The sequence below is a fragment of the Streptomyces sp. NPDC002853 genome, from assembly GCF_053591915.1.
On the sequence record NZ_JBSFUS010000005.1, the window covers coordinates 225656 to 332189 of the forward strand.

The following is a 106534-nucleotide window of genomic DNA, read 5'->3' on the forward strand; positions in this document are numbered from 1 at the left end:
CCAGCCGACACCCGACCGGAGGAAGCCGTGACCACCGCCACCGAACCTACGGCCACCGAGGTCGCCGACCTCTGCGACCAGGCCGCGCAAGTCCTCGTCGTCAACGGCCTGAACAAGCGGCACCTGTACGACACCCGCCAGGCCGAGGGCGGCACGAAGCTCCCCGACTGCCGAGTCGACGTGATCGGCGCCCTCAACATCGCCGCACACGGAACACCCCGCTACGCCTGCAGCCGACTCGTGCAGGCCGCCGAGCAGGCCCTCCTCGACCGCCTCAAGGTGCCGGCGCTCGTCACCTGGAACGACGACCGCGCCCGCAAGCAGGCCGACATCGTGCAAGCACTCCGCGACACCGCGGCCGGACTCCGGGCGGGGGGACGCGTGACCCACATCAACGCAGTCCGCGCCACCGACCCGATCACCACCCACGGGGGAACCAAGTGACTGACATCGAGACCCTGCACGACGAGTACATGAAAGCCGTCATCGACGCGCTCGAAGAGCACGGCCGCATGCCGAACAAGCCGGAGTGGGGGCGCATCAGCGACGGCGAGCACCTCGACGCCGTCTTCAACTACGGCCCGCGCAACACGTGGGAGCACGGCGTCACCGTCTACTGGGACGAGCGCACCGGCTGGCAGTACACGGCCCTCGACGAGCACGGGCGCGGCACCCACGCCGAAGACCTGCCGATCGAGTTCCTCGCCGCCCCCGGTGCTGTGGCCCGCGCCGTATCCAAGCTCCTCCCTGACCGCCTCGAAAGCCATCCGGGCAGCACCGAGCGGTGGGAGCACGCCGACCAGCTGCAGGCCGCCCTCGACGAGGAGGCGACGGCATGAGCGTCCTCGACACGGTCCGCGCCTTCGCTGACTGCCGCGGCCTCACTCGCCGCCAGGTCGTCCAGAAGGTCGGGCAGTTGGTAAGGGAGGCCGACGATGCGGCCTGTCGGCTGATCGAGATGGCCACCGAGATCGACGAGCTGAAGGCCGAACGCGGTGGCCTCGAAGCGCAGCTGGACCAGGCGGGGATCGACGTATCGACCGTCCTGGACGATCTGCGGATCTCCCGTGGCGAGACCGAACGCGCTCTCGCCGCCCTGACTGCCACGAAGGCCGACCTTGCCAACGCCACCGCGGTCAGCGACCTGCCGCAGCACGTCAGCACCCAGCCCGTACCCGTCGTGCAGCAGCGGTTCGCGGACGGGCCGGTCGTCCACCTCAACGCCTCACCGATGGCCGCCGTCACCGACCCCGGCCACGTGCGGGCCGCCAGCTGGGGCGTCGAGGACACCACCTGATCTGCCGGGCCGTCGGCTGGACACCCGCCGGCCGCCCGGCGCCCAACGCAAGAAGCCCCGAGCGCTAGAGACGCCCGGGGATCCGACACCAGCATCCCACGGAGGAACCCGTGAACGCTTCCACCCACGAGGTGAGGGCCACTCGCACCGCAACACCTGCCCTGGCCATGGCTGTCGAGCCTGTGCCCGGCCTGCGTGTGTACGAGCAGCCCGACGAGCTCCGCAGCGACGCCGACATCACCCACCCGTGGCGGCTCGGCCACCACTCCGGACTCGCTATGGCCGCCTTTGCCAGCCAGGAGGACGCCCTCAATGGCGCCCACCAGGTCGCCGAATTCGCCGATTGGACTCGGGCGGCCGACGAACTCCGGGCTGACCCCGGATTCGACCTGACCGGCTATTACGACCGGCTGATGGAGAAGACCAGCGGCCTCCTCATCGCCGACTGATCCATAACTCCCATAGACGGCCGCTGGAATCCCCCATCCGCGGCCAGCCAGGGCCCCGCTGCCCGACCAACCCCCCCGGTCTGCGGCGGCGGGGCCCTGGCATCCCAATCCCTTTTGGAGCGTCACATGCAGAACATGAACCGCGAGGGCCTCCTGCGCCTCATCGACGACATCCGGGCTTCCGTCGCCACCGGCGACAGCCTCGAAGGCAACCTGCAATACCTGCTCGCCGACACCGACGCCGAGCACCCCTACAACGTCGCAGCGACCTACCGCATCGGCAACCGCATGGGGCAGGGCGGCTGCGTCGTCATCGGCGCCGGTACCGGCCCCCTCGCCTGCCCCGGATGCGCCACCACGGACGGCGACTTCGACCTCAAGACCGGCCGCTGCGAGACCTGCACCGAGGCCGCCGCATGACCGCCGCCGTCGAGGTCGAAGCGCCGACCGAGGTGGTCGTCGAGCCACCCGCCCTGGGCCTGCACACCGACCTCTCCAATGAGGCCTACCACGCCGACAAGACGTCCCTGTCCTCGTCTGGCGCCCGCAAGCTCCTCCCGCCGTCGTGCCCCGCGAAGTTCCGCTGGGAGCAGGACAACCCGCAGCCGACGTCCAAGACGTTCGACTACGGCAACGCCGCCCACAAGACCGTCCTCGGCAACGGGCCCGACCTCGTCGTCATCGAGCACGACGCATGGACGACCAAGGTCGCCAAGGCTGAGGTTGCCGAAGCCCGCGAGATGGGCGCCATCCCGCTCAAGCAGCACGAGATGGACATGGTCAACGCGATGGCCGATGCCATCCGCAAGCACCCGCTCGCCGCGGCCCTCCTCGACCCCGCCTACGGGGCCCCCGAGCAGTCCGGGTTCTGGATCGACGAAGCCTCCGGGATCCGCTGCCGCGTCCGCTTCGACTGGCTGCCCTCCATGCACCAGGGCCGCCTGATCATCCCCGATTACAAGACCACAACCGACGCCAGCAACGAGGCGATGCAGAAGGACATCGACAAGTACGGCTACAACCAGCAAGCCGACTGGTACGAGACCGCCTCCCGCGCCCTCGGACTCGGTGACCAGGCCGCCGAACTTCTCTTAATCGCACAGGAGAAGAAGCCTCCCTACGCGGTCAACGTCATCGGCATCGAACTCGGGTCTCGCCTCATTGCCCGCGCCAAGAACCGCGCCGCGATCGAGACCTTCGCCGAGTGCATGAGCACCGGCATCTGGCCTGGCTACGCCGATGACGAGCCCAACTATCTCGCCCTGCCCGGCTACGCCGAGAACCGCGACAAGGAGCTCTACCTTCCATGAACTTCCCCGTCCAGCAGGCCCAAGGCCCCGACCGCATCGGCCAGTCCACCGCCGTCGAGCAGTCCCGCGCCGTCGCCGAAGTCCAGGCCGCTATCTACGTGGCCCGCCAGTTCCCCCGCGACGTCGGCCGCTCCCGCTCTGCCATGCAGGCGGCCTGTGGGTCGATGTCCCTCGCCGAGAAGGCCTTCTACAAGTTCCCGCGGGCCGGCGGCTCCGTCGAGGGCTCCACCATCCACCTCGCCAAGACCCTCGCCCAGTCGTGGGGCAACATCCAGTACGGCGTGTCCGAGATGCGCCGCGACGACGAGTACCGCCAGTCCGAGATGCAGGCCTGGGCGTGGGACGTCGAGGCCAACACCCGGCACGTCCTCACCTTCATCGTCCCCCACGCCAAGTTCGCCAACAAGCAGGTCCAGCCGCTCCTCGACCTGCGGGACATCTACGAGAACAACGCGAACAACGGGGCCCGCCGCCTTCGCGAGGCGATCTTCGCGGTGATCCCGGACTTCTTCATCGGCGAGGCCGAAGACCTCTGCCGGGAAACCCTCAACAAGGGCGACGGCAAGCCGCTGGAACAGCGCATCGACGGCGCCATCCAGGTCTTCCAGCAGCTCGGCATCACCGCCGACCGCCTAGAGCAGAAGCTCGGACGCCCGCGCGCCCAGTGGAACGGCGCCGACATCGCCCAGCTCCTCATCACCCACAAGTCGATCGGCCGCCGCGAGATCGCCGTCGACGAGGCCTTCCCACAGGCCCGCATCACCGGCAGCGAGATCAAGAAGAACGGCAGCGGCGGCAAGAAGCAGGGCCCGTCCGACGACCCCTGGGCCGGAGAGCCCACCAAGTAGCCCGCACACGCCAGGTCGCCCCGCGGGCAGTGCGGGGCGACCCAGACCAAGGACACCACATGACCAAGCAGCTCACCGTCGCCGAGCGTCTCGCGTCGACCGAGAAGGACGCGCTCCTCGCCGACATCGCCAAGCACTCCGAATGGGACCGCTTCCTCGTCGAGCAGGCCGTCCTCCACTTCGGGGAACGACGCGCCGAATGGTCGTGCAACCAGATCCGGGACGTGCTCCCCGACCTCGGCCCCGGCTTCCTCGGCGCCGCGATCACCTCGCTGCGCACCGCGGGAATCATCGAGCACACCGGGCAGTACGTGGCTTCCACCAGCCCCGGCACCCACGCGCACGTGATCGCCGTCTGGAGGCTGACCGCGGACGGACTGCGGATCGCACGGCAGCGGCGACAGGCCCGCCAGCAGCAGCGGAGGGCCGCCTGATGTGCACTTTCGCCCTCACTGTCGGCGGCCTCGGCATCGCCGCCTCGGTCGCCAGCATCCTCGTCGCGATCAGGAGGCGGACGTGAAGGAAGACGCGCTCGAACTGATCGCCACCTACACCGCCATCGCCAACGGTTTCGCCGCGGTCATCACCCTCGCCGTCGTCATCGTCTACGCCTTCGCCGCCTGGGTCGTGATCCAGCTCGGCCGCCGCACCTTCGACCGCATCGGCGCCTCATTCACCCGCGCACACCAGACCATCGCCGACACCCAGCAGCAGCGAGAGGAGGAGGCGTGACCACCAAGCCCCTGCCGCCGCACGGAAGCGAAGCCCGCTACCAAGGAGCCCTCGGCCGACCGGGCTGCCGCTGCAGGACCTGCATCACAGGCTGGACCCGAGCCGGCCAGAGGCGGCAACTCGCCCGCCTCGCGAACCGCCCCGCCACCATCCCCGCCGAGCCCGTCACCAAGCACCTGCGCGTCCTCTACGCCAGCGACCTCACCACCGGACAAATCGCCACCGCGTCCAGCGTCGACCCTTCCACCATCAAGGACCACGCCCGCGGCAAGTTCCCGCGGATCCGCCGCAGCACGGCCGCCAAGCTCCTCGCCGTCCACCCGAACGTGAAACCAACCGTCGGCCGCGTCCCCGCCCTGGGATCCATGCGCCGCTGCAGGGCCCTCTACGCCATCGGCCACAGCCCCGCGGCCATCGCCGCAGTTCACCCGGACCTGCAACTGCGGAGCATCGAGTACATCGTCCCCGGCGCGCGACGCCACGTCGCGGTCTTCATGCACGACGCCATCATCGAGGCGTACCAAGCGCTAGCCTCAACTCCCGGCAGCAGCCGAAGGGCCATGACGCGTGCTGAACGCGAAGGCTGGGCCGGGCCCGACTACTGGGACGACGCCGACTTCGACGACCCCTTCTTCACCCCGGTCACCGCCGTCGAGGCCAACCGCGACGAGCTCGCCGCCCTCCGCCGAGAAGAGATCGAGCACCTTGCCTGGTGCGGCCAGGGGCCAGACGAGATCAGGGCCCGCCTCAACAACGAGATCTCGATCTCCACCGTCCGGCAGGTCGTCGCCGAGTGGCGCACCGGGCAGAGGCGCGACCGCAGCAAGGCGGTGGCCGCATGATCCTCCGCCCCGACATCGTCGCCCTCCTGCGCGCGGACTTTTCCAACAGCGCCATCGCCCGCCAGCTGCACGTCAGCAGGGAGACCGTCGCCGCCCACCGCACCGAGCTTCAACTCCCGCGCGCCCGCAGCGGCTACAAGGCTGCCGAAAGCCCCCAGGAACTGTTCTGGCGGCACGTTCAGCCCACCGGCGACACACACCTCATGTGGACCGGCTACACAACTGGCCGCGGCGTCCCTGAACTGAAACACCGCGGACGCGTCTACACCGCCTACCGCATCGCCTTCAGCCTCGCCCACACCCGGCCGCCCGTCGGACATGTCCGCACCGGCTGCGAGCGGGACGGCTGCGTCCACCCGCGGTGCGTCGAAGACCAGCAGATGCGCGACGAGTACCGGGCGATCTTCGGGGAGGCGGCGTGATCGTCCACGGTTTCGCCGGCATCGGCTGGTCCGAAGCGCTCCCGCCCGGCAGCAGTGAGATCGGGCTTGAGCTCGACGCCGCCGCCTGTCGCACCCGCGTCGGAGCCGGGCACAAGACGGTCCGCTGCGACGTCACCCGCTACCCGACGTGGGTCTTCAAGGGCCGCACCGAAGGGAAGATCGACAGCCCGCCGTGCCCCGGCTTCGGCAAGTCCGGCAAGAAGCTCGGCCTCCAAGACCTGCCCCTCGTCCACCAGGCCATCGAAGACCTCTCCCGTGGCAAAGACACCCGGGCCGCAATCGGCGCCGCCTGCCGCGACGAACGCTCCATCCTCACCGCGGAGCCGATGCGGTGGCACTACGACCTGCAGCCCGAATGGATCTGCATGGAACAGGTGCCGTCCGTCCTCGTCGTCTGGCAGCAGTACGCAGACGTCCTCGAGCGGTGGGGCTACAGCGCCGTCACCGGCATCCTCGACGCCGCCGACTACGGACTCGGCCAGACCCGCAAACGGGCCGTGCTCATCGCCTCCCGCACCCGCCAAGTCGCCCTGCCCGCACCGACCTACGGCGGACTCGGCCAGTTCGCGCACCGCTCGATGGCCGACGTCATCGGCTGGGGCTACACCCGGCGGCCCGCACCGGCCGTCACCGGCGGAGGCACCTACACCGGGGGAGCCGAACCGTTCGGCAACGGGACACGGCAGGCCATGAAGAAGGTCATCGGCACGCCGCTGTGGCGGGACCGGGCCGGCGTACACCACCTGCGGCCGACCATCGCCGAATGCGCGGCGCTGCAGGGGTTCCGGGTGGACCTCGAGTTCCACGGGGGCGCCGGCCAGAGGCACTTGCAGGTCGGAAACGCAGTCCCCCCGCCGCTCGCCGCAGCCGTGCTCGCCGCCGCCGGCGCGTACAGCGGGCGGCAGATCGAGGCGATGGCCGCATGAGTGTGCGAGAGCTACCCGCTTCGGGCGACACGGCGACCGGCAAACAGCGCACGGAACGCCCGCCTCCAAGCCCGTGGCCCGCACCGACGACACGGCATTTGCGCACGTCAGCTACGTGCACCAACTACCTGTCCAGGCAGGACAGCGACAGCATCTCAGACCGCCGGCCCCGCGCCGGACCGTAGCCGCCCGCACCCGCAGACCGATCTATCCGCACCGCCAGGAAGGAAGCAGCGCGTGATGAGTAAGACCATCGGCGTACACGACATCGAGGTTGGCGAGCGCGCTCGTATTGATCTCGGGGACCTGGCCGACCTGATGGCATCCATCAAGCAGTTGGGGCTTCTTCAGCCGATCGTCGTCTCCGGTAGCAACAAGCTGATCGCCGGGGGGCGCCGACTTGAGTCCTGCCGCCGCCTCGGACTGGACGAGGTCCCGGTGGTCGTCGCCGAGCACATCCACGACGCCGTCGACCTCCTCAAGGCCGAACGTGACGAGAACACCTGCCGCAAGCCCATGACCGCCTCGGAACTGATCTCCCTTGGGCGGCAGATCGAAGCCCTCGAGAAGCCCAGGGCGGCCGAAGCCTTGCGGCGGGGGCAGCTTAAGGGTGCGGCAGCAACCGCCGGGAGGCTCTCCGTACCGGCGAACGAAGAGCCCTCCGAGCGGTTCGACTCTCGCGAGCGAGCAGCCGAGGCGGTCGGCCTCTCAACTGCTACCTACTCCCGGCTCAAGCAGGTCGCCAACGCGGCTGAGGGCATCTCCGATGTGTCGCCCCAACGGCAGGAGGAGTCGCGGGAGTCCCTCGCTCTCCTGGACCGAATCACGTCGGGTGAAGAGGTCCGCCCCGTCGAAGGCGGCCGACCTCTAACCGTCACCGCGGTCTATGAGAAATGGAAGGGCCACAAGGCCAACCGCGGGGACGAAGCGCCCGCCGAGCGTCGCCGCAGCCAGCCCGCCGCGGCGCCAGCGCCTCCACTGCTCGACAGCCGCGGTAGGCGCATGCCCCAGCGATCACAACGCAAGTCGCTTGCCGAAGGCGTCTCGACCCTCTCAGGACTCTGCGTCGGATTCGCCAGCGTCACCGAACTGGACGCCTCCATCGACGCAGAAGAGGCCGCGCGATGGGCGCGCGACCTCTCCGAAGCGCTGCGTGTGCTGCGCAGCCTCAACAGCAAGCTCAAGGAGCGCACCAATGGTAACCACTAACCCCGAGACCACTCCTGACTCGATCGAGTGGGTCCCACTCGCCGCGATCCGCACCGACCACCGGGTCAACACCCGGACGTTCGACCCCAACTGGGTCGAGAAGAAGCTCCGCGAAGGCTTCGACCCCAACAAGGTCGGCGTGCCGATCGTGTCGGACCGCGGCGATGAGACATACGTCTGGATCGATGGACAGAACCGTGGCGAGCTCATGCGTCGGGCCGGCTGGTCTGACCAGAAGATCCAGTGCCGGGCATTCCGTGGCCTGACCAGGGCGGAGGAAGCCGAGCTCTTCCTCGGCCACAACGACAACCGCCAGGTCAAGCCGCTCGCCAAGTTCCTCGCGCGCGTCACCGCCGGAAACACGGATGCGGTCGCCATCAACCGCATCGCCAAGAAGCTCGGCTGGAAGATCGAAGAACGCAACAGCAGCAAGAGCATCACGGCCGTCGTCAGCCTCGACAAGGTCTACCAGAGCGACAAGCAGGCGGACGGAAGCCCCGGCCCAGCCCTTGAGCTGACGCTCCGCGTGGTCACGGAGGCCTGGGGTTACAAGTCGGAGGCCGTTGACGGCCGGATCATCGCCGGAATCGGGGCCGTCTTCAACCGCTTCGGCGACTCCGTGGACTTGGCCGTGCTCGTCAAGAAGCTCGCCGAGTACCCCGCCGGCCCCTCCGGCGTCCTGGGCAAGGCTCGCGGCATGCAGCAATTCCAGGGCGGCACGGTCGGCCACTGCGTCGCTGAAGTCGTCGTCACCGCCTACAACGCCCGACGGCGCACCAACGTGCTGCCCGACTGGCGCTGACTCTGGCCGGGGCCGGCCGCAACCGGCCCCGGCCGCTGGCCGCACGACAAAAGCCCCGCGAATGGCGGGGCTGGGAGGAGGAGAGATGTCAGGAGTCGATGGGCATGCCGGCGTCGGTGAGCGCTTCGTAGACGGCACGCGATCGGGCCAGCAGCTCGGGGTTGTCCGCCGCGGAGACCCCTGCGGGAAGGCCGACGAAACCTCGCAGCCGCTCCAGCACCTCCCGGTCTCGCTGCGCCCGTTCGTAGAAGTCGGGCGGCACGACGTATGCGCTGCGCTGGCTCCGCTCCGTGAAGGCGGCTGTGCGCTTCCCGTAGCGGACCTCGCGCAGCAGCTGGGTCAGGTTCGCCCGCGCCGAGGTCATCGAGACCTCTGCGACTCCGTCATCTGCGATCTGAATGCCCTGGTCAGCAGCCATGGCCAGAGTGTAAGTCATTTGCAATCCTTCCATATTTACCAATCTTTAAAGTATTGTGGCAGGTGCGAGCCAGCACCGCCAGACGCCGCCGCTTCCGCACGCCCAAGCTCACCGAAAGAAGCCCCGATGGCCGTCTCCAAGCGACTCCGATACGAGATCCTCCGGCGGGACAACCACGCCTGCAGGTACTGCGGAGCCACCGCGCCCAACGTGAAGCTCAACGTGGACCACGTCATCCCCACGTCGCTCGGCGGAAGCGACAAGCCCGACAACCTCGTCACGTCCTGCTCGCCCTGCAACGCCGGGAAGACCAGCAGCCTGCCGGATGCTCAGCCCGTCGCTGATGTCGATCAAGCGACGTTTGCGCAGGCTGCGGAATTGCAGGGATCCGCTCTCTTCGAGCATCTCTGGCGCGGGGGGTACCCGCCCGAGTGGAGCCCGCAGAAGATCGAGCATCACGCTGCTGAACGCGCGTGGACTTACGCGTGGTCTGTTGCGAGTCGAGGCGGCGAGCCCAATCAGGACCAGTACTCCGAGTTCCTGGTGCACTCCGCTGCCCTCTTCGAGATCGGCTACACAGTCGCCGAGGTGCTGTGCGCGGCGGTGCACGCAGGCACGCACCTGACTGCCCATCTGTCGTGGGGCCTGCGTATGACCGACCTGCAGTACGCCCCAATTTCTGGCGAACAGTTCACCCGCATCGACGGGGTCTTCGACGGCTGGCTAGAGCTATGGCGAAAGGGAGGGTGGGCCGATCCCAGCGCAGAGCAGCAGGAGCAGTTCCGAGGCGAGCTCATCATGGCGGCCCGCAACGGCGACAGCCGTGAAGACATCCAGATCGCTTCGGGTATGGCGGCGGTGTCCCACAGCGCACAGCTCGACGAGTTCCTTGCCCAGTGGGTCCAGACCGACGCCGAGCCGGCGGGCGGTGAGTTCTGATGGCCCGCGGACACGGACGCATCCTCACCAGCATCTGGGACGACACGGACTTCCTCGCGCTCGACCCGAGTGAGCAGCGCCTCTACCTGTTCCTGATCTCGCAGCCGAACCTGAACCACGCCGGCCTACTCGACCTGACGCTGCGCCGGTGGTCCCGCAAGGCACGCGGCCTGACCTCCGCCGAACTGGAGAAGACGCTCCAGGCCCTGGAGACGGCCCGGTTCATCGTCATGGACGACGAGACCGAGGAGCTCCTCATCCGCTCGTTCATCCGTAACGACGGCATCTGGAAGCAGCCGAAGGTCATGGGTGCCATGGTGTCCGGCGCCCTGGAGATCTCCTCCTGGCGGCTGCGTCGTGCGCTGCTCGCCGAAGTGGACCGCATCCCGCTGGACGAACTCAGCGACGAGCCGGGAGCGCGCGGGGTATCGATTCGGGCTCAGGTCGCCGAGCACATCGAAGCCCTCCGGAAGTCCTTCGGAACCCCTCCGCCCGACCCTGACGGAGGGGGTTCCGTAACCCCCTCCGCACCCCCTTCGGGAACCCCCTCCGATACCCCTGAGCAGCCCCCCGCCGAAGGGGGTCCGGAAGCCTCTACGCGCGGGCGCGCGCCCACATCACGCGCGCATTCCCCTGCCCCTGCCCCTGCCCCTACTCCTGCCCCTGTCCCCAATCTCGTTGTGGTTGAGGGGGGTAGTCACACCTCAGGTGGTAGCGAGCCGAGCGCCACGCCGCCTGGCGGCGACGCCCCCATCGACATTGACGGCTTCGAGCTCACTGACGTGATGCGCGCCTGGGGTCTCCGCACCTTCGGCCCCGGACTCGACCTCGACTACGAGACCGCACAGTTCGTCGATCACTTCCGCGGCAACGAAAGCCGACGCCCCAACTGGCCGGCTGAGTGGCAGAAGTGGATCCGCCGCTCCGCCAAGTTCGCGAGCGAGCGCGCCAACCGCCCTCCGCTCCGGGCTGTTTCCGGCGACTACCGCCCCAATCGCCCGCACCCCGCTACCGGCGCCGGTGCGCCGCAGCCCTCCACCGAGGACTACGAGAATGCGAGGCCTTTCTGATGCCCAATGCCGCCGACCGGCGGGCCCGCTACGACGCCGAACGCGCCGCGGCCCGCGCCGAGATCCGCAACCAGACCCTCGCCCGCTATGTCGCCCGTCGCCCCGCGGCGTTCGAGCACAACGGTGACGTCCGCCCGGAAGTCGACGGCTGGATCGCCGAATTCCTCGCCGGCTCCCACGCTTCGCTGCTGCTGCTCGGTAAGCCGGGCACCGGCAAGACGTGGCATCTGTGGAAGATCGGCGAGCTGCTGATCCGGCGCGGCTGGTTCGGGAGCTACTACCTGGTCAGCGACTTCGAGTTCAAGGCCGCAGCCGACCGGCCCGTCAACCACGACCGGCTCGCTGTCTGGCGGGAGGTGCCGCTCCTGGCCCTCGACGACCTCGGCGCCACCCAGCTCTACCCGTGGACTGTCGACGCGATCGCGCAGCTGATCGACGTCCGCTGGCAGAACCAGTTGCCGACGCTGATCTCCACCAACCTGCCGACCCTCGAACCGCTCGGCGCCCGGACCATGTCCCGCTTCGCCGACGGCGGCTCCACCTTCGTGGCGTTCACCGGTACCGACTTCAGGAAGAGCGCATGAACGATTACGACGAGCCGCCGGCCGATGACGAGAAGCTGCCCCCGTTCGACCTTGCTGCCGAGCGTGCCGTGCTCAGCGCAATGATCAGCACAAGCAGCGCCATCGATGAAGCCGTCGAAGTCGTCGTGCCCGAGCACTTCTACCGGCCGCAGCACGAAACGATCTACCGGGCCCTGGTCGATCTCCACAACGAAGGCGCCGCCCACGACCCGATCTCGCTGAGTAACCGTCTCGAGAAGTCCGGCGACCTCGCCCGCTGCGGCGGCAGGGTCTACGTCTTCGATCTCCTCAACGCCTACGAGAGCGTCGGCGGCCCCCGTGCACACGCCGAGATCGTCCGCGAGTGCGCCAACCTCCGGAAGATCCTCGCCGCGAGCAACGGCATGACCCACAGCGTGCACAGTCGTGAGCGCAGCCCCGACGAGATCGTCCAGGACGCCTACGACACCCTCGAAGGGCTCGCCAGCCTCACCGACGACGGCGATGCCGACCAGTCCATCGGCGTCGACATCATGGACGCCGTCGCCGAGGTCATCGACATCCGCGAGAACGGCCCGAAGGCCGGACTGTTCACCGGGTTCCTCGACTTCGACGCACTGACCGGCGGGCTGCAGGCAGGCCAGTTCGTGATCATCGCGGCCCGTCCGGCGATGGGCAAGTCCGTGCTCGCCGGGGACTTCGCCCGCTACGCCGCCATCCGCAACGACGTGCCCACCGTGTTCTTCTCGCTGGAGATGGGCCGCCGCGAACTCCAGAAACGGTTCCTGTCCGCACAGGCCAGCTACCCGCTGCACTGGATGAAGACCCAGGGGCCGCTCGAGGACGCCAAGCTCATGGAGCTGGCCACCGCGGGCAAGGACATGCAGTCCTCGCCGCTGCACATCGTCGCCGACACCGGCATCACCCTCGCCAAGATCCGCGCCCAGTGCCGCCGTATCCAGCGCAAGCAGGGCCTCGGCCTGGTCGTCGTCGACTACCTGCAGCTGATGAGCGGCGAGTCGACCGGCCGTAACGACAACCGGCAGCAGGAAGTCAGCCGCATCAGCCGCGGCCTCAAGAAGCTCGCCATGGACCTGGAAATCCCGGTCGTCGCGCTCTCGCAGCTCAACCGCGGTCCCGAGCAGCGGCAGGACAAGAAGCCGATGCTCGCCGACCTTCGCGAGTCCGGATCGCTCGAGCAGGACGCCGACCTCGCGATCCTCCTGCACCGCGAGGACGCCTACGAGAAGGAGTCCCCGCGGGCCGGCGAAGCCGACTTCATCGTCGCCAAGCACCGCAACGGCCCCACCGGAACGATCACCGTCGCGTTCCAGGGGCATTACAGCCGATTCGTCGACATGAACCAGACCTGACCAACCCGCCGAAAGGAGAACCACCGTGCCCTACCTCGACACCTGCGACCGATGCCTCACCGAAGACAGTCCCGCCATAGAGCCCGCCAAGGTCACCCCCAGCGGGCCTGGTGCCGTCCTCGCCGTCTACCTGTGCCCCACCTGCGGCAGGACGTGGACCTGCGGATGGAGCGACGAAGGCGAGGCCGCCTGATGTCTCGCCGCCGCTGGCAGCCGCCACATCCGGCTGCGCACGTTGAACGCCGCCCCTGCCCGGCCGGTGACCGGTACGCGTCGCTCTCGCTGGCGCATGGTGTGGCGGTGTTGCTGGGGATGCGCGGCTGGGGCGTGTGTCATGCGGCGGCGTGTGGCCGGTGCGGGGGCTGGCATGTGGTGCCGGGTGAGGCGCCTGTGGTGGTGCCGTCGCCGTGGATGGTCACGGTCGCGGTGAAGGGCGGCGTTCTGTGACCCGGGCGCTGCGACACCTGGCCCCTCCGGCGGACTTGCCGTTTCCCGCTGTCAGAACTCGCCGTAGACGGCCTAACCCGCTTTCGGCGTCCCTCGCCCGCTCCGTCCCTCTGAGCGTCCGCCCTACCCCCGAATCCGAGAACAGGAGAATCCCATGATCACTCACGCTGCTTGTGGCAAGACCTGGAGCGGCCTCCGTCGCGCCCACTGCCCGGCCTGCCACGAGACGTTCAACAGCGACTCCGCCGCCGAGAAGCACCGCCGCGGCACCCACGGCGTCGACCGCCACTGCCTCCCGCCCGCCGATGCCGGACTGGTCGCCAGCGAGCAGCCCTGGGGCACCTGCTGGTCCACCCCCGGCATCCAGGGCGACGCCTGGTTCAAGAACGCCGAAGCCGCTTAATCCACCCCACCCCGACCTTGATCCACCCCAACTCGACTGAAGGAGAACCCCGATGACCACTGCGATCATCTGCCGTTCGCCGAACTTCCCGATCCGCCGGATCCTCAACTGCCCGACCTGCAAGCAGCGTCGCCGGTTCGCCGGGTTCGACGGCGGTCCCTACTACGGGCCGACGATCACCTGCTGCGGCTGCGGCGACTCCTGGACCTGCGGCGAAAGGCATGACCGGCCGTTCAAGCGGGCCTGGCGCAAGGAGGCGATCGCTGAGGCGAAGCGGGCGTGGCAGCGGGCTGGTGAGCACACGCGCGCGGAGTACGAGGCGTGGCTGGCCGCTGAACTCGACGCCGTCATGCGCACCCCGTGCGGCCCGACCCCGGACCAACGCGACCCCGAGACAGGTGAGCCGTGCGCGGACCACGAGCGGGAGCAGGCGCACGCCGACGGCGAGCACGAACTCTGCGACCACGCAAAGGCCGGGGCGGTGCAGTCGTGACCGCCGTCGAGCTCCCGCCCCCGTCTCCGGCCCTGGCCGTTCACCGGGCTGCGGCTCGGATCCGTGAGATCGCCGACCGGGCGTCGTGGGGTGTGGCCACCAACCCGTACTGGGACTGCGGCTGGGCGTCCGGCGTGAAGGACGCGATCGGCGGCGCGGAGGGCGACCTGGCCGCGCTGGTCTCCCCGGAGCTGGCGGTGCTGCTGGCGGACTGGCTGGACGAGCGGGCGTCCGCCAGCGTCCGGGCCGGTGCCCCGATCCCGCCGCTCGCCCTCGCGATCGCCGAAGCCACCCACCCCACCCCGTGATCCCCAACCCGACCCGAAGGAGCACCCGATGAAGATCCCCCTGACTCAGGCCGCCGTCCTGGCCGCCTATGTCGCCACCATCCCCGCCGCGAACCTGGCCGTCACCCACGTCGGCGCCGTGCCCGTCGGCTTCGGGCAGGTGGCCCCGGCCGGCGTGTACCTGGTCGGCCTGGCCCTCGTGCTGCGGGACCTGTCCCGGGAAGTCGCAGGCCGGGGCGCGGTGCTGGCGGCGATCGCGGTCGGCGCGGTCCTGTCGTACCTGCTGGCGTCGCCCGCCCTGGCCGTCGCGTCGGCCGCCGCGTTCCTGGTCGCGGAGTCGATGGACTTCGCCGTGTATGAGCCGCTGCGGCAGCGGGGTCTGCTGACGGCGATGCTGGCGTCGAATGCGGTGGGGCTGGCCGCCGACAGCCTGATCTTCCTGTGGCTGGCATTCCGGTCGTTCGACTACCTGCCGGGCCAGCTGCTCGGCAAGACGTGGATGACGCTGGCCGCGGTCGCCGTGATCGCGGTCATCGCCCGGCGCCGTCAGGCGGTGGCGGCATGACGATCGCCCCGGAGCGGCCCGCCGCCTACGACGGCTGCGAATGCAGCGGCCTGCTCGCTCTGTGCGGGCACTGCGCCTGCGACGTCTGCGAGGACTGCGGTGGTTGCTCCGGGGGCGGGCGCTGCGCCTGCGCGTGCATGGTCGCCGAGCGGGCTGCGCGCGAAACACGCTTCTACCTCGGCACCCACATGCCGAACTGGCTGGCCACCTCGGACATCCCGCTGTTCATATCCCGCAACAGGCTCAAGGACCGCAAGACGTTCCCCCGGGCACGCACAGCGTGGGCGCTGGACTCCGGCGGCTTCACCGAACTCCAGCGCCACGGCCGTTGGACCCTCACCCCACAGGACTACGTGGCGGAGGTCCGCCGGTACGCCGAGGCCATCGGCAACCTGGAGTGGGCCGCACCCCAGGACTGGATGTGCGAGGAAGTCGTGATCCGCGGCGGTGTGCTCAACGGCATGACGTTCCACGGCACCCGCGAAGCCCGCGGCCTCGGCCCGTTCGATGCGGAGCAGGAACTGACGGCCGCCGTGCGCATCCACCAGCGGCACACGGTCGACAACTATCTCGAATTGAAGCGCCTCGCCCCCGACCTTCCGTTCATCCCGGTCCTTCAGGGCCAGAGCCTCAAGGACTACCAGCACTGCGCCCTGCTGTACGCCGACGCCGGGACCGACCTCGCGGCCGAGCCTGTCGTCGGACTCGGCTCCGTCTGCCGCCGCCAGGCCACCGAAGAGATCCGCCAGATCGTGCAGCACTTCGCCGACCAGGGACTACGCCTGCATGGCTTCGGCGTGAAGACCCAAGGTCTCGGCGCCTACGCCGACGACCTCGTATCCGCCGACTCGATGGCCTGGTCGATGGACGCCCGCCGGTCGGCCCCGCTGCCCGGCCACACGCACAAGAACTGCGCCAACTGCCCCGACTGGGCGCTGCGCTGGCATCGCCGCATCGTCCAGCAGCACCTCAGCCCCGCCGCATGACCCGTGATCCCCAACCCGACCCGAAGGAGCAGCACATGACCACGCGACTCGATCAGTTCCGTCGCAGCCTCGAAGGCTCTGTCGAGAGCGAGATCAGCAGCCACGCCGACGAGATCGCCCCCGACGTCGTCACTGCCGTGTGGAACGCCGTCGACGACCAGATCGGCGCGCACCGCCAGTACGCCGACGACGCAGGTAAGGCCCGCGACTTCGCACAGCGTCAGGTCGAGCACATCGCCGCCAAGCGCGATCTCGCCGAGAAGGTCATCGGCCTGTGGGAGGCGGGCCAGGCGGGAACCGAGGACGCGCTGCGGATGGTCCGGTCCGCGCTCGCCGTCGGTGACGTGAAGACCCTCGACCGGCTGCGTGCCCCCACCGCGTGACTACCCCAGTGCACCGCCCGGCCGTTACCCGGGCAGTGCTCGCCCCATCGTCCCACCGACCCGATCAAGGAGAAGCACCGTGACCGACCAGCCGACCGAGCCCACTGCCGCTGTCGAGGTGTGGGCGCGCATGCTGTGTGCTGCCGACGTCCACGTGTACGGCGGCGAACACCCGACCTGGCAGCAGCTCGGGCGCCTGTCCGGGAAGTTGCAGGAGGACTATCGCAAGGCTGCGCGGTGGCTGCTGCCCCGGCTGACGGTCGCGCAGCCCGCCGCGCCGTCTGCGCCCGCCGACCGGGACCGCATCGCTGAAGTGCGGATGATCGTCAAGCGTCTTGTCGCCCACGCCAAGGGCTTTCAGGACGTGCTCGACGAGCCCGACCGGGACCCGTGGGCGCGGCTCGTCAGGGCCGACATCGACGAGATTGGCACGGTCCTAGCCGTCCTTCCCGCTGGCCGCCGTGAGTTCGACGCGCAGGCCGGGCTGCAGCGCCTCGCCGACGACCTGCACCGCGGGGAACCGGGCGTCGACGCCGCCGCCAACCGGGCCGCCGAGCCGGCTGTCGAGCCCGGCCTCTACCGGCATTTCAAGGGCGCCCGCTACGAGGTGGCGGCCACGGCCGTGCACACGGAGTCGGGGGAGCGGCTGGTCGTGTACCGGTCCGGCGACGACTGGTCGGCCCGGCCGGTGGAGTCGTTCGCAGGCGAGGTGGAGTTCGACGGGAAGCGGCAGGCGCGCTTCGTGCGGCTGGACGGCAAGGTGGTCGCGCCCGCCGACCGGGCCGCCGAGTGGCAGGACGCTGCTGCCTTCGTCGAGGCGATGAACGAGGGCTGTGGGCAGCACAAGCCGTGCGCGTCCTGTGACGCCCGCGAGGACGCTGCGGCCGAGCTGCGCCGCGTGGCCGAGGAGGCGCAGCAGGCGGGGGAGGCGTGGGACGTGCCGGACGCCCGGCCCGGCACCACGGACTACACCTGGCAGCAGGCGGCGGAGCAGCCCGCGCCCGTGCACGCCGTCCCGCTTCCGGGTTCCAACGGCATCAGCTCCTGTTGCGGACGGCCGCCCTGCGAGTTCGTTGGGGAGCGCGTGACCCGCGACCCGGCACTCGTCACCTGCCTGGGCCGCGACCAGGCGCAGCAGGCGGGGGATCGCTCGGACGTCGGCACGCAGTTCGTGCAGCAGGTCGACAACCTGGACAACGAGGCACTCGACGCGGCCGAGGCCGACATGCTCCTCGACGAGCGCGTGGCCGCCGCGAAGGCCCAGCAGCCCGCCGAGCCCGAGGTGTTCGGCCCGGAGGTCGTCGCCTACCGCCATCCGACGAAGCCCCGCGCCTACCTGTGCCGCCAGCACGGCGACGGCTGGGCGTGGATGACGCCGCTCACCGCCGACGACCTGCCCGGCGGCGGCCTGTGCACCTACGGGGATCCGGCCGACCCGGACGACGTGTGCGGCGTCGACGTGCTCATCCCGCAGCAGCAGGCGGGGGAGGGGCGATGATCCGCGAGGACAAGTTCCTGATCTCCCGCAAGCCCTACGCCGTCGACCTCAACAGCCTGCGCACGCAGGAGCACACCAGGCAGGACGGCAGCCACTACTACTCCGGCCGCGTCAACGCCGTCTGGTTTCGGCGCCGCCAAGGCGTCACAGTCGCCTGCGTCGGCACCTTGTGGGACTTCCAGGACCAACGGCCGGTCACAGGACGCCAGTTCCTCCAGCAGCACGATGACGGCCGCTACGGCGGCGACTGCATCGGCCGCTGGGACGGCGAGTCGTACTGGGGCAACGTCCCGCTGACCGTCCAGGAGCAGCACCTGGCGATCCTGCGGCCGATGCTCGCCAACTACCCGGCGATCCCCGACGGCTACGACGGCTGGTGGACCTTCCAGCCCGCAAAGGGCGGCAGTCGATGACCGCCCGCCGTCGCGCCCGCTTCCGCTCGATCTACGTGAACGGCTGCCCCGTCTGGGAGTGCAGCCGCTGCGGCGAACGCCGAGGCCCAGCCGCCCGCGAGGAAGACCTCGCCGCCCACGAAGCCGAATGCGGCCAACCCGACCAGCCCACCAACTAGCCCACCACCAGGAGGAACCTCATGCTTGAACGCGACCAGTGGAAGACGATCTACCGCCTCGTCGGTTGGCTCGACCGCGAGAACGGCCGCAGCCAGGAAGAGATCAGCCTGCGGCTGCTGAAGCTCGCCGAGGAGGTCGGCGAAGCCTCGCAAGCCTGGATCGGCCACACCGGGCAGAACCCCCGCAAGGGCACCACTCACACCAGGCGCGACGTGTGCGACGAACTCGTCGACGTCATGGTCACCGCCGCTGTCGCCCTCGTGTCGATCGCGGACGGCAACCCGGACGACATGGTCGCCGAGAAACTCGCGAAGATCGAAGCGCGGTCGCAGGCGGTCGTCTGATGGGGCGCGCGATCCGAGCCCGCGACGTCGACACCGTCCTCGCCGACTACCCGCCCTCCGAGTGGACCGGCGACGACTGGATCCCCGGCTGGCGCACCGCCCAAGCAGGCCGACGGCAGGTCAACGTCTTCCACGACGGGCCCGGCGAGCAGGACGGCCTCGAGACGTACCGGCTCGAACTCCAGGCCGCCGGCTACTGCGTGGTCCCCGACCAGCAGCCCGGCGGCGGACGACGCCGCCTCCACATCACCAAGCCCTGAGGAGAACCCCGTGCCCGATCTCGCCGCCGCGAACGCCGTGATCAACGACCTGTACAGCGAGGTCGGTCAGCGGATCACTGGCGCCCGCAAGGCTCGCGGCTACACCCAGGCAGACCTTGGCCGCACTGTCGGCCTGTCTCGCTCCTCGATCGCCAACGTTGAATCAGCCGTGCAGCGAGCTCCGTTCCACATCCTGCTCGGCATCGCCCAGGCGCTGGACGTCGACCCGGTCGGCCTGCTCCTCGGCGACGACCCGCCACAGATCACCCCGGCGCTCCCGTCGGCCAACGTCGCACTCCGCCGCAGACTCCTCGCCGCCGCGCCGAGATTGACACCCTCCTCGGAGCCATTCCGGAGAACTACGACAAGGGAGATCACTCATGAGCCGCCGCTTCCACCTTCAGCGTGACACCGACGTCACGGGCGTTTCGGGTACGGGCCGTGTCGCCGACGGGATCATGTGGCCCGACGGGACCGCCTCCGTCCGCTGGCTTGGCCCGCGCCCCTCCATCGTCTTCTGGGACGGCGGCATGGCGGACGCCGAGTACGTCCACGGCCACCAGGGCGCGACGCGGATCGTCTGGGATGACCCCGAGCCTGCCGACTGGGACACCGCCGACACGAGCTGCCCGCACTGCCCCGACGGACATACGCCACCCACGCGCGGACCCCAGCCGTGGAGCGCCTACGTCGGGCCACAGCGCGACGCCGACGGGCAACCGATGCAGATCATCGTCGCCCGCTCTGCAGGCGCCCACGTCGCCGAGTCCGACGCCCAGTGGGTGCGCGACACCCTCAACCGGCCGCAGCAGTAGCCCGCCTGTGGGCGGTGGTCACGGCCGCCGCCCACCCCCGCACCCGGAGGAACCACCGATGCGTGATCCCGAGACCGACCGCCTGCTCCGCGATGTACAGGCTGCCGTCGTCGCAGCCCGCGAAGGAGGCGTCACCACCCGAGCCTGCATCTTCGACGCCACCACCGCAGCCGTCGACGTGCGCACCGCATGGCCCACACCGGAAGCCCGCCGAATCGCAGACAACGCCTGCCGCGCCATCGAACCGCCCGACGCCCAGGCTGGCCCGAAGCCTCCACCGCCGCCCGCTGCTGCGCGGGCGCTGTTCTGGCTCGCCAACCGCATTGCCGCGCGGAAGGCCAAGCCGTGACCGCCCGGCAGCCGGTCCGCTGGATGCCCGACGACCGGTCCGCCCGCCTCCTCGCCGCGTTCGCCGCCCACAAAGAACACACCCCGTCCGTGCTGCGCCGCGCCCTCGAACTCCTCGCCCAAGCCGACGGCATCGTCGACAGCCGGGGCCGCATCAAGCCCGCAACCGGCGGCAAACCCGCCCACAGGAGGACCACATGACCGCGATGGGGCAGCTGCGCCTGCACGTGGCGTCCGCGCTCGCCCTCTCCGGCATCAGCCAGGCCCAGGCTGCACGCGACCTCGGCCTCAGCAACAAACACCTCAACCAGATGATCACCGGCCGGGCCGTCCTCACCCTCGACTGGGCCGAACGCATCCTCGCCCTCTGTGGCATGCGCCTCGTCATCGGACTCGCCCTCACCGACCAGGAGGAGACGACATGACCAGCCCCGCCGACGAGATCCGAGCAGCAGTCGAGAAGCTGCGGGAACTAGTCACCAACCTCAGGGACTGCCGAGGCCCCTGGTACGTCGTGAACCGAGACCAGCGCCCCTACCCGCAGCGCATCGACAACATCGGCGTGCCCTACGTGGTCGCCAGCACCACCACCGACCCTAGCCACCCACCGACGATCGCCGACTGCATCTGCGCCATGCACCCCAGAGTCGGGGCCGCGCTTGCCGACTGGCTGGAGTCCTGGAACGGCACCACCCTCGACGAGACCGCGCCGTGGGCGCAGGACGCTGAGCACGCCCTCGCCGTCGCCCGCGCGATCAACGGCGGCCCGTCGTGACCGGCGCGATGGCCGTTGAGCCGTCCGGCCACTCCGACACCGACCTGATCGAGAACCCGCCGCCCGTCGTCAACCTCGACGAACGCGGCCAAGGCGCAGCCGTCACCAGCGCCACCACCGTGCAGCTCACCGACGAAGCGGGGGAGTGGCTGTGAGCTACGGCCCGACGATCGCCCAGATGCACAACCTCGCCGACCGGGCCGACCGAGGCCAGCTCGCCCCTGCCGAAGTGGCCCGGCTGCGTAAGGGCATCGACCGCTTCGGCCGCCGTAACGGGCGCGGCGGAGGCGTGGCCTGGGCCAACAAGGTCCGGGCCCTGCGCCGACGCCTCGCCGAACTCCACTACCCGGTGCAGCGCGGGCCGATCGCCGTGTGCGCCGAGTGCTCCGGCTGGAACGGACGCCGCTGCACCGGCCTCGTCACCCCATGGCCCTGCCCGACCCTCGACGCGCTCGACGATCTCTTCCCCGCGAAGGAGCCCGCATGACCGACACTCCAACACCCCCGCAGACGGCCACAGATGGCCGCGAGAGCGCCTCGGAGGCCCGTGAAGGCGCCGGGCGTCCTCAGGGCGGCTCTGAGGCGCCCACAGGTGCCGTGCAGGGCTCCGGCGGCGCCAGGCTCATAGGGGAGCCGCCCGCCGCCTACCGCCAGCTGATCGCCCGCCTGGAATCCGACCGAGCGCAGATGCTCGCCGCGGTCGATGCCACCACCGGCGACAAGGAAGAGCTGCTGCACGCCCAGGCCGGCATGGCATCCGGTTACCTCCATGCCGCGGCACTCGCTGTGCGGCTCTTTGAGGGCCCGGAAGCCGTAGCGCGATACCTGCTCGAACGGACCGACGGGCGGCACCTCACCGCCCACGACGGGCCGACGGTCGCCGAATGCGCCGCCGACGACAGGCGCTGGGGTCTTGAGAAGGAGGGCGAGTGATGACCAGCACCGACGACATCCTCAACCAGATCGACAACGCGCTGTACGACGCGGCGGTCGGACCCGACGCGATGCGCAGCCGGCCCACACCCGAACCCAGACCGCAGGTGTGGATCGCCCCCGTTGGTACGGACGTTGACGGAGACGGCTGGGAGCCGATCGGCCACGTCACCGACATCGACGTCAGGCCGGACGAGCCCGAAACCGCCGACCGTCCGCGTATCGCACTGTCCTGGGAGACCCGGCAACTCCTCATCGACCGCCTCGTCGACAATCAAGGCCTGTCCCGCATGGCCGCCCGCCACGCGGTCCGCACCGTCGAGCAGGGCCGCGACCACCGGTATGCAGACCTGGTCCGCTCCGAGGCCCGCGCCATCGTGGACGAGACCGTGCAGCGTATCCGCGACGCCGTGCAGCCCGGGTTGGAGGCAGCCGCAGCCGCCATCCGCGCCTTCGGTGAAGCCCTCAAGCAGGCGACCAGAGGCCTGCGCGACGGCGAGTGGGTCGACACCAACGGCGACCCCGTCGAGCCGTCCGAGCCGCCACGCCCGCCCCTCCCGCGGCGAGACCAGCGGCCCGCCTGGCAGACGCCCTACGGACCCCCGCAGAGACGGCGCTAGCCCCGCGACGGCACTCGGGCGGCCAGGTTCGACAGCAGCACCCCGGCCGCCTCCACATCCGCCTGGCCGCCACTCACCACCGCGGCCAGCACGTCGAGCACGTCATGCGCCTCGCCGAGCGTCAGCAGCGGCAGGAGCGGAGCCGGCGGATCGGCGGCGGTCGGGAGATCGGCGGAGAGGTCCATGGTCGGGGTAACGACGGCGGGGGCAGCAGGGGGACGGGCGGGACTCTGGCTAAGCTTTCTCGGCCGAGCGGTACCGGTCGACGAACCTGTCCACTGTGGCCGGGTCGCGGCGCATCGCCGCCATCAGCTGGTTCTTGCGGAAGCGCTCCCGCCCTGCCTCCAGGAGCTTCTCGTAACCGTCGCGTGCCTCGACGATCCGCTCGACGACCAGGAACTCGATCACGTCCTCCAAGCAGGGCCGGAAGCGTTTGCCGCCCACAGGGAAGTGCAACTGCGCCAGCGACCGACCCGGATCGCACTTCGGATCATTCAGGGTCCCGAACAGCGCCGACGACGCATCTACCTGGAGGTGGGCGTCTGGATAGCCATCGGCCTTGTCCCGCTCGTAGTCGTAGTGGAAGAGGCCGTGCTTGGCGTCCTTCGCCCCGAACACTCCCATGAAGGACTTGTGGACCATGAGGTGTTCGCGCTCCGCGTCCAGCCGCAGCTGAAAGCTGACGTCCATCCACATCTCGGCTTTGGGCGCCCGCGGCTTCAGATGGAAGCGCTGCGCCGTCAGTGTTCGCTTGTCGAGCAAGTGTCCGAGCATGAAAAGGCGGTCGTCACCCACCTGGAGTGCGACCGCCTTTATCTGTACGTGACTGGCGATGGTGCCGTTCAGGAGAGCTTGGATCTCCTTGGTGAAACCGATCGTCTGGTCACGGAGCTTGTCAGAGATCAAGTGCGCCGCCGATGGACACCCACAGGGACTGCGCCTGAGCTGAACTGAATTCGCGCTCGCGCGCCATGTCGCGCAGCTGCGCGTAGGTCAAGCCGAGCCTGTCCAGGGCCGCGTAGGCGGCCTCACGGAACTCTTCCTGCGTGACCTCGGTGATGACGTCGTCGTCGTGGTCGGCGTGCCGCTGTTCCTGAATGGTCATCTGAATCGCCCCTACCCCCCAGTAGCTTCTCGATGACAGTGTCCCCCAAGGGTCTGACACTCTGGCCTAGGCCACCAGACGCCGTCCACCCCGACGACACTCCTACCGAAAGGTTCCCCCTTTCGCGCGGCCGGCACCCACCCCGCTTGCCTATCTGTACGGATCCAGCCGCAACACGTTCGAACCCGCCAGACCCTCCACCGCTAGCCGACCTCCGGCAGTCCCGTGTCCGGCTCGCCGGGCGGCTCCGGCCCGCGCTCCGCCTTCCGAGCGTTCTCCTCCCGCAACGCCGTCAGCCATGGCCACAGATCCGGCAGGCCCTGCTCCGGGCACGCCAGCGCATGCTCAATCCGGCAACGCTGCACCCCATCCACCGGACACACCTCGTACAACGCCACCCGGCCATCCGACAGCTCAATCCACCGGTGCTTCGCCGGCACCAGATGAGCCAGCACCCGCATGCCCGGCTCCAGCATCCTCCAGTCGTTATCCAGGGTCCGTACCCGCTCCTGCGGCAACCCGCAGTGGATGCAGTTGAACGTCTGCCCGCGACCGATATGCCGCGCCCCCTCGCCAGAACTCATAGCGTGAGAGTGCAGGCCACCGCGGCACGCCGCACGGCGCGAACAGGACGGGGCATATGCGGCGCGAGGATCCGCACCGTGCACCCGAGTTGCATGGGGAACGGTTCCGGCCCGTCAGGCGCAGCCGTTGCGGCCGGACAGGCGCAGTAGACAGCACGACGCCCACGGCTTAGGCGACGGGACGCAGGGGGAAACGGATCAGCCACGAGGGCAGCCCGCTGTCGGCGTAGTGCAGCAGCGCGTACTTGTAGCTGAGGATTAGGAGACGCAGGTGCCAGAAGGGGCAAGGTAGTACGCGTCCGTCGCCTTGCTGATTTCAGTGACGGGGTCGGCGTCCCTGAAATCGAACCACTCGCCCTCCAGGCGCAGATGATCGAAGCGCTTATGTAGGTAGTCCTCCAGCTCCACACTGCCGCCGAACGACCACCTCACGTGCAGTTTGTGAGGGTGGCCTGTCTGGATCTGCCTGAGGCGTGATCGTGCGTTCTCCGTGGTGCCGATTTTCACGATGCTTGAGTCTCGCTCACCGATCGCATAGACAACGGCGCTCTGGCCGGGCGGTGGGAGAGGGGGGCGTGGTTCATCGATGGTCAGGTCATCCCAGCTGTTTGGTATGTCTGCCACTTCGAGGATCGTGAAGAACTCGCCGTTGGCGCGCCGGTGTCGCGTGCGACGCATGTACCCCACGGACTCCAACTCGGCGAAGATCCCGCGGATTGCGCGACGGCCTTCCCCGTGTGCGCCTCCCCGTGCGGCCCTTGCAGTCTGGGAAAGGTCATCGGCGGTGGCGTCCCAGTCGTCTGGCCGGGTGAGGATTTCCAGCAGGACCCCGCGCGCCGCATAGCTGAGGCGGTCGTCGAGTGCCGTGGCCAGGGGAACGACCGTCTGGACTTCATCCTGGGCTTGGCGGTAGATCTTCAGAGTCATTGCGGACCCTTTCAGGCGTCGTGCGGCAGCGCGCCGTCGAGGTATGCCTGAACGGGTTCGAACAGGCCATATGGCACGTAGTCCTTGATCTCCGAGTGGGCGACCCAGGCGACCGCGTCGAGCTCCTCGTCGTCCGCGACACGCGCCTCACCGTCCAGGACGCGAGCCGCGGTGTACGACATCAGGCGTCCCGTCTTCGGATGGACCCGCTCGCCGAGCAGCTTGATGGCCTCGACGGTGAGTGCTGTCTCTTCCAACGTCTCGCGCACGGCAGCCTGTTCGGCGGTCTCCCCGTCCTCGATGGCGCCCGCGGGGAACTGCCACATCAACTCGCCCTCCTTGACGGCACGACGCACCATGAGGACGCGGGCGCCCTGGACGATGATGGCTGCGGAGATGCCGGGCTTGTCGGTGGTCTGCTCGGTCATGCGATTGCCTCCAGGGCGACCAGAATCGGTGAATAGATCTTGTCGGTCGGGATGAACTTGCCCAATGCCTGTATGGGCACCCACGCGACGTCGACGTTCTCGATGACGTCGCGGTTCGTGGCTTCACCTGCGAGGAAGTCGCAGAGGTAGTAGCTGGCCATGACCCCTGTGACGGGGTGGAGACGCTCGCCGAGGTGATGGCGGATCACGCAGTGCACGCCGGTCTCCGAAACGGTCTCCTGTACCGCCACGTCTTCGGGCGTTCCGGTTGGCTTCACCATCCCTGCGGGGAACTGCCAGCGCAGGCTCGCGTCGCCACGTCGGCAGACGAGGAGCACCTCCTCCCCGCGTGTCACGACCGCGATTGCAACACGCAGCGCCTGGGCCTCCGCCGCTCGATCGGCAGGCCGACACAGGAGCGCGAACCTTCGGCGCACAGCCTCACCGGCCCTCTCGTAAGCGGTGTCGAGGATCTGTTGCATCTCAGCTCGCGGCACGATCTCGGGATGCGCGTGCCACGAGGCGACCGTGCGAATGGCGATGCCCAGATGCTCGGCGAACCCCTCATTCGTCTTGCGGAGCGCGGCCTGCAGATTGCGTGCATGCTGGCCTGTCCACGTGTCGACCACTTCCACTATCTGGCTCCCGCCGTATTGAGGCTGGCCTGATGCATTGGGAGCGCATCGCGGGTGCATCGGTGCTGGGTCGAGTGCCTTCGGGGTGCACTCGCCGTACATGCCGCAGCTGAGGCCGTGCGCGTTGACTCAATGCCATGCCGACCCCATCCCCTGTGAGTGCTCCGCTAGTCGCCAGCCTTGGCGCTTCGCACGGTCCGTTCCCGGAGCGGCGGCACGCCTGCCTCATTGGCGATTCGGCGGATGTGATTGCGGTCGTAGGGGCTGTGGTCGGCGACTTGTCCCGGTCGCGCGTTGCGCTCCATGAGGTGCTTGACGATCGCGGAGTGGAGGGCGTCGCGTGCCTTCTCGCGTGCCGCGTCCGCCTTCTTGTAGGCGGACGTGAGCGCGTCGAGTTCCTTCAGTGCGGCTTCTTCGCGAGCCCTCTCCTCATCGGTCATTGGCCGATCATCCCACATCAGGTTGCAACTGACAGGTGCAGGACCGAACGGATTCAGACGAGTATGTCGATGCCCTTGCGCATGCTTCATCATGTTGCAACTATAGGTGTCATCGAGTCGGAGCAACAGACACGAAAAAGCCCCGCCCGGTGCGGACACACCGGAACGGGGCGATGGTTCGGACCACTGAGAGGACCCGGAACCATGGCCACAACCGTACAGCCCGCCGTACTGGCGGAAGTAGCTGAGATTCCCGCCCCCCGCCTTTCCCCCGCCCTCATCAAGGGCGCGCGGATCTACGTCGAGTGCCCGGAATGGTGCACCGTGGACCACGTCGCTGAGAACGAGAACCACGTCGAGGACGTGTGGCACGGCGGTGAGTACGCCGACCTCAACGTGCCCCGTATGAACAGCAAGCCGGACCTGCTGGCCTTCGCCAGGATCGGCATCGACCCCCTCGCCGCCGACCCCGACATGCGCGAAGCGTTCGTCATGGTCGACGACGGCGGAACTGACTTCTACATGAAGCCCGAGCAGGCCGAAGAGTTCGCCGACAACCTCGACGCCTTCGCCGCCCGCATCCGCGACATGGCCCGCACGGCGAGGGGGACGGCATCATGAGCACGGCAACCCCGACCCTGAGCCCTGCCGATGAGGCCGCCCACGAGCTGGCCTCCTACGTCCGCCCCCGCACCGTGCTTGAACGCTTCCCGGCCGGTGGCCCGCGTGGCTCCTGGCCGGCGGAGGACTTCGCCCGTGCCCGCCGCATGGAGGGTCAGCCCGCGGAGGTCGTCATGGATCTTGCGTCGGACGCGTTCCTGGTGATCGTGCGGGGTGCGTCGTGATGTTTGCCCGCCTCCGCAAGATCCGTGCGGACCGTCGCCTGTGGGCTGCTGCGCAGTCGTTCGCCGAGCTGGGTGAGTTGATGGCTCGCTGGCTTGAGGGCGACTTGTCGGTGTGGCCGGGCTACGCCCCCGGATACGGGCCGGACGATGAGACCTCGGAGCTGATCCCTGTGCTGGCTGCGGCGAATCGGGCCGGGTTTCTGACGGACCAGTCACAGCCCGGCTGTGACGGGCCCGGTTTCGACGGGGCGCGCTGGCAACAGCGTGCCGCCGTGTCCGGCCTGGTTGCCGATGTGCGGTTGCTGTCCCGGATCCGTCGGGTCTGCGAGGACGCGGGCCTGCTGGTGATGCTGTTCAGCCCCACTCAGGGCCTGTGGTCGCACGAGGTTCCGGTGTCGTTCCGCGACGGTGTGACGGTCACGTCGTTCGGGCGTGAACTGTCGGCGCGTGAACGGCGGTTCGTCTGGCGGGGTATCGGCCGGAGCGTCATGGCTCAGGTTGTGGATGCCTGGCAGGTCACGATCATCGACCTGGAGGACGGCCGCAACGACCGGCTGTGGCCGGCGCTCGCCGAGGCGCTTCACCCTGCCGCCCCTTCCCCGTTGGCGCTGGTTCTGCCACTGCGCCGCACCCCCTGATCTGGTCGCGGGCTGCGGGTGCCACATCCCCCGAGCCTCGCAGCCCGCGACCTCCAAACCCCGGCTTCTGTTCGGGTCGGTGGCCGCCGGTGTCCCCCTCGCCGGCGTCCTCCCGCCCGTCCAGCAACCACCGTTCCCTGCGTCCTTGAGAGGACCCCGCTATGTCTCCGTTCCTGTCCGACGCCGACTATGGCGTCACCGAGCTCGGCCGGAAGGCCCGCGCCGCCGTCACTGTCGCCGAGGCGGATGACGCCTATTCGGCGCATGTGATCGACGAGTTTCTGGCCGCCCGCGCCGAGAGCCGGTTCGACCTGATGCAGCTGATCCGGGACCACGCTGAGGCGATCGACCCGGACCTGCTGGCCGAGCTCGACGGCCTCGACTACCCGGCGGCTGCGTGATGTCGGGGGTGTCGACGGCTCGCGCGGAGGCGCAGTCGCTGATCGCCCGAGTGGACGGTAAGGCGTCGCTGCTGCTGGCGTTCGACGGGGTGGCGCTGGCTGGCCTGTGGACGGCGGGTAGGGGCGTCGGCTTGTCGGCGATCGCGTTCGGTCTGGCCGTGGTGGCGGGTCTCCTGTTCTTCGCCTCGATCGTGGTTGCCCTGCTGACGGTGCGTCCACGGCTCGGGGATGGCCGGTCCGGCTTTCCGCTGTGGGCGCGGATGGCGCCGTCGGAGGTTGAGGCGGCCTTGTCGGTGGAGTCCGAGGGCGCCCATGTGGTGGCGCTGTCCGGGATCACTGTCGCGAAGATGGCCGCCTTCACGCGGGCCGTCGACCTGACGCTGGCCGGCCTCGGTGCGGCCCTTCTTACCGCGGCCATCCAAGCGGCTGCATCCCTGCTCTGACCCGTATCTGACTTCTACGCACTGATCCATCCCTCACCAGCCAGCCCACCGAAGGAGACCCGCATGGCTCGCAACGAATCCCGCGAAGAGTCCGACGACCGCAACCAGGACGAGGAGGAGCAGGAGCAGCCCGGCCAGAACACGACCGTCGTGTACGGCAACCACTTCGGCATCAGCGGCGGCGTGCACCACGGCGACATCAACTTCAAGTTCTAGCGAAAGGAACCGCCATGCCTGACCCGCAGATTGACCTGACCAGCCCGGAGAACGTCGCAAAGGGCCAGGAGGTGTACGCCCGCATCGAGTCCGGCGAGTGCACCGACGTCACCGCGGAGTTGGACGAGGTCTACGGCAGCACGGAGAGCTGACCGGCTGCCCGCCGGGCCCGTCTCGCACGGGCCCGGTCGAGGGGAACCGCAGTCAGCGACTTCCGACCCTCCGTCGAAAGGACCGCACCATGGGCAGGATCAGCGATTTCTTCCTCGGATCCGAGGAGCAGCGGGAGCACAACGGGACCTTCAACAACGCCGACACCGACCCGGACAGCCCTGAGTACCTGGCCTCGCACGACCGGGTCATCGAGGCGGAGAAGGAGCGCGGCTGACCACCGAGAGGAGCCCCGCCATGGGCCTGTTCGGTATCCCGTCGTGCCCGCCGGGCCAGTGCCCGCAGTGCTGGCAGCACGCCTACGACAAGAACGCGCACAAGGGGCTCGGCCCTCGCGAGGACTGCCCGGCGTGCCTGAACCACCTCGCCACCAACTGCAACGGCTTCTACCGCAAGTAGCCCATCCATCTGAGAGGAGTCCACCGTGCACGCCTATCTGATCACTGCGAAGCCTGGCCGGCTGGCCCGTGCTGCGGCGTGGGCGGGCCGGTGGGCTCTGAAGGGTCTGGCTCTGGCCGTGATGTGCGGGCTTGGCGCCGTCGTGTTTGCGGTCCGCTGCGCCCGCCCGGTCCTCAACTACTGCGCGACCCGGGCCGCCTGGCTGGAGCTGTGGGCTGCCTCGCGCACCGGGATTGGCCCGCTGGGTGCCGCTTTGGGTGCCGGGCTGACCGACGAGTTCGTTCGCGAGTTCCACAAGGGCCGGGCTCGTGCGGCTGCTGGGGGTGCCTGATGGACCGGCTGCCGTACCTGGTCGCGGACTGGATCGCCTTGTGGCGGGACCTTCCGCGGTACCCCCGGCAGGTGGTGCTGAACCGCGGGCACAGGGTCGTCGGGGCGCTGACGATTCTCCTGGCGCTGCTGGCGGACTCGGTCCTCGGCCAGCCGTGGACAGCTGTTGCGGCCTGGGCGGCTCTGGTTGTGCTGGGTCCGAGCAGCCTCGTCGCATTCTTGGGGTCGATCGCCCACACGTTGTGGTCGCGCGGCTTCGTTTGGACGGACCTGGACTGCGAGGTCTGCGGGGACGGCCCCGGTGGCGGAGATGGGGGAGGCGATGACGATCCGGGGCCGGATGTCCCGGACGGCGATGACGACTTGATCTGCGAGATCACCGAGTACCTGACCAAGCACACCACTTCGACTGTCTGAAGGGACAGCCATGCCGCTCACGTTCCGCAAGAGCTTCCGGATCTTCCCCGGCGTCCGGCTCAACATCAACCGGCGCAGCTGGTCGATCACGTTGGGCGGCCGGGGAGGACCGCGCCACACGATCTCGTCGACCGGACGGCGCACCACGTCCATGGATCTTCCGGGGCCGCTCGGCTGGAGGAAGACCACCACCCGACGCAGCCGAGGAGACCGCTGATGTCGCTGCTCACGCTCCCCCCGTTCCTGACCCGCCGCAAGGAGACCGCCGTCGAGCCCGCCATGTCTGAGCCGAACGTCCTGATGCAATTCCTCACGCGGGGTGGCGCCTCTGTCGAGCTCTACGAGAAGGCGTGGACGGTGCACCGGTACGCCACCCCTGGCCGATCGGCCCACGACTTCGACCGCACAGGCTTTCAGTGGATCTGCCGTGGCTGCGACGCAGGCGGCCGGGATCGCGAGCTGGGCTGGGGTTACGCCGAGAACACGCCTGTCAAATCACGCGACGAGGCCAACGCCCACGCCGAGAAGTGCCGGGCGATGCCGAAGCCGGGGGCGTGACGTGCAGATCCTCGGCTTCCTCACCCGCCGTTACACGCCCGCCCAGTTCCTGGCACTGCTGCTCCCGTCGCTGATCGTGCTGATCGCCGTGCACTTCGCGGCGCTCGGCCTCGGTGCGGAGGAGCAGGTGGCGGTGGCCGTCAGCTTCCTCGTCTCCGTCGCTGCGGCCTTCCTCGCCACTGTCGCCGTCAACCGCCGCGTCCGCGCCTGATCCTGAAAGGACACCGCACGCCATGACCGTCAGCCCGCCCCAGATGAACGGCCACAAGCGGCCGACCATGCCCGTGATCGGGGACTGGCGGCCCGTGACAGCCGAACCCCAGCCTGTCGAGGAGCAGCGCGAACCCGAGCCGGCGTCGGCCGTGAAGGCGGATGCCATTGCTGAGGCGGAGGCCGCGGCGATCCGTGCCCGCAGCTACGCCGAGACCGAAGCCATCCGTATCGCCGCCGAAGCCGAAGCGAAGGCCAAGGAGATCAAGGCGATCGAGGAGGCGCGCAAGCTGAAGCTCGCCAACGACCGCGGCGAGGCCCGCTTCGAGGAGGAGCAGGCCGCCCGTGCAGCGCGTATCGCCAAGGCCAACAAGGATCGCGTCGACGCCGAACGGGCCGAAGCGGCAGCCGCCGAGCAGGACGAAGCCGACAAGAGGGCCATGGAGGAGGCAGCCGAGGAGATCTCCGTCGCCGACGGGCGGTGGCGCAGGTATGCCCTGAACTTCTACCGCGTCTGCGCGATCGTCGCTCTGCCCGTGCAGCTCAACGCTTTCTATGACCGTGACGCCCTCTGGCTGATGGCGGCCCCGCTGATGCTGGAGGGCGGCGCCTGGGTCGTCCAGAAGGGCGCCGCGTCCGCTGTCGCGCACGGCCGCCCGGCCTGGCACTACCGGGTGATCGCCTGGCTGCTGGCCTTCATCGCTGCGGGGATCAACCTGTGGCACGGCCTGAACGCCTTCGACCCCGCGACGGCCATCGGGACGGCGTTCGCATCGATCGCCGGCCCCGGCGTGTGGGATCTCCACGAGCACGGCCGGATCCGCAAGCGGGATGGCGTGCTGACCCGCCGGGAGCGCAGGGATCAGGAGAAGGCGGCGAAAGCAGCGGCGGGGCGGGAAGCCGCCGAGACTGCCCGCCGCCAGGCCGCGGAGAAGGCGGCGCAGGAGGCCGAGAGCCAGGCTGCGGCGAAACTCGCTGCGGACCGCGAGGCGACGTTCCCGCGAGTGTGGAAGCACGCCCTGGCGATCGCAGCAGCGGTCGGCGAGACCACCGTCACCGAGCAGGTGTGGCGGCGAGCGCACCTCGACATCGAAGGCACGGACCCCGGCGAATCCGCCGAGACGATCCGTGCCCGCAACGCTGCCGCGAAGCGCGTCGAACTGGCCCGCACCAACAGCTCCGTGAACGGGGCGAGCAAGACCATGAACGGCCAGCGTGCGATCCAAATCAAGAACCCCCGCACGCGCTCCTCATACAAGCCGGTTCCGCCGGTCCGTCAGCCCGGTGATACGCCCCGCTACCACGAGGCTGCACGCCGCGCGGCAGGCGAGACGAAGCGCCGCTCCAACGACCGTGAGAGGGAGCAGCGATGAGCCTCGACCAGCGCCAGCAGCTGCCTGCCGACTGGGACCTCGACAAGATCGTGCCCGGGGAACTCGTCGACCCAGACGGCATCGAGTTCGGGGACGAGGACGACATCGCTCCCGGCGTCGTCGCCGTGTACGAGCCGCGGCCCCCGGTCCTCCGTCAGGTCGGCAGCGCGGCGATGACCGTCGCTGCGGTCACCGGCCGCGCGGTCGGCCTCTCCGCCCGCGGCACGGGGACCATGCTCGGCTGGTTCGGCACGGGTGTACGCGCGGTGTCCTATCTGGGCTGGCGGTACGTGCGCGGCCACGACCTTCAGGAAGTCATGGGCGGCATGCAGAAGACCGCCGACTGGAACAAGGTCAAGACTGAGCGGCATTCGCGCTGGAAGTTCCTCGGCTGGACGGCAGGCGGCGCCGGGGCGCTCAACCTGTCCGGCTGGATCGCCCTCATCACCGCCGGCGGCATGGATCCGGTCGGGATGTCCATGGCGATCCCGCCCACCGGATCAGGTCTGATCGTCGGCGGCGCCGTGACCGCGTATGGCCGCTACCGCGCCAACCGGCCCGACATCCCGGCCGGCGAGTTCATCGCCGAGCAGGACGACCCCGACTCCGACGAGCCGTTTGTGCTTGCCGTCTGCCAGTCCCCGGGCATGGTCGAGGACTGCGTGTCCCGGGCGCTTGCCTACGAAGGCATCGGTACCCGCAGCGTGCGGGTGCTCGGGTTCCGTGAGTGGGGCTGGGAGATCGACGTGATCCTGAAGGGGTCAACGCCCGGCAAGGTCAACGCGGCGGCGGAGCAGCTGGACGCCCACTTCAACATCAAGTCCGGTGGCACCCTCATCGACCCGGATGCGCAGGAAGCGGCGCACATCGTGCTGCGACTGATCACCGCGAACCCGTTCGCGAAGATGCCCAAGCCGGTGGTTCACGCCCCGAACAGTCTCGACATCACCGACCCGCACAACTTTGGCTACTGCATGGACGGGTCCGCCCTCGACCTGATCCTGGAGGGCCTGCGGATCCTCGCGGTCGGCGTCTCTGGAGCGGCGAAGACCACCGGTGTGCTGCGCGACCTGGCCGAGGTCATCACCGCCTGCCACAACGCGATCGGCCTCGACCTTGACCCCGTGAAGGACGGGCTGCGCGAGTTCGAGGGCGTCATGGCCGTCCCGCCTATCCGCGGCACCAAGGCGTGCGAGGAGTGGCTGGCGAACCTGGTCAAGATGGCCAAGGGTCGCAATTTGGTCCGTAACCGGCTCCGCATGGGCGATACATGGGTGGCCACCCGCGAACACCCGGCGATCTTCCCGTTCGTCGACGAGTACATCTACCTCAGCCCGCGCGGCAAGGAACTGTTCATCGAACTGCTGCGCCTGGCCAAGCAGTCCGGCATCTTCCCCGTTGCCGCAGGCCAGGACGCCACCAGCGACGCCATGGGCGATGCGATCGCCGACTCCTTCACCCTGCGGATCATGCTGGCCGCGCGATGGGACGACATCCGCATCGTCTTCGGCCAGGGCGCCGCCGCCAAGGGCTACCGGCCCGACCGTCTCGTGCCCGCCCAGAACAAGGACATCAAGAACGATGCAGGCCAGTCCTACATCAAAGGCCCCGGCCTGGACCGGCCGCTGCTGTACGGGTGGAACGAGCACTCCCGCAGCAACATCGAGCAGGCCGTCAAGGACCGCGTGGCCGCGGGCCGTCCGTGGTTCGACCGCGACACGCTCGCCGCGGCCGGGCTGCTGCACCTCGCGGGCGACGGGGCTGCTCGCGGCCCGGTGCCGGGCGACCGGCAGATCGTGGTGGATGCCATCGAGGTGATGGCGGATGCAGAAGTGGAGCGGATCCGGCCCGAGCCGCTCGCGGAAGCCCTCACTCGGTTCGACCCCGACACCTATGGGGCCCTGACCGTTGCCGATCTGCGCAAAGCGTTCCGGGACGTCGGCGTGGGTGCCCCGGTGCCGATCGGCGACATCGACGGGCTGACCAACCCCCGCGGATACAAGATCGACGCGCTGACCGCTTTGACCTAGAAAGTCCACTGCTCGCGAGGCGCTCGGCACTGCTCGACCGCAGGTCACAGCCGCTCGACCAACTGCTCGGCCAATTGCTCGGCGTGAGCCCGAGCACCCCGCGAGCAGCGGGCCGAGCGGGTGTGACCTGCAGTGGAGCACTAGCGAGCACCTCGCGAGCACTTCGCAAACCATCACTAAACGATCGACCCGTAGAGGAGCCCCATTCATGCCAGCGAAGCGCAAGCCGGCCCGCCGCACGACCACTTCGCGCGCCCGCAGCACCGCGACGCGGCGCCGGACCACCACCACGCGCAAGAAGACGACCACCCGCGTCCGCGTCCCCCGCAGCGGCCCGATTCACGCCCGGCTCGGCGCCTGGATGGCACTCAAGGCGGCCGATCAGATCGTCACCCACAAGGACACCGTCCGCGCCCGCCAGGACGCCGCGATCCTCCGCGCCACCCACGAAGGCTGCACCAAGTGCGGCGGCAACGGACAGATCTTCACCAAGGGCAAGGACGGCAGCTTCACCGGCTCCAAGCCCTGCCCTGCCAGCCCCACGAAGAAGAAAGTCTCCAAGTGGGCGATCTACAAGAGCAGCCGGTTCGGCGAGGCTAAGAAGACCGGTCTCGTCGGTTGCTCCTGTCCCTGTGGCTGGAAGCAGAAGCCGCGCTTCCGCGACGCCAAAGAAGCCACCAAGGCCCTGCGCACCCACGAGAAGGCGAAGCACGGCGGGAAGACCGTCGGCGGCGCCTGGTACGCCCAAGCCTCAGAAGCAGCCATCCAAGTAGCACCGGTCACCATCCAGAAGAAGAAGGCGGCACCAAAGGGCCGTCCGCCCGCGAAGAGCCCGCGAGACATCAGCGACCACGAGATCCACAGGCCGCCCAGCCCCTACGACCCCAATGATCCGCTGATGGAACACCGCCGCAAGCCCGTCAGCAGCGACCCCGACGAGAAGAACCAGCACTCCGGGCTCACCGACCACGAATGGGTCACCCAGGACAAGGACCGCAAGGCGATGCCCGGCGAGTGCCCGAAGTGCTTCGGGACTACCTACCGGTTCGTCCTCAATGCTGACGCCACCACCGACTACGACCGGCAAGTCGTCATCCGGTGCGGCTCCTGCACCGGCGGACGAGTCGCGGCCTGATACCCGGCAACGGACCAAGGAGACCCCGTGAAGAAGACCTACGACTTCACCGCCCAGGTCAGCAACGGCAAGCACCACGACGGCGAATGCGCCGGCACCGTCAAGGCCGGAAGCGAGGCCGAAGCCCGCACCGCCGTAGCCGACAAGATCCGCGAGGACGGCATCCGCAAAACCAACCGCCCCTGGACCGCCACCAACATCCAACTCACCTGAGGAGACCCACCGTCATGACCAGTCCGCAGCCCCAGCGGCACCAGGTCCACGCCGCACCTGCGGCTGGACAGACCGAGCCCACCGGCATCCCACTGTCCGACTCCGTCCTCAAGGCGGCCGTCAACGACGTGATCCGGCAGACGTACTTCCGCGACGACAGCCCGACCCCGGTCATCGGAGACGCCCCGCCTGTGGCCCAGCCCGGCATCCCGCCCATGGACCCGCGCATCACCCAGATCGGCCGCCTGTGCTTGTACGCCGGCTGCGCAACCGTCCCTCCCGGCCTGGTCGCCAGCCTCTTCCTGTGGTCGAGCGGCCACGCCGACCCGGAAGCCCTCAAGTGGGTGGCCATCGCGATCGGTTGCGCAGGTGTCCTCGTCATCGCGGTCGGCCGGGCCGCGAAGCGAATCATGAGCGCCGCCCCTCCACCGCAACCCGAGATCCACAACCATGGCCCCGTCTACCAGGACCAGCGCAACGTCCACACGTCGACCCGCGGCGTGTGGGCCAAGACCAACAACCAGCAGTGAAGGAGAACCTCATGGCCACCCCCGCCGCGCTGAAGGAGCGGGCCGTCTACCTGACGACGGAGACCGACAAGGCGCTGCGGGCCGGCGCGCCCACGAGGCAGCTGCAGGAAAAGCAGCAGGGCGCAGTCGACGCCGCAATGGCCGCCGGCGTTCCCCTGTGCGAGATCAGCATCGAGGCCGACGAGCGGTTCATCCAGCACATCCGCGACTGCCAGAACCCCGACCACCAGCCGACCCTCGACGAGACCGGCGACCGCGCACCCGCCGCCTGACCCGCACGACGGCGCCCCCTCCGCATGCAGCGCGGAGGGGGCGCCGCGTTGACCGTACCTGTCGAACAGATCTGCAGTGCAACCCTGCCCCGTCTCCACGTGTCCATCACATGCGGACGACCAATCTCTGGGGGGACCATGACCACTGAATTTCCCGCACAGCCACCCGTGCCGCCTGCCGCACCCCCCACCGCAGTGACGGGCAAACCGCGCAGCCCGCTCGCCGTACTCCTCGCCGGCGTGGCTATCGGCGCCGCACTTGTCGGCGCGACGTGGGCCATCACCGCCAGCCAAGGCTCCGACGAACCGTCCACGTTCACCCTCAAGGGGAAGTTCACCCTCACCGAAGACGCCTTCGACATTGATGGCGACTGTGCAGGAACGGGCGGCTACGACGACATTCGAGAAGGCACATCTGTCACCGTGTACGGCGCATCAGGCGACGTCCTCGCCACCGGCCGTCTCGGGGACAGCAAGTCCGTCACCTACGGCACCTGCACCTACAAGATTGCCGTCGACGACGTACCGAGGGGCGAGAAGTTCTACAAGGTCGAGGTGTCGCACCGCGGCACGCTCCAGCTGACTGCGAAGCAAGCCGAGGACGGCGAGCTCGCCAGTACCCTCGGCTAGCCAGACACGACAGGGCCCCGGTCGGTTTCCCCGGCCGGGGCTTTCGTCATGCGCGGTACGGCACGGGCCATCCAGCGATCGTCGGTGACCTGCCGGGGCAGCAGCGCGGGCTCTAACCCGAGCTGGGTGCACAGGAGTTCTAGCGCCTGCTGGCACTCCCGCTGGGTGTCTGCGTGGACTCCGTAGCGGACGGCCATGAAGTGAGTGTGACGGGGTGGGTGGGGTGGCGTGAGGGGATCTCCAGAAGTCGCTGCCTCGCTCTCGACTGTGCCATCGGCCCACAAAGTCAATACCTAGTGCAACAATTGGCTCATCCGTCACCCTGCTTCCCGAACCACCGCGAGGAGCCTGCCGTGCACGACCACCCCACGCTGGATGACTATTCGTGGCCCACCTGCACGGCTCCGGGCTGCGGCAGGGAGCTGTGGGTCTCCGAGACTGATCGCTGGGTTTGCCGCCCCTGCGAAGACAAGACACTGGCCCGCGTCGTCGAACTCCCCGCACTGTTCCGGCAGCTGGATACGACGGCGTCGCTCATGCGGGGTGCACGGCGAATAGACGGCGGCGCTGGCGGCAGCAAGACCCCGCCGATCCCGCCCCGGCTGGAAGTCCTCGCGCTCGTCGGGCCCGGCGGGGTGGCGGCTCGGCTGTCCGCGATCGAGGATTCGTGGCGGCAGGCGCTCGGCTGGACGGTCGCCCCGTGGCGCGGCTCCCCGGCCCAAGCCATCCCGCCGCTCGCGAAGTTCCTGGCCGACAACCTGCTGTGGGCGTGCGGCGGGTACGAGTCCGTGGGCGACGACGTGGAGGCGGTCCGCATTCTGCACGCGGAGTGCGCGGCCATCGTCAACGACGAACGCAAGCCGGGCCGCGTCCAGATCGGCCTGTGCCCCGTCCAGCTCGACGACGGCCACTGCCGCCAGCAGTTGACCGCGTCCGCCGCCTCGCATCGCGTCCGGTGCGGGAACTGCGGTACCCGGTGGGAGACCCTGGGGGAGTGGCGGCAACTCCGCGCCGCGCAGGAGCAGGTACTCGCCGAAGCGGCAGGGGTGGCGGCGTGATCGTCGCAGTAGCGGCCATCGTCATCGGTGTTGCCACCATCATCGTCTCCGGGATCTCTATCTACCTGTCGTGGAGGTGGTCATGAGCCTCGGGGAGAGGATCCGGGTCGGCCTAGAGTGCGCGCTCATCGCTGAGATGCAGCGCGTGGACCGTCAACTCCTAGCCAAGGCCCCCATTCCCGACAGCACGGCCCCTCCGCTCGAAGAACTTCAGCGGATCCTCGCTGACCTCCAGAAGCGGCAGCCGCGCCGACACCCCCACCTGAGGATGCCGCAGTGAGCGAGATCGCCGATTTCTTGCGGGCCCGGTATGCGGAGCGGCGGGCGCTCGCCCTGTCGGCCAGCCCCGGACCGTGGCACGTCAACGAAGAGAGCGACGAAGTCCTTGCCATGGACGGGATCGCCGTCGCCGAAGGGTTCGCGCTCAGCGGCAGGCAACTGCGGGCCACCACCGAGCACATCGCCGCCAACGATCCCGTCGACGTCATCGCGGACTGCGACGCGAAGCTCGCCCTCGTCGACCTGCACGCGCCGGACTCGTGTGGCGGTGCGGTGGCTCACGTCACCTGCAAGGAATGCTCTCAGGGCTACGAGGTGCACGAGTGGGGGCTGAAGTACCCCTGTCGGACTCTCCGTATTCTCACCCGCCCCTTCGCAGGGCATCCGGATCACAAGGGGGAGGAGTGGGCGCCGTGAGGGACCTCATCCGTTTTCTCCGAGCCCGGTACACGGAACGCCGTGACGAGGCGCACCTGATCCATAGCTCTCGCTGCCGCTCCGCCGGGGCTTCCGGAGAGTGCGACTGTCGCATCCCCCAAGAGGTGATCGCAGACCTCAACATGAAGCTCGCACTGATCGACATGCACGAGGAAGCGGCGGAGCAGTACTCCGCGCACGGTCCGGCATGGGATCACGAATCAGAAGTGGGGCGCGCCCGCACGGCGACCCTGCGCCGAGTCCTCCGCGACCTCACTCGCCCGTTCGTGGACCACCCCGACCACCAGGGGAAGGAGTGGGCCCCGTGAGCCAAGGCAGGCCGTTCATACCCGCGCACGAACACCAGCGGAGCCAGAAAGACCGGATCAGGCTGCCCTTCCGGCACCTCGTGGACCCGCAAGACCCGTACTACTACGACATCTCGATGCACCTGGAGATGGAGCGCCGGGCAGGAATCGAGATCGACCAGACCGTCGCCGACAACGCGGTCAAGTTCATCCACTGGAAGCACGGCCAGGCCAAGGCGAAGGAAGAAGAACGCAGGGCATTCCAGCGAGCCCAGGCGCGTGAAGCTCAGGAAGCCGCCGAGGCATGGAAGGTCCGGCGCGAGGAAGCCAGGGCGTGGAAGGAATCGCCCGGCATCGTCTACTACATCTTGCGCGGCCCACTCATCAAGATCGGTACAACGACCCGGCCACGCGCGCGATTCGACTCCTTGATGCCCGACGCGGTCCTCGCCGTCGAACCTGGAGACAAGGAACTCGAAGGCCTCCGGCACACACAGTTCGAACCCCTCCGAGACCGCAACGTCGGTCGCGAGTACTTCACGCCCGGTTCTGAACTCATCGCTCATATCCGCGTACTGCGCGAGGAGCAGGGCGTACCTCATATCCCTCACGCGTCACTTGTCTCCCGCGAGGCTGCTGAAGCGACCGTTACAGAACTCCTTGCCCTCTGAGCTGCGCGAGCATATTCTGTTTCAAGTTGGACTTGTCTGTCTTGAAGGGGTCGCCGCGAGGCGGCCCTTTTTGCGTGCCTGGGGGTGGTCGAATGCCAGGCCTGCTCATCCCCCTCGACTTGGCCGCTCACGTCGCCGGGCGCCCCGCCGCGACTATCCGGCGCTGGGCTTCGGAAGGCCGCCTGACGCGACACCACGACTACAGCAGGCGCCGCAACGGAGTCCTCTACGACATCGACGAGATCCCTGAAGCGGTCCGCGACAAGGACACGTTGAGACTCATCGCGCCTGGTGCGACACCCCCGGTCCTCGGCGGCTCGGTTCCACTCGCCGCCTGAAGCCCCTGCGCACGGTGGTCGCGCAGGCCGGGCCTTGTAGCGCACCCCCCCGCGCTCGGCCCTCGCTGTCCGCCCGGCCGTGGGGGCCGGGCGGACACGCAACCCCCAGTCGGGGCGGTCCCGGTGCTCCCGCCCCTCGTCCCGCCGCCCACTTCACCCATGCCAGGCGGCGGGACACCCCCAAGACGAGGACGCCGTCGGCAGACGAGGGCTGTCGTCCACTGCTGGCCAGTACCGGTTCGACTCCGGAACGGCGGCGCTCCTTGATCACCCTCTTGCCGCGGGAGGCAGGCATGCCCGACGAACACACCTACGCCCTGACGATCGAAGCCTCCGGCGAGGTCACCCCCGCCCACCCCGACACCACCGAGCCTGAGCCTGAGGAGGCCGAGCGATGACCGCAGGACTCGCCCCCGGCCTCGTGTCCGGCTGGCTCGACACGCTCCGCACCACCGGCAACGGCGGCACCTCGTACACGGCTGTCGCTGGCACGTTCGTGCAGCTGCACACCGGCGACCCCGGCGCAGCAGGCACCGCCAACGTCAGCGTCGGCTCCACCACCCGCAACAGCTTCGTGTTCTCCGACTCGTCCGCCGGCTCCGCCCTGTCGCTGGGCACCCCGCCCTCGGCGTGGACCAACGGCGGCACGTCGGAAACGCTCACCCACATCTCGGTGTGGACGGCCAGCAGTTCCGGGACGTTCTTGTTCTCGGTGGCGCTGACGGCATCGAAGGCGTGGGCGTCCGCGGATTCCTTCTCGCTCGCCACGCTCGGCGCCAGCCTCACGCCGCAAGCTGCCTGACGGCCTGACCGGAGGCGGTCCGCATGACCACCTACCTCGCCCAGGCCAACACCGGCAGCGACGCACTCGCCTCATCCAGGGCGGTCTCGAAGCCAGGCGGCGTCAACGCTGGCGCCGTCGGGGTCTTCTGGCTGGCCCGATGGAACGAAGCCGCCAGCTTCCCTGCGGTGACACCCCAGTCCGGTGCGGTACTGCGCGGCACGATCACATCCGGCAACAGCCAGACCCTCGTCTACCTGATGAAGGTCGCCGCAGAGACGACGTTTACGTTCTCGTGGACCGGAGGCCGCTGGTCGGCGCTCAGCGCACTATTCTTCGACGGCGTCGACCCGGCCCTCGACTTGGCCACCGCGCCGTTCCAGTCGGCGACAGGGACCGGTACCAGCATCACCACCCTGACGGTGACCACCGTCAACGCGGCGGCTTTGGCCTGGCACGTCCACACGCTCGCCGGTGGGGTGGCGTCCCACACCCCGCCCACCAGCTTTACCGAGATCGCCGACGTCGCCCCGTGGGCGTCGGCTTACCGCATCTCACCGGCAGACGGCAGCCAGTCCGCGGCAGCCGCCACGAACAACACGTCGGGCTTGTGGCTCGCCGGTCTGGTCGCGCTCGCCCCGGCCGCCAGCGGCGGCATCACGGGCGATGCAGCACTCGCATCCACCGCCACCATGTCCGCCGCCGGTACGCGTGCCGCCGTCGGCTCCTCGGCTCTTGCCGCGACTGTGTCCCTGTCCACGTCGGGCGTGCGCGCCACAGCAGGTGCAGCGGCGCTGACTCCTGCAGCTGGCCTGACCGCGGGTGGTGTTCGTGCCGCATCCGGTGCGGCGGGCCTCGAGGTGTCGGCGTCCCTGGTCGCCGACGGGCTCGTGAACCACCCAGGCCACGCCTCGCTGGGCGCGAACGCTGCCCTCGCGGCGAGCGGAGTACGCGCCACCCAAGCGGACACGGTGCTCACCGCGACGGCAGCCCTGGACGCTTCCGGGCAGACAGCAGCGGTCGACGAGGCCAGCCTCACGGCCACCGCGACCCTTGCGGCGGCAGGACAGCGCGGCGTCGTCACCGCGGCGGACCTCGAGGCCGCGGCGGCTCTGGCGGCGCAGGGGCAGGTCACCTATAGCGGTGACGGCCCCCTCGCAGTCACGGCCGCGCTGACGGCTGACGGAACGCTGGGCGAGCCGCCCGTAGTCGGAGCCGCCGCCCTGAACATGGCGGGGCTCCTAGCCGCGGTAGGCGAGCGTCGTGCGGTCTCACAGGCCGCCCTGCAAGCAGCAGCGGCCCTCGCAGTAGCCGGAACCACGGCAGCCACCGGTAACGCGGGGCTCGTCGCCACGGCGACGCTCACGGCCAGCGGCACCGTCCTCGTCGAGAACGAGGACGTCATCCTCACCGTCGGCGCCCCCTACAGCCCCTGGGCGGTGGGAGAGCCGTACACATCCGCATGGACCGTGCACCCGCCGTACCTGTGACCGGGAGGTGGGTGCGTGCAGATCCCCGCCAGCAGCACTGAGTACCTGAAAATTCCGGTCACGGCCGCGGTCGGAGTCGACCTGACCGGATCCCCGGTGCGGATCGCGGCGGTCGCGCACCGCGACAACCCGTCCGGCGCGGAATGGAAGACCGCCGAGTGGGCTGGCGGCGACGCGCGGCTCCTCATCGGCCCCGGCAGTGAACTGGTCCTCGCCCGCGGCGACTACCGCGTCTGGGTGTCCGTGGATCCGCCGGGCGCCGAGAACATCACCCGCGTGTCCGGCCACCTCGGCGTCACCTGACCTGAAAGGAGGGCAGTAGACATAGCGGACAACTTGACCAATACGGCCGAGAATCGATGCCTCGACTGGATCATGGGGACGGCGACAACCGCCCCCACCCTCCCGTTGAAGGTCGCACTCGTCACCGCCAACGGATCCGACTCCGCAGCCGGCACTGAAGCGACCGGCGGCAGCTACGTGCGCAAGAACCTCACCGTCGGTGCCGCAGCGTCGGGCGCCACCTCCAACTCCGCCGACCTCGTCTGGACGGGCATGCCCGCCGGGACTTTCGTCGGCGTCGAAGTCTGGGACTCCGCAGGCGTGCCGATCCGCCTCTGGTACGGGCCGCTCGCCGCGAGCCGCACGCTGTTGGCCGGGGATGAGCTCAAGATCACCGCGGGCACGCTGGCATTCGCCCTTTCATGATCGCGGGGTGAGTCATGGCCCTGCTCTCCACCCTCGTCGACAATTTCAACGACGGAATTATCGGACCCGACTGGGGAAACTCCTACGGCGGCGTGACCGAGACGGGCGGCCGGGCTCGCCTCCCGTGCGTGGCAGGCAACTACTCCGGCTACCAGACCGCCAAGGTGTGGACGCTCGCCGGGAGCTCTGTCTACCTCCAAGTGCCGACCGCCCCAGCGGCCAACGGCGGCAGCCCTGAAGTGCAGGTTGTGTTCAGCATCATCACGAATACGGCTGGCACGAACCTCGCCTTCAACATCAACACCGCGGCGGGGACGATCCGCTGCGAGTCGAACGTCGCCTACTTCGACGGGGCCGCGGTCAGCCTCACCTACTCGGCGGTCACGCACCTGTGGCTGCGGATCCGCGAAACCGGCGGGAACGTCCTGTGGGACACATCGACCGACGGCAGCAGTTGGACGAACCGCCGCACCCTCGCGACCCCGGCCTGGGTGACCGCAGCGATCAACACCTGCGCCCTCGACCTGTGGAGCTTCCGCACCAACGGCACCACCAACTTCGCCGAGATCGACAACGTCAACACCCCGGCTTCCAGCGCCAGCACCTACTTCGGGTCGGCTGCGCTCACGGCCGATGGCACGCAGACCGCAGCGGCGACCCGCTCCATCGTCGTCGCCGGCAGCCTGAGCGCGGAGTCCAACCTCGATGCCACCAGCGTGCAGACGGCGGGCGCCTCCGCGTCACTCTCCGGCGCCAGCGAACTCAGCGCACGCACCGATGCTGTCGACACCGACGACATCACCGTCCAGTACAGCGAGCCCCGCGGGGGATGGACGGTGAGCGAGCCGTGGATCTAGCCGCCATCAGCACGGAGTTTGTGAAGGTCACCGTCGTCGCGAAGTCGGGCGGAACCACAATCCAATTGGCGGTACCACCGCAGTTCGCGTTTCTCCTCACCGATACGAGCCCGGTCGCCGAGGACTGGCTGACGGGCGAGTGGGTCGCCCCGCACGGACGGATCCTCATCGGCCCCAACGGTGGTGTGACCACGCTGGTCGAGGGCGACTACACGGTGTGGATCAAGTTCGCGGGCGGATCAGAAACCCCCGTCTACCGGACTGGTTTGCTGAAGGTCTACTGAACGGAGCCCGTACCGTTGATCTCCGTTCTCCTGCCGTCTCGTGGCCGACCCCAGCCACTCGCGGACACGGTGGCGACACTCCTCGAACTGGCAGACAAGCCAGGCGGCATCCAGATCCTGATCGCCGCCGACCCCGACGACCGGCCCACCTTGCAGGTCTCGCTGCCCTGGCAGGCCAGCGTCTGGACGGCCCCGGAACGCTACGGCTACCCGCGGCTCCACAAGTACGTGAACCGGCTCGCAGAGCAGGCCGACGGGGACTGGCTGATGCTGTGGAACGACGACGCCCGCATCCTCACCGAAGGCTGGGACAGGCTCGTCGAGGAACGTGAGCCCAGCGTGCTGTGGCCGCACAGCAACGACATCGCGACCTGCAACACCTTCCCGGTCTGGCCCCGCGCTTGGACCGATCACCTCGGTCATGTGTCCCTGTCGCCGCACTGCGACTCGTGGATCCAATACCTCGGCCAGACCCTGGGCCTGCACGAACGCGTCCAGATCGAGGTCCTCCACGACCGGGCTGACCTCACCGGCGGGCACGACGACCAGACCCGCGCCGAATCGCTGGCCGGCTACCGCACCGCCGACTACGGCAGCCCCGCCATGGACGCAGCCCGCGCCGACGACGTCGCCGCCCTCAAGCAACTCCTCAACATCGCCTAACGGTCGGGCCCGCGCCCGGACCCGCGCCCCGGAAGGTAACCCCACATGAGCACAGTCGGATGGATCGGCCTCGGAAAACTGGGCGTCGTATGCGCCCTCACCCTCGCCAAGCACGGCGGCCACAACGTCATCGGCTACGACCCCTCGCCGCGGCCCGGACGGATCCTCCGAGGCGAGACCCCGCCACCGCAAGAAGAGGGCATCGAGTCGCTCCTCGCGAGCGCCGAACTCACCCTGGCGTCCACGCCGTTGCAGGTCGTGGCCAGCATCGACCGTGTCGTCTTCGTGGCCGTACAGACCCCGCACAGCCCCGCCTACGGCGGCGAGCAGCCCATGCCGGACGAGCCCAGCGACTTCGAATACCAGCATCTCGTCCAGGCCGTTCGTGACCTGTGCCGGTCTGCGGCACTGCAGGCGAAGCCGATCACAATCGCTGTCGTCTCCACCTGCCTGCCCGGCACGATGAACCGGTTGATCCGGCCGCTGCTCAACGAGTTCACGACGCTCGTCTACAACCCGGCGTTCATCGCCATGGGTACGACGATCGCCGACTACCTCAACCCGGAGTTCGTACTCCTCGGAGCCGACGACCCCCGGCACGTCGAACCGGTCCTCGACATCCACGCCACGGTCCACGACCGCACGGCGCAGATCATGGGAATCGAGTCGGCTGAGCTGACAAAGGTCGCCTACAACGTCGTCATCTCCACAAAGATCGTCGTGGCAAATGCGCTCATGGAGATCTGCCACAAGACCGGCGCCGACTGCGACGCCGTCACCGACGCGCTCGCCGCGGCCACCGACCGTGTCGTCTCCGCGAAGTACATGCGCGGCGGCATGGGAGACGGCGGCCACTGCCACCCCCGGGACTTGATCGCCATGTCGTGGCTCGCCCAACGCCTCGACCTGTCCACCGACGTGCTCGGCTACATGGTGCGCGCACGCGAAGCCCAGTCTGAGTGGCTCGCCGACCTGGCCCAGCAGTGGGCCGACCAAACCGGCTTCGGCGTTTGCATCCTCGGCAAGGCGTACAAGCCCGGCTCCGACCTCACCGGCGGCAGCCCGGCCCTGCTCCTCGCGCATCAACTCCGCGGACGCGGGCTCGATCTGGAGCACTGGGATCCGCACGTCGACACGGGCGGCTCGTTCGCACCCGACCAGCCCGGTGTCTTCGTGATCGCCACCCGGCACGACGTGTTCCTCCAGTACCACTTCCCGGCCGGCTCGATCGTCATCGACCCGCACGGCTACATGCCCGACCAGCCCGGCGTCACCACCATCCGGGTCGGGAGGAAGTCATGAGCGTCATCGACTACGACCTGGAGTTCCTGGAGGACGGCCGCACCATCGAACTGATCTCCATCGGCATGGTGTGCGACGACGGCCGCGAGTACTACGCCGTCAACCGCGACATGCCCGTCCGGAAGATCCGCAAGCACGCGTGGCTGATGGAGCACGTCGTGCCGAGCCTTCCGAAGGGGCACGGCGACCGACGCAACCACGTCCCGAAGTCCTGGCTGTTCGACTACGCCGACCCGATCGTGAAGCGTCGCGAGCGGATCGCCGACGACGTCATGGACTTCATCCGTGCGGCCGGGCCGGCCGTCCAGCTGTGGGCCAACTACGGCGCCTACGACCACGTCGCCCTCGCGCAGCTCTGGGGGCGAATGATCGACCTCCCCGATGGCGTGCCGATGTTCACCAACGACATTCAGCAGGAGCGTTCCCGCCAGGGCCTCGCCTGGGACGACCTGCCGCAGCAGGAGAGTGGCGAGCACAACGCCCTCGCTGACGCCCGCCACAATCAGGCGGTCCGCCGCTGGCTCGCCGCACGCGGAGAGGGGGGATCGCTGTGAATCCCCAGGATGTCATCGCAGCATGGGACCAGCCTGGCGCCACCGCGTCCATCCACCCCACACGCGGCATCAGCGAAGACGCCTACTGGGGCAGCGGGCAGGCGCAGGCCGACCTCCTCGCCCTCGACATCCCGGCCGGCGGGAAGGCCCTCGACTTCGGTTGCGGTGACGGCCGCGTCGCCATTCCGCTGAGCAAGCTGGGCTACGACGTGACCGCTGTCGACGCCTCACCGCGCATGCTCGCCGCACTCGCCGAACATGCCCCCGATCTGGCCACGTTCCAGTCCGACGGATCCGACCTGAGCAAGCATCTCGGTCGCCGCAAGTTCGACGCCGTGTACTGCCTCGCCGTCCTCATCCACCACAGCTACGAGACCGGGGAGCAGCTCATCGGGCGCCTGCGCAGCATCGTGCGCAAGGGCGGCGTTCTCGTCCTCGACTGGCCTACCGCCGACGATCCCGCCGAAACCGAGGCGTGGATCGGCGTCACCACCTGGTCACGTGACCAGCAAGACGACATCACGACGCAGCTCGGCCTGACTCGTCTGGACGTCGACCGGCCCTGGCCGGTGTACCAGGCATGAGCGTCGCCGTCGTCATCCCGTGGCGGCCCGGCACGGCCGAGCGCAACGCCCACCACGAGTACGTTCGCGCCCACCTCGTGGCGCTGCTCCCCGACGCGATCCACCTCGACGTCGACAGCGGGCACCAGCCGTTCTCTCGGGCCGGATCCCGCAACGAAGGCATCCGGCAAGCCCAAGCGGCCGGGGCAGGCGTCGTCGTCCTCTGCGACGCCGACACCCTCCCTGAGCCGGAGCCCCTGTACGCGGCCATCGCGGCAGCCTCAGACGGTGTCCTGCACCTGCCGTACAGCTGGTACCGCGGCCTGTCGCGCGACGGAACCCAGGCCTACCTCACCGGCGCCCCAGCGGACAAGTGCTCGACCGACCTCGCCCACGAATGGGCCACAGGCGGAGTCCTCGTCATCCAGCCCGGCGCCTGGTGGCAGGCGGGCGGCATGGATGAACGCTTCACCGGCTGGGGCTTCGAGGATGCCGCCTACCGCATCGCGGCCGACGCGCTCATCGGTCCGACCATCCGCCACAACGGCACAATCACGCACCTGTGGCATCCGCAAGAGTCCGACCTCGGCAGCCCCCAGCACGTCGCCAACGGGCAGCTCTGCCAGCGCTACGTCGACGCCACCGGTAAGGCGGATGAACTTCGGGCGCTCGTTGCCGAGCACGCTCACGCCACAGCCTGAACCGGAAGGGGATGCCGTGGCCCGCTCGATCTACCGCTACGAGATCCCCGTCGACGACCAGTGGCACGCCCTCGACCTCACCGGAGATGTCGTCCACGTCGACTGCCGTGACATCTACGTCGTCGAACTGTGGGCCATCCACGCCGACGGGCCCGTGAAGCGGCGCGGTTTCCGCGTCTACGGCACTGGCCACCCCATGCCTGACGACGTGATGTACGTCGGTACCACCATCGCGCCTGGCGGCCACCTCGTCTGGCACCTCATGGAACTGCCCCAACCCCACGGAAGGCCCGCGCCATGAGCACCCTGACTACGCCCTGATCGACCGGCTCGAACGCCAACTCGGCATCGGCCAGCAGGTCAAGGCAGATCCGCAGCTCCGTCGCGACCGCACCGTCTGCCTGATCAAGGACTGCGACGGCACCGACACCGAACTCCGCACCTGGCAAGGCCAGCTGATCATGCGGCTCCACGAACACTGACCACCCCACATCGGAAGGCCCGCGCCCATGGCCCGCTACCGCAAGAAGCCCGTAGAGATCGATGCCGTCCGCTGGACTGAAGACGAGCCCATGCAGATGCTCATCGACTTCACGAACGGCCTCGTCAAGCTCAACGACGTCGACCGCGAGTTCACCGTCTACGACCGCCTGCACGACACGTGGGTCAAGTTTGAGTACGGGGACTGGATACTCAAGGGAGTCCAGGGCGAGTTCTACCCCTGCCGAGACGACGTCTTCGCCGCCACCTACGAGGCGGTGGACGCCTGATGGCCCGCATCCAGATCCTCGAACTCCCCGAAGGCAGCAGCGACGACCGGCCGCCGTTCGTCCTCGTCATCGACGAGACCGCACCGCAGCGCTACATCCTCGGCGCCGACACCACGTGGCGCGACCACTGGCAGGACATCGCCGACAAGATTGGCGCACGCGGCGTCATCGTCACCCCCGACACCGTCGACATCCCCGCCAACGACGTACCCGTCGACGAGAACGGCCACCCCCTCTTCTTCAAGGTCCACGTCGAGGGCGAGTTCGAACGGTTCCGCGAGCAGCTGCGAGACGAGATCCGCAAGGCCCAGGCCGATCTGCGGGCAGGTCTGCGATGAGCGGCGGCAGCTACAACTACCTCTTCGCCGCCGCCGACCTCGAAGATCTCCAGGCCCGACGCTGGGACCTCGAAGAGATGGCCAGCCGCCTCGCAGGCCTCGGCTACGCACAAGACGCGGCACGCGAGACCGAAGAACTCCTCGTGCTCTACCGGCAGTGGGAGACCCGCGCCAGTGTCCGCCTCGCCCGCCTCAGCGACGTGTGGAAAGCCGTCGAATGGTGGGACTCCCACGACAGCAGCGAGGATCGCGTGCACGAGGCCCTCGCCAAGTACCGGGACGACACCTACGGGACGACGACGCCATGAGCGGCGGCTGGTCTGGATCGAACAGGCGGCAACGCCTCCCGTCCGGGTGGGCGAAGATCAGGGCCCGGATCTTGGAACGCGACCCGATCTGCAAGATCTGCGACGTGCGGCCCAGCCGTTTCTGCGATCACATCGTGGCGAAGGCAGACCTTCACGGGCCTGCCGATCTTCAGGGAGTTTGCGGCCCCTGCCATGATCGCAAGAGCAGTCGCGAGGGAAACGACGCGCAGCGCGCCAACCCCAAGCCCGGACGGATCAGGCCCGGCGAACGGCACCCCGGACTCCTGTGAGGCGGTGACCATGCCGCGCTATCTCATCGTCCACGCCGAACGACGTGGCGACGACACCCTCATCGAAGACCCGAGGCTCACCGTCCAGTTCACCGACGGCTGGGTCATCTTCAAAGACCACACCCCCTTCGGAGAACACGACCTCACCGGCGGAACCCACGTCGTGCTCGCAATACCCTCCGCGCAAGTCCTACGAGTCGAGCGGGTAGACGAAGACCCGGAGCCCGAAGACCAGAAGCCCGCGCCAAACGAGGAGTGATCCACGTGGCGAGCAAGGGACGAGGCGGACGCAGCCGGCGAGGCAACGCCGCCCAGCTCAAGACGTACTGGGCGACGGGGGCAGGATCAGCCAAGATCCGCTGGAACACTCGCGGGGACCACACGCGCTGCTCGAAGCAGCTGGCCAAGTACCTCGGACCAAGAGCCAAGGCGTACTGCGCGAGGCTCCACTTCGAGCGCACCGGAGTCTGGCCAGGCGACCGCCGTAACGTCGGCCGACGTAGGACCCGTTGATGCCAGCGGTTGCGTACTCGCGATGCTGCGTGTGCAGCAGCCCGACCCCTGTCACCTTCACCTCCGATCCTGCACGCCGACCAGGCGAGCCGATCACTCTGGTCGCGGACGCGACCGATGTGTGGGCACACGCATGGACCCATGAGGTGCAGGTGGACACCGACCAGTGAGGGTGAGGGCAGGCGGTGCCGCCACCCATGCCGCCCACCCACCCCAGGTGGCAGGGGGTAGGGCACGGGCAGGGCAGCGGTCGGGGTGAGGCATGCATGCACTGCATGGTGATGCGATGGTGATCGCGTAAGAGTGATCGATTGTTGGTCTTCGAAGTGATCAATGATCAAGTCGAGGAAGATCGAGAACGGTGATCGACTAGTGATCGTCTAGGCGAGATGCCTCAGGGCTTAGACGTATCCGTTAAGGCCCTAGGGGTTCTGCGGCCGTCTTGATCGTCCGGTGATCGCTTAGGTGATCCAAGTGATCTCCATCGCGGATCATGCCTCTGACCTGGGAGTATGTCCCCCACCTGCGGTTTCTTCGGATCGGGACCGTATACACGCTGAGGTCGGCTACGGGTCTGGGGGATCCGTGACCTGCGGTTATGTACTGGCGGTCTAGACCGTCGCATCGGCCCATGCCTTGAATGTAGTGCATCTGTGCAGGTCAAAGCCTTGTAGCCTACACGCCGCTGCCGCTATGATGGCATCATGCCGACCCCATCATGCGCTGTCTGTGCTGGTCCTCTACCGGTGATGCACCGGTCGGACCGACGGCACTGCTCGCGATCGTGCGAGGCCAAGGCATACAGGGCGCGCCGTCGTCAGCGGGCCGACGTTGATCCGATCCCCGTTGACCTGCGAGTTCGTGACCGGTGGGTGCGATGGAGCGAGCGCAAGGTGCCACTGCGCACCGATGCCAAGTTCGCCTCCGTCACCGACCCTTCATCGTGGTCGGACTACGGGGCGGCGGCGCGAAGCCGGGCCGGTGTCGGGCTCGGCTACGTCCTGACGGTCGCCGACGACATCCTCTGCATAGACCTCGACCACGTCCTGGCCGCAGACGGAACGCTTGAACCGTGGGCGGCAGACCTCCTCGCCCGCGTGCCGGAGACGTTCATCGAGGTGAGCCAGTCAGGGGCCGGGCTGCACATCTGGGGCCGCGGCAGCCTCAGGAGCGGCCGACGGATCGCGATGCCGAATGGCAGCGGCTTTGAGGTGTACGGAGACCGCAGGTACATCGCCATGACCGGCAAGGTGTGGCGCAACTCCCCAAGCGTGCTGGCCGATCTATCCGAGCTGCTCCCAGCGCTGATCTAGCACTGAAGGGGGTGATGGCCGTGGCCGGCCGAGGCCCCCAGCCGAAGGACCCTTCGCGGCGCGCCCGGGGCAACAAGGATCCGATCGCCCAGACCATTCTTCGTTTCGAGCAGGCGGAGCCCCCCGATCTGCCCACGCTTCAGGTGATGAAGGACGGCGAGCTCGTCGAGCATTCGTGGCCGGCCCGGACGTTGGACTGGTGGGAGATGTGGAAGGCGTCCCCGCAGGCCGAGCACTTCTCTTCGACCGACTGGGACTTTCTCCTGGATACGGCCGTGGTGCATGCCCGGCTGTGGTCCGGCGAGATGTCGGCGGCGGGCGAACTGCGGCTGCGGGTCGCCAAGTTCGGCGCGACGCCCGAGGACCGCGCCCGTCTGCGGATGCAGTTCGCGCAGGCCGACGAGGCGGACAGTAAGCGACCCGAAGGGTCCCGTTCAGCCCGCGAGCGTCGCGGCACGCTGCATGCGCTGCCTCCGCCGGAAGCCTCTGGGGGGTAGCCGTGCCGTGGAAGCCGCCGGAACCCGGAGCAGTCCCGACCTTGGGATTCGAGGTCATCGACTGGATTTCGGAAATGCTGGCGGCCCCGGACCGCGGCGACTACGAACCGTTCCTGCTGTACCCGGAGCAGGAGGACTTCGTCCTCCGCTACTACGAGATCAACCCCGCGACAGGCAAGCGCCGCTTCCGGCGAGGGGTCATCAGCAGGCCGCGCGGGTGGGGCAAGAGTCCATTCCTGGCGGCCCTGGCGATCGTCGAGGCTCTCGGCCCTGTCGTGCCGGACGGTTGGGATGCCGGAGGGCAGCCGGTCGGGAAGCCGTGGTCTGAGGTGCGGACGCCGTTGGTGCAGATCGCGGCGGTGTCGGAGACGCAGACGAAGAACACGTGGGCGCCTCTGCTGGAGATGCTTCAGGGGCCTGTGATCGATGCGTATCCGGGGCTGGAGCCGCTCGATACGTTCGTCAACTTGCCGCGGGGCCGGATCGAGCCGATCACGTCGTCGGCTCGGACAGTGAAGGGAAACAAGCCGGTCTTCGCGGTGCTGGATCAGACCGAGGAGTGGGTGCGGTCGAACCGGGGGAACCGGCTGGCGGAAACGATGAGGATTAACGCCGCGAAGGTCGGCGGCACAACGATCGAGTCTCCGAACGCCTTCATCCCCGGCGAGGGGTCGGTGGCCGAGGAGTCCGCGGCGTTCTGGGCGAAGATCCGTGAGGGTCGGGCCCGGGACGACGGCTTGTTCTACGACCACCGCGAGGCGCCGCCTGAGACCGATATGACGGACCGCGTCTCGTTGTTGTCCGGCCTCTCGTTCACCTACGGCGACTCGGCCGACCGTAACGGCGGCCACGTTGACCTGGACACCATCGTCGCCACGATCTGGGACCCCAGCACGGACCCCCAGACGGCGCGAGCGGACTTCCTGAACCAGATCACGCACGCTTCGGACTCGTGGATCTCGCAGCCAGAGTGGGCCAGCGTGGCTGACCTCGAAAGGACTGTCGACTCAACCGATGAGATAGTCCTTGGCTTTGACGGTTCGCGGCGCCGGTCTCGCGGAGTTACGGATGCCACGGCCCTGATGGGCTGCCGCGTCAGCGACGGGCATCTGTTTCTCCTGGGGTGCTGGGAGCAGCCGGAAGGACCGTTCGGTGCAGACTGGCAGGTCCCGACGGTGGAGGTGTTGGCCGCTGTCGAGGACGCATTCAGGGACTATCGCGTCGTCGGTATGTATGCGGACCCCGCCAAGTGGGAATCGCATGTCGCGGCCTGGGAGGCGAAGCACGGTAGGCGCCTGAAAGTGAAGGCGTCCGCGAACCATCCGATCGAATGGTGGATGACGGGCGGCCGGTCGGTACAGATCGTGCGCGCTCTGGAGAAGTTCCGATCCTCGGTGACCGACGGCGAGCTGACGCATGACGGCACGAGCGTGCTGACGCGTCACATCCTCAACGCCCGCCGCCGTGAGTCGAGGTCGGGCATTCAGATCATGAAGGAACACCCCGAGTCGCCTCGCAAGATCGATGCCGCGATAGCGGCTGTCCTCGCCTGGCAGTGCCGGGTGGACGCCATGGCCAAGGGGCTGGGCAAGAAGTCAAAGGCGCGCCAGGGACGGGTGGTGGTGCTGCGGTGACGATCTCCATCCCCGAACTGCCGCTGGTGTATCTGTCGGACTACGAACTCGCAATGATCAACATGTTGCGGGCGGACATGATGCGGGACCGGCATGCGCTGCTGTTGCGGGATGCGTACTTCAACGGGGAGCAGCTGGTCCGGGACCTCGGCATCAGCATCCCCCCGCAGCTGCAGAACCTGCATACGGTGATCGGCTGGCCACGGGTTGGCGTCGAGTCGCTGGAGGAGCGCCTCGACTTGGAGGCGTTCCGGTGGGCGGATGGCGCCGACTCATCGGAGCTGACAGAGATCGCCGAAGCGAACGATCTGTTCGACGAGTCGAGCCTCGCGCACCTGGACGCGCTCACCTACGGCCGCGAGTATCTGGCGGTCGGCTCCGGTGATCTCGACGGGGACGGGCCGCCGCTGATTTCGGCGGAGTCGCCGCTGGACATGACGCTGCTGTGGGATGCCCGTCTGCGCATGGGTACTGCGGCGCTTCGTGAGTGCGCGGCTGACACGTTCATTGAGTCGGGCCCGGACGAGCGGATGCTGGTGCTGTATCTGCCGAATCAGACTGTGATGGCGCTGCCGTCGGAGTCGGGCGGCTGGGAGGTCATCGGCCGCGACATCCATAATCTCGGCGTGGTGCCGGTCGTCAGGATGGCGAACCGGCAGCGCACCGCGGACCGCGTCGGCAAGTCGGAGATCACTCCGGAGGTCATGTCGATCACGGATGCCGCATGTAGGCGCCTGATGGGCATGGAGGTAGCTGCCGAGTTCTTCGGCGCCCCGCAGCGCTACATTCTTGGCGCCTCCGAGTCTGCCTTCCAGGATGCCGAGGGCAACGCCAAGAGCGCCTGGGAGACGTACATCGGCCGGATGCTCGCCTTGGAGCGGGACGAAGACGGCAACATTCCCGAGGTGGGTCAGTTCTCGGCCCACGACCCGTCCGGGCAGACAAAGATCATTGACTTGTATGCCCGCATCATGGCGTCGCAGATGTCGGTGGCCCCGCACGTCTTGGGCTACAGCAGCGACAACCCCGCCTCCGCCGACGCGATCAGATTTGCCGACAACCGGCAGGTCAAGAAGGCTGAGCGCCGCATTCGCCGCTTCGGCGCCTCCTGGCAGCAGGCCATGCGCCTCGCCCTGTGGGTGCGCGACGGAGAGCCGCCGGAGAAGACCCGGCGGATCGAGACGGTGTGGCGCAACCCGGCGACACCGACTCTCGCGGCCCAGGTGGACGCGACCGTCAAGCTGGTGCAGGCCGAGATTCTGCCCGCTGACTCCGATGTCGCTCTGGAGATGGCCGGGTTTACCGAGGCGCAGCGTCAACGGATCGCCGCGGACCGCCGTCGCAGCGCCGGCCGGGCCAGCAGCAGCGCACTGATGGATCGCCTCGCCGCACTCTCCGCCGGCGACAGCCCGGTGAGCGCTGAGCCGTCGGAGGCCGACCTTGGCGTCGACGATCTCGGATGACGGTGCGAGTGTCTCGCGATGGAGAGCGGCTCAGTCCGGGCTGACAACGGTGCTGTTGCGGGACCTTCGCGGTGTGCGGCGCCTCATCAACCCGAACCGGCTTCAGGCGACGGTTCCGACGTGGATCGAGGCCGTGATCGCGGTTGTTGCCCGCTACGCGGACGTGTCCGCGACGCTCGCCGCCGACTTCTACGACGGGGAGCGGGACGCGGCCGGGGTGCCGGGATCGTTCACGGTGCCGGTGGCTGATCCGCCCCCGGACGAACAGGTTGACGCCTCGCTGCGGTGGGCTACGAAGGATCTGTGGCCGCGCGACGAGGCCGATGCAACTCTCGCCCAACTGGAGCCGCTCGACGTCCGTCTGGATGCTGCCATGTCCAAGACCGATGGCGCGATCGAGCGACTGGTGCTGAATGCAGGTCGCCAGACGGTGCGTGAAGCCGTCGAACAGGACCGCGGGGCAGTGGCCTATGCGCGTGCCGCCGCTCTCGGCTGCTGCTCGTTTTGCGCGCTCATGTCCAGCCGCGGGGCAACTTACAAAGATCGCGGAACAGTCGGTGAGGACGCCAACGATCGCTTCGTCGGCAACGACAGCGTGATCAAGTTCCACAACTTCTGCCGCTGCCAGCCGATACCCGTCTTTAGGGGACAGGCCTTCGAGCTGTCAGCGAAGGCGCAGGAATGGGACCGCATCTACCGCGAGTTCGCCGCCCCCTATCCCGGCCAGCAGCTCCAGCGCTTCCGGGCAGCCCTGGCTGAGCAACGCGCTCTGGCGGATCCCGGATCTTTCTGATCAACGAGGTCGCCCTGGTGGCGGCCTTTCTCATTTCCACAGCCCCTGGAGGGCCGATTCGTCATGCCTGAAGAGACCGAACAGTCCAGCGAGCAGCAGGAGTCCGGCTCCGAGGAGTCCGTCGAGGAGACGGCGACCGAGGAGAGCAGCGACGCGGAGACCGCGGATGACGCCCAGGAGGCGGACGCCGAGGTCGAGGAGAAGCCGTTCGACCGGAAGCAGGCCGAGGCGAAGATCAAGAAGGCGAATTCGGAGGCTGCGAACCTCCGTAAGCGCCTGAAGGATCTTGAGCCGAAGGCCGCAGAGCTGCAGGCCATCAAGGACGCCGAGAAGTCGGAGTCTGAGCGCCTCAACGACCAGCTGACCGCCGCGCAGGAGCAGATCGCCAAGACCAGGCAGCGGCTCGTCCGCAGCCAGGTGACGGCCCTGGCCGGCGTCGCGACGGATGGTCGGGCGGCGTTCGCCGACCCTGCCGACGCGTTCGGCGAGCTGGATCTCAACTCGTACATCGACGGCGATGGCGACATCGACGAGGCGGCTATCGAGGCCGACCTTCAGGCGCTTTTGGAGCGCAAGCCGCACTGGGCGAAGGCCCAGCCCCTGGAGGGCCCGCGGCGCCCGGCACCGGACCGCACTCAGGCATCCGGCGCCAACAAGCAACGGACCCTCAACCCGGCTGACGAGTTCGCCGGGTTCATTCAGGCGCGGCTGAAGTAGCCGCTGAAAGCAGGAAATCATGGTGGCTACGCCCCCGATCAAGCTGTCCGATGTCAATGCGTCTCTTCTGCCGCGCACGATCACGGCGCCGATCTTCGAGAAGTCGGTCGAGCAGTCTGCGATCATGACGCTGGCTCGGCGCGCCCCGCTGGCCATCGACGCGACCACGAGCGTTCCGATCCCGATGGACGTGCCCACCGCCGACTGGGTCGGGCAGGCCGCGAAGAAGCCGCTGTCCAGCGGTGGCGTCGACGTCAAGCAGATGACTGCGAAGAAGCTGGCCGTCCTCATCCCGGTCGCCGAAGAGGTCGTCATGACCAATGCGGGCGGCCTCTGGACGCAGCTCCAGAAGGATCTGCCGACGGCGTTCGCGCGGGCCTTCGACCACGCGGCGATCCACGGCAAGACGATGAAGGGCGCGGCCGGGCCGTTCGACGACTACCTGGCCATGACCACCAATTCGGTGGCGCTGGGCACTGCGTCGCAGGGCACGGGCGGCATCTGGGCCGACCTGGTGACCGGCATGGAAGAGGTCATCGACGACGACTGGGACTACACCGGCACCGTCGCCGACCACCGCCTCAAGCCGAAGCTTCTCCTGGCCACGGACACCACGGGCCGGCCGATCCTGGTCGACACGCAGACTCCGGGCACCGACATGGCGGCGGCGGGCACGTTGATCGGCGAGCCGCTCGCCTACTCGCGCTCGGTGTCGGGCAAGCAGCGCCGGCAGTCCGCGTCCACGGACACAGGCCTTCGGGCGATCGGCGGGGACTGGTCCCAGTCGGCGTTTGGCGTGGGCATGGACATCACCGTGCGGATCTCCAAGGAGGCCACGTACATCGACGAGGACGGCGGCGTCCACTCCGCGTTCCAGGAGAACCTGGTGCTCCTGCTGGCCGAGGCGTTCTACGGCTATGTGCAGGGCGACGCGGACGCCTTCGTGAAGTACACCGGCACCCCTTCGGGGTCGTGATGGCAGCCGTCCCGGCTTCCGCGCCGGGCGGGACGGCCAAGCCGCTGAAGATCGTGGCCCGCGTGCACGCGTTCCCGCCGGAGCACAATGCGGGGGCCGAACACATGCTCGTGTCCATGCTGCGCCCACTGGTGGAGCGAGGGCACGACGTGCAGGTGTGGCTGTCCCGCTACGGGCAGGTCCACAAAGAGTACGAGTACCGCGGCATCCGCGTGATCCCGCTAGAGTCGCGGCTCGACTATCCGACCGCGATTCGCCGGGCCGATGTGGTGCTGGCGCATCTGGAGACGGTGCCGCCGACGGCGTCGCAGGCCCGCGGGTACGGCAAACCGCTGATCGTCGTCTGCCACAACACGCACAAGCCGACCTTCCGCGACGCCGCCGCTGGAGGGACTGCGCTGGCGGTCTACAACAGCCAGTGGATGGAGCGGGAGGCGGAGATGTTCTTCGCCGAATACCCGAAGTCCACTCGCCCCGAGTCGTCGCTGATCGTGCGCCCGCCGGTGTTCGCCGGCGAGTACGCGACGAAGCCGGGCAAGGCCTTCACGCTCGTCAACTGCAATCCGGAGAAGGGCGGCAAGGTCCTCGAAGCACTGGCCCGCCGCATGCCGGAGCAGCAGTTCCTTGCGGTGCGCGGCGCCTACGGGACGCAGATTCTGCCGGACCTGCCGAACGTCGAGATCGTCGAGCACGTCGACGGCCAGGACATGCGGGAGAAGGTGTACGGCCGCACGCGAGTGCTGCTCATGCCGTCCTCCTACGAGTCATGGGGTCGGGCCGGCATCGAGGCGTTGGCCAGCGGCATCCCCGTCGTGGCACACCCCACTCCAGGGCTGTGTGAGTCGCTGGGTGAGGCCGGGATCTTCGTGGACCGGTCTGACACCGACGGCTACGAGGCGGTCCTGCGGAAGCTCGCGTCCGCTGCCGAGTACCGGCTTGCCAGCAAGCGGGCCAAGGCGCGGTCTGCCGAACTCGACCCGACCGCTGACCTTTCCGCCTGGTGCGAAGCCGTGGAGGCCTTGCCCGCCTAGGAGGCTGCTGTGGCATTCGAGATCCCGACAGCGGAGGATCTGGGCCTCTACCTGGACCTGGATGAGATCGGCGGGGACCGGGCAGCGCTGCTGATCCGGCAGGCCATCAATCTCTGCCAGACGGTGGTGAAGCCTCTCCCTGAGGGCGCCGAGGCCGTGGTCTTGTCGGTTGCGGGACGTGCCTACACCAATCCGCAGCAGGTGTCTTACGAGACGATTGGCCCTATGTCGGTGCAGCGTCCGACAGGGTCGGGCGGCCTGTATCTGACGAAGGCCGACAAGTCGGCGCTCAAGTCGCTGGCTGGCCGGGGTGGTGCGTTCACGGTCGACCCGACGCCGGAGACTGCGGATCCCTCGCCGACCTGGCTCATCGACGACGCGGGCCTCGCCGACGAGTTCGAGCCGGGCTGGGGGTACACCTGATGCCAGGCCTCTACCCCTTCGGGGAGACGGTCGTGCGTCTACGGCGCGGGCCTTCGCCAGGGCGTGATCCGCGGGGCCAGCCAATTCCCGGCCCGCTCCTGGAGACGTCCGTGAAGGGCTGTGTCGTGACGCCGCGCCAGTCCACGCCCCAGGTGGGCGGGGATGACCAGCAGGCTCGCGACACCGTCGTTGTCGGATGGACCGTGTACGCGCCTGCGGGTTCCGACTGGCGCACCACTGATCAGGTGCGGGTGCGCGGCGAGGTCTGCGAGATCACTGGCGAGCCCGGCGACTGGGGACGCAACCCCTTCACCGGCCTCCGCGGGCCGATCCAGTTCGCCGCAGACCGCGTCACCGGCTAGCCGCCCCGTCAGCACCTCAATCACGCAAGGAGGCGGTCATGGGCGCGCGATTCAAAATGTCCCGTAAGGGCGTCGGGCAGATGCTGCGCATGCCGACCATGCAGGCAGAGATGCTGCGCCGCGCCGAGGTCATCAAGGACGTCGCCGTCGGAATGTCCCCCGTAGATGAGGGTGGCCCGCATCCGGGCCACTACAAGTCGTCCTGGGAGACGGACAGTACGCGCCGCGGCGGACGCAATCGGGACCGCGCTGCGGGCTACGTCCGCAACACGTCCTACTACGCCCGGTGGGTGGAGTACGGCACGGAGAAGGTCCCTGCCCATCACGTGCTGCTGCGGGCAGCGTCGATCGGCGGGCGCAACCAGTGACCGCCCTGATCGACATCGAAGCCGAGCTGATCCCTCGCGCACAGGCACGCTTCCCGGAAGCGGTCGTGCGCGACGAACTCGACAACAACCTGCTGAACGAGCTGCCGACGATCCAGTTCGAGCAGATCCCCGGCGGCAGCGACGACGGCCTGAGGCTGGGCCGGATGCTCATCGACATGAACGTGTACGCGGCCTCCCGAGCCGACGCGTTCACCCTCGCCCGCCAGGTTCATCACTGGCTCACAGGCGAGATCCGCGGGTCGGCCAGCAGCACTGCGGTGATCGGTCGCACCGACTGCATCGCACTTCCAGCGATCCGCGTCTACGAGAACCTCGCTCTTCGCCGCGTCGGCGGCACCTACCAGATCTACAGCCACCCGGTCTCCTGACGACCGTTTGCGGGCCCGCGCCGGACCCTTGACCCGCCCGTGCGCGGGCTTCACGCATGTCTGGAGACAACGATGGTCAACATCACCCGCGCAGCGGACCTGACTGAGGTCGGCGCGAACGGCGGCGGCTGGACCGCCGAGCTCGGAACTCTGTCGCCGGGGGACCCGCTCATTCAGCCGTTGGCGCCGTGGGCGCCGCTTGGCGCTATCTCGGACGACGGCCTGGTGCAGGGTTTCGACGAGGATTCGCAGGAATACACCCCTTGGGGTTTCACCTCGCCGATCCGCACCACGATCACGAAGTCCCTGCGGACGTTCAAGATCACAGCGTGGGAGACGGGCCGCACCACGGTGCGGTCTCTGCAGTACCGCATCCCCGTCGCGGACCTGGAGCCGGTGAGCGGTCTGACCACGTTCGCGGAGACCGCGTCCCCACTGCCGGACCGCCGCGCATTCTGGTTCATCGTGCTCGACGGAGAGACATCTCTCGGCTTCTACGTCCCGGAGGGCGAGATCAGCGACCGCAGCGACGTCACCCACAAGCAGGATGAGATGGCCGGGTTCGAGTGGACGGTCACCGCCTACCCGGACCTCAGCGGCAACACCGTCTACCACGCGGACCGAGTCCCGGCGACGCCCGACTACACCGGCTCCTGAGCCGGCCTGACTGGTGGGCGGGCCGCACAGCCAGCCGGCGCGGGCCCGGCCCGTCCACCTTCAACCACCGCCCGCGCCATAACTGAAGGAGGCCCGCGCCATGGCAGCCAACGCCAGGACCGCAACCGCCCGCAAGAAGACCGCCACCCGACCGGCTCGTAAGACCGCGGCCGTCGCCCCCGACGTCGAGCCCGAGCAGGACTACGAGGACGACGCCGCCGAAGCCCAGGCAGTCGAAGCTGAAGGGCACTACATCACCGCCCTCCTCGCCGGAGACGAGATTCGCGTCGTGCCGCCCGGCGCCTGGCGCCAGTCGTGGCAGGTACAGCTGGCCTCCGGCCAGTTCGCCGCCTTCGCCAGGCACGTCCTGCATCCCGAAGACGTCGACCTGTACTGGGAGATCGACCCTACGAACGACGAGTTCGAGGCGTTTGTCGCCGACGCGGCAGGTCAGTCCGGTGAGAGCCTGGGGAAATCGCGTGGACCCGCTCCCTCGTCGCGGCGCACGCGGAGGCGATAGAAGGCGACCTCGCCTGGTACTACCCGCGCAGCGAGGACCAGATCGGTGCCTACTACCGGGGCGAGATGACAACCAGGCGGTTGCGGGTCCTGATCCAACGGCTACCGGCCGAGTCGGCAACCATGACCGCCCTGCGCAACGAGCTCTCTGACGAGGAGCTGGCCGAGCAGGCGGAGAAGGGCGAGCCGGAGAAGGGCCGCTGGTCACAGCTGGAGCAGTTGACCGCCTCTGTGCTCGATGCGGTCCGGCGCCTGGAGTACGTGACGATCTGCGCCAACGTTGAGAAAGAGCGAGACCAGCCCGAACCGCCGACGCCTACGCCCCGGCCGGGCGCTAAGCCGCTCAAGCCGAAGCCGAAGATCTCCGAGCAGGCCGCCGAGCGTCTCTTTCAGCTCATCAATGGGGGCGCTGCGTAGCGCTGCGAGGGGAGGCTCCTCGTGGCGATCCAGGTCGGCAGCGTCGAAGTCGATGTCATCCCGAACACTCAGGGCATCTACAGCCGGCTGCGTGCCGGGCTGGTGCCTGCGGCGACACGTGCCGGTGAGGATGCGGGTAACGCGGCCGGTCGCTCGTTCGGTCCGGCGATGCAGGCGCAGGTCGGCAACGTCGGTCTGACGATCGGCGAGCAGATCGGGCAGCAGATCGCCAACCGGATCACGTCCGCCCTGCGTGATGCGATCCGTGACGGCGTCACGCAGGGCGGGCGCACCGCTCGTCCGTCGGCTGTCCGGCAGGGCGATGACACGGCGGGCGCCTTCTCGCGAGCGATGAAAACCCATCTGCAGGCGGCATTCCGGTCGCTGCCGAAGCTGCAGATCGGCGCCGACACCTCTGAGGCGGACTCGGATCTGCAGGCGCTGCGGTTCCGTATGGAGACGCTGGCGGACAAGCGCATCGGCATCGACATCTCCGCTGCCGAGGCGAAGGCTGAGATCCGGGCGATCGAGGCTGAGCTGACTCGTCTCGGAGCGAAGCACCCGAATGTTCAGGTGCGTGCGGACACCGCTACGGCGCTGACTCAACTTGCGGCCGTGCGGACAGCGATTGCTGCGGTGGACGGCAAGAGGATCAACATCCGCACCGATGTCAGTACCGCTCAGGCGGTCGCCGCCCTGTTCCAGCTGACGGTGGCTCTAGGTGCTGTCGCCGCGATCCCTGCCATCCCGATCCTCGCGGCGGGTATCGGTTCTATTGCCTCGGCGGCTGTTGCCGCCGGGGCTGGCGTTGGCGCGCTCGCAGCCGTCGCCATCCCGGCTTTCGTCGGGATCGCCGGGGCTCTTCAGGCTCAGAAGACCGCGCAGGATGCGGCGGCCACTGCGGCTATCAAGGGCGGTCAGGCCAACGGCCAGGGCGCTTCGAAGGCGCTGCAACTGGCGGGCGCCCAGCAGTCTCTGGCATCAGCGCACCGCAATGCCGCACGGCAGATCGGGCAGGCCGAGCAGGCTGTCGGCGACGCGGTGCGCTCGTCGGCGGAGGCGAACCGGCAGGCTTCCCAGCAGGTGCGGGCGGCGAAGCAGTCGCTGGCGGATGCGGCGCAGCAGGCCGCGGACCGGCAGCGGGATGCCGCCGAGCGTGTGGCGCAGGCCGAGGACTCTCTCGCGGATGCGCAGCGCACGGCCCGGCAGGCTCAGCAGGATCTCACCCAGGCCCGTAAGGACGCCGTCGCCGAACTCGCCGAGCTGTCCAACCGGCTGGCGGACGCGCAGTTGTCGGAACGGGATGCCGCGCTGTCGGTGCAGGAGGCCCAGGCCCGGCTGCGGGCGACGCAGGCCGCCGGGTCGAAGGCGACCGTCCTGGAGCAGCAGCGCGCTCAACTCTCCTACGACCAGGCCCTGCAGCGGCTTAAGGAGCAGCAGGCCGAGACGAAGCGGCTGACCGGCGAGAAGAAGGCCGCCGATAAGGCCGGCGTCGAGGGTTCGGAGACCGTCCGGAGCGCTCAGGAGCGGCTTGCTGCCGCCGAACGCGGGGTGTCCGAGCAGCAGAAAGCGCTCGGCAAGAGCCGTATTGAGGCGGCCCGGCAGCAGGTTCAGGGGCAGCAGGACATCGCGGCGGCGCAGGAAAAGGTTGCCGAGTCGCAGCGCAACGTCGTCCGGGTTCAGGAGGACGGGGCTCGCTCGGTGGCGCGGGCTCAGGAGTCGCTGGTGGCCGCGCAGCAGTCGGCTGCCGACTCGATCGCGAGTGCTCAGCGTCAGATTGCCTCCGCGTCGCAGCAGGCGGCCGGGGGCGTCGATCAGGCTGCTGTCGCACAGGCCAAATACCAGGAAGCGCTGAACAAGCTCACTCCGTCAGCGCGGTCGACCTTCGACGCGTTCGTCAGTCTGAAGGGTGCGTTCGGCGACTGGTCGAAGTCGCTACAGCCGCAGGTCATGCCCATCTTTACGCGTGCCCTGAACGGGCTGAAGAACAGCCTGCCGGGGCTGACGCCGTTCGTGAAGGCCGCGGCCGACGCGATCGGTGAGCTGCAGGACCGGGCATCTCGCGGCTTCAAGTCGGAGGGCTGGAAGGAATTTAAGACCGATCTTGCCGGTGCCGTGCGTCCCGCGATCATCGGGATGGGTGTCGCCTTCGGGAACCTGTTCAAGGGCATGGGCGGCATCGTCCAGGCCTTCCTGCCGCACATGGACTCCATCAGCTCGCGGATGCAGGCCATCACGGGCCGCTTCGCGAACTGGGGCACCGGCCTGAAGGGGTCCCCGGCTTTTGAGCGGTTCCTGGCGTACACGGCCGAGAACGGGCCGATCATGGCCAAGTCGCTCGGCGACATCAGCTCCGCCTTCTATCAGGTGGGCAGGGCTCTGTCTCCGCTGTCGGGTCCGATCCTGGAGATCCTCGGCTCGCTGGCCCGCGGTCTCGCGTCGATCGCGGAGAACCTGCCGTGGCTGATCCAGAGCATGTACCTCGCCTACATCGCGACGAAGCTGTGGACCATCGCGATGTTCCTGTTCAACGCGGTCATGAAGGCCAACCCGCTGGTACTGCTGGGCTTGGCGATCGTCGCCGTCGTCGCTGGCGTCATCTACGCCTACAAGCGCTTCTCCTGGTTCCGCGAGGGCGTTCAGGCGGCCTGGTCCGGCATCCGGACGGCCGCCTTGGCTGCCTGGAATGGGTTCCTGAAGCCGACGTTCGACAAGATCGTCGGCGGAGCGCAGACGGTGGGCCGCTGGGGGATGTGGCTGTGGCGCAACGCGATCAAGCCCGCGTTCGACGGGATCTCTCTGGCTGCACGCATCTTGATCGGCGTCATTGCGGTCATTCTCATCGCACCCCTGGTGATCGCCTTCAAGGCGGCGGGTGCCATCGGGAAGTGGCTGTGGAAGGTGGCGATCGGGCCCGCTTTCCGCGGGATCGGCGCGCTGGGCAAGTGGCTGTACGAGAAAGCGATCAAGCCCGCTTTCGACGGGATCGCTGCGGCGGGGCGGTGGCTGTACAACAACGCGATCAAGCCTGCGGCGGACGGTATCGCTGCTGCCTTCCGGTTCGTCGGCCGCATCGGATCGTGGCTGTACCGGACGGCCCTGCGGCCCGCGTTCCGAGGCATCGCCGACGTCGGGCGGTGGCTGTACCGCTCCGCGATCAAGCCTGCTTTCGACGGGATCGCGAGCCGGGCGAAGTGGTTGTACGAGAAGGCCCTGCGGCCCGCCTTCAACAAGATCAAGGAGGCTGTCCGTCTCGTCGGCAAGGGCTTCGACACATGCCGGAAAGCCATCGGCGTCGCCTTCGGCAAGATCAAGGGCATCGTCAAGGAGCCCGTCAACTTCGTAATCAAATGGGTGTACACGAAGGGCATCAAGGCGGTCTGGGACAAGGTCGCAGGATTCGTCGGCCTGAAGAAGCTCCCGGACGGGCCCAAGCTCCTCGCGGCAGGCGGCACGGTCGGCAACGGCTTCGGCCCGGCCAAGCCGATGAAGGTGAACCGGCCGACGGCAATCGTCGGCGAGGGGCGCAGCCAGTACCCCGAGTACGTCATCCCGACCGATCCGAAGTACCGCAGCCGGGCACAGGCATTGCACGCTGCGGCGGGCACCAAGTTGATGGCCAAGGGCGGCATCCTCGGTCCGCTCGACGGGGCGTGGGACTGGACGAAGGACACCGTCTCCGATGTCGTCGGCAAGGGCATCGACTGGGCGAAGACTGGCGCTGACCTGCTGACGAACCCCTCCAAGATCTGGACGAAGTTGGTCAAGCCGATCGTCGGGAAGATCTCCAAGGGGGTGAGTGTCGCAGGCAAGTTCGGCACCGCGATCGGCAAGTACCCGCTGAAGATGATCTCTGGCCTGAAGGACAAGATCGTTCAAGCGGTGAGCAGCATGTTCGCCGGAGGTGGAGGCGGCGGGGAATGGGCCAAGCCCGTCAATGCCAAGTACGGCACCCGGTTCGGTAAGCGCGGCTCCATGTGGTCCTCCGGCTACCACACCGGCCTCGACTTCCCGGCTCCCACCGGTACGACGATCCGCGCCGTCAACGACGGCACGATCAGCCAGGTCGCCTCGGGTGGCCCCTACGGCAAGCACGTCCAGATCAACCACGGCGGCGGCCTGTCCAGCTTCTACGCGCACATGTCGTCGATGGTCGCCAAGATGCACAAGCACATCAACCGAGGTCGACCCATCGGGAAGGTCGGCTCCACCGGCAACACGACCGGCCCGCACCTGCACCTGGAGGCCCGCCGCAAGGGAAAGCCGGTCGACCCGATGCCGTTCCTCACCGGCGGAAGCGGCGGATTCACCGCCCAGGCTGTCGGTGCAGCACAGCGGTACGCCAAGTCGATCCTCAGCAACTACGGATGGGGACCGAGCCAGTTCGGGCCGCTCAAGAAGCTCTGGAACGGCGAGAGCGGCTGGCGCTGGAACGCGCTGAACCGCAGCTCTGGGGCCTACGGCATTCCGCAATCACTCCCCGCGTCGAAGATGCGGTCTGCGGGAGCCGACTACCGGACCAACGCCAAGACCCAGATCCGATGGGGCCTGAACTACATCAAGAAGCGCCCGGACTACGGGTCTCCAGCACGCGCCTACTCGAAGTGGCTGTCCCGCAGCCCGCACTGGTACGACCAAGGCGGATACCTCGAGCCCGGCCTCAACTTGGCCTACAACGGCACCGGCCGCCCGGAGCCCGTCTTCACGTCGACACAGGCCAACGCCCTGACACGGCTCGCTCTCTCGCCCACGGCGGGCGGGGGAGGGGAGTTCACCGGCGACCTGTACCTCGACTCCGGGCAGTTCCTCGGTCACGTCCGCGGCGAAGTGCAGCAGACCATGTCCGAGCTCACCACCACGCTGACCGCAGGCCGGAGGTGAGACGTGCCGATCCCCGGGAATCTGCTGTCGCCCACGACCGAGTCGGTCGACCCGAACACCTCCGGCTGGGTCAGCAAGCTCAACGCGACGATCGCCAAAGGGACGGGTGGGCGGAACGGCGACGGCTGCCTCGTCGTCAAGAGCGTGGCGGCGGGCGAGATGCAGGCCCGCACCGTCTCCTCCTACCCCGTCACCGCAGGCACGACGTACCAGGCGTTCGCCGACGCTGCCGGGGTCGTCCCCGAGCGGATCGGCATCCGCTGGCTGTCATCGACCAGCACCGAAATCTCGGTGACCTGGTCGCTCGTCACGCTGGCGGCATCCAGCGGATGGCACCGGGTCGGCGTCGCGGGGATGGCGCCGGCGGGGGCGACGCAGGCGCAGGTTCTGCTGTCGTCGACTCCGGCCGCCGGGCTGGTCAACCAGTACTGGGAGAACTGCTATTTGGGGCTGCCGATCCGCACGACCGGCAACCTCTTCGCGTTCGGCACAGAGTCCGCGGAGATCGACGCATCGGGATGGACGGCCGAGGTCAACGCCGGGGTATCCCGGCAGGTCCCGGTAGCCGCGTGGGCGGTCGACAATTATCTGGCGGGCGGTCACACGATCGCGGTCACCGCGACCGGAGCAGGCAACGCCGCCGCGGTGTCGACGGACCGGCCCGCCGTCACGCCGGGCACCGATTACCTGGCTTACGCCTACCTCAACCCGCCCACGCTGCTGGCGGACTGCTGGATTGAGCTCCGCTATTACGACGCCAACGGCAACCAGATCTCCGCCACCCGCTCCACGCTCGTCTCCCCGATGCCGGGCTCGGGCTGGTACCGGCAGCGCGCCTCCGCCATCGCACCCGCCAACGCCGCGACCTGCGGCGTCGCGGCGGGCGTCAACGGCGCGTCGGCCGGGCAGGTGCTGCGACTCGAAGGAGTCGTCGTCGCAGTCGCACCGGTACTCCAGGCCGGGACCGTACTCCCGTATGCGGACGGCAGCTTCGAGCAGGGTGTCGCCGGGTGGACACGGCCCTCCGGGGTGGCGGTCATCGGTCGCTCTACGCCGTGGGGCCTGGTCGCCTTTGACGGCTCGTACTCTCTGTCGGTCACGTCGGCGACAGCCACGGCCAGCGTCGTCAGGTCGGCGAAGTTCGCAGCTCCGGGCGGCGCGGGCACCAGCTATAGGGCGCAGATCCTCGCCACCCTCGGCGCGGGCTCGTGGACCGTGAACGTGAAGGTCCGCTGGTACTCGGCGGCAGATGTCGATCTCGGTACGACCGGCGGCACCAACTACACGTTCCCCGGCGCTTCCTGGTACGCGATGACGACCGACGCCAGCGTGCCCGCCACCGCCACGCAGGGGGCGATCGAACTCACCCTCACGGCAGGCGCCACCAGCTCGGCGATGTACATCGACGTCGCCTCCTTGTGGCTGGCCCAGCCGCTCACCGCCGTCACCGTGGTCGAGGAGTCCGCCAGCATCACGCTGACGCTGCGGGAACTCGCCGTCGGCCAGTCGATCAGCGTCTACCGCGAGGGCTCCGACGGCATCCGCACCCTGGTGCGCGGACCGGCCGGACTTCTCGACCGGACCCGCATCACCTCCGACCTGATGGTCATCGAGGACTACGAGGCGCCCCTCGGTGTCCCCGTGACGTACCGGATCGAACTCTGGCCGGACGGCGCCACCACCCCGGCAACCCGCACCTCCGACACCGTCACCATCCCAGTCGGAGACCTCAACCTAGCCTGGCTGAAAGATCCCGGAAACCCGCAGCGCAACATGCAGGTGATGGTGCAGCGGGCGCCCGACTGGCAGCGGCCCATCGAGCAGGCGGTCTACCGGGTCAAAGGCCGCCGCAACGCCGTGACCCACAGCGATGTCCGCAGCGGTCTCGAAGGTGACCTTGCCGTCTGGACCCGCTCCGACGACGAACGCAGGGCGCTGAACTGGCTGCTGGACTCCGGGAACGTCCTGCTCTGGCAGGCAGTCCCCGGCATGGGCGTCGACGACATGTACGTCAGCGTCGCCCTCGTTCCGGAAGCCCGCGTCGGCGGCACCGCTATGGAGCCCTGGCGGGCCTGGACCCTGCCCCTCACGCAGACCGACATGCCCGTCACGACGGGGCTCAACGGGTCTGCGGGCCGCACCTGGCAGGACGTGCTCGCGGAATTCGACACCTGGGCGGACCTCCTCACCACGTATGCCACGTGGGAGGACGTCCTCCTCGACCGCCGGATGGGGTGATCGATGTACCCCGTCTCTGACCGGTTCCTGCCGCGCCTCGCCGAATCCCACACCCCCGCCTACGAAGTGAAGCTCTTCAAGACCGACGGCAGCGTGGTCACGCTCGAGCACACGGGCGGGTCGGTGCCGGTGGACCGGGGGCAGGCGATCCGCCGCACCTGCTCCGTCACCTCGGCGGACGTCTCCCTGATCCCGCGAACCCCCAACGATCAGCTAGCCACCTATGGGGCCCGGCTGCGGATCGCCCGCGGCGTCACCTACGGAGACGGCTCCCAAGAGCTCGTACCCGTCGGGGTCTTCCGCCTCGACGGCGTCGACGGCGACCCGACCGACGGGCCGGTCACACTGACGGGCAAGTCGCTGGAAGCGTGCATCGTGGACGACAAGTTCTATGAGCCGTACAAGGCCACCGGAACCGTCGTCGGCGCCGCCACCGCACTCATCCAGCGCTCCCTGCCGGACGCCGACGTCATCAGCCTCATCGAAGACAGCCCCATCGGGGCAAGGACGTTCGACGTCGAAGCCGACCCCTGGGCCGGTGTTCAGGAGATCGTCGCGGCGGCCGGAGCCGAGTGCTACACCAACGCCGACGGAGTGTTCGTCATCGCGGCGTTGCCAGAACTACTGGCAACACCCGCAGTGTGGGAAGTCGCCGCAGGCGAGGGCGGCGTCTACGTCCAGGGCAGCCGCGGGATGAGCGCCGACAAGGTCCACAACGGCATCCTGGCCCGCGGCGAGAACACCGAGGAGAACGTGCCGCCGGTCGAGTACTTGGCCACGGACAACGACATCAACTCACCCACGTACTGGGGCGGCCCGTTCGGCAGGCGGCCGGACTTCTACAGCTCCAGCACGCTGACCACGGTCAACGCCTGCGCGCAGGCCGCCAACCTGAAGCTGATCGCCGGGAAGGCCCCCAACGCATCCGGTGACTTCAGCAGCTTGCCGAATCCGGCGTTGGAGTGCGGCGACGTTATCCGAGTCATCCATCCCGACGGCACCCGCGAGCTCCACCAGGTGCAGAGCTTCTCCGTGCCGTTGGACACCGGCGGCGACTTCCCGATCACGACGATCGCGGCGAAGGAGGACTCGTGAAGTCCAACTTCGGCACCGTCCGCCAACTCGCCGACGCCCTCCAGCAGCAAGCCGTCAACGCGGGCGCCACCGCTACCAGCGTGCGCGGCTCGGACTGGCGGCTCGCCACCGTCCAGACCGTCAACGCAGGCGGCACCGTCGTCACGGACGACGGCATCACGGTGCGGCAGATGGAGACGTACACGCTGCCGCAGGTCGGCGACGTCATTGCCATCACGCAGTCGAGCAGCGGCAACTGGCTGGCGTGGGGGCGCACCAGCAACGGCGATCCAGGGTGGACGGCGACGACGCTCGGCACCGGATACACGCAGGGCAACACCACCACCCAGGGCAACAACAACGGTGCCATCCGCTACCGCCGCGTCGCCCACCTAGGCGGCTGGTGGATGGAGTGGGACGGAGGCGCCACCCGCGCCAACGGCGCCCAGACCGCCAACATCCTGTCCGCCGCCCTCGCCGCCGACTTCCGGCCCGCCGCCCGTGCGTCCTTCGTCGCCGCCCGGAACGCGACCTCGATCTCTGGGGTCGCGCTGAGTACGTCTGTCGTCCACAGCGTGAAGGTTGACTTCGACTCGGACGGCACGGTCTCCCTCATCTCCGCAGCGGCCGGCGCGACAGAAACCAACTGGTTCAGCCTCAAAGGCATCCGCTACCCGCTCGACTGAAAGGGTCAGCATGGCCACCCCTGCCATCTACCGGATAGTCGTCAACGGCGGCGAATCCACCATCGAACTGTCCCTTTCCGAGGGCGACTACTCGCCTGTCACCGACACCGACATGCCCGCCCTCGTCTGGGAGCTGGCCAGGGCGGTCGCGGACGTCGAGGGCGCCACCGCCGTCACCGTCCACCGGACCTCGCCGGTGACCACAGCTGTCCTGGAGGTCTGATGCCGATCACAGATGACTACGGTCAGAGCGTCCAGATAGCTGCCCTCACCGACGCTCCCGACGCCGGGAAGCTCGCCAAGGACATCGTCAACGCGATCGTGCAGCGCGGTGTCATGCGCTTCGCTTCCGCCTCGGGCCGGGCCGCCGCCCTCGCCGGCGTCGCGGCCCCTGTTGAGGGGATGATGACCTGGCTCCAGGACGTCAACCGGCTCGACGTGTACGACGGTTCGGGGTGGGTGGCCGTGTCGACGGGCGCCTCCGCTTGGACGACGATCAACCTTGCGTCCGGCTTTCAGCAGAACGGCAACAGCAACGGCACGCTTCAGTACCGGCTGCTGAACATTTCCGGTGAGGAATCCCTCCAACTGAGAGGGGCGGTCGGCCGGTCGTCCTGGCCGTCGACGCCAGCAGGCAGCTACATCATCAACACCACGGCCCTGCCGTCGATCGTCCGCCCGGCGACACTGCGCACGGTCACGATCCCGTGCAGCGATATCGCCTCCGACCGCATCGCCCTCAAGTTGGATGTACAGACGGACGGATACCTGCAGGTGTACGGCACCGGAAGCGGTGTGAAGCCGCCCTGGATCGGCTTCAACGGCACCATCGTCAGCCTCTGACCAGCCTGAATGTAGTCTCGCCACGCCCCTTTAGCCGGGGCTCTTTTCATGTTCGGAGGCGCCGTGGCCACCGCGTGCAAGCTCTACCGCGCCGACAAACCGCAGTTCATTCAGCCGGACACCTGGACGCTGCTCACGTTCGAGCGGGTCATCACCAACGACCGCAGCATGGCCCGCAAGCTGTCGCTGATCCAGCCGCCGTTCAACGGGGACTTCATCTGGTCCCGCAACCTGCGCTGGGCAGCGATCGAGATCCCTGAAGGCGACCTGCGGCCACGGCAGTTCATGTCCCGCTTCATCCGCGACCCCCACGGCGATCGCGACGACACCGGCGCCGCCGACCACCCCGCCACCCCCGGCCGCAGCTGGGAAACCACCACCTGGCAATTCCATGGCGAAGCCAACCAACCGGTCGGCGTCGAGGTCTGGCACGACCACCACGAACCCTGGCCCGTCGAACACGCCCAATTCGTCGCCACCACCTGGGACTACTAGAAGAAGGGGGCGGCCATGGCCTGGTATCCGGGCGCCGTCAAGATGGAACTGCAGCCGGAGAGCGACCAGCAGGCCGCCATCAAGCCGACGCAGTTCATCGTCCACTCGATCATCGCGCCGTGGACAGCTCGCCGAACCTACGAGTACTGGCGAGACTCCACCAACCTCGAGTCCCACTTCGGCGTCGACTACGAGGGCACCGTCGGCCAGTACATCGGCACCCAGACCCGCGCCGACGCCAACGCCGGCGCCAACCGGCGGGCTGACGGCACGGGCGCAGTCTCGGCCGAGACCGCCTCGAACACGGCCGGCTCGGACCCATGGAACAGCAAGCAGATCGAAGACCTCATCGCCATCGGTGCCTGGCTGCATAAGGAACACGGGCTGCCGCTGCGGATCTGCCGCTCCCACACCGACCCCGGATACGGCTACCACTCGATGTTCCCGCAGTGGTCGACGTCCGGCACTTCCTGCCCCGGCAAGGCCCGCATCAAGCAGTTCCGCGAGATCGTCTTCCCCAGCATCGTCGCCCGCGCCACCGGCAAGACCACTACCCCGCAGGAGGACGAAGTGCCGCACACGCTCGGCCAGTACGACGAGACCGACCGCACCATCGTCCCCGGCAAGTGGACCACCCTCTCCATCGAGGGCGTCGACCTCCTGACAGGGGCGACCGCATACCAGGCGATGGCGCAGGTCACGATAGCCATCCCCGCAGGCGACACGCTGCAGGGCCGCTTCTACCACTACCGCACGGACGGCACCCGCTGGACGGGCGGCATCACTGAACGCCAGGGCACGGCGGGCTCGACGTTCGCCGACTTCCACAACTCCGGGTCCATCAAGGCCACCGAGAAGCTCCGCTTCGAACTCGCGTACTTCCCCGCAGACCCGGCCGACAAGAAGTCCATCACCATCACCACGTCGCGCCTGCGCGGCCTCTACTGGAAGTAGAACGCCATGGATGCATCCCTCGACAAGGCCTACTGGCTCGGTCTCGCCATCAGCGTCGTCCTGCCCGTCCTCGTCGGCCTCGTCACCAAGCGCGTCACCCACGCCGGCGTAAAGGCTGTCCTCCTCCTCGCACTGTCGACGCTCAACGGCTTCCTCGTCGAACTCGCCAACCCCGGACCGGACTACGACTTCGGCACCGCGGTCATCCTGTCCCTCGTGGCCTTCGCGACCGGCGTGCTCTCGCACTTCGGACTCTGGAAGCCTGTCGGCGTCAGCGCCAAGGCACAGGCTGCCCTCGGTGGCGGCGCACCCCGGAGCGCATAAGTGCACTGCCGTGTGCTGCGGCGCCTCGCCCGCATACTCGGCCGCCGAGGCGCCATCCTCCTCTGCTACGGCACCGTCTGGGCCCTCTATGGATACGGGCAGATCGTGTCCCCGCAGCCCGACCAGCGCGGCCTCGAACCCCTCCTCTTCGTCTCCCTCGACGTGTGGGGCTGGGCCTGGGTTGCCACCGGACTCGTCGCAGTCGTCACAGCGTGGCTGCCGCAAGGCCGTGACTGGCTGGGCTTCCTCGCGCTCCCGGCCATCGTCCTACCCTGGATGGGCTCCTATCTGGCGTCCTGGATCAGCGGCGAATTCCCGCGGGGCTGGGTTGCGGCAGCGGTATGGGGCGTCATCGCCGTGCCGGTCATCGTGGTGGCCGGCTGGAGGGAGCCGCCCAAGATCAAGAGAGTGAGCAGCGCATGACGGTGGACACGTGGGTGCAGGCTGCGCTCGCTCTGGTCGGCGCGGGCGGCGGCGTGGTCGCCGCACGATCTGCCCGCCGCACCAAGAGGCAGGAGAACCGCGACGACTTCGTGGCCGTCACCGACCAGCAGGGCAAGGCCATCGAACGGCTGGAGAAGCGCGTCCAGCGGCAGGAAACCGAGGCGGAGAACCAGCGGGCGCGGATCAGCGAGCAGGACGAGGCCATCGGCTGGCTCCTCAACCGGGTCCGCGGTCTGGTCGGCTACATCCGCGGAACCGGGCTGGAGCCTCCAGCGCAGGAGCCGATGTCGGAAAGGGCCCGCAAGTACATTCACCACATCGACGGCTGAGCGAACTGGAGTTCCCATGCCCGACCCGCGCCCCATGGACCGCCGACTCGACGACTCCGCAGGCGACATGCCCAGCCTCGTCGAACTCGGCCTCGCCGAACCCCAGCCGCAACCCAGCTACGAGGGGCTCTTCCTGGAGCCGAATCCAGCTCCGGAAGGCCCGACCGATTAGCTGACGCCCCCGCCGCCTGCCTCGTGCAGGTGGCGGGGGCGTTCTTCTGTGTCTGGTGGGGAGTTGAGCCCAAACGCCATGCGCGTTACCGGATGGTGCGGGTATGGTGGTCACACAACTTCATGCACCTCCCGGTGCGCAGGGCAACCTCGGCTACTTCTTCTGGTGAATCCGCCGAACCGCCCACCTTGATCTCGGGAGGCACAGCATCGGGGGTGCCCGGTGCGCAGGCGACGGATACTTCTCCTGCTAAGAGAGAGACGCGGGTTCGAATCCCGTCCAACCCCCGCGGGGTTGGTAGCTCAGCGGCCTAGAGCGCTTTGTCTCCGCCACCGATCTGATCTCGGGCACCCCACTGCTGACCTCCCCTCCAACGTGAGGGGCTTTTTCATGGCCAGGTTCAACCAGCGCGGCAGCCGCCCCGCCGTCCACTCGCCCGTGACCACGACCGGGGAGCGGACCGTCACCTACGAGGGCGCCACAGGGCACCTCCGGGACGCCCACTCCGAGCTCTTCTTGCTCGCCGTCTCCAACTTCGTCGGCAAGGACGTCTTCTACGAGAAGGGCGGCGACCGTGACGATCGGTACACGCAGCTCGTCCGTCAGCTGGCCGTAGAGGACCCCGAGTGGACGGCCAGCCTGCTCGGCTGGCTGCGCAGCGAGGGCAACATGCGATCGGCCGCCCTGGTGGGCGCGGCCGAGTTCGTGTGGGCCCGACTCGACGCGACACGCAACGCCATGGCGCCCACCGACGGAACCTTCGACGCGGGCTGGAATCGCCGCGTCATCGACTCAGTCCTCCAGCGCGCCGACGAGCCGGGGGAGATGCTCGGCTACTGGACCAGCAAGTACGGCCGCAAGCTGCCCAAGCCCGTGAAGCGCGGCATCGCCGACGCCGTCCAGCGCCTGTACACGGAACGAGCGCTCCTCAAGTACGACACCGATTCCAAGGGCTACCGGTTCGGCGACGTCCTCAACCTTGTCCACGCCGCACCCGCCGACGGCAAGGCCTGGCAGGGCGACCTCTTCAAGCACGCCCTCGACCGGCGCCACGGCGGAGAAGACGAGATACCGACAACCCTGAAGACGCTCCGTCGCAGAGACGAACTGGCAGCCTGGCCGATCGAAGACCGTCGGAAGATGGTGGAGCGGCACGACCTGGCGCCCACGCTCGAAGCTGCTGGCATGACGTGGGAGGCCCTGGCCGGCTGGCTACAGGGGCCGATGGACGCCGCGGCGTGGGAGGCGGTCATCCCGTCGATGGGCCTGATGGCCCTCGCGCGAAACCTGCGGAACTTCGACGAGGCTGCAGTCTCCGACGAGGTCGCTACCCAGATCTGCGCCCGGTTCGCCGACCCGGAACAGGTCGCCAAGTCCCGCATGTTCCCGTTCCGCTGGTGGGCCGCCTACAAGCACGCCCCGTCCCTGCGCTGGGCGCACGCCCTCGAGCAGGCCCTCGGCCACTCGCTCGCCAACGTGCCGCGCCTCAAGGGCAGCACGCTGATCCTCGTCGACCGGTCGCCGTCGATGTTCCCCGGCTACTTCTTCTCGACGCAGAACAGGTCGGACATCACGCTCGCCGAACAGGCTGCCGTGTTCGGTGCCGCACTTGCCTTGCGCGCCGAGAAGCCGACGCTCGTCGAGTTCGGCGGCGGCTCCAAGAAGCTCGACGTGGCCAAGGGTGGCAGCATCCTCAAGCACATCGAGAAGTTCGGGATGATCGACGGCACCGACATTCCGTCCGCCGTCAAGACGCACTGGTTCGCGCACGACCGCATCGTCATCGTCACCGACGAACAGACGCGCCCCGGCTGGCTGCCCTCCAACTACTTCGGTCACGGCGGCATGCGAGAGACGATGATCGACGACCTCGTGCCGAAGAACGTGCCGGTCTACATGTGGAACATGGCGGGCTACAAGCCTGGCGCCATGCCGTCAGGTGCGGCAGGGCGCCACACCTTCGGCGGGCTCACCGACCACGCTTTCCGCGTGATCCCGCTCCTGGAGTCCGGTCGCGACGCGGCCTGGCCGTGGGTGTCGACTGCCTGACCGAACGATGCCGCCCCCGCCTCCTTGCCGCTGATGCGGTGGGGGAGCGGGGGCGTTTCGCTGCACGATCAGTCCTTGATGTTCCCGGTGAACTCGGGCGGCTCTTCCGCCCCGAAGTCGTTGCTGTCTCGCTGCACACTGACGATGATCTTCCGGCCGTACCTGGTCTCCAGGGCGCTGTCGTCGGTCTTGGTCACCGTGACGCCTGCACCCAGACGCCCTTCCAGCGGATCGGATCCCCGGTCGAGCATCGCGGCCCTCGCCTCCCCGCCGTTCGTGGCGCCGTCGACCAGGGTGGACAGGCTGTCCAGCGCGAAGGGCTCCTCCGACCCATTGACCACCTTGATCTTCAGGCGGAAGTCCCGGTCTCCCGGTTCGGCCGACTCGCCCAGCTCGGAGTCGTAGTCGGTGAAGACTCGCGCCTCGACGACACTCACCTTGATCCCGTCTGGATATGTGTACGTCTCGCCGAACTTCAGGCTTGTCGCCTGGCCCTCGGTTCCGTCCCCGCCGGTGCCGGCGCCTTCCTCGGCGCAGTCGTCCATCCAGTCGGTCTGGCTGATGTCCCCGTCCATGCAGTCGACTTTCTTCGACGCTGCGCCCTCCATACCCCCGGACGTCTTCCCGTCGCCATCACGGCTGCCGCATGCGGTGAGAGTCGCCAGCAGCAGGGCCGCCGTGACCGCTGTAGCGCGAACTCGCATATGTCCCCCCAAGGTTGAGCTAGAGGGACACCGTAGGGCAGAAGCGACGAGCGGGGGAGAGGGTGCGGCGACGCGACTGCGCCCCGACCTCGCTTGAGGCCGGGGCGCAGTGCTGTGGGTAGGGTTCGGGGAGGTCCCCGCCTGTTAACGGCAGGCGGGGACCGCTCACTTCTCGTCGGCGTGGGCGGCGAGGAACAGGCCAGCCATGCCGGGGCTGTCCATGCTCACGGCCCAGCTCACCTTGGTCACGATCCACTCGCTGTAGCCGCCTGAGTGGTCCCACTCGATGATGTCGCCCTTCCTGGGGACGGCGGTCATCGGCACGATAGGGGACTCGCCATCCGGGAAGTGCAGGCAGACAGAGATTCCCTCGTTGTCGGACATCAATTCTCCTTGCTCTTGTGGTAGATCCGCCGATGCTTGGCGACACTGGCGGGCGCACCCCGGTAGCCGGGCTTGGTGGTGCACTCGTCGCACTCTTCCCAGTCCGTCTTGTCGACGGCATCTCCGGTGACCGAATGCTGGGGCCCGTATCCGTGGGCGTGGAGGAAGTGCGGAACGCTGCCCTCGTACTTGAGGGCGATGAGCGCGGACTCGGCAATCTTGTCGTGGCCCTGGGCGAAGAACTTCCCGAGGCCGACCTCACGGCCGCAGCCACACCAGCAGTTGCCGGTGGGGAGGAGACGGGGCTTGTTGTTGCTAGGCATGAACTCAAGGTAGTGCACCTTGAGTTGCAGTCAAGGGTTAACGTCAAGGCTTGGGTGAGCTAGCGCATAACGTCTCGTGGAGCACGCCGAGTTGACCATGGACGGCTCTCGATAACATGCCATATCGCGGGCGAAAAAACGGTACAATTAGCTATGGCTGACGACCTGACACTCGGAGAGATACGCAGCGAACTTCAGCGCCTCGCATCCTTGGCTTGCAGCATTGAGCGACCCAAGCCGACCCGCATCAACGGACCTGACCATCAGTGGCCCGGACGTGAGTGGGACCTCCGCGAGATGACGCCCCCGCACGGGACCAAGGACAAGGTGTGGGTGATCCGCACCCTCGACGAGCAGGACTCAGCCGACGGGCTGGTGTACGTCTCCACTCCAGAGTCCATGTATCCCGGACTGGACTTCGTCCCGCTCTACGCCTCCGACGCGCGACAGCTCGCGATGGCGCTGCTCGCAGCAGCGGACCGCGCCGATCATGAGGCGCTCGGCGTACCGCGCCTCGAAGACCGACGGAAGGCAGGCTGACGTGGCCGAGCCCTACGATCCGCTGCCGGATCTCATCGCAGAGAAGCGCCCCAACGGCGTCAGCCAGTTGAAGGACGTTGCCCGACTCGCCCTTCGCTGGCACCGTCCCACCTTGACGTGGGTCACGGATGGCGTGCGCAAGGACCCTGAGACTGACGATCTGCTCTGGCGTGCGGCGACCGTATGCGTTTGCGGTACTGGCGAGTTCCCCTGCCCTCAGCGCCAGCAGCTCACCGCGATCCTCGGCGTAGTCGAGGAGTACCAGCCGTGACCGACCTCGTCCCGCACCAGCCGGATGCGGTGCCTGCCGCCTACGACGCTGCGACGCTCGCCGTCCTGGCCGCCATGGAGAAGGCGGCCGACGAGCACCTCGACAGGATCATCCCCGACAACACCAAGCGCGGATACAAGAACGACTGGGCGCTCTGGGAAGAGTTCCACGACTGGCTCGCCGAACGCACCGGCCACCGCATGCCGTCGACCGCCGTAACCAGAGGCAACCTTGTCGGCTTCGTCGTCTGGCTCGACACCATCAAGCTCGCCGCACCCACGTCGATCGACCGGCGGATCACCGGCGTCACCGTCACCGCGCGCGGGCTCGGCGTCGAAGTCCCCAAGGCTGCGACCGTCGCCGCCCGGCAAGCCCTCAAGCCGCTGAAGAACGACCCCGAACGCATGGCGCGCGGCAGGGGCAAGGCCGCAGCCGTTACCCCCGAACAGCTCCGGCAGATGAACGCCGCCGTCGCCGACGGCCTCACCGGACTCCGCGACCGCGCCCTCTGGCTCATGGCCTTCGGAATCGCCGGACGATCCGCCGAAGTCGCCGAACTCCGTGCCGAGTCGATCGTCCACGTCAGCCAGGGCCTCGAAGTTCACGTCCCCGCCGTGAAGGGCCGCCCGCCCCGGGACGTCGTCGTCTCCTCCGGGAAGAACGCCGACACGTGCCCCGTTCGCGCCTGGCTCACCTGGCGGGCCGCAGCCGGAATCACCACCGGCCCCGCCTTCCTGCCCATCGACGTCTGGGGCCACGTGGGCGACCGGACCCTCTCCCCGGAAGCCGTCCGCGAGATCATCGCCCGCAACGCCGAACGAGCAGGCGTCGCCGTCAGGTTGACCGGACACAGCATGCGAGCCGGATTCATCACAACCAGCCGCCGAGCCGGGAAGCGCGAGGAGAAGATCCGCGAACAGTCCGGCCACGCCGACAACAGCCCCGCCTTCTGGGGCTACATCCGCGAAGCCGACAAGTGGACCGACGCCGCCAGCGAGGACATCGGACTGTGATGCTCTACTGTTCCTCGGCCCCGAATCCGTCGTGGCCTGGGCAGAGGTTGTCGGGGCAGTACCAGAACACGGAGACGTCCGGGTCGACGTTGGCCACCATCTCAGGCACGGCCCGGCGCTCTATGCGGCTCATCTTGCTGCAGTGCGCGCAGGGTCGCGGACGGAGACGTCGGGCCTCGGACTGCTTGTGGATGCTCATGCTCGGGACGCTACGCCGAAAAGCGCGGAACGTTGCCCCCGCTCCCCTTAGAGCGGGCGCACGCGAGTTCAGGTCTAGTTGAAGATCTGCGCCCGAACTTCAAGGTTGCGGCCGTACAGTTGAAGTTGAAACCGCCTCGCAGGTCGGGCCCGGCCCGCGGGGCTTAACGACGGAAGTCCTAGGAACCTCCGCCCGGAACGGCGCGAGCGGGATCTCACCCCTCAAGGGGCGGTGGGGCCAACTCCGGGCAGGCGACGTACAACCGTGGTGGGACGTCGCTCCGTCGCATCGGCATGACACGAACGCCGACCCCGGCAGGGGGAAGGTCTCTCGGGGCCCGTACAGGAAGTCGCCGGTAACGGGGACGACCGACGGTGGACGCGACACCGGAGCCGCAAGGCCAAGGGTCACAGACTCCGCGAACGAGCACCCGCCCTCATGTACCGGGGGCGGGCGCTCGTGCGTTCAGACCTGCGGCTGGAGCAGCTGCCCGACTTTGATCTCGTGGATCTGCACGTGCTCACACTTCGCCGCCACGAGCTTCTCCTTCTGCCCCTCGGCGCTCGCCTTGTCGTAACTGCACAAGGAGGCCCGCGCCACGCCGTCGGTGTCGGTCCAGGTGAGCCCGTAGTTCTTCATCGTGATCGCCATGCGGCCATCATCGCTGGCGGCACTGACAATCAGCGGACGCGCGTAACCGCCACGGTCGCATGCCGCGTCGTACCCGCCTCGACCTCCACCACCAGGCCCCGGCCCGTTGTCGTGTACGCCTCCCCGTCGTCGGTCCGCGCCCGTCGTCCCGGCCCGGAGTCGGCGACCAGGCGCGCAACCTCGGCGGCGATCTGCGCGGTGAGGGCCTGCGACAGCACGCGGCGCCCGTCAGGCAGGCGCACGGCGATGCGGCGAGGTCTGCCGGCGGGCCCGACGTAGCCGACGACTTCCGCGTTGACCGTTTCCGCGTGCCGGATCTTCCGCCAGATCCTGGTGGGCCGGTACGTACTGCTGGCGCGTTTCGCGACGACGCCTTCGATGCCCTGAGCTGGCAGGTGCTCGTACCAGGCGAGGGCTACATCGATGTCGTCTGTCGCGGCGGTCGCCTGGATTGGCGGGGGTACGTCGGCGAGTACTTCGAGGAGCGCGGCCCGGCGCTCCTGGTATGGCCGCCCGCGCAGATCGACACCGTTGTGCATCAGGCAGTCCCAGACGACGTAGTTCGCGGGGTACTGCCTGGCCAGCGCCGCGGCTCGTTTCGGGCTGGAGTTGCCGCGGGACTGAGCCGCCGAGAAGTCCAGCCGTCCGTTGATCCATACGACAGCCTCGCCGTCGAGCACCGTGCCGGGGCGCAGCATCTCCTGACCTGCGCCCGCCAGGTCCATCCAAGCGCTCGTGACGGTGCGCCCCGCTCGGGTGTGGCAGCGGGTCGTCTCCGCATCCCGGTGCATGATCAGCCGGTGGCCGTCGTACTTAGGCTCGTACCACCACCCGGCGCCCCGGGGCAGGCGTGAGACCGCCTCGGCGAGCGCTACGGGAATCGGGTACTCCACGGGTTCAGCCTCCAGTCGATCGGTGGCGGGCGCGCGGCGGACTACTCCAGCACGCCGAGCTCGGTGTCGGGTCGGCAGTACGGGCACGCCTCGACGCCCTCGTGCAGGGCGCGGCGCGCCTGATCGGCGGTGATGCCCGTCGCGCGCGGCGGTTTCGGCGCCATGTCGCAGTGCCCCGCGTGGACGTAGACCGCGGGGCGGCCTTGGCCGATGCCCTGCTCGATCAGCCAGTCCGGGGGCGACGGCCGGGCCTGCTCGCCGCGGATCCGTTCGGCTTCCCGCTGTTCTTCGGCCGCGATCCATTTGCGGGTCCGCTCCAGGTCGCTGAGCTGCACGCGTTCGAGGAAGCGCAGGACGTCGATGCGGCGGGTCTCGTTCATCAGGTGAGCCGGTAGTCCCGCCAGCCGGTACCGCGCGCCCTGGCGACAGCGCCTGCCTGCTCCAGTCGGCGCAGCTGGTAGAGGACGGAGCTGGGGCTGGACAGGCCGACGGCGGCGCCGATCTCGCGGACGCTGGGGGCTTCGCCGTGGTCGACGATGTGGTTGCGGATGCAGGTGAGGACGGACTGCTGCCGGTCGGTGATGTCCCACGATCGGCGGGTGCGGGCTGGGGTGGGGTTCGTGTGCACCATGAACCCAGTAGAGCATGTGTTCGAATTAATGTGCGAGTCGGAGTTCGACCCCAGCCGCGTTGTCAGCGCCTGCCGCTAACCTGTCCGTATCTATCCGCGCTGTGGCTGCAGCGCTGCCGCCCCGCCCCCGTGATGCAGGGGCGGGGCACTCGGCATTGGAGGGCCCTTGAGCGACGACCTGGCGCAGTGGCTCGGCGAGCAGCTCGACGACGACGAGCGGATCACGCGAAGGGTGACGACCCCTGGTATTTGGCGGGTGGGACGCTCCCACGGAGGCTCGACCATCGAGGGTGGTGGGTGGACAGTTGGCAGCGCCGATGAGCTAGATGCCGCCCACATCGCGCGCCATGATCCGGCGCGGGTGCTGCGCGAGATCGACGCCAAGCGGCAGATCGTGAACGGCTACGCCCTATCCGCCCAGGCCGTGGACGAACTCGCTGTTCGCCGAGAGAAACTGAAGACCGAGGGGCACGACCTGTTCATGACGGATATGGAACTGGAGTCCGCCATCGTCAGGCGCGACACGCTGAGCGGGGCCCTCCGTCTGCTCGCCTTGCCCTACGCGGACCGGCCAGGCTACCGCGAGGAGTGGCGGCCGTAGCCCAGGCCGCCCCCGACGTAAGATCCTGTTGAAACCCGAACAGACAGGATCGCCATGAGCACCCCCGCCCACGAGGTCACCTACGAGCCCCCACTCCAGGGAGCCGGACCGTGCGCGACGGCGAAGTGCCCGAACCATGCGCAGAAGTACGGGCCGTCAAACGGCAGGCGGCCGTCCAGCCCGCTGTGCAACGTATGCCTGGCCGAGGTCGAAGCCGCGCGGAAACGTTCAGTCGGCGCGTAGCCTCCCCCTCCAGGGAAGCTATCTGACCAGGCTTTTTCCTGACGTCAGGAAAAAGCTATGCCGCCTCGACGATCTCCCCACGCAGCGACTCCGCGTGCGCGACGGCCGTCCACTCGGCAATCAGCACCTCGTAGCGGTCCCGCGTCTGCCCGTACAACCAGCCGCCCGTCGCTGCCAGCAGCTCCCGGATCTCGTCGTTCACCACGGCCGCAGACCGTGCGGAACCAGGCGATGGGGGAGTGGTGGGCATGTGGATCATCTTAATCGCCGGGTACGACATCACCCAGTAGCCAGCGGAAACGGCATATTCCGATCACGCGCCGAGAACATCCATCAGATGGTCATCAAGGTCGGCGACGAAGTCCTCCCGCCGCCACGGCCGCAGCTCCTGCCGGGCCCGCCGCAGCCGGATCGCAGGCACCCGACCACCCGTCGCCGACGCCGCACCCACACACTCGTGCAGCAGCTCGGCCGCCGCCCGCGGGTCATCCATCTTGATCCGGGCCAGCGCCTGATCCGTCGTGACGATCGCCCGCTGCACCTGCTCCCTCGGCGCCGAGAGTGCTGCCGCTGAGGTGGCGAACCGATCGTGGGCCGCCGCCGGATCGCCGACGTACAGCTCGCAGACACCCTCGAAGCCACGCAGATGACCGGGCGAGAAGGACGTCGGAGCCGGATCACCGGCATGGTCGCCCTCAATGTCATACCAGGCCAGACCCAGCGCAGCCTGCGACTGGCGTTCCTGACCCGCCCGCGCCGCGATCTCCGCCTGTAGCGCATGAGCACGGGCCCGCACCAGGGTGCTGTCACCCGACCGCGCCGCACGCACCGCCTCATCGACGAGCAGGCGCGCAGGCTCGAGGCCGCGGGTCGAATACAAGGTCACCAGGGCGTGGCTCATGTGGACGCCAGCCTGCCGCCACGGCTGCTCGAGCAGCCCCGCCTCACGGGTCGCCTCCGCATACAGGGCACGCGAGGCGGCATCGTCACGCGTCTCGAACGCCAGACGGCCCGCGAGCGTCGAAGCGACCACAGCGGTCGACCGCAGTTGGGGGAGCAGCGGTTCAGGCGCAGGCCCGGCGAGCAGGGTGCGGCACGCCTCGACCGCGGGCGCGAGCATCAACTGCAGGCGCACGAACGGCAGACTGCCGACCTGCGCGTTGACACCCGCGACTGTCGCCGTCAGATCGTGGAGCACCGTGTCGTCGGCGCGCGACGGATCCGACAGCGCCGCGGCCAGACCCTGCTGCCCGCCCGGCGTGAGGAACGCCAGCAGCGAGGAGCCGCCGCGGTCGGTGAGATGCCGGATCACCGCCGTGCGGGTCTCGCCGATCTGCCGCTCGCTCAACCCCAGCAGACCCAGCGCATCGCACAGCTCGGCGAAGTCGGAGCCCGAGCCGAGGCTGACCTGCCCGGACCGCGTCGTCGCGTACACATAGGCCAGCAGCAGCTGGTAGCGGTCATCGGGGGCAGCCGTACCGGCCTCCCAGCGGGACACGGTCCGCTGAACGGAGATCGCGGACGGCATGTGCGGGACGTGCAGGTCACGGCCGGCGTCGGTGAGGGCGTGGGCGAGGACGGACAGCGACCAGGCGCGCCGCAGTCGGAGCCGTTTGAGCGCCGCTGCTCCGTCCGTTCTGTCACCCACTCGGCCATCATGGCGGAAATGCGGCCTACACGGGGACGATCAGCCGCGGAAGCCCCAGTCCGGCCGCGTAGTTGAGGGTCTGCCAGGTGCCCGACTGTGGCTCGCCGGCGTGCGGAAAGCCGGCAACCATGCTGCTGCGGTCGACCATGTACCGGTTGCGCTCGTGGTAGGCGGGGGACCTGAGTTCGACGGCTTTCAGCTCGATGATGTCCTTGACGCGGTCCTGGCTGCGGGCGATGGCCTGCCGAGCTTCGGCGGGCTGCTGATCGAGGCGGCCGGGCACGACGATGGTGATCTGCGCGCTCGTGTTCCCGGCCAGCCACAGCAGGGCGAGGGAGTCGATGCCCTTGGCGCCGCCGATGTAGAAGTGCGCGTCGTCGGAGAACGGGCCGAGGTAGCTGGCGAACAGGGATGCGTACTCGTCGAGTCCGCGGTGCGACGTCGTCCGGGTGCCCGTAATTGCGACCGTCCGCATGATCCACTCCGTGTCATAGGTTGTCATATCCCGCACCGACCTGCGGGATTGAGATCGTCAAAGCGTGGACATCGACGACCTGCACCGCCTCGGCAAACTCCTCGAAGGCCGCGGACTGCGCGTAGCGGCCTGCGACCCCGAACTCCGGCTCTACGTATCCAACCCCCTCAACTCACAGCTCGCCGAGGAGATTGTGCTCACGAGCGGCCGGTACATCACCGGCTATGAGTACGAAGTGGGTGAGCGGGGAGCGGAGCGCAGCTGCGCAGACCGCATCGCGCACATTCTCGCGGTCGGCGACGAGCCGAAGGCGGAACGCGCATGAACGCCCCCAAGTACGCGCGCGCCCAGATCCCCGACCTGTGCTGGGATCAGAAGCCCGGCGACGTCTGGCACTGCACTCTCGGCCCGGCTCACAAGGGCGATCACTTCCACGCCTACACCAAGAAGCGGTGGCCGAACCGCGGGCGAGTGAAGCAGGGCTGACCTTCCGCCCGCAGCCCCGTAGACGGCCGGCTGGACGCTCGACGGGGCTACATGGGGGCGAGGCGTGCACGACTTGTGCCCGTTCGGTGAATCGTTACCCCCAGCTTGACCAGGGGTGATCGGTTCACACGGGGCACGAACGGAATGCGTTTACCTGCCCATGCCACAGTCTTCCGTCACGTGGATATATGCATTTGAATGCTGGACAGCAATGGTTCGCCACTTAGGGATGGCGTCAGTGAAGGAGGTCGGTCACGTGGCAACGCAGCTCGTGGGCCACGCGGAGGAGATGGCTCATCTTGATCTCCTCACCTGCCTCCATGCGCTGGATGGTGCTCCGGCCGAGGTCGGTGTTGTACGACAAGGTCTCTTGGGTCATGTTCAGGTGGAGGCGCCGGATGCGGATGCGGTCGCCGATCGCCCTGAGGGCGTCAGTGATCCATCTCGGCTGTTCATCGGGCACCCGTCCAACGCTTTATCGACCAAGATCATATGTCAGCATCAGTTTTGAGGCTTTCTGTGATCTTGAGGTGAGTGCCCAGTCCCCGCACCCACCCCCCCCCCACACGCTCCGACCCTGCGGCCTCATGGCATATGCCGCAGGGTTAAAGGTAGTGTCCGAGAATCGAACGCGTGTTCACTCGAAAGGGCGAACAACGCTCGGCCTGCGGTTTCCGTTGGGCAGGGAGGGAACTATGCGCGTCACCCCACTAGCAGCCAGCCCAGCCCACAGGAGACGGAACGACATGGACGACGAGGCGATCCTCGCCCTCTACGAATGGGCCCTCGGAGCCTGCTTCCGCCACCCCGCGGCCGGCGAAGTCGAGACCACCACGGTCAAGAAGGTCCACCCCCGCCACGGCGGCGAAGAGGAAGTCCGCGCCTGCCGTATCTGCGTCCTCGCCATAGAGCATGACCGCCGCAAGGCTGCGCTGAAGGCTGGCCTGCCCTACGAACCTGGCCACGCCGGGGAGGACTTCGCAGGCTCGTAGGTGCAGATCAAAGCCCTGATTTCTGGTCCGGTGCCGAGGGGGGATCTGGGGGGAATTTGGGGAGCATCAGCTCGTGGGGAGTGAATGGGGGGACTCGGGAACACCCCCCGCCGCCAGCAAGCACCACTGAGGGCCACTCACAACCACCAGGTCAGGCGGTAAATGGACTCCCTGAGGAAATCGCTGCAGCTGACGGAACCCTGTCCATGCAGAACTCCGACTTCCGCAAGGACGCCTGGGGCCGCCTCATGCGGACCGCCAACTTCGTGGGCACCATCTCGTACGGCACCACCGAGGTCGCGGAACAGGCGGGGGCCCGGGTGTGGAAGATCCACACGATGATAAAAGCCACCGATCCCGACACGGGGGAGCGGTACGGCGTCGACGAGCCCGAGCTGCTGCTGTGGGTGCACTGCGCCGAGATCGACTCCTATCTGCACGTCGCCCGCCGGTCGGGCTTCCGTCTCACCGGTGAACTCGCCGACCGGTATGTCGCCGAACAACGGGAGAGCGCCCGGCTCGTCGGCCTCGACCCCGACGGCGTACCGGCCTCCACCGCCGAACTCGCCGCGTACTTCGAGCGGGTGCGGCCCGAACTGGCCGCCGGACCCGAGGCGCGCGACGTCGACGACTTCCTCCAACGGCCGCCGACACACCCCCTGTTGATCCCGGCGCGCGCCCTGCTGTGGCGGCGCGTGGCGAACCTCGCGTACGCCTCGTTGCCGCCGTACGCCCACGAGCTGTACGGAAGAACGGCCCCGCCGCCCGCCACCGTGACCCGGCGGCTCAGCACCACCGGCACCATCCTGCGCACCGTTCCCGCACGTCTACGCTGGCAACTTCCCCCGAAGCACATTCTGCGGGCCATGGCCAGGCTCGGGCCCGGCGCCCGGCCTGCCCCGTACAAACTCGACAGTCGGACAGCCATACTGGACGAGCCGGGGAGGGCGAGGCGAGGCAACGGGGGCGACGGACGGAGATGGCGGACACCAGGCTGATCCAGGGCCGGTACCGGCTACTGGACCTGATCGGGCGCGGCGGCATGGGCGAGGTGTGGCGTGCCCGCGACGAGTCACTCGGGCGCAGGGTCGCCGTGAAGTGCCTCAAGCCGATGGGGCCCCAGCACGACCAGTCCTTCACGCGCGTGCTGCGTGAGCGCTTCCGGCGCGAGGCACGGGTCGCGGCAGCGCTCCAGCACCGCGGCGTCACCGTCGTCCATGACTTCGGGGAGCACGACGGCGTCCTGTATCTGGTCATGGAGCTGCTCGAAGGGCGCAACCTCAGCCAGCTCCTGGAGGACAACAAACAGCATCCGCTGCCGGTCGCGGACGTCGTGGAGATCGCCGACCAGGTCTCCGCCGCGCTCGCGTACACCCATGAGCAGGGCATCGTGCACCGCGACCTGAAGCCCGCGAACATCATGCGCCTCTCGGACGGCACGGTGAAGATCTGCGACTTCGGGATCGCCAGACTCGGCCACGACATCGGCTTCACCTCGCGGCTGACCGGCACGGGCATCGCGATGGGCACACCCCACTACATGTCGCCCGAGCAGATCAGCGGCGCCCAGGTCGACCAGCGCAGCGACCTCTACTCCTTCGGCTGCGTGCTCTACGAGATCGCCACCGGGGCGCCGCCGTTCGACCTGGAGGACGCCTGGGCGGTGCTCGTCGGCCACCGTGACACCCCGCCGGAGCCGCCGCGCACGCACCGGGACGAGCTGCCGGAGTACTTCGAGAAGATCGTCCTCGACCTGCTCGCCAAGGAACCGGACCAGCGCCCCAGCGACGCACGCGAACTGGGGCGCCGCATCGTCACCGGCCGCACGGTCCCCTCGTACGTCCCGACCGTCGTCACCCCGTCCGTGCGCCGCCCGGAGCAGGCGCCGTCGCGTGAGCCCCGGCTGCCCTCGTGGACCCGCGGCATGACCACCGGGCACAAGGCGAACGGCGCCTCCGAGCTGCGGACGACCCCGCCCGACGCGGCGGCGGGCCTGACCGGGGAGTGGATTCCGCGCGCCGACGCGCGCCGGGCCGCCGCCCCGCGCAGGCCCGAACGGCCCACCCCGTCACCCGAGGTGGTCGCCACCCTGGTCAGCCGGCACAACGCGGGCCTGAGCCTCGGGCGCCTCGGCCGCTGGGCGGAGGCGGGCGAGGTGCACCGCGCGGTGGCCGCCGAGCGGGAGCACGCCCTTGGCCCCGACCACCCGGACACGCTCGCCAGCCGGTACGAGGTGGGCTTCACGCTCAGCCGCACCGGCCGGGCCGCCGACGCCCTGCGGGAGTACGGCCGCGTCGCCCAGGGCAGGGAGCGCACGCTGGGCCCCGACCACCCGGACACGCTGGCCGCACGGCAGGAGATGGCGTACGTCATGGGGCAGCTGGGGCGGCACTTCGAGGCCCATCAGGTGTACACGTCGGTCCTCGCCGTCCGTGAGCGGACCGCGGGCGCCGATCACCCCGACACGCTGCGCTGCCGGCACAACCTGGCGTACAACCTCAGCAGGCTCGGCCGCCTGGAGGACTCCTACAAGCTGGCCCGCGACGTGGCGACGGCGCGGGCGCGCGTCCTCGGGGCCACGCACCCCGACACCCTCGTCACGCGGTACGAAGTCGCTTACGCACTGGGCCAGTTGGGCCGCTGGCCCGAGGCCCTCCAGACGTACCGCGAGGTCGCCGACGCACGCGTGCGGGCGCTGGGCGCCGACCACCCCGACACCCTCGCCGCCCGCTACGAGGTGGGCATCAGCCTCGGCAGGCTCGGCCGCAGCGGCGAGGCCCTTGAGCTGTACCGCGACCTGATCGACGACCGCACCCGGGTGAACGGCCCCGCCGACCCCGAGACTCTGCGCGCCCGGCACGGCCTCGGCGTGAACCTCGGCCGCCAGGGCCGTTGGGAGGAAGCACTTGCCGAGGCCCGCGACGTCTGCGCGATCCGCGAACGCGTCCTCGGCGGCGACCACCCGGACACCCTGGTCAGCCGCCGCGAGGTGGCCGTGGGTCTTGGCTGGCTCGGCCGCTGGGCCGACGCCCTGACCGAGTACCGCCGGGTCGCCGCCGCCCGCGAGCAGGTCCTCGGCGCCGACCACCCCGACGCCCTGGCCAGCCGCAACGACGAGGCGCACTGCCTGGAGCAGCTCGGCCGCGGCACGGAGGCGGTCGAGCTCTACCGCCGGGTGGCGGCACTGCGCCAGCGACGGGCGACCGGGGGCCAGTGACCAGCAGGTCGCGCGCTTCCCCACGCCCCTCCGGGCGCTCCACGTGTTACGAAGAGCTATGCCTCCTCGCGATCGATACGACGCCGTCATCGTCGGCGGTGGTCACAACGGACTTGTGGCCGCCGCCTATCTCGCCCGCGCCGGACGCTCCGTCCTGCTCCTGGAGCGGCTCTCCGGGACCGGAGGGGCCGCCGTGTCCAGCCGCCCCTTCGCCGGTGTCGACGCCCGGCTCTCGCGCTACTCGTACCTGGTCAGCCTCCTGCCGCGGAAGATCGTCAGGGAGCTGGACCTGGACTTCCGGGTGCGCACCCGGACCGTGTCCTCGTACACCCCGACCGAGCGCGACGGCGTGCCGACGGGACTGCTGGTCGGCGGTGGCGAGGCGCGCACCAGGGAGGCGTTCGAGCGGCTCACCGGCGGGCCGCGCGAGTACGAGGCCTGGCGGGAGTTCTACGCGATGACGGGGCACGTCGCCGAGCAGGTCTTCCCCACGCTCACCGAGCCCCTGCCCACGCGCGGCGCCCTGCGTGAACGGATCGGTGACGAGGCCGCCTGGCGCGCGCTGTTCGAGGAGCCGATCGGCGCCGCCGTCGAGGAGCGGTTCCACGACGACCTGGTGCGCGGGGTGGTGCTCACCGACGCCCTCATCGGAACGTTCGCCGACGCCCACGACCCGTCCCTGCGGCAGAACCGCTGCTTCCTCTACCACGTCATCGGCGGCGGCACCGGCGACTGGAACGTGCCTGTCGGCGGCATGGGCGCCCTCACCGGAGCCCTCGCCGCCTCGGCCCGCGCGGCGGGCGCCGAGCTCGCAGCCGGCCACGAGGTCACCCGCATCGAGTCGGACGGACAGAGCGCCGAGGTCACGTACCGCACGCCCGAGCGCGAGGCCACCGTCGCCGCCCGGCACGTCCTGGTCAACGCCTCACCCCAGGAGCTCGCCGCCCTCATCGGTGACACCCCGCCCGCCCCGGCCGAAGGCGCCCAGCTCAAGGTCAACATGCTGCTCGATCGGCTGCCGAGGCTGCGCGACACATCGGTCGACCCGCACGAGGCCTTCGCCGGGACCTTCCACATCGGGGAGGGCTACGGGGAGTTGGCGACGGCGTACGCCCAGGCCGCGGCCGGCGAGCTGCCCGCCGCGCCGCCCTCCGAGATCTACTGCCACTCCCTGACCGATCCCAGCATCCTCGCCCCCGAACTCGTGGAGCGCGGCTGCCAGACCCTCACCCTCTTCGGGCTCCACACCCCCGCCCGTCTCTTCGCCCAGGACAACGACGCCGTACGCGCCGAACTCCTGAAGTCGACCCTGGAGCAGTTGGACGCGCACCTGGCCGAGCCGCTCGCCGACTGCCTGGCCACCGACGCGGACGGCCGCCCCTGCATCGAGGCCAAGACCCCCCTGGACCTGGAACGCGACCTGCGCCTGCCCGGCGGCAACATCTTCCACCGCGACCTCGCCTTCCCCTACGCCCAGGAGGGCACCGGGCGCTGGGGCGTGGAGACGCGGCACGCGAACGTCCTGCTGTGCGGGGCGGGTGCCGTGCGCGGCGGCGGGGTCAGCGGCATTCCCGGGCACAACGCCGCGATGGCCGCGCTGGGGGAGTAGGGCCTCGGCGCGGCCTCAGTCGGCCGAGGGGGCCCAGCCGACCGCCTCGATGCGGGCCGCGTCGGCGGGCCGTGCCTCGTCGAAGACCGTGCGCGCGCCGTCCTCGACCCGCAGTCCGTCGGCGTACGCGCCGCGCCCCACGTAGAGCTGGTCCGTCGCGTACCGCCAGCGCAGCTGGACCCGCTCGCCCCGCCACGGCGAGAGGTCCGCGGCCAGGCGGTGCCAGACGCGCCCCGACCAGCCGGACGCCGTGCCGTCGGGGTGCTGCCGAGGTGACGTCCCCCGGTGCTCGGTGGTGAACGGAACCGGCTGCCATGTCGTGCCGTCGTCCCGCGAGGCCTCAAGGCGCAGGGCGTCCGAACCCGGCTCGGTGTCCCACCACAGCTCGCACCGCAGCTTCGCCCGGTCCGTGGCGAGGGTGAGGGGCGGCAGGGTCAGCGTGGCCGTCGCCGCGTTCGCCATGCCGGAGAACCACGCGGTGCGCCCGCGCGCGGGACGCACCGGGACGGCGCGTGCCATGCGGTTCGCCGCGGCCACCCTGGGGGCCGAACCGGAGCGCCAACTGCGCACCGGGTGGACCGAGTTGCCGAGGACGACGAGGAAGGAGTCGGTCGTCGGGTCGAGGACGAGGGAGGTGCCGGTGAACCCGGTGTGGCCCGCGGTGCGCGGCGTGGCCATCGCGCCCATGTACCAGTGCTGGTAGAGCTCGAAGCCCAGGCCGTGCTCGTCCCCGGGGAACTCCGTGTTGAAGTCGGTGAACATCAGCTTCACGGACTCGTCCGAGAGGATGCGGGAGCGGCCGTACACCCCGCCGTTGAGCAGCGTGCGGCCGAGGATCGCGAGGTCCCAGGCACAGGAGAAGACCCCCGCGTGCCCCGCGACCCCGCCGAGGCCGAAGGCGTTCTCGTCGTGCACCTCGCCCCACACCATGCCGCGGTCGAGGCCCGACCAGGGCAGCCGGGCGTCCTCGGTCGCGGCGGTCTTCGGCCGCCAGGACGCGGGCGGGTTGTAGCGCGTGCGGTGCATCCCGAGCGGAGCGGTGATCTCGTCGTGGAGCAGTGTGTCCAGGCGGCGGCCGGTGATCTCTTCGAGGACCAGCTGGAGCGAGATCAGGTTCAGGTCCGAGTAGAGGTACTTGGTGCCCGGCGGGTTGAGCGGCGCCTCCTGCCAGATGAGGCGCAACTGGCCCTCGCGCGTGGGCTCCTTGAACAGGGGGATCCAGGACCGGAACCCCGAGGTGTGGGTGAGGAGCTGAAGGACGGTGATGTCCTGCTTGCCGGCGCCCCCGAAATCAGGGAGGTACGAGGCGACCTTCGCCTCCAGCTCCAGCTTGCCCCGCTCGATCTGCTGCACCGCGAGCAGCGAGGTGAACAGCTTGCTGACGGAGGCGAGGTCGAAGACCGTGTCCTTGGCCATCGGGATCTGCCGGTCGGCCGGCAGCTCGACGCCGGTGTCGGTCTTCTCGTCGTACGCCGAGTAGCGCACCGCCTTGCCGATGGGCTGGTGCAGGGCGACGGTGCCGCCGCGGCCCGCGAGCAGGACGGCGCCCGCATACCACGGGTGCTTGGGGGAGGGGTCGAGGAACTGCTCCGCGTCGGCGACCAGTTGCCGCAGGTGTCCGGCGAGCAGCCCGGCGCGCTCGGGGCTGCCGGGCCGCAGCGTCGGACGCTTGGCCGCGGCCGCGGATCCCGCCGCCGCGGCAGGTCCCGCGGGGAACGGCACCAGTGCCAGCGCCCCGCCCAGTGCCACGACGCGCGCGCCCAGTTGGCGTCTGCTCAGCCCGCCGCCCGCTCTGTCGGACGCCGCCCCGTTGTCCTCGGCCATGACCGTGCCCCCTCCTGGAACTCGCCTGGGCTGAAATTATCTTTCGGGATCACAAGAGACTGCTGAAACTTTCATGTCAGTGCCGGGCTCTGTCAACCACGGGCGCCCGCCAAAGATCTGACACCGCATCAGAAAATCTCTTCCGTCGTCCGGGCGGCTGCGGCATCCTGCGCCCATGCAGACAGAGCTGAGCAGGAAACTGGGGATCGAGCACGCCATCTTCGGCTTCACGCCCTTCCCGGCGGTGGCCGCCGCCATCAGCAGGGCGGGCGGATTCGGTGTGCTCGGCGCGGTCCGCTACACGGCGCCCGACGAGCTGGCCCGGGATCTCGACTGGATGCAGGAGCACGTCGGCGACCGGCCCTACGGGCTCGATGTCGTGATGCCCGCGAAGAAGGTCGAGGGGGTGAGCGAGGCCGACGTCGAGGCGATGATCCCCGAAGGCCACCGGCAGTTCGTCAAGGACACCCTCGGCAAGCACGGCGTGCCCGAGCTGGCCGAAGGGGAGGCGTCCGGCTGGCGCATCACCGGGTGGATGGAGCAGGTCGCCCGCAATCAGCTCGACGTCGCCTTCGACTACCCGATCAAACTCCTCGCCAACGCGCTCGGCTCACCACCCGCCGACGTCATCCAGCGCGCCCACGACCATGACGTACTCGTCGCCGCGCTCGCGGGCAGCGCCCGCCACGCCCGCAAGCACGCCGACGCGGGCATCGACATCGTCGTCGCGCAGGGCTACGAGGCGGGCGGCCACACCGGCGAGATCGCCTCCATGGTCCTGACGCCCGAAGCCGTCGAGGCTGTCGCGCCACTGCCGGTGCTCGCCGCGGGCGGCATCGGCAGCGGGGACCAGATCGCGGCCGCGTTCGCGCTCGGCGCGCAGGGCGTGTGGCTCGGCTCCCTCTGGCTCACCACGACGGAGGCCGACATGCACTCGCGGGCACTCACCGAGAAACTCCTGGCGGCGGGCTCCGGCGACACGGTCCGCTCACGCGCCCTGACCGGCAAGCCCGCGCGGCAGCTGCGCACCGAATGGACCGACGCCTGGGACGACCCGGACGGACCCGGCACGCTGCCCATGCCGCTACAGGGGCTCCTGGTCGCCGAGGCGGTGTCGCGCATCCAGAAGTACGAGGTGCAGGCGCTGCTCGGCACACCCGTCGGGCAGATCGTCGGCCGCATGAACAGCGAACGCGGCGTCCAGGCAGTGTTCGACGACCTGACCAGCGGTTTCGAGCGTGCCATCGACCGCGTGAACCGCGTCGCCGGACGCGCCTGACCACTGACCCACGAGACGGAGGAGAGGTCCCTATGAGCAGCATGCCGGGCAGCACGCCCCCCAACGGCTTCTGGGCGCAGGCCGAGGCGGACCCGGACCGCGTGGTCCTGACCGCACCCGACGGCGAGGAGTGGACCGCGCGGCGCCTGCACGCGGCGACCAACCAACTCGTCCACGGGCTGCGCGCCGCCGGCCTGGAGCGCGGCGACGCCTTCGCCGTCGTGCTGCCCAACGGCGTCGAGTTCCTCACCGCGTACCTGGCGGCATCGCAGGCCGGCCTCTACCTCGTGCCGGTCAACCACCATCTGGTCGGACCCGAGATCGCCTGGATCGTCGCCGACTCCGGCGCGAAGGTGCTGATCGCGCACGAGCGGTTCGCGCGAGCGGCGACCGACGCCGCCGACGAGGCGAAGCTCCCGGCCACGCACCGGTACGCCGTGGGGGACATGCCCGGCTTCCGCCCCTACCCCGAACTCCTCGCGGGGCAACCGGAGTCGGCGCCCGACGACCGCACGCTCGGCTGGGTCATGAACTACACCTCCGGCACGACGGGACGCCCGCGCGGCATCCGGCGCCCGCTGTCCGGAAAGCTCCCCGAGGAGTCCTACCTCGGCGGCTTCCTCGGCATCTTCGGCATCAAACCCTTCGACGACAACGTGCACCTCGTCTGCTCGCCGCTCTACCACACCGCGGTCCTCCAGTTCGCGGGCGCCGCCCTGCACATCGGCCATCCGCTGGTCCTGATGGACAAGTGGACGCCCGAGGAGATGCTGCGTCTCATCGACACCTACAAGTGCACGCACACCCACATGGTGCCGACCCAGTTCCACCGCCTCCTCGCACTGCCGGACGAGACGAAGGCGGCGTACGACGTCTCGTCCATGCGCCACGCCATCCACGGCGCCGCGCCCTGCCCCGACCACGTCAAACGGGCGATGATCGAGTGGTGGGGCGAGTGCGTCGAGGAGTACTACGCGGCCAGCGAGGGCGGCGGCGCGTTCGCCACCGCGCAGGACTGGCTGAAGCGGCCCGGCACCGTCGGCAAGGCCTGGCCCATCAGCGAACTCGCCGTCTTCGACGACGACGGCAACCCGCTGCCGCCCGGTGAACTCGGCACCGTCTACATGAAGATGAGCACCGGCGGATTCTCGTACCACAAGGACGAGTCCAAGACGAAGAAGAACCGCATCGGCGACTTCTTCACGGTCGGCGACCTCGGCTACCTGGACGAGGACGGCTACCTCTACCTCCGCGACCGCAAGATCGACATGATCATCTCGGGTGGGGTCAACATCTACCCCGCCGAGATCGAGTCCGCGCTGCTCACGCACCCGGCCGTCGCGGACGCGGCCGCGTTCGGCATCCCGCACGACGAGTGGGGCGAGCAGGTCAAGGCGGTGGTGGAGGTGGCGGAAGGCCACGAGGCGGGCGACGCACTCGCCACCGAGATCCTCGACCACTGCGAACGCCAACTGGCCGGCTACAAGCGCCCGAAGAGCGTCGACTTCATCGAGACCATGCCCCGCGACCCGAACGGCAAGCTCTACAAGCGACGGCTGCGGGAGCCGTACTGGGAAGGGCGGGAGCGCGCGCTGTAGCCACGCACCGCCCGGCCGCCCGGCCTGCACCGTGCCGCGGTGCCGGCCAGGCGGCGAGACGGTCAGAAGGATTCCAGCGGGCCGAGGAGCCAGGACCCGGCCGAATGCGGGTCATCGTCGAAATAGAACTCCCGGATGGCTGCGAGGAGCTCGTCCCGTTCGACCGCGCCGTCCGTGTCGTAGTCGAGTCGTCCGAAGACCTCGCGCGCGTCCGCCTCCGGCAGGTTCATCAGGGCCCCGCTCCAGCGCACCTGCTCGTCGCGGGTCAGCTTGCCGTCACCATCCGCGTCGGCGATGTCCATGATCGCGTCGAGGAACGGCACGTATCCCTCGTCGAAGGAGTCGGGAGTCTCCAAAAGCCCCGCCAGGAACGCGGACTTGTACTCCGCCTCACTGATGCGGCTGTCCTTGTCCACGTCGGCGACCCGTGCGAGATGTTCCCACAGCCCCAGGGAAAGCTCCCGCAGTCTCGCCACCGGCCTGGAGTCAGGACCGTGGCCGAAGGCCTCGCCGAGCCGGGCCACGGACCTCTCGAAGTCCGCGCGCTCGATGAACCCGTCGCCGTCGTCGTCGTACGTCGCGAACCTCCGGGACAGCTTGCGGTCCAGAAACGCGGATGCCTTCACCATCAGTCCTCCCCTGAGAGACGTCCCCACCTTTCTAACGGAGCCGACCGGGTCCGCCCAGGGAGCGCGGGGCTCCTTGCAGGCGTACCCGGCCGGCTTCTGCGCGGTCAGGGGCGAGGCTTCAGCGGCGTTCACGCACCTTGACCACCCTGAGTTCCGGGTCCCGCATGATGTCCTTCTCGCAGAACCGTGACGTCACCCACCGCTCATCGGCGTACAACCGCGTCTGATCGCGGTAGTGCGGCGAGTTCGGGTTCGACGACTGCGAGTAGGTGAGCAGCGTGCGTGCCTTCGGGCAGTGGCTCTTGTCCCAGCCGACCGCCTGGATGTGACTCGAACCGTGCGCTACCTCGGTGTAGCCGCCGCTCTTCGCGTCCCACACCGGCTCGACCTTGTTCCACACGCCGATCGACTCCGTGCCGCCATGGATCGGCAGCCTCTCCGAGCCGCGTACGACGAACTGGTTCCTGCCCAAAGGCGCGTCGAGCGCGATGCCCGCCCCACGCAGTTCGGTCACCGCGTCGGCGAGTGCGGTCGCGAAGCCGGGGCGGGCCGTGTCGAGGGTGTTCGGCGTACGCACCGGGTCGGCGGCGGAGAACGGCACCTTCCACAACTGCGCGTTCGGCACGGCGGCCACCAGCTTGCGCCAGAACCGGTCGAACAGCAGGGCGCCCCTGCTGTCCGTATCCATGCTGTGGTCCCACGCCTTGAGGGCGGCACAAGCCTTGCGTACGTCAACAGCGGTGCCGTCACTGCCCGTTGCCCTGCCACCCGGCAGCGCCGCGCACGCCCGCGCCGCGTCGTCGGCGGCCAGATCGCCCGCGGGCGCCCGGTTCGCGAACTGCTGCTCCTGGAGGTCCTTGACCGTCAGGTCGCCCTCCTTCGCCATCGCCGCGACATCCTCGATGGCGCCGCGCGTGCGCATGGAGCGCTGCGTGCCGATCGTCCCGAAGACCCGCTCGTAACCGGTGATCGGCTTGTCCGCGTTGGTGAGCCACGCGCTGTCGTTGGAATTCTCCGCGTACGGCGCGTCCTTGAGCGTGGGCATCTTCGACGGGCCGAAGATCCCGGGCTGGACGGCGTCCTTGTCCGAGCCGAGCGCGCAGTCGGCGCGCGAACCGTCGAGCACGGCCACGCCCGAGGCCGGATACGTCACCTTGCCCAGGTCCGTGGAGCAGCGCTCGGCGAGGTCGTCGGTGATGCGGGGCAACACCTGCGACTGGGTGAGGAGCGAGTGGCCCTTGCGGTCCGCGGCGATGGTGTTGACCCACGGCAGGCCCTGCGTGTCGCGCAGCGCCTTCAACACCCCCTCGGTGGAACGGGCCTTGCCGAAGCCGAGGTCGGTGTCGCTGCCGCGCAGGTTCGTGGCGTTGGGGTCGTTCAGGGCGTACGCCGTCTTCGCCGACCAGGGCAGCGGAAGCTGTGTGCCGAGGTCGGTGGTGACCGGGCCGTACCGGGTCCACCACTGGGTGCGGGTCACAGGGGCGCCGTTCTTGACCGGCACCTCGACCGTCCGCTTCGTCATCTTCTCCGGCTTGCCGTCCACCAGATAGGCGGTCGGGTCGGCGGGATCCAGCGTCAGCTGGTGCAGATTGAGGGTCACGCCGGTCGCCACCGTGTGGCTCCACGCCACATCGCCGTTGAAACCGATGTTGACGACGCTCGTGCCGAGCAGCGAACCGCCCGAGACGTTCAGCTCGCCGGGGATGGTCTGCTGCGACTGCCAGAAACGCCGGCCGCCCTGCCAGGGGTAGTGCGGATTTCCGAGCAGCAGACCCTTGCCGTTCGCGGTGGTCCTCCCACTGAACGCGACGGCGTTGGAACCCATGACGGCGTCCTCGGCAGAGAAGAGATCGCGTGCCGCCTTCGCCGTGCGCTCGGGGTCCGGGGTGCGGTCCGCAGCCGTGGCGCTCGGCGGCCGCGCGGCGGTGATGCCGTCTATGCCCCGCCCCTGACCGCCGAGGACCTGCACGGCGAAGCCCTGCCTCGCCACGTCGAGGGAGGTGATCGGGCGCAGCCACTTGGCGCCCTTGCAAGCGGGGTCGGTTACGCGGTTCTGCTTCAGCCAGGCGTTGTAGCCCGCCGCGAAACCGCTCATCAGCTTCTTCGACGTGGCGCTCGGGCCCGCGGGGGCGGGCCGCTCGAGGAGCTTCTCCACGGTGCGGGTGTCCCGCACACCGCCGAAGTAGAGATCGCTCGCGAGGTTCGTGCTCGCCGAGGACAGCGAACCGTCCGGCTTGCCGTCGGGGCCGAAGTGACGTGACCGCTCCCCGCGTACGGTCACGTATCCCTCGGCGAGGGTGCACACCTGGTCGGCGGCCTGCGCCCAGCCGGTGCCGAAGCCGAGGTTCTCGTAGTCCTTGGCGAGGATGTGCGGAATGCCGTACTGGGTGTAGCGCAGGGTGGCGGACAGACCGCCGCCGGACGGGCGGCCGGCACGGTCCTCCGCGGCGCCGGCGGTGGCGGCGGACGACGGCAGGAAGGCCGCGGCGGTCAACAGGCTGATGCCCAGAGCCGTGAGGCGTCTGGTGCGGGTACGCATACGCATGGTGCCTCCCAACAAGGGTGAGGGAAGGGGCGGTTGAGCGTACCAACCGGTATGTCACTTGATCGAGTGGCGCGACCGATCAAGTTCGCGCCTCGGGCGGGTCGGGTCCGCACCCCGTACTGATCGGGTTCGCACCCCGTACGGAGCCTTGACCGCCGCGACGCACGCGGCACAGGATCACGCCATGACGGGTGTACGCAGCAATACGGTCGACGATGTCCTGGGACGCAGCGCGCGGCGCGTGCCGGGGCGGGTGGCACTGCGCTATGGGGAGCGGGTCTGGACCTACCGCGAACTTGACGACGCGGTCACGCAGGCGGCGGCGTACCTCCACCGGGAGGGGCTCAGGGACGGCGCTCGGGTCGGCGCCTACGGACACAACTCCGACGCGTACGTCATCGGTTTTCTGGCCTGCGCCCGCGCGGGCCTCGTGCACGTGCCCATCAACCACAACCTCGAGGGCGAGGACCTCGCCTACATCATCGAGCAGTCGGGCAGCTCGGCGGTCCTGGTCGACCCGCACCTGGAGCACCGGCTGCCCGGCACCGTGCGCGCGATGCCGCTGCGGGACGCCACGGGCTCGCTGCTCGAACACACCAAGGGGCGCGAGGGCGAAGCGGTCTTCCTCCTGGGCCCCGACGACAGCGGTGACCTGGCCCAACTGCTCTACACCTCGGGCACCACGGCCCTCCCCAAGGGCGCGATGATGACCCACCGGGCCCTCGTGCACGAGTACGTCAGCGCCATCACCGCCCTGGACCTCAAGGAGACGGACAAGCCCGTCCACGCGCTGCCGCTGTACCACTCGGCGCAGATGCACGTCTTCCTGCTGCCCTATCTGGCGATCGGCGCCGAGAACACGATCATCGACGCGCCCGATGCCGAGCGGATCTTCGAGCTCGTCGAGGCGGGCCGCGCCGACAGTCTCTTCGCGCCGCCCACCGTATGGATCGGCCTCTCGCAGCACCCCGGCTTCGGTACCCGTGACCTCGGCGGCCTGCGCAAGGCCTACTACGGGGCGTCGATCATGCCCGTCCCCGTGCTGGAGCGCCTGCGCGAACGGCTGCCGTCGCTCGCCTTCTACAACTGCTTCGGGCAGAGCGAGATCGGCCCGCTCGCCACGGTCCTCGGGCCCGACGAGCACGAGGGGCGGATGGACTCCTGCGGGCGCCCGGTGCTCTTCGTGGAGGCGCGGATCGTGGACGAGCAGGGCCTTGAGGTGCCCGACGGCACACAGGGCGAAGTCGTCTACCACTCACCGCAGTTGTGCGAGGGCTACTGGGACAAACCGGAGGAGACCAAGGAGGCGTTCCGCGACGGGTGGTTCCACTCCGGGGACCTGGCGGTGCGGGACGCGGACGGCTACTTCACCGTGGTCGACCGGGTGAAGGACGTCATCAACTCCGGCGGTGTCCTCGTCGCGTCGCGCCAGGTCGAGGACGCGCTCTACACCCACGAAGGCGTCGCGGAGACGGCCGTGATCGGGCTGCCGGACGAGCGCTGGATCGAGGCGGTCACCGCGGTCGTCGTACGCAAGGGAGACGTGACCGAAGGGGAACTCATCGAGCACGCGCGCGAGAGGCTCGCCCACTTCAAGGCGCCCAAACGGGTCCTCTTCGTGGACGAGCTGCCGCGCAACGCGAGCGGGAAGATCCTCAAGCGGGAGCTGCGGGACCGTTTCAGCGCGGCGTAGCTCCCGCGGGCCTCGTGGTCACTTGTCGCGCAGGTCCACGATCCGCTTGAACTTGCCCACCGACCGCTCGATGGTCTCGGGGTCGACGATCTCGACCTTCACCGAGACGCCGATGCCGTCCTTCACCGCCGACGCGATCTCCCGGGCCGCCGCCGCGCGCCGCTCAGGAGTCGTGTCCGGTCGGGACTCGGCCCGGACCGTCAGCGCGTCCATGCGGCCCTCGCGGGTCAGGCGCAGCTGGAAGTACGGGGCGACACCCGGTGTCCGCAGGACGATCTCCTCCACCTGCGTGGGGAAGAGGTTCACTCCGCGCAGGATCACCATGTCGTCCGAGCGGCCCGTGACCTTCTCCATCCGGCGGAACGTCCGTGCCGTACCGGGCAGGAGGCGGGTCAGGTCGCGGGTGCGGTAGCGGATGACGGGCATGGCCTCCTTGGTGAGGGAGGTGAAGACCAGCTCGCCGCGCTCGCCGTCCGGCAGGACTTCGCCGGTGATCGGGTCCACCACCTCCGGGTAGAAGTGGTCCTCCCAGATGTGCAGGCCGTCCTTGGTCTCCACGCACTCCTGGGCGACTCCGGGGCCGATGACCTCCGAGAGCCCGTATATGTCGACCGCGTCGATCGCGAACCGCTCCTCGATCTCGCGGCGCATCTCCTCCGTCCACGGCTCGGCGCCGAAGATGCCGATCTTCAGGGACGTCGTGCGCGGGTCGACGCCCTGGCGTTCGAACTCCTCCAGGAGCGTGAGCATGTAGGAGGGCGTGATCATGATGATCTCGGGGCGGAAGTCCTGGATCAGCTGGACCTGGCGGGCCGTCATGCCGCCGGACGCGGGAATCACCGTGCAGCCGAGCCGCTCGGCACCGTAGTGCGCGCCGAGGCCGCCGGTGAACAGGCCGTATCCGTACGCCACATGGACCTTGTGGCCCGGGCGGCCGCCCGCCGCGCGGATCGAGCGGGCGACGACGTCCGCCCACATCGTCAGGTCCTGCTCGGTGTAGCCGACGACCGTGGGCCGGCCCGTGGTGCCGCTGGACGCGTGCAGGCGCCGCACCTCGGACTGCTCGACCGCGAACATCCCGAAGGGGTAGTTGTCCCGCAGGTCGGTCTTGGCCGTGAACGGGAAGCGGGCCAGGTCGGCGAGTGTGCGGCAGTCGTCGGGGCGCAGGCCCGCCTTGTCGAACGCGGCCCGGTAGAAGGGCACGTTCTCGTACGCGTGCAGCAAGGTGTCCTGGAGGCGCTCCAGCTGCAGTGCCTCCAGCTCCTCGCGCCCGAGGCGCTCCGCCGCGTCCAGCATCGCCGTCATATGCGGTTTCTCCCGTCCCCAACGGGCGACCGATCATTCGGTCGTCGATCTTCCGTCAAGGTCAGTAATCCAGCCCCGGAGGCGGCCGTCAAGAGATCGCGCAGGGCGGCCTTGAGCTGCGGCGCGACGGCAGAACGGCATTGTCCGGGTGCGGCGTGGGATGTGATGATCGCCCCCATGCCGACCTTCAGGGGAATCGCCGTGCGTCCTGCCTCGTCCGTGAGGCGTCTGCTCGCTGTCGGGGTCGTCACGGCGGCTCTGCTCGCCGGCAGCGGGGGTGGGGCGGCGGTCGCCGCTTCCCCGGCGCCGCGGCCTGCCGTGTCGTCGTACGCGCGGCTGCATTCGCTGGCCGATCTCGCCGCCAGGCGCCTGGCCACCGCCGATCTCGTCGCCGCCGCGAAGTACGGCACGGGCAGCCCCGTCGACGACGCGGCCCGCGAGCGGCAGGTGCTCGACGACGTCGCGCGGCAGGCGCGGGAGCTGGGCGCCGATCCCGAGGCGACCGTGCGGATCTTCCGTGATCAGATCGAGGCCAACAAGGTGGTGCAGCGGGAGCTGCACCGGCGGTGGGACGCGGATCCTTCGCAGGCGCCGGCTCCGGGGGAGCGGCCTGATCTTGCGGAGGTCCGTAAGGAGATCAACCGAGTGAACGGGGAGTTGGTGCGGGGCATCGCCGACTCGTCGGTCGCGCGGGCTGCGGCGTCGTGCCGAGGGCTGCTGGTCGCGGCGGGCGTACGCGTACCGCACGAGCGGCGGCTTGATGTGCTGCACGTGGTGGCCTTGGAGCGGGCGCTTCGGTCTGTCTGCTCTGGCTGACGGTTCTTCTGGCCCGCCGCTTCGCGGCGGATTCTTCCCGCCCACCCACCGTTTGCCCCGCGGTGCTGTCGGTCGGGGTGGTGGTTGCCTTGGTTCGCGCCGCTCGCTCGCACCGTGAAGTCAGCCCCCCGCCGCCACCGCCTTCGCCCACCGGTAGTCCGCCTTGCCGCTCGGGGAGCGTTGGATCTCGTCGGTGAAGACCACTGCGCGGGGGATCTTGTAGCCGGCGAGGTGGGTGCGGCAATGGGTCTGGATGGCTTCTAGGTCCAACGGGGGCGCGCCGTCGCGTAGTTGGACGACTGCGGCCACGCGGTTGCCCCAGCGCTCGTCGGGGACCCCGGCGACCAGCGCGTCGTACACGTCCGGATGGGACTTGAGCGCCTGCTCGACCTCCTCCGGATAGACCTTCTCGCCGCCGGTGTTGATGCACTGCGAGCCCCGGCCCAGGACGGTGACGATGCCTTCCTCGTCGACCGTGGCCATGTCGCCGAGCAGCACCCAGCGCTCCTCGCCCTTCCGGAAGAACGTCTCGGCCGTCTTCGCCGGGTCGTTGTAGTAGCCGAGCGGTACGTGGCCCCGCTGGGCGAGGCGGCCCACGACGCCCACCGGCACCGGCTCGTGGGTGGCCAGGTCCACCACCTGCGTACGGTCGTTGACCTCCAGGCGGAAGCCCTTGTCCGGGCCCGAGTCGTCCGTCGCCTTGCCGTTGGAGCCGGACTCGGAGGAGCCGAAGTTGTTCAGGAGCAGGACATTGGGGGCCAGTTCCTGGAACTGGGCGCGCACCGTCTCCGACATGATCGCCCCGGAGGACGAGACGCTGAAGAGGGACGACAGGTCGGTGCCCTTGAGCGGGCCGTGCAGGGCGTCGATGAGCGGCCTGAGCATGGCGTCGCCCACCAGTGACACGCTGGAGACCTTCTCCCGTTCGATCGTGCGGAGCAGCTCTTCGGGGACGTACTTGCGGTGAATGGCCACCCGCTGGCCGTAGTTGAAGGCGATGAACGACGTCAGTGTCGAGGTGCCGTGCATCAGCGGGGGAGCGGGGAAGAACGTGATGCCGGGGCCGCCCGCCGCGACGCGCTCCGCCAGTTCCTCGGGCCGCTTCACCGGCTCGCCCGCGGGCTCGCCGCCGAAGAGTCCGGCGAAGAACAGGTCCTCCTGGCGCCACATGACACCCTTGGGCATGCCGGTGGTGCCGCCGGTGTAGATGATGAACAGGTCGTCCGCCGAGCGTGGACCGAAGCCGCGCTCCGGCGAACCCGCCGCCTCCGCCTCGGTGAAGGCCACCACGTCGAGCGCGGGCGCGTCGGCCGGCGGGGTCCCCACCCGCACCAGATGCCGCAGCTTCTCCGTGCGCGGCAGCGCGGCCGCGACCCGCTCGGTGAACTCCGCGTCGAAGACGAGCGCGGCGAGGTCGGCGTCGCGGTAGAGGTAGACCAACTCCTCTTCCACGTACCGGTAGTTGACGTTGACGGGTACGAGGCGTGCCTTGAGGCAGGCGAGGACGGTCTGGAGGTACTCGACGCCGTTGTAGAGGTGCAGTCCCAGATGCTCGCCGGGCTGGAGGCCGCCGTCGATCAGGTGGTGTGCGATGCGGTTGGCGGCCCGGTCGAGCTCGGCGTACGTCAGCCTGCGTTCCTCCCCGGTGCCGGGGTGATCGATGTACACGAGCGCCTCGCGGTCGGGGACCACGTCGACGACCGACTCGAACAGGTCGGCAAGGTTGTACTCCACCGCTCCTCCTGACCCCGGCGTCATCTCTTCTTGTCCTCTGGCGGTCATCAGAGCAGAGGCGCCCACAAGTGTGAAGGGTCCCCGTCCAAGAAACCTGACTGACTGTCAGAAAACTATTGAACTGGCTCCCCGCCTACTGCAACCTGTTCCAGGTCCGAAGCCGACAGCAGGCAAAGAGGGAGCACGGCCATGGGTGGGACGGAACATCTCGCTGTGCAGCGCGAAGGCGCCACACTGATACTCACGCTCAACCGGCCGGAGGCGAAGAACGCGCTCTCGCTGCCGATGCTGGTGGGCCTCTACGACGGGTGGGTGGCCGCCGACGAGGACGACGCGATCCGCTCCGTCGTGCTCACCGGAGCGGGCGGCGCGTTCTGCGCCGGCATGGACCTCAAGGCGCTCGCGGGCAAGGGCATGGACGGCGACCAGTACCGCGACCGCATGAAGGCCGACCCCGATCTGCACTGGAAGGCGATGCTGCGCCACCACCGCCCCCGCAAACCGGTCATCGCCGCGGTTGAGGGGTACTGCGTCGCGGGCGGCACGGAGATCCTCCAGGGCACCGACATCCGCGTCGCGGGCGAGTCCGCGACCTTCGGCCTCTTCGAGGTCAAGCGCGGCCTGTTCCCCATCGGCGGCTCGACCGTCCGCCTCCCGCGCCAGATCCCTCGTACGCACGCCCTGGAGATGCTGCTCACCGGGCGGCCCTACTCGGCGGCCGAGGCCGCGTCGATCGGCCTCGTGGGGCATGTCGTCCCGGACGGCACCGCCCTGGAGAAGGCCCTCACCATCGCCGAGCAGATCAACGCGTGCGGGCCGCTCGCCGTCGAGGCGGTCAAGGCGTCCGTGTACGAGGCCGCGGAGATGTCCGAGGCGGACGGCCTCGCGGCGGAGTTGAAGCGGGGGTGGCCGATCTTTGACACCGCCGATGCGAAGGAGGGCTCCAGAGCCTTTGCCGAGAAACGTGACCCCGTGTTCCGGCGCGCGTAGACCGCCCTTCTCCTGCGGCTCGCTGTGGCTGGTCGCGCAGTTCCCCGCGCCCCCTGACGGGCCCCTGACGGGGCCCCCGTCCCCTCGACTGGAAATGGAGATTGGTCATGGCAACCGCCT

153 protein-coding genes and 1 tRNA gene (2 of these 154 cut by a window edge) are annotated in these 106534 nt (G+C 68.8%); 128 read left to right on the forward strand and 26 right to left on the reverse strand.

Translation table 11 applies throughout. The features are described 5' to 3' along the window. The 15 genes from ACWD02_RS15375 to ACWD02_RS15445 form a co-directional block, all read left to right on the forward strand. Window positions 1–31, forward strand: the 3' end of a protein-coding gene (locus tag ACWD02_RS15375) for a hypothetical protein (RefSeq protein WP_451209790.1). Its footprint begins 125 nt before the window's first position; 31 of the gene's 156 nt are visible here — the last part of the coding sequence; its start codon lies beyond the left edge, outside the window; it ends in the stop codon at window positions 29–31. Further along, window positions 28–444: a DUF6197 family protein gene (locus ACWD02_RS15380; RefSeq protein WP_451209792.1), complete on the forward strand. Its 417-nt coding sequence runs from the start codon at window positions 28–30 to the stop codon at window positions 442–444. Before ACWD02_RS15375 ends, ACWD02_RS15380 begins: the two co-directional genes overlap by 4 nt. Continuing rightward, window positions 441–839: a DUF6292 family protein gene (locus ACWD02_RS15385; protein ID WP_451209795.1), complete on the forward strand. Its 399-nt coding sequence runs from the start codon at window positions 441–443 to the stop codon at window positions 837–839. Before ACWD02_RS15380 ends, ACWD02_RS15385 begins: the two co-directional genes overlap by 4 nt. Continuing rightward, on the forward strand, window positions 836–1297 hold the full coding sequence (locus ACWD02_RS15390; protein ID WP_451209798.1) for a hypothetical protein: 462 nt from the start codon (window positions 836–838) through the stop codon (window positions 1295–1297). The genes ACWD02_RS15385 and ACWD02_RS15390 overlap by 4 nt, the downstream gene beginning before the upstream one ends. Window positions 1298–1464: 167 nt before the next feature. Next, window positions 1465–1746: a hypothetical protein gene (locus tag ACWD02_RS15395; protein WP_451209801.1), complete on the forward strand. Its 282-nt coding sequence runs from the start codon at window positions 1465–1467 to the stop codon at window positions 1744–1746. A gap of 126 nt (window positions 1747–1872) precedes the next feature. Then, window positions 1873–2166, forward strand: coding sequence for a hypothetical protein (locus ACWD02_RS15400; protein ID WP_451209804.1), 294 nt, complete (start codon window positions 1873–1875; stop codon window positions 2164–2166). Next, window positions 2163–3056: a PD-(D/E)XK nuclease-like domain-containing protein gene (locus tag ACWD02_RS15405; RefSeq protein ID WP_451209807.1), complete on the forward strand. Its 894-nt coding sequence runs from the start codon at window positions 2163–2165 to the stop codon at window positions 3054–3056. The genes ACWD02_RS15400 and ACWD02_RS15405 overlap by 4 nt, the downstream gene beginning before the upstream one ends. Further along, complete coding sequence (locus tag ACWD02_RS15410) at window positions 3053–3904, forward strand: hypothetical protein (RefSeq protein WP_451209810.1); 852 nt, start codon at window positions 3053–3055, stop codon at window positions 3902–3904. Before ACWD02_RS15405 ends, ACWD02_RS15410 begins: the two co-directional genes overlap by 4 nt. 59 nt (window positions 3905–3963) lie before the next feature. Beyond that, window positions 3964–4338, forward strand: coding sequence for a hypothetical protein (locus ACWD02_RS15415; protein ID WP_451209813.1), 375 nt, complete (start codon window positions 3964–3966; stop codon window positions 4336–4338). Window positions 4339–4420: 82 nt separating this feature from the next. Next, window positions 4421–4636 carry a hypothetical protein gene (locus ACWD02_RS15420; RefSeq protein ID WP_451209816.1) on the forward strand — a complete coding sequence of 72 codons (216 nt, stop codon included), beginning with the start codon at window positions 4421–4423 and terminating at the stop codon, window positions 4634–4636. Then, window positions 4633–5478 (forward strand): hypothetical protein, encoded by an 846-nt coding sequence (locus ACWD02_RS15425; protein ID WP_451209818.1) that lies wholly within the window; start codon window positions 4633–4635, stop codon window positions 5476–5478. The genes ACWD02_RS15420 and ACWD02_RS15425 overlap by 4 nt, the downstream gene beginning before the upstream one ends. Beyond that, complete coding sequence (locus ACWD02_RS15430; RefSeq protein WP_451209821.1) at window positions 5475–5900, forward strand: LuxR C-terminal-related transcriptional regulator; 426 nt, start codon at window positions 5475–5477, stop codon at window positions 5898–5900. The genes ACWD02_RS15425 and ACWD02_RS15430 overlap by 4 nt, the downstream gene beginning before the upstream one ends. Continuing rightward, the gene (locus tag ACWD02_RS15435; protein WP_451209824.1) at window positions 5897–6847 is read left to right on the forward strand and encodes a DNA cytosine methyltransferase; all 951 of its coding nucleotides are present in this window, start codon (window positions 5897–5899) and stop codon (window positions 6845–6847) included. The genes ACWD02_RS15430 and ACWD02_RS15435 overlap by 4 nt, the downstream gene beginning before the upstream one ends. 240 nt (window positions 6848–7087) lie before the next feature. Then, window positions 7088–8056: a ParB/RepB/Spo0J family partition protein gene (locus ACWD02_RS15440; RefSeq protein ID WP_451209827.1), complete on the forward strand. Its 969-nt coding sequence runs from the start codon at window positions 7088–7090 to the stop codon at window positions 8054–8056. After that, window positions 8043–8858 carry a DUF6551 family protein gene (locus ACWD02_RS15445; RefSeq protein WP_451209829.1) on the forward strand — a complete coding sequence of 272 codons (816 nt, stop codon included), beginning with the start codon at window positions 8043–8045 and terminating at the stop codon, window positions 8856–8858. The genes ACWD02_RS15440 and ACWD02_RS15445 overlap by 14 nt, the downstream gene beginning before the upstream one ends. An 88-nt stretch (window positions 8859–8946) precedes the next feature. On the opposite strand, the gene ACWD02_RS15450 is transcribed toward ACWD02_RS15445, so the two are convergent. Then, window positions 8947–9276, reverse strand: a complete 330-nt coding sequence (locus ACWD02_RS15450; RefSeq protein ID WP_451209832.1) for a type II toxin-antitoxin system Phd/YefM family antitoxin — start codon at window positions 9274–9276, stop codon at window positions 8947–8949. Between the two features lie 126 nt (window positions 9277–9402). Here ACWD02_RS15450 and ACWD02_RS15455 point away from each other — a divergent pair, with 126 nt between their 5' ends. The 26 genes from ACWD02_RS15455 to ACWD02_RS15580 all read left to right on the forward strand — a co-directional run bounded on the left by ACWD02_RS15455 (window position 9403) and on the right by ACWD02_RS15580 (window position 22950). Next, on the forward strand, window positions 9403–10215 hold the full coding sequence (locus ACWD02_RS15455; RefSeq protein WP_451209835.1) for an HNH endonuclease: 813 nt from the start codon (window positions 9403–9405) through the stop codon (window positions 10213–10215). Next, window positions 10215–11285: a hypothetical protein gene (locus ACWD02_RS15460; protein WP_451209837.1), complete on the forward strand. Its 1071-nt coding sequence runs from the start codon at window positions 10215–10217 to the stop codon at window positions 11283–11285. The genes ACWD02_RS15455 and ACWD02_RS15460 overlap by 1 nt, the downstream gene beginning before the upstream one ends. Continuing rightward, entirely contained in the window at window positions 11285–11869 is a 585-nt protein-coding gene (locus ACWD02_RS15465) for an ATP-binding protein (protein WP_451209840.1), read from the forward strand. Before ACWD02_RS15460 ends, ACWD02_RS15465 begins: the two co-directional genes overlap by 1 nt. Next, window positions 11866–13221 (forward strand): replicative DNA helicase, encoded by a 1356-nt coding sequence (gene dnaB / locus ACWD02_RS15470; protein WP_451209843.1) that lies wholly within the window; start codon window positions 11866–11868, stop codon window positions 13219–13221. Before ACWD02_RS15465 ends, dnaB begins: the two co-directional genes overlap by 4 nt. 25 nt (window positions 13222–13246) lie before the next feature. Then, window positions 13247–13414, forward strand: coding sequence for a hypothetical protein (locus ACWD02_RS15475; protein WP_451209845.1), 168 nt, complete (start codon window positions 13247–13249; stop codon window positions 13412–13414). A 408-nt stretch (window positions 13415–13822) separates the two neighbouring features. Continuing rightward, window positions 13823–14071 carry an FDXHR family putative zinc-binding protein gene (locus ACWD02_RS15480; RefSeq protein ID WP_451209848.1) on the forward strand — a complete coding sequence of 83 codons (249 nt, stop codon included), beginning with the start codon at window positions 13823–13825 and terminating at the stop codon, window positions 14069–14071. Window positions 14072–14123: 52 nt separating this feature from the next. Further along, the gene (locus ACWD02_RS15485) at window positions 14124–14564 is read left to right on the forward strand and encodes a hypothetical protein (RefSeq protein WP_451209851.1); all 441 of its coding nucleotides are present in this window, start codon (window positions 14124–14126) and stop codon (window positions 14562–14564) included. Next, a complete protein-coding gene (locus ACWD02_RS15490) occupies window positions 14561–14872 on the forward strand; it encodes a hypothetical protein (protein ID WP_451209853.1) in 312 nt (103 codons plus the stop codon). The genes ACWD02_RS15485 and ACWD02_RS15490 overlap by 4 nt, the downstream gene beginning before the upstream one ends. Window positions 14873–14900: 28 nt before the next feature. Then, complete coding sequence (locus ACWD02_RS15495) at window positions 14901–15416, forward strand: VUT family protein (protein WP_451209855.1); 516 nt, start codon at window positions 14901–14903, stop codon at window positions 15414–15416. Next, window positions 15413–16402 (forward strand): deazapurine DNA modification protein DpdA family protein, encoded by a 990-nt coding sequence (locus ACWD02_RS15500; protein WP_451209858.1) that lies wholly within the window; start codon window positions 15413–15415, stop codon window positions 16400–16402. The genes ACWD02_RS15495 and ACWD02_RS15500 overlap by 4 nt, the downstream gene beginning before the upstream one ends. Before the next feature lie 35 nt (window positions 16403–16437). Beyond that, window positions 16438–16785, forward strand: a complete 348-nt coding sequence (locus ACWD02_RS15505) for a hypothetical protein (RefSeq protein WP_451209861.1) — start codon at window positions 16438–16440, stop codon at window positions 16783–16785. 79 nt (window positions 16786–16864) lie between these two features. After that, window positions 16865–18283: a DUF1653 domain-containing protein gene (locus tag ACWD02_RS15510; protein WP_451209864.1), complete on the forward strand. Its 1419-nt coding sequence runs from the start codon at window positions 16865–16867 to the stop codon at window positions 18281–18283. Continuing rightward, window positions 18280–18696, forward strand: a complete 417-nt coding sequence (locus ACWD02_RS15515; protein ID WP_451209866.1) for a hypothetical protein — start codon at window positions 18280–18282, stop codon at window positions 18694–18696. The genes ACWD02_RS15510 and ACWD02_RS15515 overlap by 4 nt, the downstream gene beginning before the upstream one ends. Beyond that, window positions 18693–18854, forward strand: coding sequence for a hypothetical protein (locus ACWD02_RS15520; RefSeq protein WP_451209868.1), 162 nt, complete (start codon window positions 18693–18695; stop codon window positions 18852–18854). Before ACWD02_RS15515 ends, ACWD02_RS15520 begins: the two co-directional genes overlap by 4 nt. Window positions 18855–18875: 21 nt before the next feature. Continuing rightward, entirely contained in the window at window positions 18876–19199 is a 324-nt protein-coding gene (locus ACWD02_RS15525) for a MazG-like family protein (protein ID WP_451209871.1), read from the forward strand. Next, entirely contained in the window at window positions 19199–19459 is a 261-nt protein-coding gene (locus ACWD02_RS15530; protein WP_451209873.1) for a hypothetical protein, read from the forward strand. Before ACWD02_RS15525 ends, ACWD02_RS15530 begins: the two co-directional genes overlap by 1 nt. 10 nt (window positions 19460–19469) lie before the next feature. Continuing rightward, a complete protein-coding gene (locus ACWD02_RS15535; RefSeq protein WP_451209875.1) occupies window positions 19470–19868 on the forward strand; it encodes a helix-turn-helix domain-containing protein in 399 nt (132 codons plus the stop codon). Next, window positions 19840–20274, forward strand: coding sequence for a hypothetical protein (locus ACWD02_RS15540; RefSeq protein ID WP_451209878.1), 435 nt, complete (start codon window positions 19840–19842; stop codon window positions 20272–20274). The genes ACWD02_RS15535 and ACWD02_RS15540 overlap by 29 nt, the downstream gene beginning before the upstream one ends. A gap of 58 nt (window positions 20275–20332) precedes the next feature. Then, on the forward strand, window positions 20333–20623 hold the full coding sequence (locus ACWD02_RS15545) for a hypothetical protein (RefSeq protein ID WP_451209881.1): 291 nt from the start codon (window positions 20333–20335) through the stop codon (window positions 20621–20623). Further along, a complete protein-coding gene (locus tag ACWD02_RS15550) occupies window positions 20620–20823 on the forward strand; it encodes a hypothetical protein (protein ID WP_451209884.1) in 204 nt (67 codons plus the stop codon). The genes ACWD02_RS15545 and ACWD02_RS15550 overlap by 4 nt, the downstream gene beginning before the upstream one ends. Further along, window positions 20820–21047 carry a helix-turn-helix domain-containing protein gene (locus tag ACWD02_RS15555; protein WP_451209887.1) on the forward strand — a complete coding sequence of 76 codons (228 nt, stop codon included), beginning with the start codon at window positions 20820–20822 and terminating at the stop codon, window positions 21045–21047. Before ACWD02_RS15550 ends, ACWD02_RS15555 begins: the two co-directional genes overlap by 4 nt. Next, a complete protein-coding gene (locus tag ACWD02_RS15560) occupies window positions 21044–21397 on the forward strand; it encodes a hypothetical protein (protein WP_451209890.1) in 354 nt (117 codons plus the stop codon). Before ACWD02_RS15555 ends, ACWD02_RS15560 begins: the two co-directional genes overlap by 4 nt. Further along, entirely contained in the window at window positions 21394–21552 is a 159-nt protein-coding gene (locus ACWD02_RS15565) for a hypothetical protein (protein WP_451209893.1), read from the forward strand. Before ACWD02_RS15560 ends, ACWD02_RS15565 begins: the two co-directional genes overlap by 4 nt. Beyond that, a complete protein-coding gene (locus tag ACWD02_RS15570) occupies window positions 21549–21884 on the forward strand; it encodes a hypothetical protein (protein WP_451209896.1) in 336 nt (111 codons plus the stop codon). Before ACWD02_RS15565 ends, ACWD02_RS15570 begins: the two co-directional genes overlap by 4 nt. Beyond that, complete coding sequence (locus tag ACWD02_RS15575) at window positions 21881–22330, forward strand: hypothetical protein (protein WP_451209899.1); 450 nt, start codon at window positions 21881–21883, stop codon at window positions 22328–22330. The genes ACWD02_RS15570 and ACWD02_RS15575 overlap by 4 nt, the downstream gene beginning before the upstream one ends. Further along, window positions 22330–22950 (forward strand): hypothetical protein, encoded by a 621-nt coding sequence (locus tag ACWD02_RS15580; protein ID WP_451209902.1) that lies wholly within the window; start codon window positions 22330–22332, stop codon window positions 22948–22950. The genes ACWD02_RS15575 and ACWD02_RS15580 overlap by 1 nt, the downstream gene beginning before the upstream one ends. On the opposite strand, the gene ACWD02_RS15585 is transcribed toward ACWD02_RS15580, so the two are convergent. The 8 genes from ACWD02_RS15585 to ACWD02_RS15620 form a co-directional block, all read right to left on the reverse strand. Continuing rightward, entirely contained in the window at window positions 22947–23135 is a 189-nt protein-coding gene (locus ACWD02_RS15585) for a hypothetical protein (RefSeq protein ID WP_451209905.1), read from the reverse strand. The two genes, ACWD02_RS15580 and ACWD02_RS15585, sit on opposite strands and share 4 nt — an antisense overlap. A gap of 49 nt (window positions 23136–23184) precedes the next feature. Next, window positions 23185–23856: a hypothetical protein gene (locus tag ACWD02_RS15590; protein ID WP_451209908.1), complete on the reverse strand. Its 672-nt coding sequence runs from the start codon at window positions 23854–23856 to the stop codon at window positions 23185–23187. Then, on the reverse strand, window positions 23846–24055 hold the full coding sequence (locus tag ACWD02_RS15595; protein WP_451209911.1) for a hypothetical protein: 210 nt from the start codon (window positions 24053–24055) through the stop codon (window positions 23846–23848). The genes ACWD02_RS15590 and ACWD02_RS15595 overlap by 11 nt, the downstream gene beginning before the upstream one ends. A gap of 203 nt (window positions 24056–24258) precedes the next feature. Next, window positions 24259–24639 (reverse strand): DUF6083 domain-containing protein, encoded by a 381-nt coding sequence (locus ACWD02_RS15600; protein ID WP_451209913.1) that lies wholly within the window; start codon window positions 24637–24639, stop codon window positions 24259–24261. 258 nt (window positions 24640–24897) lie between these two features. Further along, entirely contained in the window at window positions 24898–25566 is a 669-nt protein-coding gene (locus ACWD02_RS15605; protein WP_451209916.1) for a GIY-YIG nuclease family protein, read from the reverse strand. A gap of 11 nt (window positions 25567–25577) precedes the next feature. Then, the gene (locus ACWD02_RS15610) at window positions 25578–25994 is read right to left on the reverse strand and encodes an NUDIX hydrolase (RefSeq protein WP_451209919.1); all 417 of its coding nucleotides are present in this window, start codon (window positions 25992–25994) and stop codon (window positions 25578–25580) included. Beyond that, the gene (locus ACWD02_RS15615; protein ID WP_451209922.1) at window positions 25991–26629 is read right to left on the reverse strand and encodes an NUDIX hydrolase; all 639 of its coding nucleotides are present in this window, start codon (window positions 26627–26629) and stop codon (window positions 25991–25993) included. The genes ACWD02_RS15610 and ACWD02_RS15615 overlap by 4 nt, the downstream gene beginning before the upstream one ends. 167 nt (window positions 26630–26796) lie before the next feature. Beyond that, window positions 26797–27162, reverse strand: a complete 366-nt coding sequence (locus ACWD02_RS15620; RefSeq protein ID WP_451209924.1) for a hypothetical protein — start codon at window positions 27160–27162, stop codon at window positions 26797–26799. Window positions 27163–27273: 111 nt separating this feature from the next. Here ACWD02_RS15620 and ACWD02_RS15625 point away from each other — a divergent pair, with 111 nt between their 5' ends. The 71 genes from ACWD02_RS15625 (at window position 27274) to ACWD02_RS15975 (ending at window position 77121) form a co-directional block, all read left to right on the forward strand. Further along, window positions 27274–27690: a DUF6907 domain-containing protein gene (locus tag ACWD02_RS15625; RefSeq protein ID WP_451209927.1), complete on the forward strand. Its 417-nt coding sequence runs from the start codon at window positions 27274–27276 to the stop codon at window positions 27688–27690. Further along, window positions 27687–27914, forward strand: a complete 228-nt coding sequence (locus tag ACWD02_RS15630; RefSeq protein ID WP_451210846.1) for a hypothetical protein — start codon at window positions 27687–27689, stop codon at window positions 27912–27914. The genes ACWD02_RS15625 and ACWD02_RS15630 overlap by 4 nt, the downstream gene beginning before the upstream one ends. After that, window positions 27914–28552, forward strand: coding sequence for a DUF6919 domain-containing protein (locus tag ACWD02_RS15635; RefSeq protein WP_451209929.1), 639 nt, complete (start codon window positions 27914–27916; stop codon window positions 28550–28552). Before ACWD02_RS15630 ends, ACWD02_RS15635 begins: the two co-directional genes overlap by 1 nt. 161 nt (window positions 28553–28713) lie before the next feature. Continuing rightward, the gene (locus ACWD02_RS15640; protein ID WP_451209932.1) at window positions 28714–28953 is read left to right on the forward strand and encodes a hypothetical protein; all 240 of its coding nucleotides are present in this window, start codon (window positions 28714–28716) and stop codon (window positions 28951–28953) included. Then, the gene (locus tag ACWD02_RS15645) at window positions 28953–29396 is read left to right on the forward strand and encodes a Pycsar system effector family protein (RefSeq protein ID WP_451210783.1); all 444 of its coding nucleotides are present in this window, start codon (window positions 28953–28955) and stop codon (window positions 29394–29396) included. Before ACWD02_RS15640 ends, ACWD02_RS15645 begins: the two co-directional genes overlap by 1 nt. A 63-nt stretch (window positions 29397–29459) precedes the next feature. Further along, a complete protein-coding gene (locus tag ACWD02_RS15650) occupies window positions 29460–29612 on the forward strand; it encodes a hypothetical protein (protein ID WP_451209934.1) in 153 nt (50 codons plus the stop codon). A 14-nt stretch (window positions 29613–29626) separates the two neighbouring features. Continuing rightward, window positions 29627–29764 (forward strand): hypothetical protein, encoded by a 138-nt coding sequence (locus ACWD02_RS15655; RefSeq protein ID WP_451209936.1) that lies wholly within the window; start codon window positions 29627–29629, stop codon window positions 29762–29764. A gap of 89 nt (window positions 29765–29853) precedes the next feature. Beyond that, a complete protein-coding gene (locus ACWD02_RS15660) occupies window positions 29854–30000 on the forward strand; it encodes a hypothetical protein (RefSeq protein ID WP_451209939.1) in 147 nt (48 codons plus the stop codon). 20 nt (window positions 30001–30020) lie between these two features. Then, entirely contained in the window at window positions 30021–30182 is a 162-nt protein-coding gene (locus ACWD02_RS15665) for a pRL2-8 (protein ID WP_451209942.1), read from the forward strand. Between the two features lie 25 nt (window positions 30183–30207). Further along, window positions 30208–30513, forward strand: a complete 306-nt coding sequence (locus tag ACWD02_RS15670; RefSeq protein WP_451209945.1) for a hypothetical protein — start codon at window positions 30208–30210, stop codon at window positions 30511–30513. Continuing rightward, window positions 30513–30929, forward strand: a complete 417-nt coding sequence (locus ACWD02_RS15675; RefSeq protein ID WP_451209948.1) for a hypothetical protein — start codon at window positions 30513–30515, stop codon at window positions 30927–30929. Before ACWD02_RS15670 ends, ACWD02_RS15675 begins: the two co-directional genes overlap by 1 nt. A gap of 10 nt (window positions 30930–30939) precedes the next feature. Then, complete coding sequence (locus ACWD02_RS15680; protein ID WP_451209950.1) at window positions 30940–31146, forward strand: DUF4236 domain-containing protein; 207 nt, start codon at window positions 30940–30942, stop codon at window positions 31144–31146. Then, on the forward strand, window positions 31146–31487 hold the full coding sequence (locus tag ACWD02_RS15685; protein WP_451209952.1) for a hypothetical protein: 342 nt from the start codon (window positions 31146–31148) through the stop codon (window positions 31485–31487). The genes ACWD02_RS15680 and ACWD02_RS15685 overlap by 1 nt, the downstream gene beginning before the upstream one ends. A gap of 1 nt (window position 31488) precedes the next feature. Beyond that, complete coding sequence (locus tag ACWD02_RS15690) at window positions 31489–31698, forward strand: hypothetical protein (RefSeq protein ID WP_451209954.1); 210 nt, start codon at window positions 31489–31491, stop codon at window positions 31696–31698. A gap of 22 nt (window positions 31699–31720) precedes the next feature. After that, entirely contained in the window at window positions 31721–33070 is a 1350-nt protein-coding gene (locus ACWD02_RS15695) for a hypothetical protein (protein WP_451209956.1), read from the forward strand. Continuing rightward, window positions 33067–35100 (forward strand): hypothetical protein, encoded by a 2034-nt coding sequence (locus tag ACWD02_RS15700; protein WP_451209958.1) that lies wholly within the window; start codon window positions 33067–33069, stop codon window positions 35098–35100. The genes ACWD02_RS15695 and ACWD02_RS15700 overlap by 4 nt, the downstream gene beginning before the upstream one ends. Window positions 35101–35308: 208 nt before the next feature. Beyond that, entirely contained in the window at window positions 35309–36235 is a 927-nt protein-coding gene (locus ACWD02_RS15705) for a hypothetical protein (protein WP_451209961.1), read from the forward strand. A 27-nt stretch (window positions 36236–36262) separates the two neighbouring features. Next, window positions 36263–36448, forward strand: coding sequence for a hypothetical protein (locus tag ACWD02_RS15710; protein WP_451209964.1), 186 nt, complete (start codon window positions 36263–36265; stop codon window positions 36446–36448). Window positions 36449–36462: 14 nt separating this feature from the next. Then, the gene (locus ACWD02_RS15715; RefSeq protein ID WP_451209967.1) at window positions 36463–36978 is read left to right on the forward strand and encodes a hypothetical protein; all 516 of its coding nucleotides are present in this window, start codon (window positions 36463–36465) and stop codon (window positions 36976–36978) included. A gap of 11 nt (window positions 36979–36989) precedes the next feature. Next, window positions 36990–37250, forward strand: coding sequence for a hypothetical protein (locus tag ACWD02_RS15720; RefSeq protein WP_451209970.1), 261 nt, complete (start codon window positions 36990–36992; stop codon window positions 37248–37250). 138 nt (window positions 37251–37388) lie between these two features. Next, the gene (locus ACWD02_RS15725; protein WP_451209972.1) at window positions 37389–37880 is read left to right on the forward strand and encodes a hypothetical protein; all 492 of its coding nucleotides are present in this window, start codon (window positions 37389–37391) and stop codon (window positions 37878–37880) included. A gap of 353 nt (window positions 37881–38233) precedes the next feature. Further along, complete coding sequence (locus ACWD02_RS15730) at window positions 38234–38938, forward strand: hypothetical protein (RefSeq protein WP_451209975.1); 705 nt, start codon at window positions 38234–38236, stop codon at window positions 38936–38938. A 276-nt stretch (window positions 38939–39214) separates the two neighbouring features. Continuing rightward, window positions 39215–39634: a DUF6221 family protein gene (locus ACWD02_RS15735; RefSeq protein WP_451209978.1), complete on the forward strand. Its 420-nt coding sequence runs from the start codon at window positions 39215–39217 to the stop codon at window positions 39632–39634. Further along, window positions 39631–39963 (forward strand): DUF6221 family protein, encoded by a 333-nt coding sequence (locus ACWD02_RS15740; protein WP_451209980.1) that lies wholly within the window; start codon window positions 39631–39633, stop codon window positions 39961–39963. The genes ACWD02_RS15735 and ACWD02_RS15740 overlap by 4 nt, the downstream gene beginning before the upstream one ends. Then, window positions 39960–40613, forward strand: a complete 654-nt coding sequence (locus tag ACWD02_RS15745) for a hypothetical protein (protein ID WP_451209983.1) — start codon at window positions 39960–39962, stop codon at window positions 40611–40613. The genes ACWD02_RS15740 and ACWD02_RS15745 overlap by 4 nt, the downstream gene beginning before the upstream one ends. Before the next feature lie 92 nt (window positions 40614–40705). Then, window positions 40706–40951, forward strand: coding sequence for a helix-turn-helix domain-containing protein (locus ACWD02_RS15750; RefSeq protein WP_451209986.1), 246 nt, complete (start codon window positions 40706–40708; stop codon window positions 40949–40951). A 394-nt stretch (window positions 40952–41345) separates the two neighbouring features. Then, window positions 41346–41753 (forward strand): phage tail fiber protein, encoded by a 408-nt coding sequence (locus tag ACWD02_RS15755; RefSeq protein ID WP_451209988.1) that lies wholly within the window; start codon window positions 41346–41348, stop codon window positions 41751–41753. Between the two features lie 23 nt (window positions 41754–41776). After that, window positions 41777–43222: a hypothetical protein gene (locus tag ACWD02_RS15760; RefSeq protein WP_451209990.1), complete on the forward strand. Its 1446-nt coding sequence runs from the start codon at window positions 41777–41779 to the stop codon at window positions 43220–43222. A 15-nt stretch (window positions 43223–43237) separates the two neighbouring features. Beyond that, complete coding sequence (locus ACWD02_RS15765) at window positions 43238–43525, forward strand: hypothetical protein (RefSeq protein WP_451209993.1); 288 nt, start codon at window positions 43238–43240, stop codon at window positions 43523–43525. 33 nt (window positions 43526–43558) lie between these two features. Beyond that, on the forward strand, window positions 43559–43930 hold the full coding sequence (locus ACWD02_RS15770; RefSeq protein ID WP_451209995.1) for a phage tail fiber protein: 372 nt from the start codon (window positions 43559–43561) through the stop codon (window positions 43928–43930). Between the two features lie 14 nt (window positions 43931–43944). Further along, complete coding sequence (locus tag ACWD02_RS15775; protein ID WP_451209998.1) at window positions 43945–44787, forward strand: hypothetical protein; 843 nt, start codon at window positions 43945–43947, stop codon at window positions 44785–44787. Further along, window positions 44778–45071, forward strand: coding sequence for a hypothetical protein (locus ACWD02_RS15780; protein ID WP_451210000.1), 294 nt, complete (start codon window positions 44778–44780; stop codon window positions 45069–45071). Before ACWD02_RS15775 ends, ACWD02_RS15780 begins: the two co-directional genes overlap by 10 nt. A gap of 15 nt (window positions 45072–45086) precedes the next feature. Then, window positions 45087–45734, forward strand: a complete 648-nt coding sequence (locus ACWD02_RS15785; RefSeq protein ID WP_451210003.1) for a glycosyltransferase family 2 protein — start codon at window positions 45087–45089, stop codon at window positions 45732–45734. A gap of 45 nt (window positions 45735–45779) precedes the next feature. Next, window positions 45780–47036, forward strand: a complete 1257-nt coding sequence (locus tag ACWD02_RS15790) for a hypothetical protein (RefSeq protein WP_451210006.1) — start codon at window positions 45780–45782, stop codon at window positions 47034–47036. After that, window positions 47033–47590, forward strand: coding sequence for a 3'-5' exoribonuclease domain-containing protein (locus ACWD02_RS15795; protein WP_451210008.1), 558 nt, complete (start codon window positions 47033–47035; stop codon window positions 47588–47590). The genes ACWD02_RS15790 and ACWD02_RS15795 overlap by 4 nt, the downstream gene beginning before the upstream one ends. Beyond that, on the forward strand, window positions 47587–48174 hold the full coding sequence (locus tag ACWD02_RS15800; RefSeq protein ID WP_451210011.1) for a class I SAM-dependent methyltransferase: 588 nt from the start codon (window positions 47587–47589) through the stop codon (window positions 48172–48174). Before ACWD02_RS15795 ends, ACWD02_RS15800 begins: the two co-directional genes overlap by 4 nt. Then, the gene (locus tag ACWD02_RS15805; RefSeq protein WP_451210015.1) at window positions 48171–48854 is read left to right on the forward strand and encodes a galactosyltransferase-related protein; all 684 of its coding nucleotides are present in this window, start codon (window positions 48171–48173) and stop codon (window positions 48852–48854) included. The genes ACWD02_RS15800 and ACWD02_RS15805 overlap by 4 nt, the downstream gene beginning before the upstream one ends. A 16-nt stretch (window positions 48855–48870) precedes the next feature. Beyond that, the gene (locus ACWD02_RS15810; protein WP_451210018.1) at window positions 48871–49155 is read left to right on the forward strand and encodes a DUF7352 domain-containing protein; all 285 of its coding nucleotides are present in this window, start codon (window positions 48871–48873) and stop codon (window positions 49153–49155) included. 208 nt (window positions 49156–49363) lie between these two features. After that, window positions 49364–49624, forward strand: coding sequence for a hypothetical protein (locus ACWD02_RS15815; RefSeq protein WP_451210020.1), 261 nt, complete (start codon window positions 49364–49366; stop codon window positions 49622–49624). Then, window positions 49624–49962 carry a hypothetical protein gene (locus ACWD02_RS15820; protein WP_451210022.1) on the forward strand — a complete coding sequence of 113 codons (339 nt, stop codon included), beginning with the start codon at window positions 49624–49626 and terminating at the stop codon, window positions 49960–49962. The genes ACWD02_RS15815 and ACWD02_RS15820 overlap by 1 nt, the downstream gene beginning before the upstream one ends. Beyond that, entirely contained in the window at window positions 49959–50270 is a 312-nt protein-coding gene (locus tag ACWD02_RS15825; RefSeq protein WP_451210025.1) for a hypothetical protein, read from the forward strand. The genes ACWD02_RS15820 and ACWD02_RS15825 overlap by 4 nt, the downstream gene beginning before the upstream one ends. A gap of 300 nt (window positions 50271–50570) precedes the next feature. Continuing rightward, on the forward strand, window positions 50571–50819 hold the full coding sequence (locus ACWD02_RS15830) for a hypothetical protein (RefSeq protein WP_451210027.1): 249 nt from the start codon (window positions 50571–50573) through the stop codon (window positions 50817–50819). 1147 nt (window positions 50820–51966) lie between these two features. Beyond that, window positions 51967–52386 carry a hypothetical protein gene (locus ACWD02_RS15835; RefSeq protein WP_451210030.1) on the forward strand — a complete coding sequence of 140 codons (420 nt, stop codon included), beginning with the start codon at window positions 51967–51969 and terminating at the stop codon, window positions 52384–52386. A 14-nt stretch (window positions 52387–52400) separates the two neighbouring features. Beyond that, window positions 52401–52883 carry a phage terminase small subunit gene (locus ACWD02_RS15840; RefSeq protein ID WP_451210034.1) on the forward strand — a complete coding sequence of 161 codons (483 nt, stop codon included), beginning with the start codon at window positions 52401–52403 and terminating at the stop codon, window positions 52881–52883. 41 nt (window positions 52884–52924) lie between these two features. Beyond that, the gene (locus ACWD02_RS15845) at window positions 52925–54517 is read left to right on the forward strand and encodes a terminase (protein ID WP_451210037.1); all 1593 of its coding nucleotides are present in this window, start codon (window positions 52925–52927) and stop codon (window positions 54515–54517) included. Continuing rightward, the gene (locus ACWD02_RS15850) at window positions 54514–55980 is read left to right on the forward strand and encodes a phage portal protein (protein ID WP_451210040.1); all 1467 of its coding nucleotides are present in this window, start codon (window positions 54514–54516) and stop codon (window positions 55978–55980) included. Before ACWD02_RS15845 ends, ACWD02_RS15850 begins: the two co-directional genes overlap by 4 nt. Continuing rightward, window positions 55958–56773, forward strand: coding sequence for a VG15 protein (locus tag ACWD02_RS15855; RefSeq protein WP_451210043.1), 816 nt, complete (start codon window positions 55958–55960; stop codon window positions 56771–56773). Before ACWD02_RS15850 ends, ACWD02_RS15855 begins: the two co-directional genes overlap by 23 nt. Before the next feature lie 63 nt (window positions 56774–56836). Further along, window positions 56837–57490 (forward strand): hypothetical protein, encoded by a 654-nt coding sequence (locus tag ACWD02_RS15860; protein WP_451210046.1) that lies wholly within the window; start codon window positions 56837–56839, stop codon window positions 57488–57490. A gap of 19 nt (window positions 57491–57509) precedes the next feature. Beyond that, window positions 57510–58466, forward strand: coding sequence for a phage major capsid protein (locus ACWD02_RS15865; protein ID WP_451210049.1), 957 nt, complete (start codon window positions 57510–57512; stop codon window positions 58464–58466). A 62-nt stretch (window positions 58467–58528) separates the two neighbouring features. Next, a complete protein-coding gene (locus tag ACWD02_RS15870; protein ID WP_451210051.1) occupies window positions 58529–59497 on the forward strand; it encodes a glycosyltransferase family 4 protein in 969 nt (322 codons plus the stop codon). A 9-nt stretch (window positions 59498–59506) separates the two neighbouring features. Then, window positions 59507–59920, forward strand: a complete 414-nt coding sequence (locus ACWD02_RS15875; protein WP_451210054.1) for a hypothetical protein — start codon at window positions 59507–59509, stop codon at window positions 59918–59920. A 125-nt stretch (window positions 59921–60045) separates the two neighbouring features. Beyond that, window positions 60046–60282 (forward strand): hypothetical protein, encoded by a 237-nt coding sequence (locus tag ACWD02_RS15880; RefSeq protein WP_451210056.1) that lies wholly within the window; start codon window positions 60046–60048, stop codon window positions 60280–60282. 38 nt (window positions 60283–60320) lie between these two features. Beyond that, window positions 60321–60650, forward strand: coding sequence for an HK97 gp10 family phage protein (locus tag ACWD02_RS15885; protein WP_451210059.1), 330 nt, complete (start codon window positions 60321–60323; stop codon window positions 60648–60650). Further along, window positions 60647–61039 carry a phage tail termination protein gene (locus ACWD02_RS15890; protein WP_451210062.1) on the forward strand — a complete coding sequence of 131 codons (393 nt, stop codon included), beginning with the start codon at window positions 60647–60649 and terminating at the stop codon, window positions 61037–61039. Before ACWD02_RS15885 ends, ACWD02_RS15890 begins: the two co-directional genes overlap by 4 nt. A 72-nt stretch (window positions 61040–61111) precedes the next feature. Further along, a complete protein-coding gene (locus tag ACWD02_RS15895; protein ID WP_451210065.1) occupies window positions 61112–61696 on the forward strand; it encodes a phage tail tube protein in 585 nt (194 codons plus the stop codon). Window positions 61697–61796: 100 nt separating this feature from the next. Further along, window positions 61797–62216 (forward strand): hypothetical protein, encoded by a 420-nt coding sequence (locus ACWD02_RS15900; RefSeq protein WP_451210067.1) that lies wholly within the window; start codon window positions 61797–61799, stop codon window positions 62214–62216. A gap of 122 nt (window positions 62217–62338) precedes the next feature. Then, a complete protein-coding gene (locus tag ACWD02_RS15905; protein WP_451210071.1) occupies window positions 62339–62632 on the forward strand; it encodes a hypothetical protein in 294 nt (97 codons plus the stop codon). 21 nt (window positions 62633–62653) lie between these two features. Further along, a complete protein-coding gene (locus ACWD02_RS15910) occupies window positions 62654–67513 on the forward strand; it encodes an aggregation-promoting factor C-terminal-like domain-containing protein (protein ID WP_451210074.1) in 4860 nt (1619 codons plus the stop codon). Between the two features lie 3 nt (window positions 67514–67516). Further along, window positions 67517–69751 carry a hypothetical protein gene (locus ACWD02_RS15915; RefSeq protein ID WP_451210077.1) on the forward strand — a complete coding sequence of 745 codons (2235 nt, stop codon included), beginning with the start codon at window positions 67517–67519 and terminating at the stop codon, window positions 69749–69751. Window positions 69752–69754: 3 nt separating this feature from the next. Further along, window positions 69755–70846, forward strand: a complete 1092-nt coding sequence (locus ACWD02_RS15920) for a DUF5047 domain-containing protein (RefSeq protein ID WP_451210080.1) — start codon at window positions 69755–69757, stop codon at window positions 70844–70846. Next, window positions 70843–71511, forward strand: coding sequence for a hypothetical protein (locus ACWD02_RS15925; RefSeq protein ID WP_451210083.1), 669 nt, complete (start codon window positions 70843–70845; stop codon window positions 71509–71511). The genes ACWD02_RS15920 and ACWD02_RS15925 overlap by 4 nt, the downstream gene beginning before the upstream one ends. 10 nt (window positions 71512–71521) lie before the next feature. After that, on the forward strand, window positions 71522–71734 hold the full coding sequence (locus ACWD02_RS15930) for a hypothetical protein (RefSeq protein WP_451210086.1): 213 nt from the start codon (window positions 71522–71524) through the stop codon (window positions 71732–71734). Next, window positions 71734–72354, forward strand: coding sequence for a hypothetical protein (locus tag ACWD02_RS15935; RefSeq protein WP_451210089.1), 621 nt, complete (start codon window positions 71734–71736; stop codon window positions 72352–72354). The genes ACWD02_RS15930 and ACWD02_RS15935 overlap by 1 nt, the downstream gene beginning before the upstream one ends. Window positions 72355–72417: 63 nt before the next feature. Next, on the forward strand, window positions 72418–72849 hold the full coding sequence (locus tag ACWD02_RS15940) for a hypothetical protein (protein ID WP_451210093.1): 432 nt from the start codon (window positions 72418–72420) through the stop codon (window positions 72847–72849). Between the two features lie 15 nt (window positions 72850–72864). Continuing rightward, window positions 72865–73803 carry a peptidoglycan recognition protein family protein gene (locus ACWD02_RS15945; protein ID WP_451210096.1) on the forward strand — a complete coding sequence of 313 codons (939 nt, stop codon included), beginning with the start codon at window positions 72865–72867 and terminating at the stop codon, window positions 73801–73803. Between the two features lie 6 nt (window positions 73804–73809). Beyond that, window positions 73810–74127 (forward strand): hypothetical protein, encoded by a 318-nt coding sequence (locus ACWD02_RS15950; protein ID WP_451210099.1) that lies wholly within the window; start codon window positions 73810–73812, stop codon window positions 74125–74127. Next, complete coding sequence (locus ACWD02_RS15955; protein WP_451210102.1) at window positions 74128–74550, forward strand: hypothetical protein; 423 nt, start codon at window positions 74128–74130, stop codon at window positions 74548–74550. Beyond that, the gene (locus tag ACWD02_RS15960) at window positions 74547–74900 is read left to right on the forward strand and encodes a hypothetical protein (protein WP_451210104.1); all 354 of its coding nucleotides are present in this window, start codon (window positions 74547–74549) and stop codon (window positions 74898–74900) included. The genes ACWD02_RS15955 and ACWD02_RS15960 overlap by 4 nt, the downstream gene beginning before the upstream one ends. 16 nt (window positions 74901–74916) lie before the next feature. Beyond that, entirely contained in the window at window positions 74917–75072 is a 156-nt protein-coding gene (locus tag ACWD02_RS15965) for a hypothetical protein (RefSeq protein ID WP_451210107.1), read from the forward strand. Window positions 75073–75283: 211 nt separating this feature from the next. Next, window positions 75284–75361, forward strand: a tRNA-Ser gene (locus ACWD02_RS15970). 101 nt (window positions 75362–75462) lie between these two features. Continuing rightward, a complete protein-coding gene (locus ACWD02_RS15975; RefSeq protein WP_451210110.1) occupies window positions 75463–77121 on the forward strand; it encodes a TROVE domain-containing protein in 1659 nt (552 codons plus the stop codon). A gap of 68 nt (window positions 77122–77189) precedes the next feature. Here ACWD02_RS15975 and ACWD02_RS15980 read toward each other — a convergent pair whose 3' ends face one another. The 3 genes from ACWD02_RS15980 to ACWD02_RS15990 form a co-directional block, all read right to left on the reverse strand. Next, window positions 77190–77696, reverse strand: coding sequence for a hypothetical protein (locus tag ACWD02_RS15980; RefSeq protein WP_451210113.1), 507 nt, complete (start codon window positions 77694–77696; stop codon window positions 77190–77192). Between the two features lie 294 nt (window positions 77697–77990). Continuing rightward, window positions 77991–78209, reverse strand: a complete 219-nt coding sequence (locus tag ACWD02_RS15985; protein ID WP_451210115.1) for a hypothetical protein — start codon at window positions 78207–78209, stop codon at window positions 77991–77993. Further along, window positions 78209–78532 (reverse strand): hypothetical protein, encoded by a 324-nt coding sequence (locus ACWD02_RS15990; protein ID WP_451210118.1) that lies wholly within the window; start codon window positions 78530–78532, stop codon window positions 78209–78211. The genes ACWD02_RS15985 and ACWD02_RS15990 overlap by 1 nt, the downstream gene beginning before the upstream one ends. Window positions 78533–78685: 153 nt before the next feature. Between ACWD02_RS15990 and ACWD02_RS15995 the strand changes: the two genes are divergently transcribed. Genes ACWD02_RS15995 through ACWD02_RS16005 form a run of 3 tightly spaced genes read left to right on the forward strand, consistent with a single transcriptional unit; the run spans window position 78686 to window position 80356 of the window. After that, window positions 78686–79072: a hypothetical protein gene (locus ACWD02_RS15995; protein WP_451210121.1), complete on the forward strand. Its 387-nt coding sequence runs from the start codon at window positions 78686–78688 to the stop codon at window positions 79070–79072. A gap of 1 nt (window position 79073) precedes the next feature. Continuing rightward, window positions 79074–79343, forward strand: coding sequence for a hypothetical protein (locus tag ACWD02_RS16000; protein ID WP_451210124.1), 270 nt, complete (start codon window positions 79074–79076; stop codon window positions 79341–79343). Next, window positions 79340–80356 (forward strand): tyrosine-type recombinase/integrase, encoded by a 1017-nt coding sequence (locus ACWD02_RS16005; protein WP_451210126.1) that lies wholly within the window; start codon window positions 79340–79342, stop codon window positions 80354–80356. Before ACWD02_RS16000 ends, ACWD02_RS16005 begins: the two co-directional genes overlap by 4 nt. Before the next feature lie 4 nt (window positions 80357–80360). Here the strand turns inward: ACWD02_RS16005 and ACWD02_RS16010 are convergent, their stop codons facing one another. The 5 genes from ACWD02_RS16010 to ACWD02_RS16030 all read right to left on the reverse strand — a co-directional run bounded on the left by ACWD02_RS16010 (window position 80361) and on the right by ACWD02_RS16030 (window position 82730). After that, entirely contained in the window at window positions 80361–80555 is a 195-nt protein-coding gene (locus tag ACWD02_RS16010; RefSeq protein ID WP_451210129.1) for a hypothetical protein, read from the reverse strand. 465 nt (window positions 80556–81020) lie between these two features. After that, on the reverse strand, window positions 81021–81206 hold the full coding sequence (locus tag ACWD02_RS16015; RefSeq protein ID WP_451210131.1) for a hypothetical protein: 186 nt from the start codon (window positions 81204–81206) through the stop codon (window positions 81021–81023). A gap of 29 nt (window positions 81207–81235) precedes the next feature. Further along, window positions 81236–82099: an ATP-dependent DNA ligase gene (locus ACWD02_RS16020; protein WP_451210133.1), complete on the reverse strand. Its 864-nt coding sequence runs from the start codon at window positions 82097–82099 to the stop codon at window positions 81236–81238. A gap of 41 nt (window positions 82100–82140) precedes the next feature. Beyond that, the gene (locus ACWD02_RS16025; protein WP_451210136.1) at window positions 82141–82479 is read right to left on the reverse strand and encodes a DUF6233 domain-containing protein; all 339 of its coding nucleotides are present in this window, start codon (window positions 82477–82479) and stop codon (window positions 82141–82143) included. After that, window positions 82479–82730, reverse strand: a complete 252-nt coding sequence (locus ACWD02_RS16030; RefSeq protein WP_451210139.1) for a LexA family protein — start codon at window positions 82728–82730, stop codon at window positions 82479–82481. Before ACWD02_RS16030 ends, ACWD02_RS16025 begins: the two co-directional genes overlap by 1 nt. Before the next feature lie 166 nt (window positions 82731–82896). Here ACWD02_RS16030 and ACWD02_RS16035 point away from each other — a divergent pair, with 166 nt between their 5' ends. Further along, window positions 82897–83331, forward strand: a complete 435-nt coding sequence (locus tag ACWD02_RS16035; protein ID WP_451210142.1) for a DUF6221 family protein — start codon at window positions 82897–82899, stop codon at window positions 83329–83331. 298 nt (window positions 83332–83629) lie between these two features. Here ACWD02_RS16035 and ACWD02_RS16040 read toward each other — a convergent pair whose 3' ends face one another. From ACWD02_RS16040 to ACWD02_RS16050, 3 genes are all read right to left on the reverse strand, one after another. After that, the gene (locus ACWD02_RS16040; RefSeq protein WP_451210145.1) at window positions 83630–83824 is read right to left on the reverse strand and encodes a hypothetical protein; all 195 of its coding nucleotides are present in this window, start codon (window positions 83822–83824) and stop codon (window positions 83630–83632) included. Window positions 83825–83887: 63 nt separating this feature from the next. Next, the gene (locus ACWD02_RS16045) at window positions 83888–85102 is read right to left on the reverse strand and encodes a hypothetical protein (protein WP_451210148.1); all 1215 of its coding nucleotides are present in this window, start codon (window positions 85100–85102) and stop codon (window positions 83888–83890) included. A 145-nt stretch (window positions 85103–85247) separates the two neighbouring features. After that, window positions 85248–85697 (reverse strand): hypothetical protein, encoded by a 450-nt coding sequence (locus tag ACWD02_RS16050; protein WP_451210151.1) that lies wholly within the window; start codon window positions 85695–85697, stop codon window positions 85248–85250. A gap of 64 nt (window positions 85698–85761) precedes the next feature. On the opposite strand from ACWD02_RS16050, the gene ACWD02_RS16055 reads away from it, so the two are divergent. Both ACWD02_RS16055 and ACWD02_RS16060 read left to right on the forward strand, forming a co-directional pair. Then, a complete protein-coding gene (locus tag ACWD02_RS16055) occupies window positions 85762–86022 on the forward strand; it encodes a hypothetical protein (RefSeq protein WP_451210153.1) in 261 nt (86 codons plus the stop codon). Next, window positions 86019–86183: a hypothetical protein gene (locus tag ACWD02_RS16060; RefSeq protein ID WP_451210155.1), complete on the forward strand. Its 165-nt coding sequence runs from the start codon at window positions 86019–86021 to the stop codon at window positions 86181–86183. The genes ACWD02_RS16055 and ACWD02_RS16060 overlap by 4 nt, the downstream gene beginning before the upstream one ends. Before the next feature lie 235 nt (window positions 86184–86418). Here the strand turns inward: ACWD02_RS16060 and ACWD02_RS16065 are convergent, their stop codons facing one another. Then, window positions 86419–86646, reverse strand: coding sequence for a helix-turn-helix domain-containing protein (locus tag ACWD02_RS16065; protein WP_451210158.1), 228 nt, complete (start codon window positions 86644–86646; stop codon window positions 86419–86421). 283 nt (window positions 86647–86929) lie between these two features. Between ACWD02_RS16065 and ACWD02_RS16070 the strand changes: the two genes are divergently transcribed. The 4 genes from ACWD02_RS16070 (at window position 86930) to ACWD02_RS16085 (ending at window position 92001) form a co-directional block, all read left to right on the forward strand. Then, a complete protein-coding gene (locus ACWD02_RS16070) occupies window positions 86930–87175 on the forward strand; it encodes a hypothetical protein (RefSeq protein WP_451210161.1) in 246 nt (81 codons plus the stop codon). A gap of 179 nt (window positions 87176–87354) precedes the next feature. Next, entirely contained in the window at window positions 87355–88173 is an 819-nt protein-coding gene (locus ACWD02_RS16075) for an oxygenase MpaB family protein (RefSeq protein WP_451210786.1), read from the forward strand. Continuing rightward, window positions 88155–90392, forward strand: coding sequence for a tetratricopeptide repeat protein (locus ACWD02_RS16080; protein ID WP_451210164.1), 2238 nt, complete (start codon window positions 88155–88157; stop codon window positions 90390–90392). Before ACWD02_RS16075 ends, ACWD02_RS16080 begins: the two co-directional genes overlap by 19 nt. Window positions 90393–90450: 58 nt before the next feature. Further along, window positions 90451–92001, forward strand: a complete 1551-nt coding sequence (locus ACWD02_RS16085; RefSeq protein ID WP_451210167.1) for a phytoene desaturase family protein — start codon at window positions 90451–90453, stop codon at window positions 91999–92001. A 15-nt stretch (window positions 92002–92016) separates the two neighbouring features. Here ACWD02_RS16085 and ACWD02_RS16090 read toward each other — a convergent pair whose 3' ends face one another. Beyond that, on the reverse strand, window positions 92017–93825 hold the full coding sequence (locus ACWD02_RS16090; protein WP_451210170.1) for a serine hydrolase: 1809 nt from the start codon (window positions 93823–93825) through the stop codon (window positions 92017–92019). 175 nt (window positions 93826–94000) lie between these two features. Between ACWD02_RS16090 and ACWD02_RS16095 the strand changes: the two genes are divergently transcribed. After that, the gene (locus ACWD02_RS16095; protein ID WP_451210172.1) at window positions 94001–95104 is read left to right on the forward strand and encodes an NAD(P)H-dependent flavin oxidoreductase; all 1104 of its coding nucleotides are present in this window, start codon (window positions 94001–94003) and stop codon (window positions 95102–95104) included. Between the two features lie 41 nt (window positions 95105–95145). Further along, the gene (locus tag ACWD02_RS16100; protein WP_451210789.1) at window positions 95146–96702 is read left to right on the forward strand and encodes an acyl-CoA synthetase; all 1557 of its coding nucleotides are present in this window, start codon (window positions 95146–95148) and stop codon (window positions 96700–96702) included. A 62-nt stretch (window positions 96703–96764) separates the two neighbouring features. Here the strand turns inward: ACWD02_RS16100 and ACWD02_RS16105 are convergent, their stop codons facing one another. Then, a complete protein-coding gene (locus ACWD02_RS16105) occupies window positions 96765–97331 on the reverse strand; it encodes an EF-hand domain-containing protein (RefSeq protein ID WP_451210175.1) in 567 nt (188 codons plus the stop codon). 118 nt (window positions 97332–97449) lie between these two features. After that, window positions 97450–99876, reverse strand: coding sequence for a penicillin acylase family protein (locus ACWD02_RS16110; RefSeq protein ID WP_451210178.1), 2427 nt, complete (start codon window positions 99874–99876; stop codon window positions 97450–97452). A 184-nt stretch (window positions 99877–100060) separates the two neighbouring features. Between ACWD02_RS16110 and ACWD02_RS16115 the strand changes: the two genes are divergently transcribed. Beyond that, the gene (locus ACWD02_RS16115) at window positions 100061–101569 is read left to right on the forward strand and encodes an acyl-CoA synthetase (RefSeq protein ID WP_451210181.1); all 1509 of its coding nucleotides are present in this window, start codon (window positions 100061–100063) and stop codon (window positions 101567–101569) included. Between the two features lie 18 nt (window positions 101570–101587). On the opposite strand, the gene paaK is transcribed toward ACWD02_RS16115, so the two are convergent. Next, entirely contained in the window at window positions 101588–102874 is a 1287-nt protein-coding gene (gene paaK, locus ACWD02_RS16120) for a phenylacetate--CoA ligase PaaK (RefSeq protein WP_451210184.1), read from the reverse strand. A gap of 177 nt (window positions 102875–103051) precedes the next feature. Here paaK and aroQ point away from each other — a divergent pair, with 177 nt between their 5' ends. Further along, window positions 103052–103690 carry a gamma subclass chorismate mutase AroQ gene (aroQ, locus tag ACWD02_RS16125; RefSeq protein ID WP_451210187.1) on the forward strand — a complete coding sequence of 213 codons (639 nt, stop codon included), beginning with the start codon at window positions 103052–103054 and terminating at the stop codon, window positions 103688–103690. Window positions 103691–103810: 120 nt separating this feature from the next. On the opposite strand, the gene ACWD02_RS16130 is transcribed toward aroQ, so the two are convergent. Further along, complete coding sequence (locus ACWD02_RS16130) at window positions 103811–105424, reverse strand: acyl-CoA synthetase (RefSeq protein ID WP_451210190.1); 1614 nt, start codon at window positions 105422–105424, stop codon at window positions 103811–103813. Between the two features lie 189 nt (window positions 105425–105613). On the opposite strand from ACWD02_RS16130, the gene ACWD02_RS16135 reads away from it, so the two are divergent. Both ACWD02_RS16135 and ACWD02_RS16140 read left to right on the forward strand, forming a co-directional pair. After that, the gene (locus tag ACWD02_RS16135; protein ID WP_451210193.1) at window positions 105614–106414 is read left to right on the forward strand and encodes a crotonase/enoyl-CoA hydratase family protein; all 801 of its coding nucleotides are present in this window, start codon (window positions 105614–105616) and stop codon (window positions 106412–106414) included. A gap of 107 nt (window positions 106415–106521) precedes the next feature. Then, window positions 106522–106534, forward strand: partial view of a Zn-ribbon domain-containing OB-fold protein gene (locus ACWD02_RS16140; RefSeq protein ID WP_451210196.1) — the start only. Its footprint extends 947 nt past the window's final position; the window shows 13 of its 960 coding nt (coding positions 1–13); it begins with the start codon at window positions 106522–106524; its stop codon lies beyond the right edge, outside the window.

Coding starts and splice junctions, on each gene's coding strand:
- ACWD02_RS15945 (WP_451210096.1), top strand. CDS start 72,865: ATGGCCTGGTATCCGGGCGCCGTCAAGATGGAACTGCAGCCGGAGAGC.
- ACWD02_RS15620 (WP_451209924.1), bottom strand. CDS start 27,162: ATGATGAAGCATGCGCAAGGGCATCGACATACTCGTCTGAATCCGTTC.
- ACWD02_RS15635 (WP_451209929.1), top strand. CDS start 27,914: ATGTTTGCCCGCCTCCGCAAGATCCGTGCGGACCGTCGCCTGTGGGCT.
- ACWD02_RS15555 (WP_451209887.1), top strand. CDS start 20,820: ATGACCGCGATGGGGCAGCTGCGCCTGCACGTGGCGTCCGCGCTCGCC.
- ACWD02_RS15895 (WP_451210065.1), top strand. CDS start 61,112: ATGGTCAACATCACCCGCGCAGCGGACCTGACTGAGGTCGGCGCGAAC.
- ACWD02_RS15695 (WP_451209956.1), top strand. CDS start 31,721: ATGACCGTCAGCCCGCCCCAGATGAACGGCCACAAGCGGCCGACCATG.
- ACWD02_RS15860 (WP_451210046.1), top strand. CDS start 56,837: ATGCCTGAAGAGACCGAACAGTCCAGCGAGCAGCAGGAGTCCGGCTCC.
- ACWD02_RS15455 (WP_451209835.1), top strand. CDS start 9,403: ATGGCCGTCTCCAAGCGACTCCGATACGAGATCCTCCGGCGGGACAAC.
- ACWD02_RS15840 (WP_451210034.1), top strand. CDS start 52,401: ATGGCCGTGGCCGGCCGAGGCCCCCAGCCGAAGGACCCTTCGCGGCGC.
- ACWD02_RS16010 (WP_451210129.1), bottom strand. CDS start 80,555: ATGAGCATCCACAAGCAGTCCGAGGCCCGACGTCTCCGTCCGCGACCC.
- ACWD02_RS15950 (WP_451210099.1), top strand. CDS start 73,810: ATGGATGCATCCCTCGACAAGGCCTACTGGCTCGGTCTCGCCATCAGC.
- ACWD02_RS16025 (WP_451210136.1), bottom strand. CDS start 82,479: ATGAACGAGACCCGCCGCATCGACGTCCTGCGCTTCCTCGAACGCGTG.
- ACWD02_RS15995 (WP_451210121.1), top strand. CDS start 78,686: ATGGCTGACGACCTGACACTCGGAGAGATACGCAGCGAACTTCAGCGC.
- ACWD02_RS15605 (WP_451209916.1), bottom strand. CDS start 25,566: ATGACTCTGAAGATCTACCGCCAAGCCCAGGATGAAGTCCAGACGGTC.
- ACWD02_RS15675 (WP_451209948.1), top strand. CDS start 30,513: ATGGACCGGCTGCCGTACCTGGTCGCGGACTGGATCGCCTTGTGGCGG.
- ACWD02_RS16095 (WP_451210172.1), top strand. CDS start 94,001: ATGCAGACAGAGCTGAGCAGGAAACTGGGGATCGAGCACGCCATCTTC.
- ACWD02_RS15755 (WP_451209988.1), top strand. CDS start 41,346: ATGACCGCAGGACTCGCCCCCGGCCTCGTGTCCGGCTGGCTCGACACG.
- ACWD02_RS16135 (WP_451210193.1), top strand. CDS start 105,614: ATGGGTGGGACGGAACATCTCGCTGTGCAGCGCGAAGGCGCCACACTG.
- ACWD02_RS15410 (WP_451209810.1), top strand. CDS start 3,053: ATGAACTTCCCCGTCCAGCAGGCCCAAGGCCCCGACCGCATCGGCCAG.
- ACWD02_RS15965 (WP_451210107.1), top strand. CDS start 74,917: ATGCCCGACCCGCGCCCCATGGACCGCCGACTCGACGACTCCGCAGGC.
- ACWD02_RS15560 (WP_451209890.1), top strand. CDS start 21,044: ATGACCAGCCCCGCCGACGAGATCCGAGCAGCAGTCGAGAAGCTGCGG.
- ACWD02_RS15660 (WP_451209939.1), top strand. CDS start 29,854: ATGGGCAGGATCAGCGATTTCTTCCTCGGATCCGAGGAGCAGCGGGAG.
- ACWD02_RS15545 (WP_451209881.1), top strand. CDS start 20,333: ATGCGTGATCCCGAGACCGACCGCCTGCTCCGCGATGTACAGGCTGCC.
- ACWD02_RS15430 (WP_451209821.1), top strand. CDS start 5,475: ATGATCCTCCGCCCCGACATCGTCGCCCTCCTGCGCGCGGACTTTTCC.
- ACWD02_RS15530 (WP_451209873.1), top strand. CDS start 19,199: ATGGGGCGCGCGATCCGAGCCCGCGACGTCGACACCGTCCTCGCCGAC.
- ACWD02_RS15585 (WP_451209905.1), bottom strand. CDS start 23,135: ATGGACCTCTCCGCCGATCTCCCGACCGCCGCCGATCCGCCGGCTCCG.
- ACWD02_RS15495 (WP_451209855.1), top strand. CDS start 14,901: ATGAAGATCCCCCTGACTCAGGCCGCCGTCCTGGCCGCCTATGTCGCC.
- ACWD02_RS15960 (WP_451210104.1), top strand. CDS start 74,547: ATGACGGTGGACACGTGGGTGCAGGCTGCGCTCGCTCTGGTCGGCGCG.
- ACWD02_RS15625 (WP_451209927.1), top strand. CDS start 27,274: ATGGCCACAACCGTACAGCCCGCCGTACTGGCGGAAGTAGCTGAGATT.
- ACWD02_RS16070 (WP_451210161.1), top strand. CDS start 86,930: ATGGACGACGAGGCGATCCTCGCCCTCTACGAATGGGCCCTCGGAGCC.
- ACWD02_RS15935 (WP_451210089.1), top strand. CDS start 71,734: ATGCCGATCACAGATGACTACGGTCAGAGCGTCCAGATAGCTGCCCTC.
- ACWD02_RS15865 (WP_451210049.1), top strand. CDS start 57,510: ATGGTGGCTACGCCCCCGATCAAGCTGTCCGATGTCAATGCGTCTCTT.
- ACWD02_RS16105 (WP_451210175.1), bottom strand. CDS start 97,331: ATGGTGAAGGCATCCGCGTTTCTGGACCGCAAGCTGTCCCGGAGGTTC.
- ACWD02_RS16100 (WP_451210789.1), top strand. CDS start 95,146: ATGCCGGGCAGCACGCCCCCCAACGGCTTCTGGGCGCAGGCCGAGGCG.
- ACWD02_RS15595 (WP_451209911.1), bottom strand. CDS start 24,055: ATGACCATTCAGGAACAGCGGCACGCCGACCACGACGACGACGTCATC.
- ACWD02_RS16080 (WP_451210164.1), top strand. CDS start 88,155: ATGGCGGACACCAGGCTGATCCAGGGCCGGTACCGGCTACTGGACCTG.
- ACWD02_RS15760 (WP_451209990.1), top strand. CDS start 41,777: ATGACCACCTACCTCGCCCAGGCCAACACCGGCAGCGACGCACTCGCC.
- ACWD02_RS15440 (WP_451209827.1), top strand. CDS start 7,088: ATGAGTAAGACCATCGGCGTACACGACATCGAGGTTGGCGAGCGCGCT.
- ACWD02_RS15975 (WP_451210110.1), top strand. CDS start 75,463: ATGGCCAGGTTCAACCAGCGCGGCAGCCGCCCCGCCGTCCACTCGCCC.
- ACWD02_RS15720 (WP_451209970.1), top strand. CDS start 36,990: ATGGCCACCCCCGCCGCGCTGAAGGAGCGGGCCGTCTACCTGACGACG.
- ACWD02_RS15680 (WP_451209950.1), top strand. CDS start 30,940: ATGCCGCTCACGTTCCGCAAGAGCTTCCGGATCTTCCCCGGCGTCCGG.
- ACWD02_RS15465 (WP_451209840.1), top strand. CDS start 11,285: ATGCCCAATGCCGCCGACCGGCGGGCCCGCTACGACGCCGAACGCGCC.
- ACWD02_RS15815 (WP_451210020.1), top strand. CDS start 49,364: ATGGCCCGCTACCGCAAGAAGCCCGTAGAGATCGATGCCGTCCGCTGG.
- ACWD02_RS15775 (WP_451209998.1), top strand. CDS start 43,945: ATGGCCCTGCTCTCCACCCTCGTCGACAATTTCAACGACGGAATTATC.
- ACWD02_RS15520 (WP_451209868.1), top strand. CDS start 18,693: ATGACCGCCCGCCGTCGCGCCCGCTTCCGCTCGATCTACGTGAACGGC.
- ACWD02_RS15575 (WP_451209899.1), top strand. CDS start 21,881: ATGACCGACACTCCAACACCCCCGCAGACGGCCACAGATGGCCGCGAG.
- ACWD02_RS15990 (WP_451210118.1), bottom strand. CDS start 78,532: ATGCCTAGCAACAACAAGCCCCGTCTCCTCCCCACCGGCAACTGCTGG.
- dnaB (WP_451209843.1), top strand. CDS start 11,866: ATGAACGATTACGACGAGCCGCCGGCCGATGACGAGAAGCTGCCCCCG.
- ACWD02_RS15705 (WP_451209961.1), top strand. CDS start 35,309: ATGCCAGCGAAGCGCAAGCCGGCCCGCCGCACGACCACTTCGCGCGCC.
- ACWD02_RS15985 (WP_451210115.1), bottom strand. CDS start 78,209: ATGTCCGACAACGAGGGAATCTCTGTCTGCCTGCACTTCCCGGATGGC.
- ACWD02_RS15485 (WP_451209851.1), top strand. CDS start 14,124: ATGACCACTGCGATCATCTGCCGTTCGCCGAACTTCCCGATCCGCCGG.
- ACWD02_RS15390 (WP_451209798.1), top strand. CDS start 836: ATGAGCGTCCTCGACACGGTCCGCGCCTTCGCTGACTGCCGCGGCCTC.
- ACWD02_RS15805 (WP_451210015.1), top strand. CDS start 48,171: ATGAGCGTCGCCGTCGTCATCCCGTGGCGGCCCGGCACGGCCGAGCGC.
- ACWD02_RS15580 (WP_451209902.1), top strand. CDS start 22,330: ATGACCAGCACCGACGACATCCTCAACCAGATCGACAACGCGCTGTAC.
- ACWD02_RS15700 (WP_451209958.1), top strand. CDS start 33,067: ATGAGCCTCGACCAGCGCCAGCAGCTGCCTGCCGACTGGGACCTCGAC.
- ACWD02_RS15400 (WP_451209804.1), top strand. CDS start 1,873: ATGCAGAACATGAACCGCGAGGGCCTCCTGCGCCTCATCGACGACATC.
- ACWD02_RS16090 (WP_451210170.1), bottom strand. CDS start 93,825: ATGGCCGAGGACAACGGGGCGGCGTCCGACAGAGCGGGCGGCGGGCTG.
- ACWD02_RS15395 (WP_451209801.1), top strand. CDS start 1,465: ATGGCTGTCGAGCCTGTGCCCGGCCTGCGTGTGTACGAGCAGCCCGAC.
- ACWD02_RS16030 (WP_451210139.1), bottom strand. CDS start 82,730: ATGGTGCACACGAACCCCACCCCAGCCCGCACCCGCCGATCGTGGGAC.
- ACWD02_RS15980 (WP_451210113.1), bottom strand. CDS start 77,696: ATGGACGGGGACATCAGCCAGACCGACTGGATGGACGACTGCGCCGAG.
- ACWD02_RS15540 (WP_451209878.1), top strand. CDS start 19,840: ATGAGCCGCCGCTTCCACCTTCAGCGTGACACCGACGTCACGGGCGTT.
- ACWD02_RS15885 (WP_451210059.1), top strand. CDS start 60,321: ATGGGCGCGCGATTCAAAATGTCCCGTAAGGGCGTCGGGCAGATGCTG.
- ACWD02_RS15640 (WP_451209932.1), top strand. CDS start 28,714: ATGTCTCCGTTCCTGTCCGACGCCGACTATGGCGTCACCGAGCTCGGC.
- ACWD02_RS15820 (WP_451210022.1), top strand. CDS start 49,624: ATGGCCCGCATCCAGATCCTCGAACTCCCCGAAGGCAGCAGCGACGAC.
- ACWD02_RS15750 (WP_451209986.1), top strand. CDS start 40,706: ATGCCAGGCCTGCTCATCCCCCTCGACTTGGCCGCTCACGTCGCCGGG.
- ACWD02_RS16060 (WP_451210155.1), top strand. CDS start 86,019: ATGAACGCCCCCAAGTACGCGCGCGCCCAGATCCCCGACCTGTGCTGG.
- ACWD02_RS16045 (WP_451210148.1), bottom strand. CDS start 85,102: ATGCCGTCCGCGATCTCCGTTCAGCGGACCGTGTCCCGCTGGGAGGCC.
- paaK (WP_451210184.1), bottom strand. CDS start 102,874: ATGACGGCGATGCTGGACGCGGCGGAGCGCCTCGGGCGCGAGGAGCTG.
- ACWD02_RS15500 (WP_451209858.1), top strand. CDS start 15,413: ATGACGATCGCCCCGGAGCGGCCCGCCGCCTACGACGGCTGCGAATGC.
- ACWD02_RS15450 (WP_451209832.1), bottom strand. CDS start 9,276: ATGGCTGCTGACCAGGGCATTCAGATCGCAGATGACGGAGTCGCAGAG.
- ACWD02_RS15655 (WP_451209936.1), top strand. CDS start 29,627: ATGCCTGACCCGCAGATTGACCTGACCAGCCCGGAGAACGTCGCAAAG.
- aroQ (WP_451210187.1), top strand. CDS start 103,052: ATGCCGACCTTCAGGGGAATCGCCGTGCGTCCTGCCTCGTCCGTGAGG.
- ACWD02_RS15480 (WP_451209848.1), top strand. CDS start 13,823: ATGATCACTCACGCTGCTTGTGGCAAGACCTGGAGCGGCCTCCGTCGC.
- ACWD02_RS15415 (WP_451209813.1), top strand. CDS start 3,964: ATGACCAAGCAGCTCACCGTCGCCGAGCGTCTCGCGTCGACCGAGAAG.
- ACWD02_RS15630 (WP_451210846.1), top strand. CDS start 27,687: ATGAGCACGGCAACCCCGACCCTGAGCCCTGCCGATGAGGCCGCCCAC.
- ACWD02_RS16040 (WP_451210145.1), bottom strand. CDS start 83,824: ATGCCCACCACTCCCCCATCGCCTGGTTCCGCACGGTCTGCGGCCGTG.
- ACWD02_RS15930 (WP_451210086.1), top strand. CDS start 71,522: ATGGCCACCCCTGCCATCTACCGGATAGTCGTCAACGGCGGCGAATCC.
- ACWD02_RS16085 (WP_451210167.1), top strand. CDS start 90,451: ATGCCTCCTCGCGATCGATACGACGCCGTCATCGTCGGCGGTGGTCAC.
- ACWD02_RS15645 (WP_451210783.1), top strand. CDS start 28,953: ATGTCGGGGGTGTCGACGGCTCGCGCGGAGGCGCAGTCGCTGATCGCC.
- ACWD02_RS15685 (WP_451209952.1), top strand. CDS start 31,146: ATGTCGCTGCTCACGCTCCCCCCGTTCCTGACCCGCCGCAAGGAGACC.
- ACWD02_RS15905 (WP_451210071.1), top strand. CDS start 62,339: ATGACCGCCCTGCGCAACGAGCTCTCTGACGAGGAGCTGGCCGAGCAG.
- ACWD02_RS15610 (WP_451209919.1), bottom strand. CDS start 25,994: ATGACCGAGCAGACCACCGACAAGCCCGGCATCTCCGCAGCCATCATC.
- ACWD02_RS16115 (WP_451210181.1), top strand. CDS start 100,061: ATGACGGGTGTACGCAGCAATACGGTCGACGATGTCCTGGGACGCAGC.
- ACWD02_RS16015 (WP_451210131.1), bottom strand. CDS start 81,206: ATGGCGATCACGATGAAGAACTACGGGCTCACCTGGACCGACACCGAC.
- ACWD02_RS15825 (WP_451210025.1), top strand. CDS start 49,959: ATGAGCGGCGGCAGCTACAACTACCTCTTCGCCGCCGCCGACCTCGAA.
- ACWD02_RS15920 (WP_451210080.1), top strand. CDS start 69,755: ATGTACCCCGTCTCTGACCGGTTCCTGCCGCGCCTCGCCGAATCCCAC.
- ACWD02_RS15515 (WP_451209866.1), top strand. CDS start 18,280: ATGATCCGCGAGGACAAGTTCCTGATCTCCCGCAAGCCCTACGCCGTC.
- ACWD02_RS15600 (WP_451209913.1), bottom strand. CDS start 24,639: ATGAGTTCTGGCGAGGGGGCGCGGCATATCGGTCGCGGGCAGACGTTC.
- ACWD02_RS15900 (WP_451210067.1), top strand. CDS start 61,797: ATGGCAGCCAACGCCAGGACCGCAACCGCCCGCAAGAAGACCGCCACC.
- ACWD02_RS15445 (WP_451209829.1), top strand. CDS start 8,043: ATGGTAACCACTAACCCCGAGACCACTCCTGACTCGATCGAGTGGGTC.
- ACWD02_RS15795 (WP_451210008.1), top strand. CDS start 47,033: ATGAGCGTCATCGACTACGACCTGGAGTTCCTGGAGGACGGCCGCACC.
- ACWD02_RS15725 (WP_451209972.1), top strand. CDS start 37,389: ATGACCACTGAATTTCCCGCACAGCCACCCGTGCCGCCTGCCGCACCC.
- ACWD02_RS15405 (WP_451209807.1), top strand. CDS start 2,163: ATGACCGCCGCCGTCGAGGTCGAAGCGCCGACCGAGGTGGTCGTCGAG.
- ACWD02_RS16110 (WP_451210178.1), bottom strand. CDS start 99,876: ATGCGTATGCGTACCCGCACCAGACGCCTCACGGCTCTGGGCATCAGC.
- ACWD02_RS15715 (WP_451209967.1), top strand. CDS start 36,463: ATGACCAGTCCGCAGCCCCAGCGGCACCAGGTCCACGCCGCACCTGCG.
- ACWD02_RS15525 (WP_451209871.1), top strand. CDS start 18,876: ATGCTTGAACGCGACCAGTGGAAGACGATCTACCGCCTCGTCGGTTGG.
- ACWD02_RS16050 (WP_451210151.1), bottom strand. CDS start 85,697: ATGCGGACGGTCGCAATTACGGGCACCCGGACGACGTCGCACCGCGGA.
- ACWD02_RS15790 (WP_451210006.1), top strand. CDS start 45,780: ATGAGCACAGTCGGATGGATCGGCCTCGGAAAACTGGGCGTCGTATGC.
- ACWD02_RS15505 (WP_451209861.1), top strand. CDS start 16,438: ATGACCACGCGACTCGATCAGTTCCGTCGCAGCCTCGAAGGCTCTGTC.
- ACWD02_RS15460 (WP_451209837.1), top strand. CDS start 10,215: ATGGCCCGCGGACACGGACGCATCCTCACCAGCATCTGGGACGACACG.
- ACWD02_RS15665 (WP_451209942.1), top strand. CDS start 30,021: ATGGGCCTGTTCGGTATCCCGTCGTGCCCGCCGGGCCAGTGCCCGCAG.
- ACWD02_RS15650 (WP_451209934.1), top strand. CDS start 29,460: ATGGCTCGCAACGAATCCCGCGAAGAGTCCGACGACCGCAACCAGGAC.
- ACWD02_RS15830 (WP_451210027.1), top strand. CDS start 50,571: ATGCCGCGCTATCTCATCGTCCACGCCGAACGACGTGGCGACGACACC.